86 protein-coding genes, 3 pseudogenes and 1 riboswitch are annotated in these 105,445 nt (G+C 71.6%); of the genes and pseudogenes, 54 read left to right on the forward strand and 35 right to left on the reverse strand.

Annotated features, from left to right (window positions below; genetic code table 11):
• Positions 1-148: 148 nt before the first annotated feature.
• The 7 genes from pelF to ACZ4Z5_RS29035 all read left to right on the forward strand — a co-directional run bounded on the left by pelF (position 149) and on the right by ACZ4Z5_RS29035 (position 7,358).
• A complete protein-coding gene (pelF, locus tag ACZ4Z5_RS29005; protein WP_468268063.1) occupies positions 149-1,690 on the forward strand; it encodes a GT4 family glycosyltransferase PelF in 1,542 nt (513 codons plus the stop codon).
• Positions 1,687-3,084 (forward strand): hypothetical protein, encoded by a 1,398-nt coding sequence (locus ACZ4Z5_RS29010; RefSeq protein ID WP_468268066.1) that lies wholly within the window; start codon positions 1,687-1,689, stop codon positions 3,082-3,084. The genes pelF and ACZ4Z5_RS29010 overlap by 4 nt, the downstream gene beginning before the upstream one ends.
• Positions 3,085-3,184: 100 nt before the next feature.
• Complete coding sequence (locus tag ACZ4Z5_RS29015; RefSeq protein WP_468268069.1) at positions 3,185-4,186, forward strand: SDR family NAD(P)-dependent oxidoreductase; 1,002 nt, start codon at positions 3,185-3,187, stop codon at positions 4,184-4,186.
• Positions 4,187-4,239: 53 nt separating this feature from the next.
• Complete coding sequence (locus tag ACZ4Z5_RS29020; RefSeq protein ID WP_468268072.1) at positions 4,240-4,953, forward strand: sugar phosphate nucleotidyltransferase; 714 nt, start codon at positions 4,240-4,242, stop codon at positions 4,951-4,953.
• Between the two features lie 7 nt (positions 4,954-4,960).
• Positions 4,961-5,890: an NAD-dependent epimerase/dehydratase family protein gene (locus ACZ4Z5_RS29025; protein WP_468268075.1), complete on the forward strand. Its 930-nt coding sequence runs from the start codon at positions 4,961-4,963 to the stop codon at positions 5,888-5,890.
• Complete coding sequence (locus tag ACZ4Z5_RS29030; protein ID WP_468268078.1) at positions 5,887-6,549, forward strand: spherulation-specific family 4 protein; 663 nt, start codon at positions 5,887-5,889, stop codon at positions 6,547-6,549. Before ACZ4Z5_RS29025 ends, ACZ4Z5_RS29030 begins: the two co-directional genes overlap by 4 nt.
• On the forward strand, positions 6,546-7,358 hold the full coding sequence (locus tag ACZ4Z5_RS29035; protein WP_468268081.1) for an endo alpha-1,4 polygalactosaminidase: 813 nt from the start codon (positions 6,546-6,548) through the stop codon (positions 7,356-7,358). The genes ACZ4Z5_RS29030 and ACZ4Z5_RS29035 overlap by 4 nt, the downstream gene beginning before the upstream one ends.
• Positions 7,359-7,448: 90 nt before the next feature.
• On the opposite strand, the gene ACZ4Z5_RS29040 is transcribed toward ACZ4Z5_RS29035, so the two are convergent.
• Complete coding sequence (locus ACZ4Z5_RS29040) at positions 7,449-8,114, reverse strand: LmeA family phospholipid-binding protein (RefSeq protein ID WP_468268084.1); 666 nt, start codon at positions 8,112-8,114, stop codon at positions 7,449-7,451.
• On the reverse strand, positions 8,111-10,429 hold the full coding sequence (locus ACZ4Z5_RS29045; protein ID WP_468268087.1) for an MMPL family transporter: 2,319 nt from the start codon (positions 10,427-10,429) through the stop codon (positions 8,111-8,113). Before ACZ4Z5_RS29045 ends, ACZ4Z5_RS29040 begins: the two co-directional genes overlap by 4 nt.
• Before the next feature lie 134 nt (positions 10,430-10,563).
• Between ACZ4Z5_RS29045 and ACZ4Z5_RS29050 the strand changes: the two genes are divergently transcribed.
• The 3 genes from ACZ4Z5_RS29050 (at position 10,564) to glpK (ending at position 13,830) form a co-directional block, all read left to right on the forward strand.
• Complete coding sequence (locus ACZ4Z5_RS29050; protein ID WP_468268090.1) at positions 10,564-11,199, forward strand: TetR/AcrR family transcriptional regulator; 636 nt, start codon at positions 10,564-10,566, stop codon at positions 11,197-11,199.
• Between the two features lie 216 nt (positions 11,200-11,415).
• Complete coding sequence (locus ACZ4Z5_RS29055; protein ID WP_468268093.1) at positions 11,416-12,261, forward strand: MIP/aquaporin family protein; 846 nt, start codon at positions 11,416-11,418, stop codon at positions 12,259-12,261.
• 51 nt (positions 12,262-12,312) lie between these two features.
• On the forward strand, positions 12,313-13,830 hold the full coding sequence (gene glpK / locus ACZ4Z5_RS29060; protein WP_468268095.1) for a glycerol kinase GlpK: 1,518 nt from the start codon (positions 12,313-12,315) through the stop codon (positions 13,828-13,830).
• Between the two features lie 68 nt (positions 13,831-13,898).
• Here the strand turns inward: glpK and ACZ4Z5_RS29065 are convergent, their stop codons facing one another.
• Positions 13,899-14,891, reverse strand: a complete 993-nt coding sequence (locus ACZ4Z5_RS29065; RefSeq protein ID WP_468268098.1) for a TauD/TfdA family dioxygenase — start codon at positions 14,889-14,891, stop codon at positions 13,899-13,901.
• A gap of 186 nt (positions 14,892-15,077) precedes the next feature.
• Between ACZ4Z5_RS29065 and ACZ4Z5_RS29070 the strand changes: the two genes are divergently transcribed.
• From ACZ4Z5_RS29070 to ACZ4Z5_RS29080, 3 genes are all read left to right on the forward strand, one after another.
• Positions 15,078-15,887: a thioesterase family protein gene (locus tag ACZ4Z5_RS29070; protein ID WP_468268101.1), complete on the forward strand. Its 810-nt coding sequence runs from the start codon at positions 15,078-15,080 to the stop codon at positions 15,885-15,887.
• Between the two features lie 102 nt (positions 15,888-15,989).
• Positions 15,990-16,715 (forward strand): SAM-dependent methyltransferase, encoded by a 726-nt coding sequence (locus ACZ4Z5_RS29075; RefSeq protein WP_468268104.1) that lies wholly within the window; start codon positions 15,990-15,992, stop codon positions 16,713-16,715.
• Between the two features lie 289 nt (positions 16,716-17,004).
• Positions 17,005-19,374 (forward strand): SpoIIE family protein phosphatase, encoded by a 2,370-nt coding sequence (locus ACZ4Z5_RS29080; protein WP_468268107.1) that lies wholly within the window; start codon positions 17,005-17,007, stop codon positions 19,372-19,374.
• A gap of 79 nt (positions 19,375-19,453) precedes the next feature.
• Here the strand turns inward: ACZ4Z5_RS29080 and ACZ4Z5_RS29085 are convergent, their stop codons facing one another.
• Together ACZ4Z5_RS29085 and ACZ4Z5_RS29090 are read right to left on the reverse strand one after the other, a co-directional pair.
• Positions 19,454-20,335 (reverse strand): YegS/Rv2252/BmrU family lipid kinase, encoded by an 882-nt coding sequence (locus ACZ4Z5_RS29085; RefSeq protein ID WP_468268110.1) that lies wholly within the window; start codon positions 20,333-20,335, stop codon positions 19,454-19,456.
• A 158-nt stretch (positions 20,336-20,493) separates the two neighbouring features.
• The gene (locus ACZ4Z5_RS29090; RefSeq protein WP_468268113.1) at positions 20,494-22,089 is read right to left on the reverse strand and encodes an FAD-binding oxidoreductase; all 1,596 of its coding nucleotides are present in this window, start codon (positions 22,087-22,089) and stop codon (positions 20,494-20,496) included.
• Between the two features lie 71 nt (positions 22,090-22,160).
• Here ACZ4Z5_RS29090 and ACZ4Z5_RS29095 point away from each other — a divergent pair, with 71 nt between their 5' ends.
• Complete coding sequence (locus ACZ4Z5_RS29095) at positions 22,161-22,760, forward strand: TetR/AcrR family transcriptional regulator (RefSeq protein ID WP_468268116.1); 600 nt, start codon at positions 22,161-22,163, stop codon at positions 22,758-22,760.
• The gene (locus ACZ4Z5_RS29100) at positions 22,757-24,340 is read left to right on the forward strand and encodes a glycerol-3-phosphate dehydrogenase/oxidase (RefSeq protein WP_468268119.1); all 1,584 of its coding nucleotides are present in this window, start codon (positions 22,757-22,759) and stop codon (positions 24,338-24,340) included. Before ACZ4Z5_RS29095 ends, ACZ4Z5_RS29100 begins: the two co-directional genes overlap by 4 nt.
• Before the next feature lie 154 nt (positions 24,341-24,494).
• Here ACZ4Z5_RS29100 and ACZ4Z5_RS29105 read toward each other — a convergent pair whose 3' ends face one another.
• Positions 24,495-24,872, reverse strand: a complete 378-nt coding sequence (locus tag ACZ4Z5_RS29105; RefSeq protein ID WP_468268122.1) for a hypothetical protein — start codon at positions 24,870-24,872, stop codon at positions 24,495-24,497.
• 575 nt (positions 24,873-25,447) lie between these two features.
• Between ACZ4Z5_RS29105 and ACZ4Z5_RS29110 the strand changes: the two genes are divergently transcribed.
• Positions 25,448-26,356, forward strand: coding sequence for a S8 family peptidase (locus ACZ4Z5_RS29110; RefSeq protein WP_468268125.1), 909 nt, complete (start codon positions 25,448-25,450; stop codon positions 26,354-26,356).
• 62 nt (positions 26,357-26,418) lie between these two features.
• On the opposite strand, the gene ACZ4Z5_RS29115 is transcribed toward ACZ4Z5_RS29110, so the two are convergent.
• Positions 26,419-27,840, reverse strand: a complete 1,422-nt coding sequence (locus ACZ4Z5_RS29115; protein WP_468268128.1) for a hypothetical protein — start codon at positions 27,838-27,840, stop codon at positions 26,419-26,421.
• Positions 27,841-28,422: 582 nt separating this feature from the next.
• Here ACZ4Z5_RS29115 and ACZ4Z5_RS29120 point away from each other — a divergent pair.
• Positions 28,423-29,211 carry a class I SAM-dependent methyltransferase gene (locus ACZ4Z5_RS29120; RefSeq protein WP_468268131.1) on the forward strand — a complete coding sequence of 263 codons (789 nt, stop codon included), beginning with the start codon at positions 28,423-28,425 and terminating at the stop codon, positions 29,209-29,211.
• Between the two features lie 168 nt (positions 29,212-29,379).
• Positions 29,380-30,648: a serine hydrolase domain-containing protein gene (locus ACZ4Z5_RS29125; protein WP_468268305.1), complete on the forward strand. Its 1,269-nt coding sequence runs from the start codon at positions 29,380-29,382 to the stop codon at positions 30,646-30,648.
• A gap of 417 nt (positions 30,649-31,065) precedes the next feature.
• Here the strand turns inward: ACZ4Z5_RS29125 and ACZ4Z5_RS29130 are convergent, their stop codons facing one another.
• Positions 31,066-32,118, reverse strand: a complete 1,053-nt coding sequence (locus ACZ4Z5_RS29130; protein ID WP_468268134.1) for a (2Fe-2S)-binding protein — start codon at positions 32,116-32,118, stop codon at positions 31,066-31,068.
• A 259-nt stretch (positions 32,119-32,377) separates the two neighbouring features.
• Here ACZ4Z5_RS29130 and ACZ4Z5_RS29135 point away from each other — a divergent pair, with 259 nt between their 5' ends.
• The 8 genes from ACZ4Z5_RS29135 to ACZ4Z5_RS29170 all read left to right on the forward strand — a co-directional run bounded on the left by ACZ4Z5_RS29135 (position 32,378) and on the right by ACZ4Z5_RS29170 (position 42,856).
• Positions 32,378-33,571 (forward strand): ATP-grasp domain-containing protein, encoded by a 1,194-nt coding sequence (locus ACZ4Z5_RS29135; protein ID WP_468268137.1) that lies wholly within the window; start codon positions 32,378-32,380, stop codon positions 33,569-33,571.
• A gap of 62 nt (positions 33,572-33,633) precedes the next feature.
• Positions 33,634-35,535: an IucA/IucC family protein gene (locus ACZ4Z5_RS29140; protein ID WP_468268308.1), complete on the forward strand. Its 1,902-nt coding sequence runs from the start codon at positions 33,634-33,636 to the stop codon at positions 35,533-35,535.
• A 156-nt stretch (positions 35,536-35,691) separates the two neighbouring features.
• Positions 35,692-37,530: an IucA/IucC family protein gene (locus ACZ4Z5_RS29145; RefSeq protein WP_468268140.1), complete on the forward strand. Its 1,839-nt coding sequence runs from the start codon at positions 35,692-35,694 to the stop codon at positions 37,528-37,530.
• Positions 37,527-38,771 carry a type III PLP-dependent enzyme gene (locus tag ACZ4Z5_RS29150; RefSeq protein ID WP_468268143.1) on the forward strand — a complete coding sequence of 415 codons (1,245 nt, stop codon included), beginning with the start codon at positions 37,527-37,529 and terminating at the stop codon, positions 38,769-38,771. The genes ACZ4Z5_RS29145 and ACZ4Z5_RS29150 overlap by 4 nt, the downstream gene beginning before the upstream one ends.
• 224 nt (positions 38,772-38,995) lie before the next feature.
• A complete protein-coding gene (locus ACZ4Z5_RS29155) occupies positions 38,996-40,165 on the forward strand; it encodes a serine hydrolase domain-containing protein (protein WP_468268146.1) in 1,170 nt (389 codons plus the stop codon).
• A 256-nt stretch (positions 40,166-40,421) separates the two neighbouring features.
• Positions 40,422-40,700: a ribosomal protein L7/L12 gene (locus tag ACZ4Z5_RS29160; protein ID WP_468268148.1), complete on the forward strand. Its 279-nt coding sequence runs from the start codon at positions 40,422-40,424 to the stop codon at positions 40,698-40,700.
• Between the two features lie 327 nt (positions 40,701-41,027).
• A complete protein-coding gene (locus ACZ4Z5_RS29165) occupies positions 41,028-42,038 on the forward strand; it encodes an NADP-dependent oxidoreductase (RefSeq protein WP_468268151.1) in 1,011 nt (336 codons plus the stop codon).
• Positions 42,035-42,856, forward strand: coding sequence for an SDR family NAD(P)-dependent oxidoreductase (locus ACZ4Z5_RS29170; RefSeq protein WP_468268153.1), 822 nt, complete (start codon positions 42,035-42,037; stop codon positions 42,854-42,856). Before ACZ4Z5_RS29165 ends, ACZ4Z5_RS29170 begins: the two co-directional genes overlap by 4 nt.
• Positions 42,857-43,164: 308 nt before the next feature.
• Here ACZ4Z5_RS29170 and ACZ4Z5_RS29175 read toward each other — a convergent pair whose 3' ends face one another.
• Entirely contained in the window at positions 43,165-44,067 is a 903-nt protein-coding gene (locus tag ACZ4Z5_RS29175; protein ID WP_468268156.1) for an NAD(+)/NADH kinase, read from the reverse strand.
• A complete protein-coding gene (locus ACZ4Z5_RS29180; protein ID WP_468268159.1) occupies positions 44,064-45,086 on the reverse strand; it encodes an SPFH domain-containing protein in 1,023 nt (340 codons plus the stop codon). The genes ACZ4Z5_RS29175 and ACZ4Z5_RS29180 overlap by 4 nt, the downstream gene beginning before the upstream one ends.
• A gap of 165 nt (positions 45,087-45,251) precedes the next feature.
• Between ACZ4Z5_RS29180 and ACZ4Z5_RS29185 the strand changes: the two genes are divergently transcribed.
• Complete coding sequence (locus ACZ4Z5_RS29185) at positions 45,252-45,695, forward strand: hypothetical protein (protein ID WP_468268162.1); 444 nt, start codon at positions 45,252-45,254, stop codon at positions 45,693-45,695.
• On the opposite strand, the gene ACZ4Z5_RS29190 is transcribed toward ACZ4Z5_RS29185, so the two are convergent.
• Entirely contained in the window at positions 45,696-46,910 is a 1,215-nt protein-coding gene (locus ACZ4Z5_RS29190; protein ID WP_468268165.1) for an IS110 family RNA-guided transposase, read from the reverse strand.
• Between the two features lie 271 nt (positions 46,911-47,181).
• Between ACZ4Z5_RS29190 and ACZ4Z5_RS29195 the strand changes: the two genes are divergently transcribed.
• From ACZ4Z5_RS29195 to ACZ4Z5_RS29205, 3 genes are all read left to right on the forward strand, one after another.
• Positions 47,182-47,790 (forward strand): DUF6939 family protein, encoded by a 609-nt coding sequence (locus ACZ4Z5_RS29195; RefSeq protein ID WP_468268167.1) that lies wholly within the window; start codon positions 47,182-47,184, stop codon positions 47,788-47,790.
• A 245-nt stretch (positions 47,791-48,035) separates the two neighbouring features.
• Positions 48,036-48,764, forward strand: a complete 729-nt coding sequence (locus ACZ4Z5_RS29200) for a hypothetical protein (protein ID WP_468268170.1) — start codon at positions 48,036-48,038, stop codon at positions 48,762-48,764.
• 102 nt (positions 48,765-48,866) lie between these two features.
• Positions 48,867-49,547, forward strand: coding sequence for an HAD family acid phosphatase (locus tag ACZ4Z5_RS29205; RefSeq protein ID WP_468268173.1), 681 nt, complete (start codon positions 48,867-48,869; stop codon positions 49,545-49,547).
• A gap of 139 nt (positions 49,548-49,686) precedes the next feature.
• On the opposite strand, the gene ACZ4Z5_RS29210 is transcribed toward ACZ4Z5_RS29205, so the two are convergent.
• From ACZ4Z5_RS29210 to ACZ4Z5_RS29230, 5 genes are all read right to left on the reverse strand, one after another.
• Entirely contained in the window at positions 49,687-50,262 is a 576-nt protein-coding gene (locus tag ACZ4Z5_RS29210) for an ATP-binding protein (protein ID WP_468268176.1), read from the reverse strand.
• A gap of 774 nt (positions 50,263-51,036) precedes the next feature.
• Positions 51,037-51,846 carry a neocarzinostatin apoprotein domain-containing protein gene (locus tag ACZ4Z5_RS29215; protein WP_468268179.1) on the reverse strand — a complete coding sequence of 270 codons (810 nt, stop codon included), beginning with the start codon at positions 51,844-51,846 and terminating at the stop codon, positions 51,037-51,039.
• 306 nt (positions 51,847-52,152) lie between these two features.
• A complete protein-coding gene (locus ACZ4Z5_RS29220; protein WP_468268182.1) occupies positions 52,153-52,854 on the reverse strand; it encodes a hypothetical protein in 702 nt (233 codons plus the stop codon).
• 241 nt (positions 52,855-53,095) lie between these two features.
• A complete protein-coding gene (locus ACZ4Z5_RS29225) occupies positions 53,096-53,617 on the reverse strand; it encodes a hypothetical protein (RefSeq protein ID WP_468268185.1) in 522 nt (173 codons plus the stop codon).
• A 115-nt stretch (positions 53,618-53,732) separates the two neighbouring features.
• Entirely contained in the window at positions 53,733-54,869 is a 1,137-nt protein-coding gene (locus ACZ4Z5_RS29230) for a NucA/NucB deoxyribonuclease domain-containing protein (RefSeq protein WP_468268188.1), read from the reverse strand.
• A 234-nt stretch (positions 54,870-55,103) separates the two neighbouring features.
• Here ACZ4Z5_RS29230 and ACZ4Z5_RS29235 point away from each other — a divergent pair, with 234 nt between their 5' ends.
• The gene (locus ACZ4Z5_RS29235; protein WP_468268191.1) at positions 55,104-55,574 is read left to right on the forward strand and encodes a hypothetical protein; all 471 of its coding nucleotides are present in this window, start codon (positions 55,104-55,106) and stop codon (positions 55,572-55,574) included.
• 70 nt (positions 55,575-55,644) lie between these two features.
• Here the strand turns inward: ACZ4Z5_RS29235 and ACZ4Z5_RS29240 are convergent, their stop codons facing one another.
• From ACZ4Z5_RS29240 to ACZ4Z5_RS29260, 5 genes are all read right to left on the reverse strand, one after another.
• The gene (locus tag ACZ4Z5_RS29240) at positions 55,645-56,463 is read right to left on the reverse strand and encodes an SDR family oxidoreductase (RefSeq protein ID WP_468268194.1); all 819 of its coding nucleotides are present in this window, start codon (positions 56,461-56,463) and stop codon (positions 55,645-55,647) included.
• A gap of 173 nt (positions 56,464-56,636) precedes the next feature.
• The gene (locus tag ACZ4Z5_RS29245) at positions 56,637-57,581 is read right to left on the reverse strand and encodes an FkbM family methyltransferase (RefSeq protein ID WP_468268196.1); all 945 of its coding nucleotides are present in this window, start codon (positions 57,579-57,581) and stop codon (positions 56,637-56,639) included.
• A gap of 535 nt (positions 57,582-58,116) precedes the next feature.
• Entirely contained in the window at positions 58,117-58,947 is an 831-nt protein-coding gene (locus ACZ4Z5_RS29250) for an amino acid permease (RefSeq protein ID WP_468268199.1), read from the reverse strand.
• On the reverse strand, positions 58,944-59,180 hold the full coding sequence (locus ACZ4Z5_RS29255) for a hypothetical protein (RefSeq protein WP_468268202.1): 237 nt from the start codon (positions 59,178-59,180) through the stop codon (positions 58,944-58,946). Before ACZ4Z5_RS29255 ends, ACZ4Z5_RS29250 begins: the two co-directional genes overlap by 4 nt.
• Before the next feature lie 444 nt (positions 59,181-59,624).
• A complete protein-coding gene (locus ACZ4Z5_RS29260; RefSeq protein ID WP_468268205.1) occupies positions 59,625-59,990 on the reverse strand; it encodes a MerR family transcriptional regulator in 366 nt (121 codons plus the stop codon).
• A 90-nt stretch (positions 59,991-60,080) separates the two neighbouring features.
• On the opposite strand from ACZ4Z5_RS29260, the gene ACZ4Z5_RS29265 reads away from it, so the two are divergent.
• From ACZ4Z5_RS29265 to ACZ4Z5_RS29285, 5 genes are all read left to right on the forward strand, one after another.
• Complete coding sequence (locus ACZ4Z5_RS29265) at positions 60,081-60,944, forward strand: enoyl-CoA hydratase/isomerase family protein (RefSeq protein ID WP_468268208.1); 864 nt, start codon at positions 60,081-60,083, stop codon at positions 60,942-60,944.
• Between the two features lie 486 nt (positions 60,945-61,430).
• The gene (locus ACZ4Z5_RS29270) at positions 61,431-62,039 is read left to right on the forward strand and encodes a TetR/AcrR family transcriptional regulator (RefSeq protein ID WP_468268212.1); all 609 of its coding nucleotides are present in this window, start codon (positions 61,431-61,433) and stop codon (positions 62,037-62,039) included.
• Positions 62,040-62,259: 220 nt separating this feature from the next.
• Positions 62,260-62,751 (forward strand): peptidylprolyl isomerase, encoded by a 492-nt coding sequence (locus ACZ4Z5_RS29275; RefSeq protein WP_468268215.1) that lies wholly within the window; start codon positions 62,260-62,262, stop codon positions 62,749-62,751.
• A gap of 281 nt (positions 62,752-63,032) precedes the next feature.
• On the forward strand, positions 63,033-64,217 hold the full coding sequence (locus ACZ4Z5_RS29280; RefSeq protein ID WP_468268218.1) for a YVTN family beta-propeller repeat protein: 1,185 nt from the start codon (positions 63,033-63,035) through the stop codon (positions 64,215-64,217).
• Positions 64,218-64,606: 389 nt separating this feature from the next.
• Positions 64,607-67,387 carry an alpha/beta hydrolase family protein gene (locus ACZ4Z5_RS29285; protein ID WP_468268221.1) on the forward strand — a complete coding sequence of 927 codons (2,781 nt, stop codon included), beginning with the start codon at positions 64,607-64,609 and terminating at the stop codon, positions 67,385-67,387.
• Between the two features lie 264 nt (positions 67,388-67,651).
• Here ACZ4Z5_RS29285 and ACZ4Z5_RS29290 read toward each other — a convergent pair whose 3' ends face one another.
• The gene (locus ACZ4Z5_RS29290; protein ID WP_468268224.1) at positions 67,652-68,680 is read right to left on the reverse strand and encodes a saccharopine dehydrogenase family protein; all 1,029 of its coding nucleotides are present in this window, start codon (positions 68,678-68,680) and stop codon (positions 67,652-67,654) included.
• 131 nt (positions 68,681-68,811) lie between these two features.
• Here ACZ4Z5_RS29290 and ACZ4Z5_RS29295 point away from each other — a divergent pair, with 131 nt between their 5' ends.
• A complete protein-coding gene (locus ACZ4Z5_RS29295; RefSeq protein ID WP_468268227.1) occupies positions 68,812-69,789 on the forward strand; it encodes a helix-turn-helix domain-containing protein in 978 nt (325 codons plus the stop codon).
• 188 nt (positions 69,790-69,977) lie between these two features.
• Positions 69,978-70,256 (forward strand): annotated as a pseudogene (locus tag ACZ4Z5_RS29300) (RidA family protein); the annotation flags it as partial.
• 93 nt (positions 70,257-70,349) lie between these two features.
• Here ACZ4Z5_RS29300 and ACZ4Z5_RS29305 read toward each other — a convergent pair.
• Both ACZ4Z5_RS29305 and ACZ4Z5_RS29310 read right to left on the reverse strand, forming a co-directional pair.
• Complete coding sequence (locus ACZ4Z5_RS29305) at positions 70,350-71,198, reverse strand: NAD(P)H-binding protein (protein WP_468268231.1); 849 nt, start codon at positions 71,196-71,198, stop codon at positions 70,350-70,352.
• Entirely contained in the window at positions 71,195-71,623 is a 429-nt protein-coding gene (locus ACZ4Z5_RS29310; protein WP_468268234.1) for a nuclear transport factor 2 family protein, read from the reverse strand. Before ACZ4Z5_RS29310 ends, ACZ4Z5_RS29305 begins: the two co-directional genes overlap by 4 nt.
• 89 nt (positions 71,624-71,712) lie before the next feature.
• On the opposite strand from ACZ4Z5_RS29310, the gene ACZ4Z5_RS29315 reads away from it, so the two are divergent.
• Both ACZ4Z5_RS29315 and ACZ4Z5_RS29320 read left to right on the forward strand, forming a co-directional pair.
• Positions 71,713-72,321 carry a TetR/AcrR family transcriptional regulator gene (locus ACZ4Z5_RS29315; protein ID WP_468268237.1) on the forward strand — a complete coding sequence of 203 codons (609 nt, stop codon included), beginning with the start codon at positions 71,713-71,715 and terminating at the stop codon, positions 72,319-72,321.
• Positions 72,322-72,749: 428 nt separating this feature from the next.
• The gene (locus ACZ4Z5_RS29320; protein WP_468268240.1) at positions 72,750-73,073 is read left to right on the forward strand and encodes a three-helix bundle dimerization domain-containing protein; all 324 of its coding nucleotides are present in this window, start codon (positions 72,750-72,752) and stop codon (positions 73,071-73,073) included.
• Between the two features lie 281 nt (positions 73,074-73,354).
• On the opposite strand, the gene ACZ4Z5_RS29325 is transcribed toward ACZ4Z5_RS29320, so the two are convergent.
• The 4 genes from ACZ4Z5_RS29325 to ACZ4Z5_RS29340 all read right to left on the reverse strand — a co-directional run bounded on the left by ACZ4Z5_RS29325 (position 73,355) and on the right by ACZ4Z5_RS29340 (position 77,912).
• Positions 73,355-73,753 (reverse strand): ACT domain-containing protein, encoded by a 399-nt coding sequence (locus ACZ4Z5_RS29325; protein WP_468268243.1) that lies wholly within the window; start codon positions 73,751-73,753, stop codon positions 73,355-73,357.
• A 267-nt stretch (positions 73,754-74,020) separates the two neighbouring features.
• Positions 74,021-74,081, reverse strand: a riboswitch (guanidine-III (ykkC-III) riboswitch).
• 496 nt (positions 74,082-74,577) lie between these two features.
• The gene (locus ACZ4Z5_RS29330; protein WP_468268246.1) at positions 74,578-75,447 is read right to left on the reverse strand and encodes an alpha/beta fold hydrolase; all 870 of its coding nucleotides are present in this window, start codon (positions 75,445-75,447) and stop codon (positions 74,578-74,580) included.
• 335 nt (positions 75,448-75,782) lie between these two features.
• Positions 75,783-76,691, reverse strand: a complete 909-nt coding sequence (locus ACZ4Z5_RS29335; protein WP_468268249.1) for an aminoglycoside phosphotransferase family protein — start codon at positions 76,689-76,691, stop codon at positions 75,783-75,785.
• A gap of 168 nt (positions 76,692-76,859) precedes the next feature.
• Positions 76,860-77,912 carry an aldo/keto reductase gene (locus tag ACZ4Z5_RS29340; protein WP_468268252.1) on the reverse strand — a complete coding sequence of 351 codons (1,053 nt, stop codon included), beginning with the start codon at positions 77,910-77,912 and terminating at the stop codon, positions 76,860-76,862.
• Between the two features lie 126 nt (positions 77,913-78,038).
• Here ACZ4Z5_RS29340 and ACZ4Z5_RS29345 point away from each other — a divergent pair, with 126 nt between their 5' ends.
• A complete protein-coding gene (locus ACZ4Z5_RS29345; protein ID WP_468268255.1) occupies positions 78,039-78,452 on the forward strand; it encodes a MerR family transcriptional regulator in 414 nt (137 codons plus the stop codon).
• A 54-nt stretch (positions 78,453-78,506) separates the two neighbouring features.
• On the opposite strand, the pseudogene ACZ4Z5_RS29350 reads toward ACZ4Z5_RS29345, so the two are convergent.
• Positions 78,507-79,130 (reverse strand): annotated as a pseudogene (locus ACZ4Z5_RS29350) (TetR/AcrR family transcriptional regulator C-terminal domain-containing protein); the annotation flags it as partial.
• Between ACZ4Z5_RS29350 and ACZ4Z5_RS29355 the strand changes: the two are divergent.
• Positions 79,131-80,129, forward strand: coding sequence for an NAD-dependent epimerase/dehydratase family protein (locus ACZ4Z5_RS29355; protein ID WP_468268258.1), 999 nt, complete (start codon positions 79,131-79,133; stop codon positions 80,127-80,129). It begins immediately after the preceding pseudogene.
• A gap of 286 nt (positions 80,130-80,415) precedes the next feature.
• Positions 80,416-80,717, forward strand: a pseudogene (locus tag ACZ4Z5_RS29360) (DUF3291 domain-containing protein); the annotation flags it as partial.
• Here the strand turns inward: ACZ4Z5_RS29360 and ACZ4Z5_RS29365 are convergent.
• A complete protein-coding gene (locus ACZ4Z5_RS29365) occupies positions 80,712-81,671 on the reverse strand; it encodes a GlxA family transcriptional regulator (protein ID WP_468268261.1) in 960 nt (319 codons plus the stop codon). The pseudogene ACZ4Z5_RS29360 and the gene ACZ4Z5_RS29365 sit on opposite strands and share 6 nt — an antisense overlap.
• A 135-nt stretch (positions 81,672-81,806) precedes the next feature.
• On the opposite strand from ACZ4Z5_RS29365, the gene ACZ4Z5_RS29370 reads away from it, so the two are divergent.
• Positions 81,807-82,766 carry a proline dehydrogenase family protein gene (locus ACZ4Z5_RS29370; protein ID WP_468268264.1) on the forward strand — a complete coding sequence of 320 codons (960 nt, stop codon included), beginning with the start codon at positions 81,807-81,809 and terminating at the stop codon, positions 82,764-82,766.
• 379 nt (positions 82,767-83,145) lie between these two features.
• Here ACZ4Z5_RS29370 and ACZ4Z5_RS29375 read toward each other — a convergent pair whose 3' ends face one another.
• Both ACZ4Z5_RS29375 and ACZ4Z5_RS29380 read right to left on the reverse strand, forming a co-directional pair.
• Positions 83,146-84,864: an acyl-CoA dehydrogenase family protein gene (locus tag ACZ4Z5_RS29375; RefSeq protein ID WP_468268267.1), complete on the reverse strand. Its 1,719-nt coding sequence runs from the start codon at positions 84,862-84,864 to the stop codon at positions 83,146-83,148.
• A gap of 69 nt (positions 84,865-84,933) precedes the next feature.
• Positions 84,934-85,500, reverse strand: coding sequence for a PadR family transcriptional regulator (locus ACZ4Z5_RS29380; RefSeq protein WP_468268269.1), 567 nt, complete (start codon positions 85,498-85,500; stop codon positions 84,934-84,936).
• 265 nt (positions 85,501-85,765) lie between these two features.
• On the opposite strand from ACZ4Z5_RS29380, the gene ACZ4Z5_RS29385 reads away from it, so the two are divergent.
• Together ACZ4Z5_RS29385 and ACZ4Z5_RS29390 are read left to right on the forward strand one after the other, a co-directional pair.
• A complete protein-coding gene (locus ACZ4Z5_RS29385; protein WP_468268272.1) occupies positions 85,766-86,233 on the forward strand; it encodes a VOC family protein in 468 nt (155 codons plus the stop codon).
• Between the two features lie 276 nt (positions 86,234-86,509).
• Positions 86,510-87,955 carry a glyceraldehyde-3-phosphate dehydrogenase gene (locus ACZ4Z5_RS29390; RefSeq protein WP_468268275.1) on the forward strand — a complete coding sequence of 482 codons (1,446 nt, stop codon included), beginning with the start codon at positions 86,510-86,512 and terminating at the stop codon, positions 87,953-87,955.
• A 158-nt stretch (positions 87,956-88,113) separates the two neighbouring features.
• Here the strand turns inward: ACZ4Z5_RS29390 and kdpF are convergent, their stop codons facing one another.
• Positions 88,114-88,203: a K(+)-transporting ATPase subunit F gene (gene kdpF, locus ACZ4Z5_RS29395; protein WP_468268278.1), complete on the reverse strand. Its 90-nt coding sequence runs from the start codon at positions 88,201-88,203 to the stop codon at positions 88,114-88,116.
• 564 nt (positions 88,204-88,767) lie between these two features.
• Here kdpF and ACZ4Z5_RS29400 point away from each other — a divergent pair.
• The 3 genes from ACZ4Z5_RS29400 (at position 88,768) to ACZ4Z5_RS29410 (ending at position 93,802) form a co-directional block, all read left to right on the forward strand.
• Positions 88,768-89,541 (forward strand): YqjF family protein, encoded by a 774-nt coding sequence (locus ACZ4Z5_RS29400; RefSeq protein WP_468268281.1) that lies wholly within the window; start codon positions 88,768-88,770, stop codon positions 89,539-89,541.
• Positions 89,542-89,956: 415 nt separating this feature from the next.
• Positions 89,957-90,721, forward strand: a complete 765-nt coding sequence (locus tag ACZ4Z5_RS29405) for a thioesterase II family protein (RefSeq protein WP_468268284.1) — start codon at positions 89,957-89,959, stop codon at positions 90,719-90,721.
• A gap of 201 nt (positions 90,722-90,922) precedes the next feature.
• Positions 90,923-93,802: a helix-turn-helix transcriptional regulator gene (locus ACZ4Z5_RS29410; protein ID WP_468268287.1), complete on the forward strand. Its 2,880-nt coding sequence runs from the start codon at positions 90,923-90,925 to the stop codon at positions 93,800-93,802.
• Positions 93,803-94,311: 509 nt separating this feature from the next.
• Here the strand turns inward: ACZ4Z5_RS29410 and ACZ4Z5_RS29415 are convergent.
• Both ACZ4Z5_RS29415 and ACZ4Z5_RS29420 read right to left on the reverse strand, forming a co-directional pair.
• A complete protein-coding gene (locus ACZ4Z5_RS29415) occupies positions 94,312-94,944 on the reverse strand; it encodes a response regulator (RefSeq protein WP_468268290.1) in 633 nt (210 codons plus the stop codon).
• Positions 94,937-96,229, reverse strand: a complete 1,293-nt coding sequence (locus tag ACZ4Z5_RS29420) for a sensor histidine kinase (protein WP_468268293.1) — start codon at positions 96,227-96,229, stop codon at positions 94,937-94,939. The genes ACZ4Z5_RS29415 and ACZ4Z5_RS29420 overlap by 8 nt, the downstream gene beginning before the upstream one ends.
• Positions 96,230-96,397: 168 nt before the next feature.
• Between ACZ4Z5_RS29420 and ACZ4Z5_RS29425 the strand changes: the two genes are divergently transcribed.
• The 5 genes from ACZ4Z5_RS29425 to ACZ4Z5_RS29445 all read left to right on the forward strand — a co-directional run.
• Positions 96,398-97,000 carry a hypothetical protein gene (locus ACZ4Z5_RS29425; protein WP_468268296.1) on the forward strand — a complete coding sequence of 201 codons (603 nt, stop codon included), beginning with the start codon at positions 96,398-96,400 and terminating at the stop codon, positions 96,998-97,000.
• A 63-nt stretch (positions 97,001-97,063) separates the two neighbouring features.
• Entirely contained in the window at positions 97,064-97,564 is a 501-nt protein-coding gene (locus tag ACZ4Z5_RS29430) for a PH domain-containing protein (protein ID WP_468268311.1), read from the forward strand.
• Positions 97,561-99,105 (forward strand): PH domain-containing protein, encoded by a 1,545-nt coding sequence (locus ACZ4Z5_RS29435; protein WP_468268299.1) that lies wholly within the window; start codon positions 97,561-97,563, stop codon positions 99,103-99,105. The genes ACZ4Z5_RS29430 and ACZ4Z5_RS29435 overlap by 4 nt, the downstream gene beginning before the upstream one ends.
• 370 nt (positions 99,106-99,475) lie before the next feature.
• Positions 99,476-101,320 carry an asparagine synthase (glutamine-hydrolyzing) gene (asnB, locus tag ACZ4Z5_RS29440; RefSeq protein WP_468268302.1) on the forward strand — a complete coding sequence of 615 codons (1,845 nt, stop codon included), beginning with the start codon at positions 99,476-99,478 and terminating at the stop codon, positions 101,318-101,320.
• Positions 101,321-101,763: 443 nt separating this feature from the next.
• Positions 101,764-105,445, forward strand: a 3,682-nt coding sequence (locus ACZ4Z5_RS29445) for a type I polyketide synthase (RefSeq protein ID WP_468268314.1), incomplete at its 3' end; no start/stop codon positions are given.

The raw sequence follows: 105,445 nt of genomic DNA on the forward strand, positions 1-105,445 counted from the left end.
CGGTCTAAAAGGGAATCAAGACCCCCTTCCCTTGCGCACCTCAGCGCCCCCCCCCCCCCCCCCCCCCCCCCAACCCCCCCCCCCCCCCCCCCCCCCCCCCCCCGGGACCGGCGGCCCCCCTGCACCCTTCTCGCCGTGGAGCACCCCGATGCACGTTCAGCACCACGCGCCGCGCCGCAGCGCGGCGCGTGTCACCCTCCTTACCGAAGGCACCTATCCGCACAGTCACGGCGGCGTCAGCGTCTGGTGCGACCAACTGGTGAGCGGCATGCCCGACATCGACTTCGATGTCATCGCGGTGACCGGCACCGGCCGAGAGAGCCTCGCCTGGAAGCTGCCCCCGCACGTCGCCGAACCCGTGTCCGTCCCCATGTGGGGCCCGGCCCCGCACGGTGCCGCGCCCCGAGGCCGCCGGGAACGCCGGCTGATGGCCGCGTACGAGCGGTTCCTCACCGCGCTCGTCGACCCGTCCGCCGAGGACGGCTTCGGCCCCGCGCTCTACGAGATGGCCCGCGCCGCGTCCGACGGGCACCTCAGCCCCGCCCTGCGCGGCGACCGGGCGCTCCGCGTGCTGACCGGCGTATGGAACCGCAGGGGCCTGGCCACAAGGGAGTCCCGGCCCACCCTGTACGACGCGGTCACCGCCACCGGGCTGCTGGAACACGCCCTGCGCCCGCTCGTCGCCCCGCTGCCCGAGCATGGCGTCGCCCACGCGGTCAGCGGCGGCGTCGCCGTACTGCCGGGCCTCGCCGCGGCCGAACGGCACGGAGTCCCGCTCCTGCTCACCGAGCACGGCGTCTATCTGCGCGAACGCTACCTGGGCTACCGGACCGCCCCCTATCGCTGGCCCGTCAGGGCCGTCGTGCTCGGCTTCTTCCGGCTGCTCGCCGAGGAGACCTACCGGCGCGCCGCGCTGATCACCCCCGGCAACCGCTACAACCGGCTGTGGGAGGAACAGGGCGGCGCCGACCCGCGGTTGATCCGCACCGTCTACAACGGCGTCGACCCGGCGGCGTTCCCTCCCGCCGGACCCGAACCGCAGGGACCGACCCTGAGCTGGGCCGGCCGCGTCGACCCGATCAAGGACCTCGAAACGCTGATCCGTGCCTTCGCGCAGGTCCGCGAGACACTGCCGGACGCCACCCTGCGGCTGTTCGGCGGCACCCCGCGAGGCGGCGAGGCCTACCGGGAACGCTGCGAGGCGCTCGCCGCGTCGCTCGGCCACCGCGACGCGGTGACCTTCGAGGGCCGGGTCGGCGACATCAGGGACGCCTACGCGGCAGGCAACGTGGTGATGCTGTCCAGCATCAGCGAAGGCTTCCCCTTCACCCTCATCGAAGCGATGTCGTGCGGACGCGCCACCGTCTCGACGGACGTCGGCGGCGTCCGCGAGGCGGTCGGCGACACCGGGCTCGTCGTCCCGCCCCGCGACCCCGGCGCGATGGCCGCCGCCGCGCTCGGCCTGCTGGCCGACCCCGTTCGCCGGGCCGCCATGGGCGAGGCGGCACGGCTGCGGGTCATCGAGCAGTTCACCCTCCGGCAGACCGTCGACACCTTCCGGGCCATCTACCTCGAACTGTCCGCACACGGCCGCCCGGTGACACTGCCCGGGCAGACCGCACCGGCACCGGCCGGAGCCGCCGCGGACGCCGGGCGGTTCGTCGGGGCACTCGGGACGGTGGCCGGGTGAGCGGGCCCGTCTTCCTCGAACCGCACGGCCGGTCCGGAGACGCCCTCACCCTCCGGCTCGCCGACGACCGCACCCTGTCGCTGCGGCTTCCCGGCACCGGCCCCGGCCGGCCACGGGCCGTCGACGCCGACGATCCCGTGAACAGGCTGGCCGCGGAACTCGCCGACCGGATAGGGCCCGCCGTGCACCCCTACGAAGTGGCGGCGCTCCTCGAGTCCGAGGGACTCACCGGCGAACAGATCCGGGAACGCTACGGCCACCCCGATCTGTTCTCCCTCGCCGCCGACCTCTACCAGCGGGTGCCGCGCAGCTTCCCCGAGCCTCCCACGCCGCCCGACCCCTGGGCCCCGGACCATGTGCGGTGCGCCCTGCGCGGCGCGCTGTTCGGGCTGCCGGGCCTCGCATATCTGCTGACCGGTCACCTGTGGCACAGCGGCCGCGGAGTGATCGCACCGGTCGCCGCCGGCCTGGTCTCCTGGGCGTGGAGCCAGGCGCTCGCCCACCGCGCTTACCTACGGCTCGCCGTCGGACGCCGGGAGGCCGCCCGCACCCTGCTCACCGGGGCACCGGCCGGAGCACTCGCGGCCTCCGCCGTGGGGGCGGCCCTCGCAGGACCGGACACCGCCGCACTGTTCGCCGTCGGGCAGTCCGCCTACCTCGCGGCCGCCGGCGTCCTGCTCGTACTGGGCCGGGAGCGCCTCCTGCTGGCGGCGCTCACCCCGCTCGTCGCGGGGGCGGTGGCCCTGCCCTGGTGGGACCCCGGCCCGCTGCTGCGCGCCGGACTGCCCCTGCTCGGCATGCTGCTCGCCGTGGCCGCCGCCGGACACGCGCTGCACGGGCCGATGCGGGCAGAACCGGCGGCGGGCGCCGAGCGGCCACCGCTGCTCGCCTCGGCGCCGTACGGCCTCTTCGGGCTGGCGGCGGGCATCCTGGTGACGGCCACCGGGCGGAGCCATCCGCTCGCCGTCGTCGCACTGACCCTCAGCATGGGGCCGGCCGAGTGGCTGCTCTACCGCTACCGCGGACTGTCCGTCGCCGCTCTGAGGGCGACCGCCACCGCGTACGCGTTCCGGCTGCGCTCCGCCCGGGTTCTGGCCCTCTGCCTGGGCGGCTATCTGCTGCCCCTGGTACCGGCGGCCCTGCTCACGGGGGCGGACCCTGCATCACTGCTCGCCCTGGGCGCGACGCTGTGGACCGCTCTGCTGCTCCAGGCCTTCGGCATCGCCTGGCTGCCCGCACTCGTGTCTCTCGCCGCGGCCGCCGCCGTCGTCGCCACGACGCAGGTGCCACCGCCACCGGGCCCGCCCGTTCCGCTGGTCAGCTGCGGTGCCGCGGCCCTCGTCCTCGTCCTCTGCGCACTGCGACTGCTCGGGCGGCCGATCGCCCACGCCTGACCGCCGCCCGACCACCACCGGCCCGAGACCTCGCCGATTCGCCCGGCCGATCCGCCGCCGATTCGGTCCACACCGTCAACCACCCGCAAAGGGAGCCCCATTGACCTCCGCACCGCTCGCCGCCGTCACCGGAGCCGAGGGCTTCATCGGCTCGCACCTGACCGAGGCCCTGGTGGCCTCCGGACACCGGGTCCGGGCGATGGCCCAGTACAACTCCTTCTCGTCCTACGGCTGGCTGGAGACGCTTCCCCGCGACGTCCTCGACCACGTCGAGATCGTCCTCGGCGACGTCCGTGACCCCGGCTCCGTCCGCGCCCTCGCCGAGGGCGCGGACGCGGTCTACCACCTGGCCGCGCTCATCGCGATCCCCTACTCGTACCAGGCGCCCCACAGCTACGTGGACACCAATGTCACCGGCACGCTGAACGTGCTGGAGGCCGTGCGGACCCTGGGCACGCCACGGCTCGTGCACACCTCCACCAGCGAGACGTACGGCACCGCGCAGACCGTGCCGATCACCGAGGACCACCCCATCAACACCCAGTCCCCGTACGCGGCGTCCAAGGCCGGCGGCGACCGCCTCGCCGACAGCTACCACGCCAGCTTCGGCACGCCCGTCGTCACCCTGCGCCCCTTCAACACCTACGGCCCGCGCCAGTCCATGCGCGCCGTCATCCCCACCGTCATCGGCCAGGTCGCCGCCGGCAGCCGCACCATCACCCTCGGCGATCTGCGCCCCACCCGGGACTTCACCTTCGTCGCCGACACCGCCCAGGCCTTCCTCGCCGTCGGCACCGCCCCCGCCGACCAGGTCGTCGGACGCACCTTCAACGCGGGCACCGGCGGCGAGATCTCCGTCGGTGACCTGGTCCGGCTCATCGGCAAGATCATGGACGCCGAACTCGACGTGCGCGAGGACGAACAGCGCATCCGGCCCGCCGGCTCCGAGGTGATGCGCCTCGTCGCCGACGCCGGCCGGCTGCGCGAGGCCACCGGCTGGTCACCGGAACACGACCTGGAGCGCGGACTGGCCCGGACCGTGGAGTTCTTCCGCGACCCGGCCAACCTCGCCCGCTACAAGACCGACATCTACAACATCTGACGCTCGCGCAGCCGCTCATCCATCCCCACAGCCGCACCCACAGGGAGGCTCCCATGCACGCAGTGATTCTCGCCGGAGGCAAAGGCGTCCGGCTGCGCCCCTACACCACCGCGCTGCCCAAGCCGCTCGTGCCCATCGGCGACCGGCACGCCATCCTGGAGATCGTCCTCCGGCAGCTCGCGGCCGCCGGCTTCACCAGCTGCACCCTGGCGATCGGCCACCTGGGACAGATCATCCGGGCCTACGTGGGCAACGGAGCACGATGGGGACTCGACATCGACTACGCGACGGAGGAGAGCCCCCTCGGCACCATGGGCCCGCTGCTCACCATGAGAGACCGATTGCCCGAGACGTTCCTCGTGATGAACGGCGACATCCTCACCGACCTGGACTACGCCGACGTCCTCACCCGCCACCGCGACTCCGGGGCGCCCCTGACCATCGCCACCTACGTCCGCAAGGTGCGCATCGACTTCGGCGTACTGATCACGGACGCCAGCCGGGTCGTCGGCTTCTCCGAGAAGCCGAGCATGGACTACCGGGTCTCCATGGGCGTGTACGGGCTGTCCCGCTCCACCCTCGACCGCTACACCCCGGGCCTGCCCCTCGGCTTCGACGAACTCGTCCTGGACCTGCTGAAGACCCAGGAGCCGCCGCTCGCCTACGAGTTCGACGGCTACTGGCTCGACATCGGCCGGCCCGACGACTACGACCGGGCCAACGCCGAGTTCACCACACACCAGTCACTGCTGCTCAAGGGAGCCTGACCACCCCATGCGCATCCTCGTCCTGGGCTTCACCGGGTACCTGGGCCGCCACGTCGTCGAGCAGTCGCGCGCCCTCACGGGCGTACGGCTGCTGGGCGCCGGCCGGAACCCGGCCGCGGAGCGGGCTGCCGGACTCACCGGCGGCCTCGTCGTCGACCTCGCCACCGCCGCGCCGGACCGGCTGGCCGAAGACCTCGCCGCACTCGCCCCCGACGCCGTCGTCAACTGCGCCGGGGCCGTCGGCGGTGACGCCCTGGAACTCGCCGGCGCCAATGCCCGGGGACCCGCCGTGCTGTGCACGGCCCTGCGGGAGGCGGCGCCGCGGGCCCGCCTGGTGCACCTCGGCTCCGCCGCCGAGTACGGCCCGGGGGAGCACGGCGAACGCGTCACCGAGGACGCCCCGGCCCGTCCGGTCTCCCTGTACGGCGCCACCAAGCTCGCCGGCACCCTCGCCGTCACCACCTCCGGACTCGACGCCGTCGTCCTCCGGGTCGGCAACCCGGTCGGCCCCGGCGCACCCGCGGCGGGACTGCCCGGCCGGATCGCCCGCCGGCTGCGGGAGACCGCCGGTGACCCCGACGTCGTGGTCCGCGTCGGAGACCTGTCCGCCCACCGCGACTTCGTCGATGTGCGCGACGTCGCCCGCGCCGCGCTGCTCGCCGCCACCGCGGACGGGCCGCTGCCGCCCGTCCTCAACATCAGCGGCGGACGGGGCGTTCCGGTCCGGGACCTCGTGGACGGACTGGTGCGGGTGGCGGGATTCCGCGGAACGATCGAGGAGACCGGGCGCGCCCCCGCCCGGTCCGGCGACGTCGCCTGGCAGTGCTCGGCGATCGGCGCGGCCCGTGAAGCCCTCGGCTGGACGCCCCGCCACGGCCTCGACGACTCCCTCGGCGCCCTGTGGGCCGCCACGCCCGGCATGCCGGACCGCCCGTGACCCTGCTCGTGCCGCTCTACGTCCACCCCGCCGAGGACCCGTACGCCTGGCGGCTGCTCACCCGGGAGGCCTCCCGGGTGTACGGCGTCGTGCTCAACGCCGCCGACGGCCCCGGCGGTGCCCCCGACCCCGCGTTCGCCTCCGCCGCCCGTGCACTGCGGGCGGCGGGCACCCGGGTGCTCGGGTACGTCGACCTGGCGTACGGCAGCCGGGCGGGTTCCGCCGTGCTGGACGACATCGACCGGCACCGCGCCTGGTACGACGTGGACGGCTGCTTCCTCGACCGGGCACCGGCGGACCGCGCCGGGCAGGGCCGCTGCCGCCGGCTGGTCCGCGCGGCCCGGCGGCGGGGTGCGGCGACCACGGTTCTGAACCCGGGCGTGCACCCCGCTCCCGGCTATGCACGCATCGCGGACCTGCTCGTCACCTTCGAGGGCCCCTGGACGGTCTACGCGTCGTCCTTCGAACGGCCGCGCTGGACGGCCGGGCACCCGCCGGAGCGGTTCTGCCACCTGGTCTACGCCGTACCGCCGGAACTCGGCCGGGTCGCCGCGCGGACCGCGCTGGAGCGCGGGGCCGCCGTGTCCTGCCCCGTGGCGGGCGTCCTGCCCAACCCGTGGAACGCGCCGCCGCCCGTACTCCTCGGAAGGACGCCATGACGCGCATCACGCGTCCCCTGCAGGCCGTCGGCCTCGCCCTGCTGCTGTTCGTCACCGGCTGCACCACATCGCCACCCGGACCCACCCGGCCGTCCCCGACGCAGCCGGGGGCACGCTGGCAGCCCCGGCCGGGCACCCCGTGGCAGTGGCAGCTCGACGGCCGTGTCGACCCGCGCGTGGACGTGCCCGTGTACGACATCGACGGCTTCGAGAACACCGCCGCCGACGTCGCCCGGCTGCACGAGGACGGGCGCAAGGTCATCTGCTACATCAACGCGGGCGCCTGGGAGGACTTCCGGCCCGACCGGGACGCCTACCCGGCCTCCGTACGCGGGAAGACCAACGGCTGGGCCGGGGAGCGCTGGCTCGACATCCGGCGGCTCGACGTCCTGCGCCCCCTCATCGAACAGCGCGTCGACATGTGCCGTGAGAAGGGCTTCGACGCGGTGGAACCGGACCTCCTCGACGGCTATCTCGCCGACACGGGTTTCCCGCTGAGGGCACGTCACCAGCTCGCGTTCAACCGCATGATCGCCCGGATCGTGCGTGAGCGCGGCATGTCGGTGGGCCTCAAGAACGACCTGCCGCAGATAGCGGAACTGGTCGGGGACTTCGATTTCGCGGTCAACGAGGAGTGCGCGCAGTACCGCGAGTGCGGCAGCCTCACGCCGTTCATCACGTCGGGGAAGGCGGTCTTCCACGTCGAATACGCCCTGGCCAACGAGGACTTCTGTGCCCAGACCAGGCGGCTGGGTCTGTCGTCGATGCGCAAGAAACTGGAACTCGACACCTGGCGCCGTCCGTGCTGAGCGGCGGCGACGGCCCTCCTGCGCCGCGCGCCCGGCGCCACGGGGCAGGAGGGATCCGTCCAGGGGGCCACCGTCTACGTCGGCCACCGCTTACGTCAGTTCGACATGGTCGGCCCGTGCGTGAAGGGTCACGCCTTCGTCGGTCACCGAGACGCCGGAGGGGCTGAGCCCCATCGGAAGGGAGGGAAGCTTGCGGTCCTTCCCCTCGAACGCCGCGGCGATCCTGGGGTTCGCCGGATCCACCGGACGGCCGGCGAACGAGGCGGTGACGGGTCGTACGGTGACCTCGTCCCCGACGAGCCGCACGTCGGCGGTGATGGTCAGCGGCAGGCCGAAGACCGTGCGGTCGATCCGCAGACGGCCGTGGTCGGCGGACAGCGAAGTCTCGGGACCGAGCCCGGTGCCGAGGGAGGACAGGGGCGCGGTGAACCGTGCCCGGGCGCTCCCCGCCGTGTAGCCGCCGGAGTGCTCCGAGACGTCGCGCAGGTCGACTGAGGCCTTCACCGGCTTCCCGTCCCCGCCGACGGCATCGGCCCGGATCCGGACGCGGGGGAGTGCGCCCTCGGCGGCGTTCAGCAGGAACGGGAAGCCGTCGATGGTCACTTCCGGTGTGCCCACCACCGTGTGACGGCCGGCGACCCGCTCGGCGATGCGGTGCTCGGCACGGGCGGCCGCGATCCGGTCCGCGGCCGGCAGCGACGCGGCGAGGACGCACAGGGACAGCGCCGACCAGAGGCGTTTTCCGCGGAGGGTCATGACTTCCTCAGGGTGACGGGGGAGAGGGACGCCGGGTCGCTGCCGGATCCGTGCCCGGCCGGTTCCTCGCGGGACCCACCGGCTTCGTCGTGGCCGTCGCCCTCGATGTCGACGTGGGGGAGCAGCCGGTCGAGCCATGCGGGCAGCCACCAGTTGGCGCGCCCGAGGAGGATCATGCTGGACGGGACGAGGACACCCCGGACCACGGTGGCGTCCAGGGCGACGGCGGTGGCCAGGCCGATGCCGAACATCTTCACCACCGGATCGTCGGACAGGAGGTAGCCGAGGAAGACGCTGACCATGATCAGCGCAGCCGAGGTGATGATCCGTCCGGTGCCCGCCAGACCGGTGATCACCGCACTGCGGTTGTCGCCGCTGCGGAGGTAGGCCTCCCGGACGGCCGTCAGCAGGAACACCTCGTAGTCCATGGACAGGCCGAACAGCACGGCGAACATCAGCAGGGGTACATAGCCGGGGATGGGGACGGCTCCTTCCAGCCCGAGCAGGTCCGCACCCCACCCCCACTGGAACGCGGCGGTGAGCACGCCGTAGGCGGCGGCGACGGAGACCAGGTTCATCAGTGCGGCCTTGGCCGCGACGACGGGTGACCGGAAGGCCAGCAGCAGGAGGGCGCCGGCGACCGCGAGGACGAAGCCGACCACTCCGGGCATGCGCTGGGCGAGGCGTTCGTTGAGGTCCGCCTGCGCGGCGGCGGCGCCGCCCACATGGGTGGTCTGGCCGGTGCCCGCGGTGGCGGCCGGGAGGGTGTCGTCGCGCAGCCGGTGCACCAGCGCGGTGGTGTCGGGGTCCGCGGGCGCGGTGGTGGGGGTGACCTGCCAGCGGACGTGCCTCTTGTCGGCGGTGAGCTGCGCGGGTCCGACCGAGGCGACGCCGGGGGCGTCCCTCAGGGCCTCGGTGACGGCCGTGACCCGGCTGTCCGCGGGGCCGGACGCCGGTCCGGGCAGGGTGGAGGTCACCTGGAGCGGTCCGTTGACCCCGGGCCCGAAGGCCTCCTCCAGCCGGTCGTACGCCGTCCGGCTCGACGTGCCCGCCGCCTTGTCGCCCGCGTCCAGTTGACCGAACGTCAGCCGGGCGGCGGGAACGGCCAGTACGGCGACGAGGGCGAGGCCCGCCAGCAGACAACGCCAGGGACGTTCGGCGACGTACCGCGCGATCCTGCCCCACCCCCGGGGATGCGCCCCGGGTACGGCGTCGGGGCCGTCCGGGTCCGTCATGGCGACGGCGGGACCGTCCGGGTCCGTCGGAGGCGTGCCGTGGTCCGCGGGGACGGCCGCGTCGGGGGCGTGCCCGGGCGAGAGCCGCCGTCCGAGCAGCACCAGGACCGCGGGGAGCAGGGTGAGGGCCGCGGCGACGGCCACCGTCACGGCGATGCCGGGTGCGAGGGCCAGTGAGTCCAGCAGAGGCAGACCGCCGAGGGTGAGACCGGCGAGCGCGGTGACGACCGCACAGCCCGCGAAGGCCACCGCCTTGCCCGAACCGGCCATGGTGCGCACGGCCGCGTCCTCGGCGGAGAGGCCCGCCGCGCGCAGTTCCCGGAAGCGGGTGAGGCAGAAGAGCGTGTAGTCGATACCCACGCCGAGGCCGATCATCGCCGCGATCGTGGTGCCCGAGGAGGGCATGTCGACGACATGGCCCAGCAGGCCGATCACGGCCAGGGAGACGGCCAGCCCGACCGCCCCGAGGGCCAGCGGCACCCCGGCGGCCACCAGGCTGCGGAAGCCGAGGGCGAGGATCACGAAGGCGGCGGTGAGGCCGATGATCTCACTGTGGCCGGTCGAGCCCTTGTCGGCCGCCGCGGCGAGGTCGCCGCCCGCGGTGACCTCGATGCCGGCCGATGCGGCCGGTCCGGCCGCGTCCACGATGCTCCGGGTGATCTCCGGGGTGATGTCGCGTCCCGTCACGTCGAGTTCGACCGAGAGGTACGCCGTGTGTCCGTCGGAACTCATGGCGGCCCGGCCGGCCGCGTCGTACGGCGTGGTCACGGCGATCACGTGGCCGACGTCGGCGACGGCCCGCGCCGACGTCCGTACGGCCTCCTCCATCGCCGGGGTGGTGAGCCGCGCCTCGCCGGGACCCGTGTGCAGTACCACGGGCTGTCGGCCCGAGGGGGCGGCCCGGAACTCTTCACCGACGTCGCGGGCCGCCTGACTGTCGCTGCCCGGGATGGACACCGCCTCGGAGGTGATCCGTCCGAACACCCCGACTCCGGCGGCGAGGAGCCCGAGCAGGAGGAGCCACGCGGCCACCACGCGCTTGGGTCTGCGGGCACACCAGCGCCCCACGGTCATGAACATCGGAGGTACGCCCCCTGATCGGGCACCGGGGGCGCGCACCGGGGGCGGCCCGCGGCGCAAACTTATTGCACTCGCCGTGCATATTCACATTTGCATTTGGAGTGCAAGAATGTCAATGACAGGAAGGACGCCTCATGAAGGAGAAGGCGAGCGGCGGGGCCGCGGCGCCGGACGGCCGTATCGAGCGGGGACGACAGACCCGGGAGAGGATCGCCGACGCGATGCTCTCCCTGCTCGACGAGGGCGAGTCGCAGTTCCCCGCGGACCGGGTCGCCGAACGGGCCGGTGTCTCACGGCGTTCGGTGTTCCACCATTTCGACGACATGGCCCAGTTGGTCGACACCGCGATCGCCCGCCGGATGACCCAGCTGACCGAGCAGATCCGTCCCCTGCCGACGGACGGTCCCAGGGAGGCGCGGGTGGCGGCTCTCGTGGAGCAGCGCGCGCGGATCCTGGAATGGCTCACCCCGGCCCGGCTGGCCATGATGCGCCGCGAGGAGCCGTCCGAGCGCGTCCAGGAGGTCACCGGGGAACTGTTCGCCTTCGCGCGCGAGCGGCTCACCGAGGTCTTCGCCGCGGAACTCGACCCGCTGCCCGACCAGCGCAGGGCCGACCTGCTCAACGGCTTGGACGTGGTGACCACTTGGGCTGCCTGGTACCACTGGCGCAGCAGCGGACTCGATCCCGACGCGGCGCGTCACGCGATGGAGACGACCGTCCACGCGCTGCTCTCCTCCACCGACCGGCCCTCGGGGAGAGCAGCCGGGTAGGAACCGCGTCCGAACAGGACCCCCGGCTGTCGGAGCACCCGATCCCTCACGTCCCGCTGCCCGCCCGGCCCCAGGGGGTGTCCGGGCCGGCGCCGCGGCGCCGCACGCTGCGGGAACCTCACCCGCGTGGCGCGCCTTCCCGACCTACATATGATGTTACGTGGGCATTTGCGGTGACTGGACTGCCGGTTCGGTATCGGCGGGAAGCAGGATGCTATGGCCGGTCGGATGTACAGATCAGCACTCGTTGGGGAGATGTCGGCCGAGTTCGTCGGCACGATGGTCCTCATTCTCTTCGGCTGCGGCGTGGTGGCCCAGGTGGTCGCCGGCGGAGCCCTCACCGTGCCGCCGGGCGGACTCGGCGACCACGACAGCATCGCGTGGGCGTGGGGCCTCGGCGTCATGCTGGGCGTGTACGTGGCGGGACGGCTCAGCGGTGCGCATATCAATCCCGCGGTGACGCTCGCCCTCGCCGTCTTCAAGGGCTTCCCCTGGAAGAAGGTCGCGCCCTACATGCTGGCCCAGGTCCTCGGGGCGTTCGTGGGCGCGCTCATCGTGCGGTGGAACTACACGGAGGCGCTCGCGAAGGCCGACCCGGGGCACACGGTCAAGACCCAGGGCGTCTTCTCGACCCTGCCCGCCAACGGCAACACGAACCTGCCGGTGTACGAGTGGGCAGCCTTCCGCGACCAGGTCATCGGCACAGCGCTGCTGCTGATGCTGATCCTCGCGGTCACGGACCTGCTGGGCACTCCCCCCGGCGCCAACATGGCCCCGTTCATCGTGGGCCTCATCGTGGTCGCCATCGGCATGGCGTGGGGCACCCTCGCCGGGTACGCGATCAACCCCGCGCGCGACTTCGGACCGCGACTTGCGAGCTTCCTCACCGGGTACGGCGGTGCATGGAGGGACCAGTACGGCCAGTTGTACTACTGGGTGCCGATCTTCGGGCCGTTCCTCGGCGGTCTCGTGGGTGCCGGTTTCTACAAGGTCTTCATCGGCCGCTTCCTGCCCACCGCGGAGCCCGAGCCCCCGGGACGCATCCCGGTGCCCGAGGACTGACCGCCCCGGACGGACCCGGCCCTGCCCGATTCACTCGAGAGGCGGCATCCCATGGCGGACTTCGTCGGCGCGGTGGACCAGGGAACCACCAGCACCCGGTTCATGATCTTCGACCACGACGGCAACGAGGCGGGGAAGCACCAGTTGGAGCACGCCCAGATCCTGCCGCGCTCGGGCTGGGTCGAGCACGACCCGGTGGAGATCTGGGAGCGCACCAACACGGTGATGCAGACCGCCATCCGGGAGCGCGGTCTGGACGCCTCCGACCTGGCCGCCGTGGGCATCACCAACCAGCGGGAGACGACGGTCGTCTGGGACCCCAGGAACGGCCGTCCGTACTACAACGCCATCGTCTGGCAGGACACCCGCACCGACTCCATCGCGGCGGGCCTGGAGCGGGACGGCCGCGGCGACGTCATCCGCCGCAAGGCGGGCCTCCCGCCGGCCACCTACTTCTCCGGCGGCAAGATCCAGTGGCTGCTGGAGAACGTCGACGGCCTGCGCGAGGCCGCCGAACAGGGACACGCCCTCTTCGGCAACACCGACTGCTGGGTGCTGTGGAACCTGACCGGCGGGCCGGACGGCGGCGTCCACGCCACCGACGTGACCAACGCCAGCCGCACCATGCTGATGAACCTGGAGACCCTCGACTGGGACGACGAACTGCTGGGCTTCTTCGGTGTCCCGCGGGCGATGCTGCCGCGCATCAGCCCCTCTTCCCACCCCGAGGCCTACGGCCAGGCGCGCACCTCCCGGCCGCTGCGGGCCCCCATCCCCATCACGGGAGTGCTGGGGGACCAGCAGGCGGCCACCGTGGGCCAGGTGTGCTTCGCGCCCGGTGAGGCCAAGAACACCTACGGCACCGGCAACTTCCTGGTGCTGAACACCGGTACGGAGATCGTGCACTCCCGGCACGGCCTGCTCACCACGGTGGCCTACCAGCTCGGCGACAACCCGGCGGTCTACGCGCTGGAAGGCTCCATGGCCGTCACGGGTTCGGCCGTGCAGTGGCTGCGCGACCAGCTCAAGATCATCCGTGATGCGGCGGAGAGCGAGCAGCTCGCCGGGACCGTGGAGGACGCGGGCGGCATCTACTTCGTGCCGGCCTTCTCCGGGCTCTTCGCGCCCTATTGGCGTTCCGACGCGCGCGGCGCGATCGTCGGCCTCTCCCGCTTCCACAACGGCGGCCACATCGCCCGGGCCACGCTGGAGGCCATCTGCTACCAGAGCCGCGACGTGGTCGAGGCCATGGAGCAGGACTCCGGAGTCCATCTGGACGTGCTCAAGGTCGACGGCGGCGTGACCGCCAACGATCTGTGCATGCAGATCCAGGCCGATGTCCTCGGTGTCCCGGTCAGCCGTCCGGTCGTCGCCGAGACCACCGCGCTCGGTGCCGCCTATGCCGCCGGGCTCGCCACCGGGTTCTGGCAGAGCGAGGACGAACTGCGTTCCCACTGGCAGGAGTCCAAGCGGTGGGAACCGCAACTGAGCGACGAGCAGCGCGCGGAGGGCTACGCCGGATGGAAGAAGGCGGTGGAGCGCACCTTCGACTGGGCGAAGGTCGAGTAGCGGCCGCAGCGCGACCGACGGCCGCGCAGGACGTGGTCCTGCGCGGCCGTCGCGCCGGGCCCGGTGTCTCAGCGGCCGCCCGCGACCGCTCCGCCGGCCGGGCCGACGGCGTAGCAGCGTCGCAGCCAGCGGGCGCGGCCCGCCTCCGCCGGCACGAAGGGCACCCTGCGGTGCATCACGCGCCGGTTGTCGAAGATGTGGAACCCGCCCTCCTCCACCAGGACCGGCGTCCCCGGAAGGCCGGAGACGCAGTCCTCGAAGCGGGTCAGCGCCTCGCGTGCCGCCGGGGTGCCGCCGGTCAGCAGGCCGGGGCCGTAGCGCAGTGCCGTGTTGCCGTCCGGCAGCGTCCAGAGCACGGGGACGCCGGTCCGGCCCAGCGGCCTGCCGCCGTCCGCGGCGGTGTACGACTCCGGTGCGGTGACGGCGAATTCGGGGCGGTGCAGCGCCTCAGCCGTCCGGGCGGGGAGGGACTCGATGACGGTGTCGACGGGCAGCAGGCCGGTGGGGACCCGCTCCTCGTTGCGCATCCCGAGGAAGGAGAGGTAATGGGGGATCGATTCGCCGGCGTCGGCGTCCGGCCGGTGGTCCAGTACGGAGTCGTCGGTGTGCCAGTCGAGCGGCTGTGCGTATCCCCAGGAGGTGAGCGCGCGGGCCGCGGCGGCTCGTGGCGCCACGTTCCTGATGAGGCGGCCTTCGTTCTCCCACCGGTAGGCGACGGGTGCGAGCCCGAGCAGTCGCAGCATCCCGAAGTGGACCAGGTTCGGGATGCTGAGCAGCGTCTCGTCGCAGAAGCCGTCCGCCGGCGTGGGCACCGGCTCCCCGGGTACGGGCAGGTTCGTCAACGTGAGCCAGGCGGAGGGCGCGTGGCGCCACTGCGTCAGCGCGTCGAGGACCGGGGCGGGGAGATGATTGCGCAGGTGTTTGGCGCCGTACGCGAGATAGTGCTCGGTGCCGGTGTCGGGCAGGGCGTCGCCGAGTTCGGTGACCGCTTCTAACGCGGCGCTCACGGCGGCCTTCGACGCGTCCGTGATGTGCAGGGTGGGTGCAGGGCTGTGGGTCATGATCATGACCCTAGGGAAGCGTCGCTCAGGTGTTCGCATCACGTGGAACATCTGAGGTTCTTCTGAGGTTGTGGCCTTGTGGGGCCGGGTGGGATGCGCGGAGGGGGACGGCGGGATGCGCGGAGGTTGCTACCGTCCAGTAACCTTCCAGTAGCCTTCTCTCCCTCAGTGGACGGAGGCCGGGCTGTGAGTGTTCCGACGAGTGATGCCGAGGCGTTCTACGCGCGCGTGGCGGACGGGCGGTTCGTGCCGTCCGAATACACCCGTGGTCCGTGGGACCGCGACAGCCAGCACGCGGGGCCGCCCGCGGCCCTGCTGGGACGCGCCGTGCTGATGCGCCCGGGAGCGCGCGAGGACATGCGAACGGCCCGGATCACCTTCGAGATCATGCGCCCGGTCCCCATTCGGCCGCTGACCGTCCGTACCCGCGTCATCCGGGAGGGGCGCAGCGTCGAACTGGTCGAGGCCTGCCTCGTGCCGGACGGCGGCGAGGAGGTCATGCGGGCCACCGCGCTGCGCATCCGCACGGCGCACGAGGGCTCGATACCGCGGGTCGCCGACGGGCCGTCGGTCCCGTCGCCCGCGGAGTCGCGGTCCGAGCCGTTCTACCCCGTCCCGTGGGACGTCGGCTACCACACCGCGATGGAGTTCCGCTTCGCCTCCGGCTCCTTCCTGGACCAGGGCCCGGCGGCCTGCTGGCTGCGGATGCGCGTACCCCTCGTGGCCGACGAGAAGACCGGACCGCTGGACCGCGTCCTGGTGGCGGCGGACTCGGGCAACGGCATCAGCAACGTCCTGGACTTCTCGGCCCATCTGTTCGTCAACCCCGACCTCACCGTCCACCTGCACCGGCCCCCAGCCGGGGAATGGGTCTGCATCGACGCCCGCACCAGCATCGACTCCGCCGGCGTGGGCATGGCCGAGTCCGCGATCCACGACGAGCAGGGCCCCATCGGCCGCGGTGTGCAGAGCCTCTTCGTGGCTCCCCGCCCCTGACCTCGTACGCCGGCCGGGCCCCGGCCGTTTGCCGTCCCGGCAAGAACGGTTGCCGGGCGGTCCGGCCCTCGCCGAACATCTCCGGGAACGGAGGTCGATGACATGACGACAGAAGACCGGCGAGTTCCGGCCACCGCCCCCGAGGGCGGGAGGCGGTGCCACGGCGCCGCCGCGACGACCGGGGACGCGAAGGGCGCCCCGGCCGAGGAGTTCTGGGACGCCCGCTACGGAGCGAGCGACCGCATCTGGAGTGGCAGGCCCAATGCCGCTCTGGTCCGGGAGACGGCCGGGCTGAAACCGGGCCGCGCCCTGGACCTGGGGTGCGGAGAGGGGGCCGACGCGGTCTGGCTCGCGGGGCAGGGCTGGCGGGTCACCGCGGTCGACGTCTCCGGTGTCGCGCTCGGCCGCGCCGCGGACCACGCACGCCGGGCGGGAGTCGCCGACCGCATCGAATGGCGGCGCCACGACCTGGCCGAGTCCTTCCCCTCGGGGGTCTTCGACCTGGTGTCCGCCCAGTTCCTCCACTCCGAGATCGACCTGCCCCGCGAGCGGATCCTGCGCCGGGCCGCCGAGGCGGTCGCCCCGGGAGGGGTGCTGCTCGTCGTCGGGCATGCCGGAGGCCCCTCCTGGGACCCCGACCGGCACAAGGACATGCACTTCCCCACACCCGAGGAGGTCTTCGAGGCCCTCGGCCTCCCGGACGACGAGTGGGAGGTCCTGGTGAGCGACGAGCACGAGCAGAGCCTGACCGGACCCGACGGGATGCCGGGCACCCGCACCGACAACACCCTCAAGGTCGGACGGCTCCCGCAGCCGGCGCCACGCTGACCACCGGCCGTCGGATGGTCCTGCCCGTTGCCTTGGTGCTGTGCCGGAGAGCGACCTGTCGGATGGTCCTGCCCGTTGCTTCGGTGTCATGCCGGAGAGCGGGCCGTCGGATGGTCCTGCCCGTTGCCCTGGTGCCGCGCCCGACAGCGGGCCGGTACCGGGCAGTTGCCGTCCCGGATCAGACAGGTTCGCCCAGCTGCCGCCCAAAACGGGAAATCTGCCCCCGGAACCCGGCCGGCGCTGCTGGGATAGCCCGAGGACCACGGACGCACGGCGCCAAGGGGCACGCATGCACGATGTCGGGGTACCGGCGGAACGGACGTCTCCCGTCTGCAGGACGGACGGCCGTATCTGCGACGTGCCGGGCCACGGCGCCAGGCCCGGTACGGCGGAGGACCGGTTCCGGGGGCTGCTGGAGTCGGCGCCGGACGCCATGGTGATCGTCGACGACACGGGGACGATCAAACTGGTCAACGCCCAGACGGAGACGTTGTTCGGCCACCGGCGGGAGGAACTCTACGGCCGCCCCATCGAAATGCTGATCCCGGAACGCTTCCGCGCACAGCACCCCGCCCACCGGCGCGCGTACACCGACGACGTGCGCGTCCGTCCGATGGGCGCCAGCCTCGACCTCTACGGACTGTGCAAGGACGGGCGGGAGTTCCCGGTCGAGATCAGCCTCAGCCCCCTGGAGACCGCCGACGGTCTGCTCGTATCGGCCGCGGTCCGCGACGTCAGCGACCGCAGGGCTGCCGAGGAGCGGTTCCGGGGGCTGCTGGAGTCGGCGCCGGACGCCATGGTGATCGTCGACGACACGGGGACGATCAAACTGGTCAACGCGCAGACCGAGACCATGTTCGGGTACCGGCGCGAAGAGCTCCTGGAGCATCCCATCGAGGTCCTCGTGCCCGAGCGGTTCCGGGCCCACCACCCCCTGCACCGCAGCGGATACTCCGCCAACCGGCAGGTACGCCCCATGGGAGCCGGGCTGCAGCTCTACGGTCTGCGCAAGGACGGGCGGGAGTTCCCGGTCGAGATCAGCCTCAGCCCCCTGGAGACCGCCGACGGCATCCTCATATCGGCCGCGGTCCGCGACGTCAGCGACCGCAGGGCCGCGGAGGAACGCATCAACGAACTCGCCGCGCTCGTCGAGTCGTCACAGGACGCGATCCTCGCCAAGACCCTGGAAGGACGCATCACCTACTGGAACGCGGCCGCCCAGCGGCTCTACGGCTACACCGCGGAGGAGGCCATCGGCCGGCACGTGTCGGTCCTGGCCCCGCAGGAGCGCAAGGAGGAGGTCACCGCACTGCTGGAACGCCTGCGCCGGGGCGAGAAGGTCGAGCACTTCGAGACGCTGCGGGTCACCAGCAGCGGCGAACTGCTGGACGTGGACGTCACGCTCTGGCCCACCCGGGCCTCCGACGACACCGTCGTCGGTGCGTGCGCCATCGTCCGTGACGTCAGCGACCGCAAGCGGGCCGAGGCCGAACTCACGCGGCTGTACGAGCAGCAGCGCCACGTCGCCCTCACCCTCCAGCGCAGCCTCATGGGAACCCCGCCCACCCTTCCCGGCCTGCACACCGCCAGCCGCTACCTCCCCGCCACCCAGGGGGCGGGTGTGGGCGGCGACTGGTTCGACCTCATCCCGCTGGGCGCGGGCCGCGTCGGCATCCTGATCGGCGACGTCATGGGCCGCGGGCTGGAGGCCGCCGCGGTCATGGGCCAACTGCGTTCCGCGGCCAACGCGCTGGCCAAGACCGGCATGCCGCCACGACAGCTGATGCAGGCCCTGGACGCCGTCGTCGCCGACCTCCCCGACCAGCTCGTCACCTGCTGCTACCTGGTCATCGATCCGGACGAGGGCGAGGTGACCATCTGCTCGGCCGGACACCTGCCGGTCCTGATCTCCAGCCCCGAGCACACCGTCGGCATGCTTCAGGCGCCGGTGAGCGTGCCCCTCGGGGTCGGCGACATCCCCCACCAGCAGGCCCGCTTCCCGGTGCGGCCCGGCTCCACGCTCGTCCTGTGCACCGACGGACTGGTCGAGACCCCGGGCAGTGACATCGAGGCACAGCTCGCTCTGCTCGCCGGGCAGCTGGAGAAGGCCTTCACGACCGCACCCGACCTGGAGGCCGTCGCCGAACAGGTGCTGGCCGGCCTGTTACCCGACGCCCAGGCACACAACGACGACGTCACCCTGCTTCTCGCCAGGCTTCCCGCCGCCCCGCTCGCCACCGCGTCCACCGAACTCCCCGCCACCCCGGCCGCGGTCGGCGACGGCCGGGCGTTCCTCGCCGCGGTCCTGACCGAGTGGCAGTGCGACGAGATCGCCGAGGACACCCGGCTCCTCGCCTCCGAGATCGTCACCAACGCCGTGCGTCACGCCGACGGACCGGTACGCCTGCGCGTCCGCCGCAGCGTCCACGAGGTCACCGTCGAGATCAGTGACGGCAGCCCCCGTCTGCCGCACCCCCGCATCGCGTCCAACGACGACGAGTCCGGCCGGGGACTCATCCTCGTCGACGCGCTCTCCGAGAGCTGGGGCACTCGCCTCACGGACCAGGGCAAGACCATCTGGTTCACCCTGCGTCTGAGCGGGGACGCCGACGAGCCGGACCGGGACGGGCCGGGTCCGGCTCCCCACGCCTTCCCGTGAACCGCGGCCACCGGGGCACCCGGCGGGGACGCGGCGGCCCGGCCGCGGGTTGCAGCGGGTAGGGGGCGAGGAGCGGACGTCAGCAGAGCACGTTGAGCGCGCCCGGCTGCACCCTGGCGGTCATCGGCAGGACCGCGTCGACCTCTCCGTCCGCGCCGTAGGGGATCTCGCGGTCCGCCTCGATCCGGACCTCCTTGCCGTGCAGCACCTCCACCTCGGGGCGGTCGATGTGCGCACCCGTCTTCAGTTCGTTCATCACCGTGAAGAACAGGCGGCGCGGGGCGTCACGGATCACGACGATGTCAAGGACGCCGTCGTCGACCCGGGCACCGGGGGCGATCCGGCGGCCGAAGCCGTAGAAGGCGGAGTTGGCGGCGACCACGGTGTAGCCGCGGCGTTCGTGCAGGACGCCGTCCACCGTGATGCGGTAGTCGACGGCACGCCAGGTGGCCACCGCGCGCAGTCCGCCCGCGTAGTACGAGGCGGCACCGCGCAGCAGCCTGGTGGTGTTGGCGTGCCGGTTGGCGAGGGCGTCGACGCCCGCGTAGACGCTGCCGAGGACCGCGGTCCGGTGGTGGTGGGCCGACTCGATCTCGATGGTGTCGACCGCTCTGGGGCTGCCGTGGAGCAGCACCTCGGCGAGCCCCTCGGGGGCGGTGGGCAGCTCCAGCGCACGGGCGAAGTCGTTGCCGCGGCCGGCCGGGACGAGCCCGAGCACCGCGTCCGTTCCGCTGAGCGCGCCGCCGATGCCGCCCGCTATCCCGTCGCCGCCGACGGCCAGCACGACGTGCCCGCGCTCGCCGGCCTGCCGGGCCAGCTGCCGGGCGTGCTCCAGGCTGCGGCTGTACTCCGTGGTGAGCTCCGCGCCGGCCTCACGGAGCAGCCGGGCCACCGGGAGGAGTGCCGCGGTGCCGGTGGACCCCCCTGCGGTGGGGTTGACGACGGCGGTGAACTGTCGCATGGGATGCGCCTCCGAGGGCAGGGGGTGGCGGTCTGTGGACGGACGACGGATGAATGACGGGGTGCCGGGCCCGGGAACGGTACCGGCACCCCGGTGGGGGGAAGGGTGGCACGCCGGCCGAGGGGAGGCCGGCGTGCCGTTCGGGGGGCGTGGGCCCGTCAGCGGGTGGGGAGCAGGATGCCGGGGTTGAGGATCCCGGCCGGGTCGAGCCGGTGCTTGACGGCCCGGAGGGCCTCGACACCGAGCGGCCCGACTTCCTGCACGTACCAGTCGCGGTGGTCGGTCCCCACGCCGTGGTGGTGGCTGATGGTGCCGCCGGCCGCGATGATCGCGTCGTTGGCGGCCCGCTTGGCCGGTGCCCAGTGCTCGACCGGGTCGTCCCCCTGTGCCGAGACGACGGTGAAATACAGACTCGCACCGTTCTCGTAGACATGGGAGATGTGGCACATGACCAGCGGCGGGGTGCCCGCCTCGGTCAGGGCGGTGGTGAGCGCCTGGCGGACCGAACCGTAGAGCTCCGGGATGCCGGACCAGAACGTCGCGGTCTCCAGCGTCTCCGCGAACGCGCCGGCGTCGAGCAGCGCATCGCGCAGGTAGGGGGCGGAGTAGCGGCCGTGCGCCCAGCGCTCGCCGGGCTCCGCGCCGACCGGCTCGCCGCCGCAGGCGCGCAGCACGGCCCCGACCTGCTCCCGGCGGCTCTCGGTGTCCTCGGCCGTCCCTTCGTACCCGGCGATCGCCATGCAGCCGCCCGGCTGCGGGGCGTCGGAACCGCCGATGGCGTCGGGCTGGGCGAGGCCGATGAACGTCTCGGTCTCGTCGGAGAGCCGGAGCACGGTGGGGCGCGGCCCGTCCTGGGCGACCCGGCGCAGCGCGGCGGCACCCGCCTCGAAGGACGGGAACCTCCACCCCTCGTAGATCTTCTTCTCGGGGAGCGGACGGATCCGCACGGTCACCGAGGTGATGACGCCGAAGGCGCCCTCGGAACCGAGGATCAGCTGCCGCATATCGGGGCCGGCCGCCGAACGCGGTGCACGGCCGATGTCGAGGGTGCCCTCGGGGGTGGCGACGGTCAGGCCGAGGACCATCTCGTCGAACCGGCCGTACCCGGCGGAGGCCTGGCCGCTGGAACGGGCCGCGGCGAACCCGCCGATGGACGCCCACTCGAACGACTGCGGGAAGTGGCCGAGCGTGTAGCCGCGCTCGGCGAGGAGCGCCTCGCACTGCGGGGCGCGCAGTCCCGGCTGCAGGACCGCGGTGCGGGAGACCTCGTCGACGGCCACCAGGGCGTCGAGGCGGCGCAGGTCCAGGGCGATGAACGCGCCGTGGCGCTCCGGGGCGAGTCCGCCGACGACGGAGGTGCCGCCGCCGAACGGGACGACCGCCACGCCGTGCCCGGCGCAGACGCGCAGCACGGCGAGGATCTCGTCGTGGCTCGCGGGCAGCACCACCGCGGCGGGGATGTCGTCGACCTCGCCGGCGCGGATGCGCAGAAGGTCGGGCGTGGACTTGCCGCGGGTGTGCCGGATCCGGCTCTCCGCGTCGGTGCGCACGTACGCCATGTCGCCGAGGCGGTCGGCGAGGGCCTCGACGACCTCGGGGGCGAGGGCGGAGTCGGGGACGGCGATGTCCCCGAGCACGGCCGTCTCGGTGCTGCGGGGTTTGACACCGAGCAGATCGCGCAGCAGGCCGATCACCGTGTCGGGCAGCGGGGCAGCTTCGGCCGGGTCTCCCCAGCCGCTCCACAACATGTCCACTTGGGTTGCTTCCTCACCGTTGTTTCGCGGGCGCCGTGTCCTGCCGGCTTCACTGCATTACACTGTGACAGATGACGCCCATTCGTCACAACCACTCGGACAGCGATCCGGTCCTCGACGCAGCCCGCGACTGCGTCCTGGCCGTCGGCGTCCGCCGGACCACCCTGACCGACGTGGCCCGCCGCGCCGGTGTCTCCCGTATGACGCTCTACCGGCGCTGGCCGGACGTACGGACCCTCGTCGGCGACCTGATGACCCGCGAATGGGTCGCCGTCGCCGTCGCCGCGCTGCCCGACAGCGATGCCGACACCCCCGCGCGGACACGGCTCGTCGACGGCCTCGTGGCCGGGGTACGGGCGTTCCGTGCACACCCGCTGTTCCACAAGATCATCGACGTCGATCCGGAACTGCTGCTGCCGTACATGCTCGACCGCAGGGGCGCCAGCCAGGAGGCCCTGCTGGAACTGCTCGTCGCCGCCCTGGAACACGGCCACACGGACGGTTCGATCCGCAGGGCGCACCCCGTGCTGCAGGCCCGGTCCCTGCTGCTCGTCGTCCAGTCGTTCACGCTCTCGCTGCGCACGATGACCGACGAGGACACCCCCGACCTCACCGCCGCCGCCTTTCTGGAGGAGCTGCGGACCATCCTGGAGAGGACCCTTCACCCATGAGCCTCCCGAGCGGCCCGGCCCCCGCCGGCGCCTCCCTGAACGCCGCGCGCCGCACGCGGGAACTGGCAGAGCTCGCCGACGGGGCGTCCGTCGACGTCCTGGTCGTCGGGCTCGGTGCGACCGGTGCCGGCGCCGCGCTGGACGCGGCGTCCCGCGGCCTCTCCGTCGCCGCCGTCGACGCCCACGACCTGGCCTTCGGCACCTCCCGCTGGAGCTCCAAGCTGATCCACGGCGGTCTGCGTTACCTGGCCTCAGGTCACCTCGACGTCGCCCACGAAAGCGCCGTCGAACGCGGCATCCTCATGGAGCGCACCGCCCCCCACCTGGTGCACGCACAGCCGTTCGTGATGCCCCTCACCCCGCTCGTCTCCCGCGGCCAGGCGGCGCTCACCTGGGCCGGACTCAGGGCCGGCGACCTCCTCCGGGCGTCCGCCCGCACATCACGCAGGACGCTCCCGGGCCCGCGCACCCTCTCCGCGGTCGAGACCCGCCACCTCGCCCCCGCCCTGCGTACGTCCGGCCTGCGCGGCGGACTGCTGTCCTGGGACGGCCAGCTCAGCGACGACGCCCGCCTGGTCACCGCCATCGCCCGGACCGCGGCCGCCCAGGGCGCGCGCATCCTCACCCGGACCCGCGCCCTCACGGTCAGCGGCTCCGGCGCCCACGTCCGCGACGAACTCACCGGTGAGGAAATGGAGATCCGCGCCCGCGCAGTGATCAACGCCGCAGGGGTCTGGGCCGGCGGCCTCGTCGAGGACGTCCGGCTGCGGCCCTCGCGCGGCACCCACCTGGTGCTGCGTTCGGACGACATCGGCCGTCTCTCCGCCGGACTGCACATCCCGATCCCGGGTGAGACCAACCGCTTCGTCCTCGTCCTGCCCCAGGGCGACGGCCGCGTCTACGTCGGGCTGACCGACGAGCCGGTCGACGGCGACATCCCGGACGTTCCCGAAGTGCCGGAGACCGACATCGGCTTCCTGCTCGACGTCCTCGGCTCCGCCCTCGACGTCCCCGTCCACCGCTCGCACGTCGTCGGTGCCTTCGCCGGGCTGCGGCCGCTCCTCGACACCAGCGACCCGGCGGCCGGCGACGGGCAGGGCAGGACCGCCGACATCTCCCGCAGGCACGCCGTGGTGACCTCCGCGGACGGTGTCGTCACCGTCGTGGGCGGCAAGCTCACCACCTACCGGCGCATGGCCGAGGACGCGGTGGACGCCGCCGTGGCCGCGCAGAAGCTGGCGGCAGGCCCGTCCCGCACCATCTCGCTCCCGCTGGTCGGCGCCGCCCGGCCGGCGACCCTGTCGGGGCTCCAAGCCCCCCGGCGCCTCGTCCAGCGCTACGGCACCGAGGCGCCCGCCGTCCACGCCCTCGGTACCGCCGATCCCTCTCTCGCCGAGCCCGTGCTCCCCGGCCACCCCGTCACGGGCGCCGAACTCCTCTGGGCGGCCCGCCACGAAGGAGCACTCGACGCGGACGACATCCTCGACCGCCGTACCCGTATCGGTGTCGTCCCCGACGACCGCGCGAAGGCCCAGGACGCGGCGCAGGAAGCACTGCTCCGCAGCACCACGTCCGACTGACCCCCGGCGGGAGCGGCCACTCGGCTCCTCTCGGCCGCTCCCGCCGCCTTGTCGTCCCGTCGCGCAGGGGCGGGACGGCCGCCGAACGCCGGGAACCGGTCCGCCCGACCGCGAACCTGCAGTCCCCATGCGTCCCGGGAGCCCGACTCCCGCTTCACGGCCGCGTGACCACCGCGTCGACCCCGGACTCCCGCAGTCCCCGCGCGAGAAGCTCCATCTCGGGAAGCGTCCCCGAGCACCCGCCGCTCAGCACGTCCCGCAGCGCCGCCGCGGCCTGGTCGAGTTCGAGCCCCCACTCGGCCCGCAGCACCCGCATGACCGTCACTCTCCGCACGGCCCGCCCCCGCACCTCCAGCCGCGCAGGCCCGTGCTCGGCGAGCAGCCGCTCCCTCAGGAAGGACGGCAGCTCTCCACCGCACCTCGCCAACCCGTGGCCGCAGGCCGGACACGAGTACTCCACGTCCCACCGCAGGCGACCGCCCACGAGGGCCTGCACACCGTGGTACTCCGCCTCCGCGCCGCATCCCTGCACGCGTCGGCACAGGCGAGCGATTCGAAGACCAAGTGCCCCACCCTTCCTGTTCGCCCCCGGCCGGGCGTTCGCCGTGTGACGGTAACGCCCAGGGGGCGGTCACCGGAGGCCGGGGGGAGACCTGCTGCCGGGAGAGGGCGTGCGTGCGCCGTTCACGGTCGATCCCGGTGACGACGACCGTGACCCCTTCGCCGACCCGGACGGCATCCTCCGGAACCTCCACCGGTGTCCGTGCGAGCCCCGCAACCGACTTGCGACGGCGGTCGTCTGTGTGGTTGGCGGCAGGGGGCCGCCGCGTTCACGTGGGGGACCCGATGAAGCACATGCGCGTCAGTGCCATGGTGGTAGCAGCGACGATGGCCGTGGCCGGTCTGTCCGGGTGCGGGCCGACGGGGGAACCGGCCGCCGCGGAGGGCAGCCGGCCCCCGGCCGGGGCGGGCGGTGCGTCGGCGGCTCCGGCCACCGGCGGTGCCACGCCGGCCACCGGCACCAGCACGCCCCCCGGTGGTCCGGCACCGACGACGGCCCCTTCCGAGCGGCCCCGCCCGGCCGGAAGCACCGCGGGAGGGGCGGTCGTGCGCCGCGCAGTCCCCTGGAACCTGGACCGGCTGGACCAGCGCAACCGCCCGCTGGACGGCACGTTCACCGCCCGTGCCGACGGCAGTGGGGTGCACGTCTATGTGATCGACACCGGCCTGGACATCAGACATGCGGAGTTCGGCGGCCGCGCCTCCCTGGGCGCCGACTTCGTGGGAAGCCCCGACAACGGTGACTGCTTCGACGGCGGCGGCCTCGGGCACGGAACGTTCGTGGCGGGCATCATCGCCGGCAAGAAGTACGGTGTCGCACCGAAGGCGAAGGTGGTGCGTGTCCAGGCGATCGAATGCGAGGAAGGCAGCAAGGGGAGGCCCGCGGACGTCGGCCCGACGCCCGCGGCCGGGGCCGACGCCTCCATCGTCAAGGCCGTCGAATGGGTGACCCGCCACGCCCGCCGTCCCGCCGTGGTGAACATGTCCCTCAACCTCGCGACGCGTTCCACCGCACTCGAAGCCGCCGTCCAGCGCATGGTCGACTCCGGGGTCACGACCGTCGTGTCGGCGGGCAACTACGGTGACGACGCCTGCAAGCACTCCCCGGCCGGCGTACGTGACGCGATCGTGGTCGCGGCCTCCACCACGCGGGACCGCCACTGGGACGAGAGCGAGGGATCGGGCTCCGGCCATGGCCGCTGCGTGGACCTCTACGCCCCCGGCGAGAACATCACCTCGGCGTTCGCGGAGGGCGGCACCGGCCTGAACGAGGGCACCGCCACCTCCTGGGCCGCGCCACACGCCTCCGGTGCGGTCGCCCTCTACCTGTCGGCCCACCCCAGGGCGACTCCGGCACAGGTCCGGAACTGGATCACCGGGCAGGCGAGCCCCGGCCGGGTGTCCGGCGTGCCCGCCCAGACGCCCAACAGGCTGCTGTACACCGGGGGCCTGTGACGGCCGTACCTCCACCCGCGGCGCGACCCGGCACCGGGCCGCCGCAGGAGGTCACCAGGAGGTCACGGGGTCGTGGTGGGCGAGAGCAGCGCGCGGTAGCCCACCCGCGGTCCGAGGTCCTGGAGCGGGACCACCCGCCAGTGGCGGGCGTACGGCGGGGGCCGGCTCCCTCCGGAGAGCAGCACCACGACCGGCTGCCGTAGGCCCGCTGCGGCGAGCGCCTCGGACGTCGTACTGGTGTCGTGGCCGGAGGGCTGCCGGGACGCGCAGCCGGTACGGAAGGCGACCCGGACGGCCTCCTCGCCGGTGACCACGCAGGGCGCACGGACGCCCTGGGCGCGCAGTTCGGCGGCCACACGGGTGAGCACGCGTGAGTCGGCACGCGCGCGGCCGGTCACGCCGTCGAGCAGCCGGTACTGGACCACGAGGTGCGCGGCGACCGCCACGCCGACGAGGCACACCACGGCGGGCCGTCGGCGCAGTCCGCCGCGGCAGGCCCGTACGAGGCACAGGGCCACGGGCAGGGCAAGCAACGCGTACGCCGGCAGCAGGAACCGCGGAGCCGCGTAGTCGACGGTGAACAGATAGGGCACGGCCAGGGACACGCCGACCACGGTCGGGACGACGGCCGCGGTGCGGTGGCGGGTCCGGGCGGCGGCCCGTACACCGGCCGCGACCAGCAGCGGCAGCACGAGGAACCAGAGGGCGGCGACGGGATGCCGCCACGGCACGTCACACGGGCGGCACAGCGTACGGCCGCTCAGCGCCCGCACGTGGTCGTCGACGGCGACGTGCAGACCGAGATGGCCCTGGATCTCACTGGCCCGCCGCAGCCGGGGGAGGAGCCCGTCGTAACGGACGTACGCCTCGACGACCCACTCGGCACAGCCGGCCAGCGTGCCCGCCGCGAGGACCACGAGCAGCAGCAGCCGGCGCTGCGTGCGCATCACCAGCGCCGCCCCGGCGAGCGGCACGACCAGCCACACGGCGTCGGTCGGACGCATCAGCGCTGCGAACGCCACCCCGCAGCCCAGACCGGCCAACGCCCCGACGCCGGCGGGGTCCCTGACGAACCGCAGGAAACAGCCCACCGCGATCAGCGCACCGTAGGCGACCCAGAGGTTCGGCATCGCCTGCGGTCCGTAGTACACCGTGATCCACAAGCTGGAGAACAGTGCGCCCCCGACAGCGAGCACCGGCGCGGGCAGCAGCCGCCGCCACACCCACAGGGCGAGGAACAGTCCGCAGCCGGACAGCAGGGCCAGACAGACGCGGAGCATCTCCGTGGAGGTGGTCAGAGCCGCCACGGGGGCGACGAGGAAGGTGACGCCCCGGGCACGCGGTGCGCTGAAGAACGCGGCCGGTGCCTGGGAGTCGACCTGGCTCACGTACACGGTCTCGTCCCAGCCGAGTCCCACACCGGGCACCGCCAGGACCAGTTGGACGACGGTGAAGACGCCGGCGACGACAGCCGGCCACAGCATGGACGGTGCGGCTGTGGAACCGGGACTTGTGCGTGTGCGCGATGCACCGCCGTGCCGCGGGTCCCGTCGCCCGTGCGGTGGCACGTCGTCGCGCGAGCCGCTGATCACACGGGGTGCGTCGCGCATGGCGTGGCCTCGCTCCGGGTTCACGGGTGACGGCGCTGTGGTCCGGCCCGTCCACCCCAACGCTGCGCCGCGCGGGGCGGGACCACCAGACGGGCGAGGCACTCGGCCCAACCGCCCCACCGAACGGGTGAGCCGGGGACCGTACTCATGCGTCCGGACTTGCAGGCGAGGACGACCCGGAACGCCGGGCCGACCGGCGGTACGGAGAGGAGGGCGGCGGTACGGAAGGAGGGCGGCGGTACGGAAAGGAGGACTGGCCGTACAGAGAGGAGGACCGGGACGGTAGGCAAGGCGGAATCGGTCCAGGAAGCAGTCGGGGGCCGCGCGGCAGAGGCGGCGACGCCCGTCTCGTCCGGACGGGCGACCCACGTGGGGGCCTGCCCCCGAAGACGCCTGCACCGTGCGCCGCGTGACTAGTATCCGCGCAATGGGCAGCCGCGGACCACGGAGACCGTCATGGACAGGACACCCGCTTCACGCCTCACGTCGAATCGATCCCGCATCGCGCACAAGGTGCGCTACGCCCTGCGACACCCGGAACGCATCCTGCCGTACCTGCGCCGCGCGGGCCGGGACGGGTGGCTGCGGCTGCGGCACCGCGGGGACCACATCGCGTACTACCGTGCCGTGATGGCGTCCGACACCGCGCGGAGCCCGGAGGCGGCGGTCGGCGGACGCCCCTCCTACGACCGCTGGCTCGCCATCGGCGAGATGCAGTACGACTACCTGGTGCGGCACGGGCTGAAGCCGCAGGACCGGATGCTGGAGATCGGATGCGGCAATCTCCGCGCCGGCCGGCGTTTCATCGAGCTCCTGGAGCCGGGGCACTACTACGGGATCGACATCTCGCCCGACATCCTCATCCAGGCCCAGAGGACCGTGGTCCGCTACGGGCTCCAGGCCAAGCTGCCGCACCTGACACCCGTCGACGACCTGACACTGGACTTCCTGCCCGACTCCTGGTTCACGGTGGTCCACGCGCACAGTGTGTTCTCGCACTCGCCCCTGGAGGTCATCGACGAGTGCCTCGCGCACGTCGGCCGGGTGCTGGCTCCCGGGGGCTTCTTCGACTTCACCTACGACCGCACCGAGACGCGCGAGCACCAGGTGCTGCGCGAGGACTTCTACTACCGCACGGAGACGCTGATCCGGCTGGCCGAGAAGCACGGCCTGGTCGCCCACTTCATGGACGACTGGGAGCAGCTGCCGCACGGCCAGTCCAAGCTCCGGGTCACCCACGCGTGACATTGGGCAAGGCCCGCCCGAGGTAGGCCGAACGGGGCAGTGCCGGGCCCGGTCTCGCCGCCCGGCGCGTACTCGCGACGTACGTTGGGCATGGCACGCGCCCCCGGCGCCTTTCCGGTGCCCGTGCGCCGCCCCCACTGGCCACGGTCGAGAGAGGCACCCGGAATGATGCGCATGTCAGAGCGCCGCCGGCGCATGGGGAGAGCCCACGGCAGGATCGTGGCGGCGGCAGTCGCCACCGCCGGGCTGCTGGCCGGCACGGCGTGCACCAGTAGTACCCCGACGTCCGCCCCGCCGGCCGCGGCTGCCCCCACGTCGCCGGTACCGACCCCGAGCGCCCGGGTCCGCGAGCTGAGCCCCGCCGTGGCGGAACAGCTCGACGAGGCCGTCACCCAGACGATGAAACAGGCGGGCGTCCCCGGTGTCATCGTGGGAGTGTGGATCCCGGGAAAGGGCAGCTACGTCCGGGCGTTCGGCACCGCCGACACCAAGACCGGCACCGCCATGTCGGACGGTCTGCGCATGCGGATCGGCAGCGTGACCAAGACCTTCACGGTGACCGCCCTGCTGCGCCTGGTGGACGCGGGGAAGGCGAGGCTCGACGACCCGATCGCCAAGTACATCAAGGGCGTTCCCAACGGATACCGCATCACGCTGCGTCAACTGGCCGAGATGCGCAGCGGGTTGTTCTCCTACACCGAGGACCCGGCCTTCGACAAGGCCTTCCTGACCGATCCCAACCGGGTGTTCACGCCCCAGCAGCTCCTCGACTACGCCTTCAAGAACCACGCGCCCCAGTTCCCACCGGGGCAGAAGTTCCAGTACTCCAACACCAACACCATCCTGCTCGGCCTGGTGGTGGAGAGGCTGAGCGGCCAGAGCCTCGGCGACTACATGAAGAAGGAGGTGCTGACCCCGGCCCGGCTGAACCACACCCTCTTCCCCAAGGGCGCGGAGTTCCCCGAGCCGCACGCACACGGCTACACGACGCAGACGCTCAACGGCAAGGAAGCGGACGCGACGAACTGGAACCCCTCGTGGGCCTGGGCCGCCGGAGCGGTGATCTCGGACCTGCCCGACCTCCGCGAGTGGGCGCGCATCCTCGCGACGGGCACGCTGCTCAAGCCCTCCACCCAGGCGCAGCGACTGAGGACGCTCCCCACCGGCTACCCAGGGACCGGATACGGTCTCGGCCTCTTCTACAACCACGGCTGGATCGGGCACAACGGATCACTGCCCGGCTACCAGTCCGTCGTCGTGTACCTCCCCACGGCCAAGGCGAGCCTGGTGGTTCTCACCAACACGGACGACAACTACGAGGGCAACGAGAACAGCACCCTCTTCGCGAAGGCCGTCACGGCCATCGTGACCCCCGACAATGTCTACGACCTGCCGCCCACACCCCCGGCCTCGGGCCGTCCGACCCCGTCGAGCTGACCTCAACCGGTCAGGACGCCGCACCTGATGGTCCGTACGGACCAGGCTCGGGAGCCGATGGACCGCCACCGGACCGACCGGGGCCGACTGTCGCCGTCAGTTCGGCCGCAGCCGGACCGCGCCATGACCGATCGTGGGGAGAGGACCTGCCGACCCCCGGCAACAGCTGGGCACACGACGCATACCGGACCCGGCGGCAGCGGTCGACCGGGCGTCTCCGGGACGCGCGGCCGTGTCGCCCTCGTCCGCGGCCGGGGAGCCTCGGGGAAAACCTCGCGATCAGTGCGCGGAGCCGTGGAACCCTGGAGTCGGTAACCGGGACGACGGCCTCCGGCGGCGGAGTGTGACGTCCCGGCCCGCACCCCGGAGGCACCCACGACTCGTGAACTCATCGGGGGGATCACGCTCATGGCGAGGTCAGTCGGGTTCCTCCAGCCTCCGGAGGCGCTCCGCGTCGCGGGTCCGGGGACACGTCGAGCATGCCTCTGCACCGTCGAGCGTGTAGTAGAGGCAGCATCCGAGCCGTGTCCGCGTCGGATACCGCTGCCCGTTTCGGCCCGTCAGGCGACGGAAGTCGGCAGCGCCCGGGAACGGCGCAACCGCCTTCGGAAGCAGCTCTGTTGCGGCCCGCACGGCCTGGTCCTCCTGGTCGAGCACGCGGCCGAGATACCAGATGCCGGAGACCAGGTCATCGGCGACCATGCCCCACAAGGCCCGTGGTCCGCGGCGCAGCCGGGGGCCGATCGCCGTGAGCAGGGGGCCCACGTGATCGGCGACTGCGGTACGCAGTTCGGCACGCAGGGCCTCCTCGTCGACGAGCGGCCGCACGCCGGGCGTCCGGCCCGCCTCCGGATCGTCGGCGAGGCAGGCGAAGCCGGAGCCGGGAACGATCTGCAGCGCGCCCGTCCCGAGGTCGATCCGGATGTCCCGTGCATGGATACGGGGCACCCGCCGTTCCAGATACCAGGCGCCGCTCATCAGCAGGCAGACGGACCACACATAGTCGTGCAGCGCGCGCGAGGCGGCGACGTCCCGCCGGGGAGCGTGCCCGTGCCGGTCCCGGATGCGGGCCGATTCTGCGTCGATGAAGGCGTCCAGAGCCTCCTCGTCCTCCATGAGCCTGACACCGTCGATCCGCGCATCGTGGGGCCCCGCACCGTCGGGCCCCGCACCGTCGGGCCCCGCGCCGTCGAGCCGGGCGCCGTCGAGCCGTGCATGATCGGGCTGTACGCCGTTGCGAAGGGCGCCGTCGAACCGCGTCGTGCCGAGTCCCGTCCCGTCGAGTCGCCCCTGGTGAAGCCCCTGTCTGCAGGGCAGCGCGAACCTGCCGGCGGATTCCGGCTCCGGGTGCTGCACGACCCGCACATCGAGCGCTTCGCACACGGCGGCCAGGCGCTGGTAGGTGCGGCTCAGGACGGAGGCCACGCCGACGGCGGGTTCCACCGTCGCGGTCTCAAGGGCCATGGTCATCGGCAGTCCTTCCTGTGCGGGGAGCACAGGTCGAGGCAAGGCAAGATAGGTAAGGCTTACCTTAAGCACTTGATGCCGAGGGTTGATCAACGGGGTCATGTCGCGGGAAAGAGACGGAAGTTGAACACCTGGAAGTGCCTGCCTAGGCTGCCGCCACAACCCGCCGCTCCGATACGGGCCGGCCTGCCGGCGCCGAGCCGTCCACCCGTTCGGCCGAACCCGCCCACCACTGTTCCTCGACTCGGAAGGGGCCGCCGCCATGCGGCTGTACCTGCTAGCCCTCAACCCCACCGATTCGGTCACCGAAGGCTTCCTCCCCGCCGCCGCCAGGCTCGGCCTCGACGTCACCGTCCTCACCGACCAGCCCGAGGCCCACCGCCACTCCTGTCCGGACATCGATGTCCTGGAGTGCGACGTGCGCGACTTCCGCGCGGTCATCACCCGTGTGGCGACCCACCACGAGCCGGACGCCGTCTTCACCAACAGCGACCACCTGCAGACCCAAGCCGCCCTGGCCGCCGGGTACTTCGGCCTTCCCGGCAAGGACTGGAAGGCCACACTGCGTGCAAAGGACAAGGCGCACATGCGCCGGCACCTCGCGGTGTCCGGCACGGGCGGTGTGTGGTCGACGGAGCTCGCGGCCGGACAGGACCCCGCAGAGGTCACCGCACTCGACGACGTGCCGTACCCGTGCGTGCTCAAGCCCCGCGAGGGGGTGGCCAGCGAGGACGTCGTGCTGGTCGACGGGCCCGAGGAACTCCTGCTGCGCTGCAAGGAGATCCAGGCGCGTCGCCCCGAGGACGCGCTGGTGCTCGAGGAGTACCTCGCCGGTGAGCTGTACACCCTGGAGACGCTCGGAGACGGCCGCATCCGCCATGTCCTGGGGGGATTCCACACCGAACTGTCCCCGCCGCCGCACTTCATCGAACAGCGCATGACCTTCGTCCCGGCCCATCCCGAACCGGTCACCGCCCGGATCCTCGCCCAACTCGACGCCCTCGGCGTCGGCTTCGGCATCTGCCACACCGAATTCGTGGTGCATGAGGGGCAGGCCCGTATCATCGAGGTCAACTACCGTGCCATCGGCGACCAGTGCGACCTGCTGCTCGCCGAACTGCTCGGCATCCCGCTGTTCGAGCACGTCCTCCGGACACACCTGGGCGAGCCGCTTCCGGCCGATCTCGGCGTCCGCACCGACGGCGCGGCCCTCGTCGCCTACCCGTGCGCCGACGGCACCGGCACTCTCACGGACGCCCCCCCGGCCACCGATGTCCACCTGGACGGTGTGAAATTGACGTACCGTCCGCTCCGCCGGATCGGCGAGCGGCATGAACTGAACCACACCAACCGCGACTACCTCGGTGTCGTTCGCGCCACCGGCACCGACCGGACGGCCGTCGAACGGTCCGTAGCCGACTTCCTCGCCACCCACCGCTGGGAGATCACCCCGTGACGCCGCCGGGCACCGTCGGCGTCCGTCCCGCCCCGCGGCAACGCACCCGTCCTGGCACCCCCGTGACGGACGGCCGGCAACCGGCCCAGGACACCGCAGAGGCCGAGCTGCTGCTGAGGGTGCTCAGCGCACTGCTGCGCGAGGACGTCCTCGGGCTGCGTACCCGCAGCACCGCAGTCGAACGGCCGGACGGCGCCTGGCTGCGGCTTCCGGTGCGGGAGCGCGACCAGGCCGGGGCCACGGACACCGGGCCTGCTGACACCGGGCCCGCTGACACCGGGCCCGCGACCGGCACCGGAACCGCAGCCGTGACCACAACCCGAACCGGCTGTACGGAAGGCGATGACGCCCTTCTGCTGCCCATCGCGGAGGACGGGTTCCAGGCAGTGCACGCCGCCCGACTACCGCTGCTCGTCCGGGAGTCGGACGGCAGCGAGCTCACCACCTGTGAGGAGGTCGTCGACACCCTGCGCGTGCTCGCCGACCCGGTGGACCGGCCAGGCTTCGACGCCTTCGCCGACGAATGCCGCCGGACGCTCGCGACCATGCGTCTCCACACCTGCACCCGCGAGGAGGTCTTCGGCCGCATCACGGCCCACCACGGGGCCGACCCCGCCGACTGGACCGGCCTCGACGCGGGCCTCGCCCACGACACCCTCGCCGCCCGTGCCGACCACCCCGTCTACCCCGCGGCGCGAGGACGCTCGGGCCTCGACGAACGACAACTGAGCTACTTCGCCCCGGAGTTCCACCCACGGTTCCTGCTGAACTGGATCGCCGTACCCCGTCACGAGGTCACCGTGCCGGGCGGTCCCGAGCGGCTGCCCGGGGCCTGGCCCAGCCCTGCGGACCTGGGGCTTCCGCAACTCCTGCACAGCCACCTGGCCCTCCCCGTGCACCCGCTCACCCTCGGCGCCCCGCTGCGCGAGGCCCTGCGGGCCACGGAACTGGAGGGCCGAGCAGTCCTCGCGGAGAAGCCGTTCCTCGATGTCGTGCCCACGCTGTCGATGCGTACGGTCACCCTCGTCACCGACCCGGCCCTGCACCTCAAACTGCCGCTCGCCACCGCCACCCTCGGCATGCGCAACCGGCGGACCATCAAGCCCGGAACGCTCGTCGACGGCGCCGCCGGGCAGCGCCTGCTCGAAGCGGTGACCGCCCGTGAGCCCCGCTTCCGGGGAACGGTGCTGCACGCCGACGAGACGACCTACGCCCATGCCGGGCACGAACTCCTCGCCGTGCTCTGCCGCCGGTACCCGACCGGCCTCGGCTCATCGGTCGTCGTTCCCATGGCCGCGCTGCTGAGCGAGGAGCCCGGGGGCCGGCTGGTGATCGACCGGCTCGCCGACCGCTTCTACGGGGGCGATCCGGTGGCACTGCTCGACGCCTGTCTCACCCTGCTGTTCGACTGGCAGACCACGCTCTTCGGCTACGGCATCGCGCTGGAGTCCCACCAGCAGAACGTCTCGCTCGTGCTGGACCGGCAGCCGGACGGTGGTACGCGACTGCGGCTGCTGCTCAAGGACAACGACGGTCCGCGCATCAACACCGATCGCATGCGCGACAGGCTGGGCGCGGACGCCCCCGACCCGTCCGAGTTCGACGACGCACGGATCCTCGGCCGGGACGACAAGCCGGTCACCGACCTCTTCACCACGATCACCGTCCACCTGTGCGCCGGTTCCTACGCCTTCGCGCTGGCCAGGCACGGCCGCGCCCCGCTCGCCGTCCTGTTGGAACTCGTCCGGGACCGGCTCGCCGAAGCCGTGGAACGGCTCGGCACGGAACCCGGACAGCCGGGCGCGGTGCTGCGCGCGGCGGTACTGGACGCCGCCGAACTGCCGGTCAAGGCGATGGTCACCGCCGGAACCCTGCTCAGCAAGGAGCGTTCCGGGGCCGCGGACATCAACAAGCACTACACCACGGGCCCCAACTACCTACGGCGGACGGGGACTCGCGCATGAGCCAGGCCGCCCGTGCGGAGCGCGGCCGCCCGGGCGCCGGCGAGCCACCCGGGCCGCGTACGTGCCGGCCGCCGCCCCGGCCGCCCTCGCGCCCGTGCCCGCCACGACGCCCCCGTCACCCGAACCACCGCTCTCTCCGCACCGCTGGAGCCGCTGATGCAGCTGACCGATTCCCGCCCGGCCGCCGTCGCCCGAAGGTGCCAGGACGGCACCGTCCCCTCCGCCGCACCCACCGCGCTGCCGACGGCCGACGTCGCCGTGGCCCACACTCTGCTCAACTGCCTGCTGCGCGAGGTGTCCTCCGGCGAGCACCAGGCCGAGATCACCGACGGTCATCTGCTGCTGCCGCTGCCCCGCCGCGGTGTCCTCCTGCGCGTGGCGGTGCGCCGTACGTCCCTGTTCGGCGCCCACCGTTTCACCGGTCCGGTGCTGGAGCAGCGGGACGACGGCTGGGCGGAGACCGACTGGCGACGCCTCGCCGCGTACACCCAGGACGAGCTGCGCCTCCGGACGGGCGTCCGCAACGAGGAGTTCCTCGACCAGGTGGCGTCCAGCCACCGGGCCGTCGCCACCGCGCTGACCGCACGCGCCACGGCCGATGCCGCCGGGACCGCGGGCACGGTCCGCGTGCCGCGGCCGGCGAGCGGTGCCGAGGCCGCCGCGCGGAACGCGCTCGCCACTTACCTCGCCTCCGAGCAGTCCCTCCTGTTCGGCCACCGGTTCCACCCCACGCCCAAGGCCCGTACCGGCGATACGGCATCCTGGCCCTCGTACGCCCCCGAGACCGGCGCCTCCTTCGCCCTGCGGCACCTCGCCGTCCGCGAGCACCTGGTCGTCGAGGAGAGCGCGCACGCCGGCGCGACCGATGTGCTCGACGGGCTGCGACGCGACGTCCCGGCCGGCTACCGGCTGCTGCCGGCACACCCCTGGCAGTACGCGATGCTCCGTGAGCACCCCGCACTGCGGAAGGCCGTCGACCGCGGGGACGTCCTCGACCTGGGCAGGGGCGGGAGGCCCTTCGCCGCGACCGCCTCCGTGCGCACCCTCTACGACGGCGAGACGTTCCTCAAGTTCAGCTTGAACGTCCGCATCACCAACTGTCTCCGCAAGAACGCCAGTTACGAACTGGCCGGTGCCGTCGCCCTCACCAGGGCGCTGGAGCCGGTGCTGGCCGGCCTGTCCCGCCGGTTCCCCGGGAGCGCCGTGCTCCGCGAGCCCGCCTACCGCAGCCTCGCGCTGTCCGGGCCGGGCGGCGCCCCGGACCGAGCGCTCCTCGAAGGCTTCGGAGTGATCGTCCGTGAGGGACTGAACCAGCGGCTGCTGCCCGCCACCACCCCGCTGCTGGCCGCCGCCGTCGCCGACGAGTACCCGACGGGGCCCGGGCACCTCGCCCGGCTGCTCCGCGGTGCGGGCCCGCGGACCGCCGCCGCCTGGTGGGCCTCGTACCTGAAACTCCTCGTACCGCCCGTCCTGGCCGCCTATTTCGAGCACGGCCTGGTCCTGGAACCGCATCTGCAGAACGTCCTGGTCTGCGTCGACGACGACGGCATGCCCGCCCAGGTCCTCTTCCGGGACCTGGAAGGCACCAAACTCGTGCCCGAACACCATGCCGGCACCCTCGCCGCGCTGCCACCGGAGGTCGCCGGTCCCCTCACCTACGACGCCGGACGCGGCTGGGACCGGGTCGTCTACTGTCTGCTGGTCAATCACGTCGCCGAGATGCTGGCCGTCCTCGCCGACCTCCACCCGGATTCCGAGCGGGCCCTGTGGGGCCAGGTCCGGGACGTCCTCCGGTCCTGCGCCGACCGGCACGGCCACCCGCCGAGGCTCGCCGCCCTCCTCGCGGGGGCGCCCCTGCCGGCCAAGGCCAACCTGCTCACGCGCTGGGCCCGCAAGGCCGACCGCCACGCCGGATACATCCGCCTCGCCTCACCCATCGCCGAGGACGTGCTCGCCGGAGCGGGCGGGGACCACACCATCTGGAGCAGCCGATGACCGCCCCCACGACCGCCGTGCGCGACCGCGTGCTGACCCTGCCGCCGGACAGCCTGCCGGCCTACCTCTACGACCTGTCGGCGCTCGGCGACCACGCCGCTTCGGTACGGGCCGCGCTGCCCGAGCGGGTCGAGCTGTACTACGCGGCCAAGGCCAACCCGGAGCCGGAGATCCTCGCCGCCCTCGGCCCCCATGTCGACGGCTACGAGGTCTCCTCGGGCGGCGAACTGGCCCACGTCAGGAAGGCGGTGCCCGCCCACCCGCTCGCCTTCGGCGGCCCGGGCAAGACCCCCGCGGAGATCGCGACCGCCCTGGAACTGGGCGTCGACCGCTTCCACGTGGAAAGCGTGCACGAGCTCCGCATGCTCGGCGAGCTGGCCCGGCGGATGGCGCCGCACAGGCGCGTGGCGGTCCTGCCCCGCTTCAACCTGCCGCTTGCCGCAGGCGCATCGGAAGGCAGCTCGCTGACCATGGGGGGTCGCCCCACGCCGTTCGGCCTCGACCCGGCGGACGCCGGCACCGTCGTGCGCCTCCTCACCGACGGCACCTACCCCCGACTGGAGCTGCGCGGCGTCCACGCCCACCTCGCCAGCGGCCTCGGCGCTCCGGAACAGCTCGCCGTGGCGGGGTCCGTCGTCGACTGGGCCACCCGGCTGGCCGGAAGCCACGGCATCCGGCTCGGCGAAGTGAACGTCGGCGGCGGCATGACCGTCGACTACGCCGCCCCCGGGCAGCGGTTCGACTGGGCGGCCTACGGCAGGGGTCTGACCGAGCTGTGCGACGCCCATCCGGGCCTGACGATCAGGATCGAGCCGGGCAGGGCCCTGACCGCGTACTGCGGCTGGTACGCCACCGAGGTGCTGGACGTGAAGCACAGCCACGGGGAGGAGTTCGCCGTGGTGCGCGGCGGCACCCACCATCTGCGCACTCCGGCGACCAAAGGCCACGACCAGCCCTGCTCCGTCCTGCCGGTGGACACCTGGCCCCACTCCTGGCCGCGGCCCGCCGCGCTGCGGGACCGCGTCACTGTCGCCGGCCAGCTGTGCACTCCCAAGGACGTCCTGGCCCGGAACGTCCCCGCGCCGCGGCTGCGGGCCGGTGACCGGGTGGTGTTCCAGCTCGCGGGCGCCTACGCGTGGAACATCTCGCACCACGACTTCCTCATGCACCCCCGGCCGGGCTTCCATTTCGTCGGCGGCGGCGATGGCGGCGGCGCCGGAGACGGTGGTGCGACGGGCTGAGCATCTCGGCAGCCGGCACCCGGGCCGACGCCGCCTTCCGCGCGTAGGACCCCTGGGTCACGGACACCCGAACGGGCCGCCCGGAGCGCGTCGGCCGGTACCGGCGGATAGCGTCCGGAACGAAGCCCGCAGGTGCGACACGGGGAATCGCAGCCTTCGACCCGTATGGAGGCTCAGCCGTGCGTCGACCCGAATCCGTGCGCCGAACCGGAAGAACCACCCTCATGTGCCTGCTGCCGGCCATGGCGCTTCTGGGTGCTTCGCTGACGGGCTGCGTCAAGCCGGTGGCCACGAAGGCTGCCGGAGGCGCGGCGCGGCCCTGCGCGTCCGACCAGATCTCCAAGGGCGGCACCTGTGTTCCCGCCGACAGCGAGGCCTTCATCAAGAAGCAGGTAGCCGACGCCCTGAAGAAGTACAAGCTCACCGCAGCCATGGCCGGCGTCTGGATCGACGGGCAGAGGGTGACGAGCGTCGCCTCCGGGGAGTCGATGACGGGCGTCCCCGCGACGACCGACATGCGCCTGCGGATCGGCGCGGTCGCCATCCCCTATCTGACGACCGAACTGCTCAAGCTCGTCGACGAGGGCGAGGTCCGGCTCGACGACACGATCTCCCGGTGGTTCCCCGACCTGCCGCACGCCGACGACATCACCCTGAAGATGCTGGCCTCCAGCACTTCCGGCTACGCGGACTACGTCCGGAACCCCGAGTTCATCGCCGCGCTCTACAAGAATCCCTTCCGGCACTGGAAGCCCGAGGAACTGCTGCGCCTCTCCGTCGACGAACCGCTCCAGAAGCCGCCCGGATCGGGCTTCGCCTACTCGCACGCCAACTGGGTGATCCTGGGCGACATCATCTCCAAGGTCAGGAAGAAGCCGCTCGCGGAAGTGATGCGCGAGGAGATCCTGAAGCCCCTCGGGCTGACCGGCACCGACAATCCGTCCACGGCGGAGATCCCCGCCCCGGTCCTGCACTCCTTCGACAACGAGCGGGGGGTTTTCGAGGACGCCACCTACTGGGACCCGTCATGGACGCTGGCCCCGGGAGCGGTCATGACGGGCACGCTGGAGGACATGGGGAAGTCGGTGGCGTCGTGGGGCGAGGGCAAGCTCCTCACGCCCCAGTCGCACAAGGTGCAGGTCACCCCGGTGGCCAAGGTGACCCCGAGGACGTCCTACGCCCTGGGGCTGGCCGTGCACAACACCTGGCTCCTGCAGAACCCGTCGTTCGCCGGCTACCAGGGAACGGTCGCCTATCTGCCGTCCAAGGGGATCGCGATCGCGACGGCCGCGACACAGGGCATGGGCAGCGACACCGCCAAGAACTCCAGCACCGCGCTCCTGGTGGCCATCGCCAACCATCTCGCCCCGGAGAAGCCTCTGATCCTCGAATGAACGGCCCGCGAGCAGAGGGACAGCGGGCCCGCGCACCACGTATGAGCGGCGGAACCTCCCCGGCCGTGTCATGACCCTGTACGGTTCGTCGCCCGCCCGCCCGCCCGCCCGCCCGCCCGCCCGCCCGGCTACGGAGGCGGATCCGCCGAGGACTTCGTCGACGTGCGGTAGCCGCGGCCCGGTCCGGGGGTCCGGTCGCACCGGGTGGCCCGGCTCGGAGAGGGGCTCCAGGAAAGATGATCTAGGATCGTCCGCCATGGAGACAGCAGCAGTCGGCTTCGTCGCCCTTGTCCTTCTGCTCGCCCTGGGCGGCGCCGAGAGCCGGATCGGCCGGGTCGAGCGCAGGATGGCCCGGGTCGAGCGCAAGATCGATCTGATACTCGATCACCTGGGCATCAGCGACGCCGAACCGGAGCTCAGGCAGGTCGCGGCCCTCCTGAGGGACGGGAAGAAGATCGAGGCGATCAAGGCGTACCGGAAGATCACGGGCGCCGGCCTCAAGGAGGCCAAGGAGGCGGTCGAGCGGATGGTGTGAGGGCTCCCGCAGTGCGGCCCGGTCTGATGCCGCCTCTGCCCGGGTGGCGCCGACTTCCTCCACCTCGCCACCGCATGGGCCGCCCGGCACCTGCCCGGTCACGCTGCTCCCGTCACCGTCGCCCTCCTCCGTGCTCTGCCTGATCGACAGCCGTCAGCCGGGGCGGTGACGTGTGTCGGCCCGACGGTGCGATCCCGCGCGGCGCGGGGCCTGCCGCTTGGACGTGGCCAGGGGCAAGCCCCTGGGGTGACGTGGTGCACCTCACATTCTCCGTCGTACCTACTGGTCGGTATGGTCGCTTGTGAGCAGTGACCGACAGGAGGCGTCATGTCTGTGACCACCAACCGCCAGATCCGTCTGGCAGCCAGGCCCGTGGGCGAGGTGAAGCCCGAGGACTGGGAGCATCACACCGCGCCCGTCGAGGAGCCCGGCCCGGGCATGTTCGCCGGCCGGACGCGCGTCATCTCGCTGGACCCCGCCATGCGTGGCTGGCTCGACGACCGTCCCTCCTACCTGCCGCCCGTGGGCATCGGTGAGGTGATGCGCGCGGGATCGGTCATCGAGGTCACCGCCTCCGCCCATCCCGACTACCAGCCCGGTGACCATGTCGTCGGCACCTTCGGGGTCCAGGAGTACGTCGTCTCCGACGGCAAGGGCGCCCTGAAGATCGACACCTCGCTCGCCCCGCCCTCGACGTACCTCGGCGCCCTCGGAATGCCGGGCATGACGGCGTACTTCGGCCTGCTGGACGTCGGCGCGCTGAAGGACGGCGAGACCGTCGTGGTCTCCGGCGCGGCAGGCGCCGTCGGCACCATCGTCGGCCAGATCGCCAAGGCGAAGGGCTGCCGCGTCGTGGGCATCGCCGGCGGCCCCGAGAAGTGCGCGCTGCTCACCGACGAGCTGGGGTTCGACGCGGCGATCGACTACCGCGCCGGCGACGTCCGGCGGGCACTGCGCGAGCTGACCCCGGACGGCATCGACGTCTACTTCGACAACGTCGGTGGGGACGTCCTGGAGGCCGCGCTCAGCCGCCTGGCCATGCACGCGCGGGTGGTGATCTGCGGCGCGATCAGCCAGTACAACAGTGCGACGCCGGTCCAGGGCCCCTCCAACTACCTGTCCCTGCTGGTGCGGCGGGCACGCATGGAGGGCTTCGTGGTCTTCGACTACGCCAAGCGCTACGCGCAGGCTGCGCAGGAGATCGCCGGCTGGATCGCAGCCGGCCGGATCAAGGTGAAGGAACACGTCGTCAAGGGCACCGTGGACGACTTCCCCGAGACCCTGCAGATGCTCTTCCGCGGCGACAACGTCGGCAAGCTCGTGCTGGAGCTGTCGTGACCGCCGCGGCGGGCGCGGCGACGGGGTCGCGGCAGCAGCAGGCCGCGGTCGCCGCCGTCGACGGAGCCCCGCTGCGCGGCAAGGTCGCGATCGTCACGGGCGGCGCGAGCGGACTCGGCCGGAGCACGGCGCTGGCGCTGGCCCGGGCGGGCGCCGAGGTGGTCGTCGCCGACCTCGACGCCCGGGGCGGCAGCGAAGTCGCGGGCCTCGTCGGCGGCCACTTCCTGACTTGTGACGTGTCCGACCTCGACGCCAACCGGGCACTGGTGGAGTTCGCCGTGGAGCGCTGCGGCGGGGTCGACATCGCGTTCCTGAACGCGGGAGTGGCGACCGGATGCGGCGTAGGCGACGATTTCGATCTCGCGCGGTACCGGCGTGCGATGGGCGCCAACCTCGACGGAGTCGTCTTCGGGACCCACGCCGTGCTGCCCGCACTGCGGGCCCGTGGCGGTGGCTCGATCGTGGCCACCGCGTCCCTCGCGGGACTCGCGCCGGTGCCGGTCGACCCTCTGTACGGGGCCAACAAGCACGCCGTGGTGGGCCTGGCCCGCTCCCTGGGCCCGGCACTCGAACCGGAGGGCATCCGCTTCAACGCGATCTGCCCCGGGTACGCCGAGTCGCGGATCATCGACCCCCTGCGCGGCGTGCTGGCCGAGCGGGGCGTACCGGTCATCCCGGCGGAGGTGGTCGCCGACACGGTGGTACGGATCGTCACCGGCGACGAGGCCGGCGCTTGCTGGTTCGTCCAAGCGGGCCGCGAGCCGGAGCCGTTCCGTTTCCGCAACGTCCCCGCGCCCCGGGAGCCGGAGGCCGCCTGAGCGCGCGGTCCCGGAACTACGCCCCGGCATCGGTGTGTCCGGCGGCCGGCAGTCGGTACGTACGGTCTCGGGGCTGCGTCGGTGTGCGCAGCCCCGAGGCCCCGGCCTCCGGCGCGCATCGGTTGCGGCCCCGCAATCACGGGGCGGGCCGGCGGACGCGGATCCAGCCGGGAGATGCGGGCCGGCCGACCGGACGCGGGACGATCGACCGAAACGCGGCACGGGTGACGGGTCACGGACCCGTGCCGCACCGAACCCGCGCCGCACTCACACCACCCTCGCAGGGCTCACGCCACCCCGTGCCGCGCTCACACCAGCAGACGCAGCGCGATGTCCGCCGCCCCCAGCCGTACCGACTGACCCCAGGTCAGTTCGATGGCATCCGACTCGATGCCGTCGCCGAAGGCGACCAGCCGGTCGGACTCGACGGTCAGCCGGAGGCGTTCCGAAGGCTCCAGCAGGCCCTCCACCAGCGATGTGCCGGTGGCGGGGGAGGCCCAGGCCTCCCGTACGAACCACGCCAGCCGGCCGTCGCACGGGCCGGGCATGGGCAGTCGGCCGCCGCGCTGCTGCCGCACGGACAGCAGCCACCCCGTGGCGCCGGTGCCGGTGCCGACGAGCACTCCCGACGACGCCTGGTGTTCTGCCGGAGCGGCGCCGTCCTCCGCCATGCGCAGCAGGTAGCGGGCCGTCTGATGGCCGGACCGGCCGACGTAGATCTCGTTGAGTGCGAGGAGCCGTTGTGCGTCGTCGGCGACCGCTTCGACCATGGTGAGCTCATCGGCCCCGGCCCGGTCCGACACCGCGGTCCGCAGCAGCGCGGCGGCGTCCTTCGGCCGGTGCCGGACCAGTACGCCCGGGTTGCGGCCGGGGTCGGTGTCGATGCCCACGACGGGCTGACCCGAGAGGTACTTGGCGGCGTTGGCGACGAGCCCGTCCTGCCCCACGACGACCACCACGTCCTCGGGGGCGAAGAGGAAGCGGTCGAGATCGGAGCGTTCCACTGTCGTCCGGCGCCACTGCAGGGGTATCGCCGCGGCCACCTCGGCCAGGGCGTGCCGCGTCCGGCGATGCCGCTCGAGCACCTCGTCGATGCTCCGGCCACGACTGCGGAGCACGAAATCGGCCTGGCCGTGCGTGCCGTGACGGGCCAGCAGTTCCTGGTACTCGGTGGCGCGGTGGACCACGACCGCGCGCGGCGCCAGACTCATGAGCGCTGGTCCCCCGGCGTCCCGGCGGAGCCCTGGAGCCTGGTGAGGAGGCCTGTGAGGACATCGGGGGAGAGGGTGAGGCTGTCGATGCGGGGCAGGTTGTCGGCGACCCGGTTGACGGCCAGTGCGTGCAACGTCGTGGCGTCCACCTCGCCGTGCGCCCGCAGCCAGGCGGCCTGGGCCTCCGCCCGTGCCGTTCCGGTCTCCCGCTCCGCCTGTGCCTTCGCCCGGGCCAGCCTGACGATGCGGTCCGCCTCGGCGCCGGCCCGCACGGCGTCGGCCGCGGCGTTCTCCTCCGCCTCGCGCCGGGCGTTGGTGCCGCGCTGCTCCACCAACCGCTCCTCCCGCCGGGCCAGTTCGATCTTGCTCGCCAGTTCGTTCTCGGCGATGGCCCGCTCGTGTTCCACGGCCACGGCGCGCCGTTCGTAGGTCGCACGATCCGCCTCCTGCTGGATCTGCTCCCTCGCGGGCGTCCGCAACGCCCTCTCCACCTCGGGCTCGGGACGTACGGCGACCACGCGTACGGCCACGACCTCGATACCGGTGTCGGGCAACCGGGGTTCGGCCTCGAGCCCGTCCGCGATCTGCTCCCGCACCGCGGCCACTCCGCTCACCAGCGAGGCGGAAAGCGGCGTTCGGGCCAGTACGTCGAGTGCGTGCTGCTGGGCGATCTCGGTGAGCAGCGTGGACAGTTGCTCGAGTGGCGCGGAGCGCCAGGCGCCGGTGTCCGGATCGACGGAGAAGTCCACGCGGGCGGCCGCGACATCCGGTGCGCTGATCCGGTACGTCACGCTTGCCTGCACGGTGACGTCCTGGAAGTCGGAGGTGCGGGCGTGGAAGGTCATCGCCAGCTCGCGGTCGTCGACCGGCACTTCGGACAGTGCGGCGGTCAGCGCCCGGAACCAGAAGCTGATGCCCGCTCCCTCGTGAGCGATGCGCCCGCGCCGGTGGTGACGGATGTGGCTGGTCGGCGCGGAGCGCAGATGGCGCCATCCGAGGCGCCTGCTGATGTCGGCCATGAAGGAACCCCCTTTGTGTCAGTTAGACGATATGAGGTCACCCTTGATTTCGTCAAGCTGACGAAAATGACTGGACGTAGGGCGCCGTGCGGCGGCGGAGCCGGGACTGATGCTCCTATTGATCGTCAAGCTCTCTCGGCAGGGTGAGCGCCGTATGGTTGCCGGATGCGGTATCTGGCGGAGTCGTTCCTTCTCGGGGCCCTGCGGCGGGGTCGTTCGGTCGAGCAGTTCCTTGGGCCGTGCGGTTCGGCAGGGCGCCCGGGGGTCCGCTATGTAGAGGTTCGTGCGGCGAAGACGTCCTTCGAGGTCTATCTCCACACGGTTGAGGATGTCGGCGGTGAGGGCTTCTTCGACCTGGGCGAGTTCCCGCCGTTCGATCCCGATGACGAGGCCGGCGAGTTCGGGCGACTCCTGGGCATGGCTGAGGACCCGCTGGCTGCACTGATCGTTGCCGAGCAGGGCACTGGAGCGGGGCGGGGCCGGTGGGTCAACGAGGGGATCGTCCAGGACGAGTACGGCGACTTCGTGCGCGCGGGTCGGCCGTCGGATGCTTCTCCCGGCGGCTGGCTGTGGCCCGAGGTGCCGGACGTGACAGGGCCTCGCGCGTGATCAGGCGGCGTTGAGCCAGTCCCGGTAGGTGTGGGCAAGGGTGTCGTCCCGGCGGATGCCGCGCTCGAGGGTGGAGATAGTGGCGGGCCACACCCCGAAGTGGCGGGCTGCGGCGGTGAGGGTGATGTTCTTGGACTGCCGCAGTGGTCGCAGGTCGGCGATGCCCGGGACGGTGACCGTGGTGGTCAGGCAGCGGAACATCTCCCGGGCGATGGCTCGTTTCAGCAGCCGGATGATCTCCTTCTTGGTTCGGCCGACGGCGGTCTGCCGGGCGACGTATTCGCGGGTGCGGGCGTCGCTGGACATGCGGACCAGGGCGATGCGGTAGAGAGCGGCGTTCGCTGCCCGGTCCCCGCCCCGTGAGAGACGGTGCCGGTTGGTTCTGCCGCTGGAGGCGGGAACGGGTGCGGCTCCGCAGAGTGCGGCGAAGGACGCCTCGGTCCGTATGCGTTCCGGGTTGCCTCCGGCGGTGATCAGCAGCTGGGCGGCGGTGTCGGGGCCGACTCCGTGGGCGGCCCGCAGACCGGGGTTCAAGGCGGTGGCCTCGCTGTCGAGGGCTTTGGTCAGGGCCGTGTGCTCGGCGGTCAGCTCTTTGACGCGTCGGGCAAGGCTTCTGAGGGCGGTGAGGACCGCGACGTGGACCGCGTCCCCGGCCGGCCGCAGCCGGGCCAGGGCGTCGGTGCGGTCTGTTGCCTTGAGCCGTCCGTACTTGGCGCGGATGCTCTCGGGGGCGGTGAACAGGATGTGGGTGATCTGGTTCAGTGCGGCGGTGCGGGCCTTGACCGCGGAGCGGGCGGCGTTGTGCAGGGCGCGTATCCCGGCGACGGTGTCGTCCTTGGGCGAGCCGGAGGCGCGTCCTGAGAAGGCTGCGCGGGCGGCGGCGTAGGCGTCGATGGGGTCCGACTTGCCGATGCGGCGGCGTTCGGCCCGGTCGGGCCGGTTCACCTCGACGACGCGGTGTCCGTGGGAGCGGGCGGCACGGGTGAATCCGGCGCCGTAGGAGGCGGTGCCCTCCACGCCGATGGCGATCAGGTGGCCGTGGGCGTCCAGGAACGCCAGGGCCGCGGCGTATCCGGGGGCGGTGGTGGCGAACTCGGCGTCGGCGAGGTGGCCGCCGTTGTCGGCGATGACCGCGACGTGGATGGTGTCGGCGTGGGAGTCGACCCCGCCGAACACGCCCTGGCCCGGGGTTTGCCCTAGGACCTCTGATGTCATGCTGATAGTGCCTTCCCAACCGGAGGTGGGCGCCGGCCGGGTGGCGCAGACAGGACATTGAGGGGGCTTCTGACCAAGCTCCTATCAGGTCATGTTCCGCCCGGCCGGCGCCATGAGAACAGGTTCCGGCAGCCGGACAGAACAGCTTGAAGACAGCCCAGCAGGGCGTCAGTCAGTGGCAGAGCCACGACCACCGGAACCTGAGTATCAGCATCAATGTCAGTGGCGTCGGGGATGCTTGCGGCCTGCCGACGAACAAGGGAGCCCACCGATGCCGATCCATGTCGCAGGGCGCCGCCGCGCGAGAGCGACGCTGACCGCCGCGTATCCCGGCGCCGAGATCATCGATGTGACCTCGAAGGGGCCGGACCCCTGGGTGCGGCTGAGCCCGTTCCATCCGCACGGCGGTATCCCCGTGCCCTCTTCCGGCGGCGTGACGAGCCAGTCCGTCGAAGGGATCTGGCAGGCCCTCAAGGTCTTCCGGGATGCCGACGTCGATCCCGCGAAACTCGCTGTCACCACGATGAGGGGTCTGAAGCGGACCGTGCGCCGCCACGGTCCCGTTCTGGGACACCGCGACGGTCTGCACGGCGACCGTCTTCTGTCCTACGAGACGGCCAGGCGCCGGATCTATCTCCCGTCCTACCGCTGGGTCCTCGAGAACCGCGCCGCCGACCTGGTCGACCGGCTCCGCGACATCGGGAACGTCGTCCTGCTCGACTACACCACCAACGGCGATGTCGCCGACCCGAGTAGCCCCCTCTCACACGCGGCGCTCATCAAGCTGCACATCGAAGGCCGTTGGCCCCGGGAGGACGAGGTGGCTCCCGCCTCTGCGGATGCCGGGAACGCGGCCGGTGTCCCTGGTCCACGGGGGTGACGCGCGCGCCCTGGCCGGCCCACGAACCGGCGGAGCCCGTAGTGGAGGCACCTCCCCCATCGCTGTCGATCTTGGCTCTGTATATTGCGGTGCGTCACACCGCGAAGCGTCCGGGCGACCGTTCGGTTGCCGGGCGACTCGGGGTCACGTGATGGAAGTGGCAGCGGAGCACGGGGGAATGGGTTGTGGGCGCCGACGCGCGTAACCAGGGCGAAGGTGGGCTGGAAGGGTGCATCGGATGCCTGATGCTGCCCGTGTCGGTGGCGATAAGGGTGTTCCGTCCGTCGCGTCATGACCGTGTGGTCGACCCCGGCATCGCAGCGGCGCAGATCGGGCGCACGGTCACCGGAATCGTCGCCACCCTGTGGATGGTCTTCGCGTACCCCCTGGCGAAGTCGGCCTCCGACTTCGCGGCGGACAAGTTCACCGAGATCTTCATCAGCCTCGGGGTCCTGCTCGTGGCGGGGCCAGTGGCGCTCACCGTGTTCGTGCTCGCCGCCCGCCCGCCTGTCCGTGCGGTCTATCGACGTCGGCTCACCGCCCCTCTGGTCGGCTTCGTCTCCCTCTTCACCTGCGCCGCCCTGATGTGGTGGCTTCTCGACCACGGAGTGGCCCAAGAGCTGGTGAGCGGCCGCCATGGCGGGCTCCTCATGATGGTCTCCATCCCTGTGATGCTTGTGTTCGTGCCGTTCTCGATGGGATTCGCCCTCGCAGGAGCCGTGTTCGCGGTGCACTACGTCTTCCGTACCGCCGACGTGCACGAAGTGCTGCCGCCGCTCATAGCACCCGTCCTGGTGTGGACGATGTTCGGCTTCCAGCTCTTCGACGCCCCGGCCGTGGCAGCCCCGGCCGTGGTCCGCTTCCTCTTCCTCGTCGGGCCGCCGCTGTCCGTCTCCGCGCTGTCGTTCTGGGAGCTCCGCCGGCTCCGGAACCACTACGGCATCACGGTCCGCAGTGCACTGAACCGAGCCTGAGGAAAACGAAATGGCTACCGAACAGTAGAAGGAATGTACTACTCCGGTCATCATCGGCAATGAGCATGACAACCCTTCGCGCAGACGCAGGAGGAGCCCCCCATGCACATCCGAGGACGGACCACCCGAGCGGCGGTCACCACCACCTTCCTGGCGGCCGTGTCCGCCACCACGGTCACCCTGGCGCCGGCCGCCGCCGCCGCGCCGGCGGCCCAGCCGGCCCGAGCCGTCGTACCCGCCGGAGTCGGTGCCCAGGAGCAGGGCATCGGCCCGGCGTACTTCCGGGGCGTCGACTACAAGACCTGGCAGCGCGATGTCGCGGCGGTCGTCGACACGGCCCGCCCCTACATCGAGCAGCGCACCTCGTCCGCCTCCGGGCAGCGGCTCGCGATGGTCCTGGACATCGACAACACCTCCCTGGAAACGGACTTCCACTTCTTCTGGGAGTGCCCGACGCCCGCCGTCAAGCCGGTGCTCGACCTGGTGCGCTACGCCCACTCGCGCGGTGTCGCGGTGTTCTTCGTCACCGCACGGCCGGGCATCCTCTACGCGCCCACCGTGTCCAACCTCGATCGGGTCGGCTACCCCGTCGCGGGGCTGTACGTCCGTGATCTGCCCGATCTGTTCGACGAGGTGAGCAAGTACAAGACGGCGAAGCGCGCCGAGATCGAGGCCAAGGGCTACACGATCATCGCCAACATCGGCAACAGGCAGACCGACCTGGTCGGTGGCCACGCCGAGAAGACCTTCAAGCTCCCCGACTACGACGGCAAACTGTCGTAGCCGAGCCGGTCGTCGGCCGAGGCTCCGGTTCGCGACGCCAGGTGGGCCGGAGCACCCGCCGCGCGCCCCGGCGGCCCGCGGCGGATGCCGTCGCCGGACCGGACCCGGCGGGCGAATCCGCGTGTCAGGCCGCCGGTCCCTACGCGGGAGCGGGTCGGCGGGTGAAGTGCATGGCCGGGCACGCCATGGCCAGACAGCTCGCGAGTTCCGAGTCGCCCCGCAGATCGGAGGCGGGGAAGACGGCCCGGATCTCCTTGCCGGGCTCGGACATTCCGCGGATCTGAAGGACGCCGCCGGCCTCACGGGCGAGGTGATCGACGATCAGCAGGCCCCGGCCGCTCTCGAGGCAGGTATCGGCCGCGAGCAGCGGACGCGGCAGGAACGGGTGGTCGTCGCGCACGGCCAGTACCAGGGTGGTCGGCGTCTTGGCCACGGTGACGGTCGTCGTCGGGGAGTGTTCGGCGGCATGCCGTGCGGCGTTCCCCACCAGTTCGGAGATCACGAGTGATGCCGTGTGGAGCCCCTCGTCGTGCAGGCCCCAGTCCCGCAGGACATGGCAGGTGCGTTTTCGGACGCCGGGAACTTCTTCGGGCAGCGCGGGCACAGTGAAGGTGTACGTACCCCAGACCGTGCAGGCGCGGGGCTGCGGTATGGGGCGGCGGGGCCCCGTACCGCAGCGCCCTGCCGTGAACGATGGCGAGACGTCGGTTCGCATGGCGATTCCAGGTCGTGAAGCTCTGCACGGGAATTCCGGCCTTCCGCGTCCGGGGCGGGGAAGTGCCGCCCCGAGCCGCCAGGCCCGGTTCGTCCGTAGTGGCGTGATCCGTGTCGCCGCAGGGGTGGAGCGGTGTCCGGGTCTGTCGAAGCGACCGGATCGAAGCGGTCGACGTACGACAGTGCCGCACTCTAGGCGAGGTGTGGCGATCGGCACAAGAGGGGCTGAATAGGCATTGAGGCAGTAGTCGTCATAAGTGGTGATTGTCACGCTATGTGTAATAGATGTGGCAAAAGTGGACTATGCATATCTATGCGCATAAGGCATCATGTATGCATAGTTCGTCCCAAAAGGAGAACCGAATGTGCCACCACGGAGCGCCACCCATGGCTCCCCGCCCGAACCCCGCCCTGGCCCGTGACTGCGACAGCTGCCTGGGATGGGGGACCGTCCGCACCCGCCAGGGGCGGTACGACCTGTGTCCGGCCTGCCAGCATCCGCAGTCGTCCGCGGCCGCCAGGTGACCTGCGCGAAGCGCTTCTCCGCCGTGACGTCGCAACTGTCCCTCCCGGCCGCGCCGCTCCGGACCGCGCGCGGCACACCTGAGCAGCGTCCCGAGGGCCTGCCCGCGGCCCACGGAGACAGGGTCGGTGACCCCGGGGAAGGCCGGCGAGTGACAGCGGCACCCCCGCTGCGCCGGGAGCGGCGGCCACGGGACAGGGGAACCGCCCACCGCCGCCTCCGCACCCCGACCGACGTCGACCATGACGTCGACTACGACCCCGGCCCGGCCGACGCGGCCGCGAAACGCAGCGGAGTGCGCACCGTCTCGGGTCCCCTGACCCGTGAGCCGAAGGCGACCAGCTCGCAGCCGGCCGCCGTCCGGCAGTCGACCGCGCGCCCGTCGATGCTGGTGAACGCGAGCGACACGGCGATGTCCCGGTCCATCCGCCCGGCGTCCGTCGTCGCGGGCGGGCGGCTGCCCGGGCGGCAGCCCATCGTGTCGGCCGAGCCGGCCAGGCACTGGAGTACGGTGACGTGGTACTGCGGCTCGTAGCCGCGCCCCGACGCATGGACCGTCTGCCCGTCCACGAGGTCCTTGCCGGGCGTCGCGCGCAGGGTGGGCGCCGGTTCGAGCGGCCCGTACGCCCGGAAGCGCAGCGGCACGGTGGTGAGCAGCGCTCCGGCGTTGTCGGTCAGGACCAGTGAGCACGGGTCGGTGCGGGCGACACTCCGGCAGTCGACGTCGCCCGACGGCGTGTGCAGCCGCGCGTAGAGCTTCTTGGGCGAAGTGTCGTACGTGCCGTCCGGGTACACCCGGAACCTGCGCCCGGTGGCGTCGTCGCAGGTCGCCTCCGACGCGGAGGGGCCGCACAGCTTGACCCACACATAGGCCTTCGGCGGGCCGCCGGTGATGCGGAAGTCCACGATGTCGCCGTCCAGTAGTCCTGTCGTGCGACCGACGTGCAGTGTGGGTCCCGTCGCCGACGGGTCGGCCGCCGCTCCCGGTGGCGCCCCGACCAGCGAACCGATCAGCATGCCCCCCAGCACGACCAGGCTCGTCATCGTCGCGCGCAGCTTCACTGGAGTCCTCTCCCGTTTCCGTCCGAACGGTCCGCGCATCGTCGGCTTCCCCCCTCCGTCGTCCAGCAGTAGACGACGCCGGCCGGTCATCGGACCGGCGACCGCGGAGCATCCTCACGCGTCGCGGCCCGCGGCGCCACAGCGCGAATCCGGTCACCCCGTCCGACGGCGGGACCTTGCGCGGCGCCCGTGGGCCGTGCCGCGAGACGTACGCCGGCGGACACGGGCGGACGCGGACGACGATGGGGCGGACACGGGGACGGTGGTCTCGACAGCGCTGCCGCACGTCCCGTCCCGCGGCCGGAACTACCCGCCGGGCAGCCGGTCGCGCATCAGCGCCAGTGCCTTCTCGGCCTCGGCGCGCAGTTGCGTCCGTGCTTCCGACGGCCCGTTGGTCTGTGCGCCCAGGACCGTGGTGCCCTTGCGGCCGGTCAGCACGACGCGCACCCGGTCCACGGGTCTCCCGTCGGCGGCCGTGATCTGCCTGGCCTCCGTGACCAGGAGTTCGTCGAAGCCGGCCGGACGCGTGGCGGTGCTCTCCCTGACGTCGACGATGCGAGTCTTCCCCCGGTGCTGCGCCGGACACCGACGGGCCATGGCCTTCGCGTCCGCCACATAGCGCGCTGCCGCAGCCGTATCGACGTACGCCCGGGCCTCGGACAGGGCGTCGGTGACCGGCTCGTTCCGGCTGACCCGCCGTCCCACTGCCGCCAGGGTGCCGGGCCTGAGGGGCGCACCGAAGATCTCGCAGTCCTTCCCGCGCAACGCGAACTCCAGCATCGGGTCGTAGACGTACGGGTCGTACGGGGTGAAGCCCGGCCCCCACTCCTCGGCCGTCAGGGGGAGGCCGGCGACGAGCCGGTGGAGGGCGGCGGCCTTGTCGGCGGGCGTCGCTTCGGTGGCTGCTCCGCTGGGGGAAGGTGCCTGCCCGCCGCGGTCCCCGTCGCCCAGCAGCAGCACCAGGGCCACCGACGCGGCCACCACGGCCGCGCCGACGACGGCCGGCACCAGGAAGCGCCGGCCCTTCCGGGCCGGCCCGGGCCGCGGCCCGGGTTCCGGTCCCGGTTCCGGCTCTGGTCCCGGACCCGGTGGTACGGGTGGCGGCGGGGGAGACAGCGGGCCGCGTGGCGGACCGGTGGGAGGCTGGGAGGTCACGCTATGTCCGTACCACCCGGCACCGGAGGGCCCGCGCGCCGAACGGGTGCACCACGATGGCGGACGGGCCGGCCGGCGCCGTCCCACGGGCCGGTCAGGAGCGCCAGAGCGCGCCGGTCCGGCTGGTGCCCTTGTGGAGGGAGGGCTCGTCGTACGGGGCGGACCAGACCTGGATCAGGTACTCCTCGACCGGGTCCGTGTCGGTGCGGGGGTCGCCGTCGTCGCGGTTCCTGCCGTGGACGCGGACCCGGTAGTCGCCCGGGCCGGGCAGACGCAGCACGTCCGTACCGTCGTCCGCGTCTTCTTCCGCGCCGGTGGCCGAGGTGGCGAAGTCCATGGTCCCCGACTCCCAGGACACGGACACCTCGGCGGTGTCCTGCCAGCCGTCCGTGTCCAGGGGCGGGGGCCCGTCCCAGAGTTCCGCGGTGACGGAGACCGTGCCGATCTCCTGACCGCACAGGATCCTCACGGCGCCCCCTCCGGGTGCCGCTTCCACCAGGCCGTTGATCTCCCAGCCCGGTTCGAACTCCGCCACGAGTGACTCGTCGACCAGGTCGACCGTGGACGCGTCGACGAACACTCGCGGGTCGGCGGCGCGCTGGATCAGCTGGGGCATCGGTGGCCGTCCTTCCTGCCTGTGGGGGAGCGCGGGCGGATCCCCTGCCGGAGTCTGCCCCCGCTCCCCGCTGGTGCACCCGGCGCGGTTCGTGTCGCGCCGGTGTCGGGGTGGCTCAGTCGCGTCCGCAGCCGACCGGACCCTTGGCCGCCGGCGGGGCGACCGCACCGGACGGTTTGATCACGTCCACGGAGAACGCGTCGCCGTCCAGCACGCGCATCCCGTTCAGGAACGCCTTGCGCAGGCTTCCTTCACGGGAGTTGTCCCGCGCGTTCAGGAAGTGGCAGCTGTAGTCCGGGTTCTTGCCCGCTCCTTCGTGGGTCTGCGCGAACGGGTACTCGTCGCAGGACAGCCCCGACCCCGGTGGCGGGCGCGGGACGTCACGGCCGCAGGCGGTGTTCCGGTTGTCGTCGATGATGCTCTCGTCCATGGTGCGGTGCAGCGGGTACCGGGTGCCGGGGACACCCCATGGCTGCTTCAGGTTCCGCTGTGCCCAGTCCACGTGCCAGGCGACGGAATCGACGCGAGGGTTGGTGGTGGACAGCTGCCACACCGGCGCGACGTCAGGGTAGACGCAGCCGCCGTACCTGACGGGGGTGACCCGGGGCGTGTTGTCGCAGCGCGGGCGGAAGACGCTTCCCACGGCGGCTTCGCCTTCGTCGTGCCGCGGCGCGCTGAACCGGCCGTACGGCACGATGCTGTCCTGGCGCAGCTCCGTGCCGGGACTCTTCACCGTCATGGTGAACGTCTGCGTGGTGTTGGGGACCAGGATCCTGGTGCCGCCGGACGTGGCGTCGCACCAGCGGCAGGCGAGTTGCACCGTTGCGCGGACTGCAAATGCCTCGGGGATGGTGGGGTTGGTCAGGCGTAGTTCGACCTTTTGCTTCCACTCGTAGCGGTTGCGGGGGTCGAGTTCCGCGGTGGCCTTGGCGTAGAGGATCGCGGTGCCTCGGACCTGCCCGTTGAGGGTGAACTGGACGGTGATGCGCCGGTGGGAGCAGGATTCGGTGCGGTTGTGCCTGCTGGTTCCGACCGCGCAGTCGAGCGCGGCAGCGCCGGTGTCGCTGCTGACGGTGGGGCTCGTGGTGGACACGGTGTCGGCGGGGGTGATGAGGCGGATCTCCCCGGGGGCACCGTTCGGGCTGGGGCCGGCAGTCGCGGCTCCGGCGGGAGCGACGACTGCCAGCGGTAACACCAGGGCGGTTCCGACGGCGGCGACCGCCGTACGGAGCCTGCCGAATGTGCTCCTCATGCTGAACGTCCTTCCGAACTCACGGAATTGACCCGGCCATGCTGAGACGCGGGCTGCTGAGGGGTCAACGGAATCCCGGGGGAACTGGCTGCCCTGCGCACGATGCTTCCCGGATGCACACATGTTGGGCACTAGCCGAGGGTGGGCGTCCGGATTTCGAGCCCTGCGGAACACCGAGGCGTGTGCGGAGGCGAATCCCCTGCGGGGCAAGGCCGTTTGGCGCATCATGGCGGTGTGATCGCTTTCCGATGTGGGCAGTGCCGAACCGAGCTCTCCGCGCCGGTGATCGAGGTACCGCTGCCGCCCGCGAGCGAGACGGTGGCCCCGTACGAGGTGGGCCCGGACGAGGAGTGCCCGCCGAGGTTGGCGCCGGGGACGTTCGCCTATGACCCGGAGCCGTCGCGCTTCTCGCGGGTGTCGGCCGGTGAGGGCGCCGAAGCGGTCTGGCTCCCGGGCGGGCCCAGGATGAGCGTGGTGCTGAGTCCCGGGGATGTCCGGGGGGTCGAGCCGATCCTGGACAAGGGCCGTCGCGAAGGCTGTTGCGGACCGGACGGTATGGCCGGGGCCAACCTCGCCTGCGCGGGGTGCGGTGCGGAGGTCGCCATCGAGACGGCGGACTGCTGGACCTGGCAGGACGTCGTCCTGGATCCCCGTCGCGTCGAAGCCGGCCCCACGCGACGCGGGACGAGCAGCACTTCCCGGTGACCCGCCGCTGTGCGTCGGGCCGCCCCTGCGGGCCCGAGCCGTGCCCGCGGTCTCGGGCCCGCAGCAGCCGTCAGGCCCGCCCGCGCCCGGCGGCGGGAACCTTCAGTTCCGGACCGGAGCCCAGGAAATCCTCGAAGGTCCGCCCGTGCGGGTGCGGGGCGGGAGCCAGGTGCAGGCCTCGCCGGTATGCCGCTCCCACCCGGCCCGGCACGGGGAGGGGCAGCAGCGCCCGCCGCTTGCCCGTGTGACGCAGATAGAGCCTGGCCATGTCCGCCATGGTCAGGGTCTGCGGCCCGGGCAGGTCGGGGACACGGCCGGCCGGTCCTGCCGGGACCAGGGCCGCCATCCGCGCGGCCACTTCGGAGGCGTCGACGGTCTGGAAGCGGGTGCCGGCGAGCACGGGCATCACGGGCAGCTTCGCCGCCTGGTGCAACGCGTAGTGGACGATGTCGTGGAACTGGGCGGCGCGCAGCACGCTCCAGGGCAGCCCCGAGCCCTCGATCAGCTTCTCCGTCTCGTACTTGCCCCGGTAGTACGGCAACGGGTGCCGGTCCACGCCGATGATCGAGGCGTACACCAGGTGGGGCCGCGTTGCCTCCGCCCGGCCGAGCAGCATCCGGGTCCCCTCGAGATCGCCGGTGGCGCTCCGGCCGTCGGTGGCGCAGTGGACGATCGTGTCCACGCCGCTCAGCGCCTCGCCGAGACCCTCGCCCGTGACGAGATCGCCTCGCACCCACTCGGGCTCGGCCGCGCCGGCCGCCGCCACGGACCCGGTGTGCTGTTCCTTCCTGGAGAGGATGCGCACCCGGCAGCTCCGCTGGAGGAGGATCCGGACGATGTGGCCTCCCAGGTTCCCGGTACCACCGGTCACGAGGACTGTCTGATTCATGCTGCTGTCCTGATCTGGCAGAGGGCTGCCTTCGTACAGCCCGATACCGGCTTGGACCGGACAGCGCCGCCGGATGTGACAGGGGCGAGTGCGACCGGGGGCGGACGGGAAGCGGGCCGGATACCGCAGCAGCGCCGCTTCTCCGCGGACCGGCGGGCACCGGCCGCCGGGACTCAGCGTCGCCGCGACAGCAGCGAGCTCAGGAAGCCGCCGGCCCCGCCCGTCCCATAGGGCCGGTTCCAGCCGAGGGGGAACGGAGCCCGGTCGGGCACCTTGAGGTTCGTGGAGTCCTCGCAGGCCAGGACGGCGCGCATGCTCGAGCGCACCTGGCGCAGGAACTGATGGGTGACGGGCTTGGGAGCCAGCAGCCAGTCACGGCACGGATTGGTCACCCAGTCGGCGAAGTTCTCGTTGTTCCAACGGAGCCAGGGCATGTCCGAGTGCAGCAGGTAGAAACCGTAGTCCAGCTCGTGCAGGGACTTCATGACCTGCTGGAGCCCCTCGGTCCTGGCCACGCGCGGCAGGAACTCCACCACGATCCACGGCCGGAAGCGCGCGATGGTCTCCATGGCCCCTTCGAGGACCGCGGCTTCGTACGTCTCCACGTCGATCTTGATGAGGTGGGGGCGGGTCGAGTGTTCCTCGGTGAAGGCGTCGAGACTGGTGACGGGCACTTCGATGGTCGCGATGTGCTTGCGGAACCGTGGGTTGAGGGAGTTCGACGTCTCGTGCTTCGAGATGTAGAGCTCAGTCGTCCCCGTCTCCCGGGAGACCGCGTACGGGTGGAGCGAGAACCCCAGCCGGTTCCTTTCGAGGATCTCCTTGCACACCGCTGCGGTCGTGGGAGTGGGTTCGAAGGCGTGCACGTGCAGGTCCTTCTTCCCACGGCCGAAGACGGCGTCGATGGCCGCGGAGTACAGACCGATGTGCGCACCCACGTCGTACACGTCGGAGCCGGCGGGGGCCTGGCGGGCCAGCGTCAGCAGGGTCGCCATGGTCACGGGTTCGTACCCGGCCAGCCCGTGCTCGTTCAGAATGCGCTGCACCCCGGTCTGCGCCGGGTTGCGCACGTCCAGGGCGCGAGGATACGGACCGGACTCTGCGATCACGTCTGGCATGTGCGGGAGGGTGACGGCGAGGGGCACGAAGACTCCGGGGTGCGTTGCGTGCGGACAGGCTTTCGGGACTCGAGGGATCGGCCGGAAACGGGGTTGAGCGCGCGCGAGCGGTATGCATGAGGATCTTGCCCCAGGCAGATTTCCACATTAACTGCTGCCCGTCCTGGTGCCATCCCTTTGCCGGAGAACCGTTCCTCATTCACCCAATGGGTGCGGGCGACGGAGGTCCGCGTTCCGGAGCCCCGCCGCCCCGGCCGACCGCTCGGGACGGTTCCGTCCGGCCCCTCCCGCGCCCGCGCTGATCGGTTCGCCTCCAGCCCCTTGGCCAGGGGTGATGTCACGCCGGCCGCCATGCGGCTGCTGTACCAGGGGGTGCGGTGACGGGACGGGTGCGATTGCTACGGGAACGTCTCCGTGCCCGGTTCGCGAAGGGCGTCCGGAGTGGCATCCGGATGAGGACCCATCCGGCGGTACTGCACATTCCGGAAGGATCGGACCGGCGTGACGCCCCTCGCCCGGCCATTCGATACACCCCTTATATGTCATTCATCCCGTGCGCCGACATGCCAAGAGTCCGGTGCGCGACTCGGTACGGGGAGTGACGCCTGCTGGCGAGAATCGCGCGCCCCGAGACGAGACCTGTCCGGAGAGCGCGCTCGCCCGGCCGTTTCCCGGTCAGTGCTTGAACGCGCTCACGTTTCCCGGCTCGGTCTCCAGCGCCTCTTCGGTTGAACACGAGCATGCCGAGGAAGAAGAGCCCGCCCACGAGCAGCAGACCGACCACGATCACCAAGCGGACGAGCGCCTCCGCAGGAGCCGCCGGCACGAACAGCGAGACGAGCGACCAGACCAGCGCGGCGATCGCGACCGGCAGCTCGTAGCGCCCGAGGTCGAACGCGCCCTTCCGGCGGTCCAGCCGTCGGCGCACCGCCAGGTAGAGGACGACGGTCGCGCAGTAGATGAGCGCCGGGAGGATCGTCGATGCCGTGATCGGCTCCGGCAGTGCGTCACCCGGCAGCGCGACCCTCAGGACGACGCCCACGCCGAAGACCAGGACCGGCGCCGGGACCGGCGTCTGCGTGCGTGGGTCGACCCGCAGCATCAGCCGGTGGGCGGGGAAGCGCGAGTCGCGCGACATGGCGAAGACGATCCGCGAGCATGCGGTCATCACCACCATCCCGGCTCCGAAGAACGCGAAGGTGATCGCGACCAGTAGCGTTCCCTCCATCACCGGACCGAGCTGATCACGCATGATCGCTGCGACGGGCGAGCCGCTGGCGGTCACTCTCGGGATGTCGTCGATCGCGACGGTGAGCGAGACCAGGAAGAGCATGCCCAGCACCCCGGTGGCAACGACGGATGTCACGATCGCACGGGGGACGCTGCGATAGGGATCCTTGGCCTCCTCGGCCAGGTTCGCCGCTGCAGCACGTCGTCGTACGTGGCGAAGACGCCGACCGCCACCGAGATGAACGCGAACGAGATCGCGAACACCTGGAAGGGGCCGAGCGTACGTTTCAGTTCCTGCCGGTAGCCGCCGAGCTCGACGGAACTCTCGTCGGTCTGCTCGCCCGCCGCAGCTTCCGCCACCTCGGTCACCTCGCCTTCCATCGGGCCCGTGCGGCCACCACCACCCATGTGGGCACGGCTGCCGGACCGGCGCACCCGAGACATCCCTCTGCGAAGCCCTCGGTCCGGCGACGCGCCCCCATCCGCAGTGCGGACGCAGGCGGTGGCGCTCACGCAGCACCCCCGTGTGAGTGGGCCCGCGGCATCCGGCCCGATTCCGCCGTACGGCCGCATCTTCCGTCAGCCCCGACAGCGAGCTCGCGGCCGGCTCCAAGGGCTGCCACCTGGCCGGCTGACGGCTCACCCGAGCCGGCGTGAACGCGGAAGACACCGCCGTTGCAGGGTACCGACGGCTTCGGCAACCAGGCGTGACGGCCGTTGATGATCATGCTCTGGCAAAGGACCGTCGGTGAGAGTCCAGCGCGTGCGGATGCGGCTCGTGTTCCCGGTCGCGACCCCGTGCCCGCGCACTCGTCAGGGACAAGGGCGGCCCGTCCGGAAGGTGGTGGTGGCCGCGGCGATGACGGCGTCCAGACGGTCCCGGGTGTCCACCAGGGTGCCGATCCGGGTGTCGATGCGGTCCCGCTCGGCCGACAGCCGTTCGAGCAGCTCCGGTGTCACCTCGCCGGTCACGACGCACGGCAACAGCTCCACGATCGACCGGCTCGGCAGTCCTGCCGCGTACAACTGCCGGATCAGCAGGACGCGGTCGACCGCGTTGTCCGCGTAGTGCCGCTGCCCGCTGGGGCTGCGTTCGGATGCGAGCAGGTGCTGCTCCTCGTAGTACCGCAGCGCTCGCACGCTCACCCCCGTTCTGGCGGCGAGTTCCCCGATGCGCATCACATTCCCCTTGCCTCTGACGTCAACGTCAGGTCTTAGCGTGACCGATGTACGGGCCTGGGGCCAGAGAATCCACGAGAGAAGGACGAGATGCCGTACGACGGTTACACGGGACTGCGGGTGGCGCTCGATGCGGGCGTTGCTCGTGTCACGCTCGACAACCCGCCGGTCAACATGCTCGACGCGACGCTCATCAATGAACTGCACCACTTCGTCGGAGCCGTTCGCGAGGACGAGCGGGTGCGCGTGATCGTGGTGCAGAGCGCCGACCCGGACTTCTTCGTCGCACACGTCGACCTGGGCTTCATGCTCGAGCCGGAGACTTTCGCGGAGCTGGCCAACCCAGGTGCCGGGACCGGCGGCGACGAGTCTCTGATCAACCCGATGCAGAAGCTGATGCTGCGTCTGCGCGCGCTGCCACAGGTGACGATCGCCAAGCTCACCGGGCGTCTTCGCGGCGGAGGCAACGAGTTGGCGATGGCACTCGACATGCGCTTCGCGGCCAGGGGGCGGACCTGGCTCGCCCAGCCCGAGACCCGGATGGGCATCATCCCCGGCGGCGGCGGCACCCAACTGCTGCCCCCTCTGATGGGCCGCGCCAGGGCTCTGGAGGTGATCCTCGGCGGCAACCTCTTCGACGCCGAGGAAGCCGAGCGCTACGGCTGGATCAACCGCGCACTGCCGGCAGGGGAACTCGACGGCTTCGTCGACACCCTCGCCCGGCGCATCGCGGTGCTGCGCCCGGAACAGATCACCGCGGCGAAGGCGGCGGTCGGGGCCGCGGCCACCAGCGGGAGCCTGCTGGAGGGGCTCGGCGAGGAGACCAAGGCCCTGGGCGGGGTCTACCCGGCACCGGATGCCGTGGTCGAGCGCATGCGAGCCGCCGTGGCTGCCGGCGCCCAGACCCGCGAGGGCGAACTCGACCTGGAGGCCTCACTGGACCGTATCGTCTGAGCCTCACGCGGCTCACCGGGTGCGCCCTGGTCACGGACACCTGCGGGTCCGGATTCCGCCCACCCGACCCGGCCGGCCGCCCCTAATGGGAGGCGGCCGGGTCGGTCGCCGCCCCGTGTGCCGGGCGGGAGGCGCTGCACCGCGGGGACGCGACCGTGCCGGTTCGCGTGTGAGGCGCGCTCATCCGGTCGTGGACGCCCGCACGGCTCGCGGCGCCGGCCTCCCCAGAGTGAGATCCGTGCGTGATGAAATCGGGAATGCCTGCCAGATGTGCTGTGCGCCCCTGACCAAGGCGAAGTGGGGTCGTCCGGCCCTGTACTGCTCCCGGAGTTGCCAGGGGCGGGCCTATCGGCAGCGCAAGCAGGCCCCTGACGCGACGGCGCCGTCCGTGACGCAGTCGACGGACGCCCGGGCCCGCAGAAGGCTCGTGATCGCCGAGGCGGTATGGCGCATCGCGGCGGAACACACGGGCTGCACGCCGCGAGCATGCGCAGGATCGCGGACGAGGCCGGAGTGTCCCTGCGTACGGTCCAGTACCACTTCGACGGCAAGCACGCCCTCCTGATCGATGCCCTGCGCCTGCTGCACCAGGAGAACGAGCGACTGGCCAGAGCACGCATATCGGTCGACCCTGCGGATCCGCGCGGGCTCCTGCGGGCGCTCCTGGACGAGTTCCTGCCGCTGGACGGCCAACGGGCGCTGACGCTCCGTGTGTTCGCGGCGTACTACGCCCGCAGCCTGACCGACCCGGCGCTCGCAGCGGTCTTCCTGGCGGCCGACCATCCGCTCGGGCGACTGGTCGCGGACATCATCGCCGGGGCGAGCACGGCCGGTGCCACCGCGGTGGGCCTGCACGCGGGCCACGAGGCGGACCTGCTGGTGTCCGGGGCCATGGGGCTGGGCCTGGACGTCCTGCACGAGCGTCGCTCACTGGCCGACGTACGAGCGGTACTTGACTACCATCTGGCCCGGATCTTCGCCGGCGAGTCCTCCCGCCCCGAGCCCGCCGCCTCACCCGGAGCCGGTCCGCCCGCGGTGCTTCCGGCGGTTCCCGCGGACTTCGCCGGCCTGCCGCAGGGCCGTGACTGCCTGTAGGGACGGTGGCTGACCCGGGGAACGGCGCGCGGCGCCGGCCGGAGCACACCGGTCCGGCACCGCCACGGTCCGGCCCTTTCGTGGCCTCGCGTCGCCGACGCGGGAGGCGCGCCCGCGGCGCCACACCGGCCCGCATCCCGCCGGCGGCCGTTCCGGCGCCGACTGCGACGTGAACCGCCCGAGGTCACGAGGGCCGGTCGCGCTGTGTCATGATCGGCCCATGGGTACCAACGTCTTCTTCGACATCGAGATCGATAATCAGCCCGCCGGTCGGATCGTCTTCAAGCTGTACGACGAGACCGTGCCCAAGACCGCCCGCAACTTCCGGGAGCTGGCCACCGGCCAGAACGGCTTCGGCTACGAGGGCTCCGTCTTCCACCGTGTCATTCCGCAGTTCATGCTCCAGGGCGGCGACTTCACCAGGGGTGACGGCACCGGCGGCAAGAGCATCTACGGAGCTGCGTTCGAGGACGAGAACTTCCAGCGGAAGCACGACAGGCCGTACCTGCTGTCCATGGCGAACCGCGGCAAGGACACCAACGGTTCGCAGTTCTTCGTCACCACCGTCGTCACCCCCTGGCTGGACGGCAAGCACGTCGTCTTCGGTGAGGTCGTCGAAGGCACCGAAGTGGTGGACGCCGTCGAGAAGCTGGGTTCGAACACCGGCCGGACCAGCAAGACCGTCAGGATCGCCGCGGCCGGCGAGATCTGAGACGTCCGTCTCCGACCGCTCCACCCACCCGATCGGCTTCCCGTGGGACTCGGCCCGGGCGCCCGCCGTCGCAGGTGACCGGGTGGGTGCCCGTGAGGAGTGCGCCCGTCGGAGGAAGTACCCCCGTGTGCTTTCAACGGACGGCGGCACCGGGCCCGGCACTGGTCCCCGAGGACCGGAGCGCTGTGGCGCGCCTCGCGCACCGCGAGCGCCGAGGGCCCTAGCGTCACGTCGGACGACCCCGTGACGGGGCGTCGGACGACGTGGCGCAGGGAGCCCTCATGCCGAACACCATGTTCCGCGGAGCGCTGGGGTGTACATCCGCCCCACGGGCACGCGGCGAGGGGAAACGGCGGCGGGGCCGGCCATGGGGCCCACTGGCCTCGCTGCTCGTGGTCCTGGCCGCCCCGGCCGCCCTGACCGGCACCGCAGGGGCGGTGGACGGAACGGAGGCCGACCACCGTTCCGGCAGCCTCGCCTACGTGACCAACCTCCATGCGGACACCGTGTCGGTGATCGACACCCGCACCGGCACGGTCGTGGACACCGTTCCCGTGGGCGTCGGACCCAACAGTGTGGCGATCACCCCTGACGGCTCCCGCGTCTACGTCACACAGTCCGCAGCCGACACGGTGTCGGTGATCGACACCCGCACCGGCACCGTCGTGGACACCGTTCCCGTGGGCGACGAACCCAACAGGGTGACGGTGTCCCCGGACGGCTCCCGCGTCTACGTCTCCAACACCCGTGCGGCGAGCGTCTCGGTGATCCGAACGTCGACGAACACCGTCGAGGGCACCATCGAGGTCGGCACCTTCCCGCTGGGCCTGGCGGTACTGCCGCACGGTTCCAGGCTCTACCTCGCCACCGCCGGCGAGAACAGCGTGGCGGTGATCCGGACCGCCGGCCACGAGGTCGTCGACACGGTCCCGGTGGGCAGCGGACCCACCGGCCTGGCCGTCACTCCCGACGGATCCCGCGTCTACGTCACCAACCTCGACTCCGACGACGTCTCGGTGATCGACACCATGAGCAACAGCGTCACGGACTCCACCGACGTCGGTGACGGGCCCGCCGGGGTGGTGATCCTTCCCGACGGCTCCCGCGTCTATGTCGCCGACGTCGGGTCGGGCGACGTGTCGGTGATCGACACCACCACCAACAACGTCACGGCCACCGTCCCCGTCGGCACCGGGCCCACCAGCGTCGCTGCCGTACCGGACGGATCCCGCGTCTACACCACGGTCTTCGACGAGGACAGCGTTTCCGTCATCGACACGGCCACCGACACCGTCGTGGACACCGTCCCCGTCGGTGACGGACCCACCGGCATCGCGATCACCCCGAAGAGAAGACACCACACCACGCTGCCCTCACCGTGGTGCGTCACCACCGACGGGAGGGGAGGCGACGCCGACTGCCGGCCCGCGCCCCGGGAGCAGCGGCATCACCGACGGATTCACTGACGGCCGGGTTCCGGCCCGGTCCAGTCGGCCACGCTGCCGCACGCCTCGTGGCCCTCCGGGCCGGCTGGCACCCAGCGCGACGGCGCGTGGGCACCACTCACCAGGCGGCCGCCGGCGGCGAGCGCCGCGGCTGTCCGCTTCTCGGCCTGATCCCACCACGCCCGGACGTCGACGCGGTCATGCGCTCACCACAGCGTCCAGGTCCGGCAACTCCCCTCGGTCATCCGGTCGTTAGCCGGACACCTACCTCAACTCCAAGCAGGTACAGGACGTTTGCCATGCGTATCGAGCCATGAGGCAACCCACCCATCTCGGTTGTCGTCCTCCGGGGCGAGGGGGCCCCACTCGTCCGGGGTGTCCCGACATGACCGATGATGAGGAAAACCACTGTGATACGTGTCACACGCGTGGTGGCCGCCGCGATGGCGGTACTCACGCTGACAGTGGGGTCGCCGGAGCCGGCTTCCGCGCAGCCGTCCCCCGGTTCCCCGTCCGCATCGCCGCCGGGAGGGGGCGACGGGGGCCTCCCGGAGGGGTGGCGGCTCTCCGGCGCGGGCGCCTCGAGGGAGCTCGTCTGGACCTCGCCGAAGCCCGTGCCCATGGGCGACGCCCGCGTCGAGTTCTACGCCGGGGACCGGCTGCTCGGCCGGCCCGCGGCGGCACCCGACGGGCGTTCGTTCCGGCTGACGTACAGGGAGCGGCGCCTCGGGCGGACCGAGGACCTGCGGGTGATGGCCGGCGGTCGCCGGCTCGACACGGCCGACGCGTCCCCCGTGCCGGCCCCGCACGGCCGGCCCTTCGCCGCGCCCCAGCCGGAAACCCCCCTGCCCGCCAACCGGATCGACCCTGGCGTGCCGGGCCGCTACCGCACCGTCACCGGCGAATACGCCCTGAAATCCGTGCGGTTGCCGGGCTTCCCCCAGCCGGTGGAGATGCGCGCCACCGTGGTCGGGCCGACCGACGCTCCCGGGAAGCGCCCCGTCGCGCTGTTCCTGCACGGCCGCCACTACACCTGCTACGGCACGGACGGCCGACAGGGCGGTGCGTGGCCGTGCGAGCCCGGCACCAAGCCCGTGCCGAGCCACCAGGGCTATCTGCGCACCCAGAAGCTCCTGGCCTCCCAGGGCTACGTCACCCTGTCCATCGCGGCCAACGGCATCAACGGACAGGACCACCTCGCCGAGGACGGCGGAGCGCAGGCCCGCTCGTCCCTGGTCCGGCTGCACCTCGCCCGGTGGGCGGACTGGGCCGCACACCGCTCCGGCGCGCCGAAGCCCGTCCGCGCGGTCTCTCCGGCCGATCTGTCCCGCGTACTGCTCGTCGGCCACTCCAGGGGCGGCGAGGGAGTCAACCGGGCCGCGCTCGACAGCCTCTACAAGCCCCCCGCCGACGAGGACGGTCACCGGGGCCGGGTGCGCTGGAAGATCCGAGGCAACGTCCTGATCGGTCCCACCATCTTCGGGCAGAACCCGGTCCCCGACGTTCCCTCCGTGACCATCCTCCCCGGCTGCGACGGCGACGTCTCCGATCTCCAGGGCCAGACCTACGTCGACGGCACACGAGGCGTCAGCCGCGGCACCGCGCTGCACAGTGCCGTGTACATGGTCGGCGCGAACCACAACTTCTTCAACAGCGAATGGACCCCGGGACAGGCCAAGGCGCCGGCCGACGACGACTTCGGGCCCGGAGAGACGCCCGACCCGGTGTGCTCGCCGGGCAAGAAGTCCCGTCTGACCGCCACTCGGCAGCAGGCCGCGGGCGCCACGTACATCGCCGCCGCGGCCCGGCTGTTCCTCGACGGCGACGACCGGGTGCGTCCGCTGCTCGACGGCTCCGGCCGGCGCGCCCCCTCGGCCGACCCGGCACGCGTGCTCACCCACGCCGTCGGCGCCCGGCGCACGCAAGCCTTCCTGCCGGGCACGTCCGTCACGGTCACCGGCGGCAAACTGTGTGCCCAGGTCGACTCCCGCGAGCCCTGCCTGCCGCCCGACGCGGTCGGACGGTCCCCGCACTTCGCCATCTGGGAGGCGTCGCCGGAGCCGGACCGCAAGTCCGTGGCGCTGAAGTGGTCCGGCGCGGGATCCGTGACCGCGGTGCGCCCCGCACGACCGGTGTCCCTGACGGGCGCGGAGGCCCTGGCACTGCGTGTGTTCGTGCCGCCCAACAGCACCGGCACCCAGCTCGACGTCGCGATCGTCGACGCCTCGGGACGACGCGCCCAGCTGGGCCGCGCCCGTGTCGACGGACTGCCGGGAAGCGACCGCACCGCCTCCCACTGGGCGCGCGAGGTCCGTGTGCCGCTGTCCGCCGCCGTACGGGCGAAACTGGACCTGAAGCGGGTCAAGGCACTGGAACTGACGCCGCGCAGCAAGTCCGGACGAGCCTGGCTGATCGACGCCTGGGGCTGGCGCCCCGGCACGCCGGCGGTGACATCCGGCGAGCTGTCGCGCGTCGACATCGGCAGGCTCAAGGTCAAGGAGGGCAACTCCGGAGTCCGCACCTACCGCGTTCCGGTACGGGTCACCGGAAAGGGCAGCGGCCTGGTCCGGGTGTTCGTCGCCAAGCCGGACACGGACGAGATGACGAGCCGGACCGTGGCGGTGCGCCCGGGCGGCAATGACATCAACGTGTCGTTCCCCGTGCGCGGCAACACCCGATACGGCTACGACGCCACGCACACCGTGTTCGTCAAGGCGATCCGCGGTGCGGTCGTCGGCTCCTACAGCGGCGGCGTGGTCGCGCAGAACGACGACCCCATGCCCAGGATCACGGTCAAGCCCGTCGCCGACCGGGTCACCGAAGGCCGGGCGCTGACCTGGAAGGTGTCGTTGTCGGAGGCCGCCGACGCGGAGATCATGGGAGAGTTCCAGTTCCTGCCCGTCCGCGGCGGGACGGAGCTGTCCACGACGGACGTCGACCGGGCCTGGCTGGAGGGCGCACTCGGCGCGTCGCCGAGCCCGTCCCGGCCGCTCTCCCGGCTGAACGAACGTCCCTCCGTCGCCGTCTCGGTCGATCCGGGCACGCTCGGCACCGAGGTGACCGTGCCCACGGTCAAGGACCGGGTGCACGAGCCCGAGGAATCGCTGCGCGCACAGTGGTTCACCTACGACCAGTCCTGGGAGCTTCAGCCGGGGCCGGTGGTCACCGGCACCGTACGGGACCCGTCGTAACGCGGTACACGCGAATCACCGTGCCGATGTGACACACCGGTCCCGACGGGCGACCGGTGTGTCACCCAGGCGCCTCGGCTCTTTTCTTGGGACCTGTCCGCCCGATCATGCAGCCGCCTCATGACCGGGGCGATTCGCGACTGGCCTCGCGGGATCGACGGGTGCGGGCCAATTCAGGTCGACGTCTGGACATCGCCACCGCCATCGATGGGGTCGCGGACGCCTCGTTCAAGGCGGCTGAGGCGCGGTCGGGGTGGTTGCGTGCTACGAGAGCAGTTCGAAGGTGACGTGCGGGGACAGGGCGCGCAGGAAGTCGAGGGCGTCGAAGACCTCGCCCGCGGCCGCGACACCGACAGTGCGGATGCGGTCGGTGAGGACGCGTTCGAGGGCTTCGACGACGAGGGGGGCCGTGACGGCGTAGATGTCCTGCCCGTGGGCCACCGCGCGGCGCTCGGCGCCGCCGAGCCGTACCACCGCGTCGACGAGGAAGGTCTGGCCGGACCGTCCGCTCTCGTCGGTGGCGGCCGGCGCCGGCGTGCCGGGGGCCGCGATGTCCTGGACGGCATTGGCCGTCATGTAGGTCGTGACCTCCGGGATGGAAAGATGGCTGGGCACGGTCACCACGTCGGCCATCGTGAACTCCCCGATCACGGGCTGGGGGCCCATCGGCTGCGGGAAGCGCCATTCAAGGGTGGGCGGGGCGTCGGTGCGGTACTCCCACTGTCCGCCGGTGTAGCGCAGGCGTCGCTCACCGCGCCGCTCCCGGGAGACCGCGCCCGAGAGGCGCGTCCCCGCGGTGGGGTGCCAGCTGCTCAGGCCGTAGGCGATGTGTGCTTCGTCGGCCTCGTTCCAGTCGCTCATGGCCGCGGTGGCCAGCAGGTCACCGAGGCCGCCGAAGAAGGCCATCGCGGGGACGACGACCGCGCCGGCGTCCCGTGCCCGGTCGGCGAAGTGCACGAAGGTGTCCATGTTGGCCTCCAGTTCGGCCGCCACGTCCAGGTACGGGATCTCGGCCCGCAGGGCCGCTTCGATCACGGGGGCGGTCGTCGAGGCGAAGGGCCCGGCGCAGTTGATGACGGCGGCCGTACCGGCCAGCGCGCGATCGAGCGAGTCCGGGGCGTCCACAGTCGCCGGGCGGGCGTCCAGACCGGTCTCGTCCGCCAGCTCCTTCAGCTTGCCGGTGTCGCGGCCGGACAGCACGGGGACGAACCCCCGCTCCATCAGCTCCGTCACCACGAACCGACCGGTGTGCCCGTACGCGCCGAACACCGCCACCGTCTGACCCGATCCCATGAACCCGCTCCTCCGCACCGAGTGTTCCGCGGCGGATCCGTGTGATCCGCCGCGCTCCGTCATGACGATCCTGGCGCGGAGGAACCCTCCACACGAGTGTCTGGAACGACACGACCCGTACACTTCCGGACGTGACCACTGTTGCCCTGGCCATCACCGACGGCATGCTGCATTTCGAACTGTCCCTGGCGATCGAGGTCTTCGGCGCCGACCTGACCCACATAGTCGACCCCTGGTACGACTTCGCGCTCTGCGGCCCGAGCGCCGTCCGGGTCGGTCGCTTCCGGCTGGACCCCGACCACGGTCTCGACCACCTCCAGCGAGCCGACACCGTGATCGTCCCCGGATGGGCCGACGTCGACCGGGACCCGCCGGCCGAGCTGGTCGAGGCCGTGCGAGCGGCCCACGAGGCGGGGGCCCGCGTGGCCTCTCTGTGCACGGGCGTCTTCGTGCTCGCCGCCGCCGGCCTCCTGGACGGCCGGCGCGCGACCACGCACTGGGCGCACACCGAGGAGCTGACCAGACGCCACCCCCAGGTCACGGTGGATCCCGACGTCCTCTACGTGGACAACGGCAGCGTGCTCACCTCCGCGGGCAAGGCCGCTGCCATGGACCTCTGCCTGCACCTGGTGCGCCTCGACCACGGCTCGGCCATCGCCAACACGATCGCCCGGCGCCTGGTCGTCCCTCCGCACCGTGACGGAGGCCAGGCCCAGTTCGTGACCACTCCGGTGCCCGCCCCCGGCAACCATCCGCTGGCCGGCCTGTTCCCCTGGGTGCTGCAGCGCCTCGACCAGGCACTCACGGTGGAGGACCTGGCCCGTCAGGCCGGGATGAGCTCGCGCCACCTCGGGCGCCACTTCAAGTCGGTCACCGGCACCACCCCACTGCAGTGGCTGCTCACCCAACGCATCCGACATGCGCAGGAACTGCTCGAGACCACCGACGACACCGTCGACACCATCGCGACGGCCACCGGCATGGGCACCGCCACCACCCTGCGCCGCCACTTCGCCCGGACGGTCGGCATCCCACCGGACACCTACCGCCGCACCTTCCGTACCCAATCCCGCCCCGGCCCGCGCGCCGTCGGGCGACACCACTACTGATGTCTCGTCAGTTCGGTGGATGTGGACGGAACCCCCGGGGATCCGGTGGTCGCCATCCGCACCTCGCCCAGAGGCGAAGCCCTGTCCTTCGACCCGTGGTCGGGCGTACGACCACCCCGTCGTCGGGGGTCGAAGCCGGCTCCGCCTCTGCCCGTCAGAACCGAAGCGGTGGGGGGCGGACTCGAAGGGTCGGCGAAGGCGATCTCGCCGTGCAGGTGGAACAGCGCTGGCTCAACATCGGCACTGCCCTGGCCGAGGCCGGAGACAGCTTCGACGACGTGGCGAAACTGACCGTCCACGTCGTCGACTGGACTCCAGACAAGATGCCCCTGCTCATGGAGGGGATCGGCCGGGCGGCCGCGAAGCTCGGAGTCACCGCGTCCCCGCCGGCCACACTGCTGGGCGCCGCAGCGCTGGACGTCCCCGAGCACCTGGTCGAGATCGAAGCCATCGCCGTCCTCGACTGAACGGGGTTCCGTACCCGGTTCCGCCACGGAGGCGGTGCGGGCCGCGCGGTGGCGGGCCCGCACCGGTCAGCGGCCCGCAGCCGGCCGCGCGGCTCATCTGCCTCGCGCCAGCTCCCGTTCGGCGAACGCGCGGAAGCCGTGCGGCGGGCGGCCGGTGATGCGCTGGACGGTGTCGGTGGTGCGGTCCTCGGCTCCCTCGGCGATGGCGCGGTCCATGCCGGCCAGCAGGGCGGCGAACTCCAGTGATATGGCGGGGGCCAGACGGTCACGTATCTGCTCGTACGTCAGGTGGCGGTGGACCACGGGGCGTCCGGTGACCTCCGTGACGATGGCGGCTACGTCGTCGTGGCTGAGCGCCTCCGGGCCCGTCAGGACCAGGTCGGTATTGGGCGCGGCGTCGTCGGTCAGGGCATGGGCGGCGACGGCGGCGATGTCGTCGGCGTCGACGAAACCAACCCGTCCGGCGCCGGCCGCGGTCAGAATGACTCCGTCCTCGCGGATGCTGACGGCGTGGGCGTGCGTGCCGGTGAAGTTCTGCATGAACCACGAGGGCCGCAGTACCGCCCACTCGTCGAACAGGCCGGGCAGGGCCTGGTGCACCGCTCCCACCGCCGGGCCGCCCTCGGGGATGGCCGAGGAGCCGAGGAGCACCGCGCGGTGTACGCCGGTGGCGCGGGCACGGTGGAGGAACGGCAGCATGACCGCGGCCGGGTCCGGGTCGCCCAGTGGCGGAATGAGGTAGACGCGGTCGGCGCCGGCGAGCGCCTCGTCGAAGGTGGCGGGGTCGTACCAGTCGAAGCGGACCGGTTCGGCGCCCGGCAGCGGGGTCGCGCGGCGGCCGGCGGCCCTGACGCGGTGCCCGGCGGCGATCAGCCGCGCGGCGGTACGGCTGCCGGTGGTGCCGGTGGCGCCGATGACCAGGGTGGTGGCGGTGGTGGTCATCGGGTGCTGCTCCCGGTGAAGTCCATGCCGGGTTCCTGGACGGCGAGGGGGTTCCAGTAGTCGCGATAGGAGGTGAAGCGTCCGTCCTGGGCGGTCACGACGGCGATGTAGGTCATGTCGAAGGGGGCGCCGGTCTTCACGAGACGGCCCACGCCGCGCATCTCGACCACGATGGTCTCCGGGGTGGTGGTCCGGTGGATCCGCAGGTCGGGGAAGTCGTGCAGGTCGATGTGGCCGGGATAGTCGCGCATATAGGAGGCGATGGCCTCCCTGCCCTCCAGGCGCCGGGGCCGGCCCGGGGGAGCGAACGGGAACTCCATGCTGCCGTCGTCGGCCCATAGCCCGACCCAGGCGGGAATGTTCTTGTCCAGCAGCAGTCGCAGGCTGTGGCGGTACAGATCTTCCGGTGGGGTGTCCGTGCGCATGAGTTACTCCCTCGCGTACCATGCGGACCAGCGGTCCGTTTCGATTAAAGATACGGACCGCCGGTCCGGATCGCAACTGGAGGAACCGTATGTCCGAGCGCAGGCCACGCAAGGACGCGGCCCGTAACCGGGCTGCCGTCTTCGCGGCCGCCGATGACCTCTTCACCCACTGCCAGAGTCCCGAAGAGGTCACCATGGCCGACATCGCAGCGGCGGCAGGCGTCGGAAAGGGAACGCTCTTCCGTGCCTTCGGCGATCGCACGGGGCTGATCCGCGCGTTGTACGAGGCGCGGCTCGAACCGATCAGGAAGGCCGTCGACGAGGGCCCGCCGCCGCTGGGGCCCGAGACCCCGCCGCTCAAGCGCGTACCGGCTTTGCTGGACGCCGTGCTGTGCTTCAAGCTCGACAACCGCCACCTCGCGCTGGCCCTGGAGCAGACCGGCGCGGCCAGCCCGTATCGGACGGAGCACTACGAGCGGTGGCATGCCCTTCTCCGTGATCTGCTGGCGCGGATTCCCGGGCAGGCCGAGAGCGACTTCACCGCCCACGTCCTGCTCGCGGCCACCCGAGCCGACCTCGTCGCCTACCTGGCCGGTGAAAAGAGCGTGCCCCGCGAGGACCTGCGGGAGCGACTCGCCGGCTTCACCGCCGGAGTCCTCGCTGCCCGCACCCGACAGGAGTCGGCGGCAGGCGACTGACCGGCGGTCGGGGGTGGCGAGGACGTGGTCGAGTCCGTCGGCCGGGGCGTGCGCGGGTCGACGTCGGCGACGTCGGCGTCGTGCGCGGCCTCTGGCGAACATCCGGTACGGGCAGGGCGCCATCACCGCCGCCGCGGCGCGTGCCTTGACGGGGCGACCGGATCGACGGAGCGGGCAGGTGCAGGAAGCTGATGGCAGGGATGCGGGCGGTGGCCTCCTGGCGTCGGCGACCGTGGGCAACGGCGTTTACCGGCCGGCACCGAGGGAAACCGCCCGACGGGCCGCAGGCGACGGTGCCCCTGTTTCCCGCGGCCACCCTCTTTCTTCTCAGCAGGAGAAGCCGGTCATGCGGGGGCGTGATGAACACGGAGAGCGAGAGCCTGACACCTGACGGCCCTGTCCGTCCTCCGGGCGAGCCTTCGACGGCCATGCGCCCCGAAGCCGGAACACCACCGCAGGGCGGGGAGACGGAGGTCAGCGCCGGACAGTCCGACCGGGAGGCGCTGCGGCACGTGAAGGAACGCCTCAAGGCCTCCTTCCCCGCGGCGGATCCCGCCACCATCGACACGCACGTGAGAACGGCGTACGAGACACTGCGCCACGCACGGGTCCGGACGTACGTGCCGATCCTGGTCGAACGCAGGGCCAGGAACGCCCTCGCCGCGCGCAGGACCCCGCACTGGGATGCGCGGGGGACGAAGTACCCGTCGCACCCGGGTGGCGGATCCGGTGTCGGCGAAGGCACATCGTGACGGCGGGTTCGGCAGCTGGCCGGAACCGCTCACCGGGACCATGATTCCCACGGGAACCACTCGGCGGCTGCCCGACGCCGGCCAAGGATGCGGCGATGAATCCGACACGCGAGGGTGGCGCGGCATTTCGCCGAGCTGTTCCCGCGCAGCGAGTTGCACCTGCTGACGCAGGCAGGCCACGGCGTCCAGGTCGACGAGCCGGAACGAGTGGCCGACCTCATCGCTACCGAGAAGCCGGCTCTCGGACCCGCCCAGTCCGGTAATGCCAGTTCCCCGGACCCTCACTGACTGTGAGTCAGATCCTCCAGGACGGCTAGCGCACGGGCGGCGCTGTCGTGGGGGACGAACAGGTGGTCGTGGTGGAAGCCGGCGATGACGTTGCAGCTGATAGTGGCCCGCGTCAGCGCCTCGGCGATGGCTGCGGTGAGGCCGACGGCGTCCAGGGCGGAGTGCACCCGCAAGGTGATCCAGGCGGCGACGTAGTCGTAGGCGAGACCGGTCCGGTCGGCATCCTGCCTCGGCAGGACAAGGGTGAGTCCTTCCTCCTCGGCGACGGTGGCGACGGGTCGGACGTCCGCGGGGACGCGACCGTCGGGGGCGACGGTGAAGACGTACTCTCCCGGGTTCAGCACGGGACGCATGCCGACGAGCAGCTTGTGCAGGTCCTTTTCCGCGGGCATGGGGGATCTCCTTCAGTGGTGGTGGGCGGTCTGCCGGACGCAGGCCGTTGTCAGGGAGGCGGATGCCGGGGCCGGGATCATTTCAGCGGTGCGCGGCGCCATGACGCCCGGCTGAGGGCGACCATCGTGCGGCTGGTGGACGGCCGGGGCGGGCGACAGGGCGCTGCGGGAGTGCGGCGCAGTGCCGGCCCCGGCCAGTGCGAAGACGGCCGGGGTGAGCGGGTAGCCGCTGATCCTTCGACGAGATCGATGACGTGCATGAGTAGCTGCGAGCCGTCTTTGCCTGGCCGGGTACGGCGTCGCTCTCGTCCGGGGCGGGCGCCGAGACGGCGTCGCCGCAGCCGATGATAGCCGCCGGATGCCGGATGCCGGATGCCGGATCGATTCGCGGTCCTCCCCGGCCTCGTCCTCGAAGCGGTCCGGGCCGGCTCGAGGCCCCGCCTGATGCCCTTGGCCGACGGCGGTGAGCCGGGCCGCTCCCTCGTCCCCGTCTTCGACGCGCTCGCCACCTGGTCCGATGCCCACCTCTCGCAGGTCACCTCGGCCCGCCGGGCCTACGACAGGGCGCGGGCGGAGGGCCGAGGAGCGGCCACGTTCCCAGGGGAGTCGTACGGCACCCGGGCAGGTCCGGCAGCGGCAGCGTCCTTGGCCGCTGTCCGGACCGTCCCGTGCAGCGGCCGAGTGGACCGCGACGGTCCGTGTCGACGAGGGTACGCTGTGTCGAGTCCGGAAACCCGGTTCCAAGCTGTCGCCCCTGACGCGACAGCCACGGACATGTCTTTCACGGCGCCGTCACCGCCGCCGCACCGCTCATGCGGCGCCGGTCACGATCGGTCGGACGGGGCCGGGAGCGTGGCGAGTTCATCCAGGACCCGGGCTGCCGGCGCCGGGTCGACGAGCCACTTCAGGTGGCTGCCCTCAAGAGTGCGGACGTCGTACGGGTTGTCCGGAGTCAGCTCGTCGCCCTCGCGGATCAGTCGGTCCTGCATGGCGAGCGGGATGCTGGTGTCGTCGGTCAGGCGGACGTAGGTCTTCGGGATGCGGCCCCAGGTTGCGGCCTGCGCCCGGTCGGCGGAGGTGCCGACGTCCAGGTTCTCGTCGGGCTGGAGAGTGTTCAGGAAGGTCAGGAACTCCTCGTCGGTGCCGTCGGCGAGGAAGGCCGCCTTGAACGCCGCGAGGGCGTCGGGGTCCGCGGTGCGGAAGTTGACGCGGAGCAGGCCGAGTTCGGCAGGGTTCCCGGCCATCGCCAAAGCCAGGGAGGCGGCGTCGACCGTGGCCATCTCCGGCTCGGCGTAGTAGTCGGCGACGTCGAGTTCGACCGGGCACCAGGCCGAGACGTACACGATGCGGTCGATCAGGTCCGGCCGGGCATTGGCGGCGGCCGTGGCCGTGACGCCGCCCCGGCTGTGGGCGACGAGGATCACGGGGCCGTTCCGCTTGGCCCGTTCCAGGATCCCTGTCAGGTGCGCGGCGTTGTCGGCGAGCGTGACACCCTTGATCGCGCCGGGCGCGGAGGCGAGCCCTTCGGGATCCTGCGGCGCCTGGTAGGCGCGGGTGTAGGTCGCCCCGAAGCCGTGGCCGGGCAGGTCGACGGCGACCGAACGGTGGCCGAGAAGGCCGAGTTCGGCCTGGAGGGGTGCGAAGGAGAAGGAGTTCGCGAAGGCTCCGTGAACCAGTACGAACGTGGGTTGCATCTGTCTGCTCACTTTCCTGACCCCGCGGCATCGGCGGCACACGCGTCGCCGGCCCCCGGCGCCGCGAGCCACCTCGCTGCGGAGGAACGGGCCGTCGTCCTGCGGCGCACCGTCCCCGCCGCAGGGACGTCCTCGTGCATGGCACACGCGCCGCGCGGACAAGCCCCGCAACTCGTGTGAAATGTATGGACAGTTGTCTGATGTCCGGTGGTTCACCCTACCCAGCGCGAGATCATCAGTACTACCGGTTCTGCTGTGACGTCCCCGGCAGCCGCGGTCCGGTGCTGCGCGCTGGAGGTGCTGCCCGGGTCCTCCTGCCGGCTCGGGGAGGCCGCTCAGCGCGCGGTGGCGTCGGCGAGGATCGCCTGAAGCCGTGCTCGGCACTCGGCGACGAAGGAGGGGAAGGTGTGCCAGTAGTACGAGATGCCGCTGACGCCCACCGCGATCGCCCAGGCGCGGGCGCGTGTCCAGGTCGGATCGTCGAGGTCCATGGTGTCCCAGTAGGCGTGTCGTGCCTGTGGCGGCAGGTCCCAGAGCGTGGAGTGCTCGGCGTCGGGAAAGCCGACCGAGAGTCCTCCGAAGTCGATGACCGCGTGGAACCTGCCGTCCCGTACCAGGAGGTTGGTCGGCTTGAGGTCGCCGTGGAGCCACACATGCGGTCCCGAGGGCTCGGGCAGTGCGAGCGCGGCTCGCCACAACTGCTCCAGAGCGTCGACGTCGAGCTCGGAACCCACCGTGGCCCGGCAGTCGTCGAGACACCTGCCGACCCACTGGTCACATGGCCCCAAGGCGCCTCCGCGGTACCAGCTGAGGCCATCCGCGCGGGTCGCTCCCATCAGGCCGATGCCGTGGAGTTCCCTGACGACCGCCGCCAGGTCGGCTCCGAAGGCTGCCCAGTCCCGGACCGTCTCCGGGCCGGCCTCGTCACCGTCGATCCAGCGGTAGACCGACCAGACGAGCGGGAAGGCGTCGGTGGGCGTCCCTGCGTGGACGGGCTCGGGAATCCGACACGGAAGAAGGGGCGCCAGGCGAGGAAGCCATTCCTGTTCCTTCCGCACGGCCCGTCCGTTGTCGGCGGTACGCGGAAGTCGCACGAGCAGGTCGTCGCCCAGCCGGTACATGGTGTTGTCGGTGCCCGCACCCGCGGGCGACAACGACAGGTCGGCCCACTCCGGGCACTGTGCCCCCAGCAGCGACCGGACCAGCGTCTCGTCGACGGGGATCTCGTTCTCGTGAAGCGTCACATCGGAAGTCTCGCCACTGGACGGCCGGGCGGCCACCGACTTTTCCCGGCCCTGGTCCAGCCCGACGCCGCGGAAGGTCTGTCGGCGGGGGACCTGTCGGCGGGGACCACCGCGCCGTGCCGCGCGTGGTGCCTTCGTGCCGGCGGCAGCACGGGTGAGCGTACGGCTTCAGGCCGCCGGCCGGTCGTCGAGTGGATGGCGGCGCCGACGGGCCGAGTGCGTGAGGGACGGCGCGCGCCAGGCTCCGTCCGGCTGGTAGAGGTTGGTCCCGGGCGCCACGATCTCGTCGATCCTGTCCAGGACGGCGTCGTCGAGGACGAGGGACGACCCCTTGAGCGTGTCGTGGAGCTGCTCGTACGTACGCGGCCCGATGATCACCGAGGTGACGGCCGGATGCGCCAGCGGGAAGGCCAGCGCCAGTTCCGGCAGGGTGCAGCCGAGTCCGTCCGCGACCGCCACGAGCTCCTCGACGGCCTCCAGTTTTGCCGCGTTGCCGGGCAGACCCGGGTCGAAGCGCGCCGGGTCGAGCGCGGCGCGACCGGTGCCGAGATCGACCGGCTGCCCCTTGCGGTAGCGCCCGGTGAGGAAGCCCGATGCGAGCGGACTCCAGGTCAGTGCACCCATCCCGAGCCGCTGCACGACAGGCAGCACATGTGCCTCGACGCCCCGGGCGAGCAGCGAGTACGGCGGCTGCTCGGTGTGGAATCGCCGGAGCCCTCGGCGTTCGGCGACATGGTGTGCTTCGACGATCTCCTCGGCGGGAAAGGTCGAGCACCCGAATGCCCGGATCTTGCCTTCCCGCACCAGATCACCCAGCACCGAGAGGGTCTCCTCGATGTCGGTGGTGTGGTCCGGACGGTGCACCTGGTACAGATCGATCCAGTCCGTGCCCAGCCGTCGCAGGCTCTCCTCCACCTCCCGGACGATCCAGCGCCGTGAGTTGCCACCCCGGTTGCGGCCCTCGCCCATCGGGAAGTGGACTTTGGTCGCGAGTACGACGTCGTCCCGGCGGCGCTGCAGGGCCTTGCCGACGATGGTCTCCGACTCGCCCGCGGAGTACATGTCGGCGGTGTCGACGAAGTTGATGCCGTGGTCGAGCGCGGCATGGATGATCCGTACGCAGTCGTCGTGATCCGGATTGCCGACCGTGCCGAACATCATGGCCCCGAGACAGTAGGTACTGACTTCCATGCCCGTGCCGCCGAGGACGCGATAGCGCATGATGAAACCCCTTGATGGTAAACGGATTCGGCGATGTGCAGGCCTGCTCCGACCAGCCCGGCGACGGGAACGCTAGGACCTAGACTCGGCTCTAGATCAAGTGCTGACCAGGGCGGGGGGAACGCTGTGACCGAGCGCGCGGCCGGGCTGAGCATCGGGCAGGTGGCCGAACGGACGGGCCTGAGTGTCCATGCGCTGCGCTTCTACGAGCGCGAGGGCATCCTGCTGAACGGCCCGGTCCGGGATGCCGGCGGACGTCGTGTCTACAGCGAGGACGACGTCGACTGGCTCCGTCTCTGCGTGATCCTGCGCGCCTCCGGCATGCCGCTGCCGGCGATCCGCCGCTACACCGAGCTGGCACGCGCGGGCGCCGGCAACGAGCCCGAACGCCTCGCCCTGCTGCGCGAACACGAGGCGCGCGTGGGCGAGCAGATCGCCGAACTCACCCGTTGTCTGGACCTGATCCGGTACAAGGTCGCGGTCTACGACGACCTGGTGGCCGCCGACAGCCCCGACCACGGCTGCAACCCCCGAGCATGAGCAGGTGAGACGGAGGCGGGTCGCATCCTGGGCCGCACCGTCGACCGGGTCCGAGGGTGACCGCGCGGCGTCAGCCAGCGCGGTCTCATGCGCGACGTGCCCGGCCACGAATCCCGTGAGCTGGGCGAACACCTCCGGCTTCGCCGCTCCGTCCAGCCCGGTGGGCCGCAAGGCGGAGAGCGCGCGTTCCATGAAAGCCAGCACGTTCGAGCCGGGGGAGCGGCGGGTGGACAGGGCGGTGGACAGCCAGGGATGCCGCAGCATGAGGGCCCGCTGGAGGTGGGCGATGTCCGCGAGGTCGGCGCGCCAGTCGCCGGACAGGGGCCCCGTCGCCGGCAGTTCGCCGCTGACGTGGTCGATCACCAGCGCCGGCAGCGTCTCCTTGTCGGGGGCGCAGCTGTAGAGCGACATGACACCGGCTCCGACCTGTGCGGCGCCCCGTCGCATCGTCACCGCTTCGAGCCCTTCGGCGTCCGCGAGGGCGACGGCCGCCGAGGTGATCGCCTCGCGACCGAGGCGCCCGTGACCGACTGACGCGCAGGGGAGGCCGACCCTGCGCCCTGGTCCGCAGCGTCGCTCCGATCGCGCGGGGAGTCGCTCAAGCGGCGGCCGACGGACCCGGTCCGCTGCGGGCGAACGCCGCTGGGGATCCGGCGCCGACTGTGTTTGGGTGTCGATATGGAGATCTTGGTTCTGGGCGGAACAGCTTGGGTGGGCCGTGAGTTGTCGCGCCAGGCGCTCGCGCGCGGCCATCGGGTGACCTGCCTCGCCCGCGGCGAGAGCGGAGCCATGGCGGACGGAGCGGCCCTGGTGGCGGCCGACCGGACGGATCCCTCGGCCTACGGGCCACTGCTCGACCGCGCATGGGACGCGGTCGTCGAGGTGTCATGGCAGCCGGGTTTCGTCCGTGGGGCACTGGACGCCCTGGGGAGCCGCGCCCGGCACTGGATCTACGTCTCGTCCGTCAGCGCCTATGCGTCCCATGGTGCATCGGACACGGACGAGTCCACGGCCCTCCTCGCTCCGACCGACCGGAGCGAGGCGGACCGTGAGGTGTACGGCGAGGCGAAGGTCGCCTGCGAGCAGGCGTCGGCGGCCGTGATGGGCGATCGCCTGCTCATCGCACGCGCCGGTCTCATCGGCGGCCCCGGAGACCACAGCGGACGCTCCGGCTACTGGGTGGCCCGTGCCGCACGCGATCGGCGAGGGCCGATGCTGGTTCCCGACGAGCCGGCCATGCCGACACAGGTGGTCGACGTGCGGGACCTCACCGCCTGGCTGCTCGACGCCGCGGAGACGGGAACCACCGGCACCTACGACGCCGTCGGCCCGGTCGTGCCGTTCGGCGAGTGGATCGAGCTGTCCCGCTCGGTCGGCGGACACACCGGTCCGGTCGTCACCGCCGGCTCGGAATGGCTGCGTGCGAACGGCGTGGCCGGGTACATGGGGGCCGAGTCGCTGCCGATGTGGCTGATCGAGCCGGGCTGGGAAGGATGGTCCGCCCGGACCGGCTCCGCCGCCCGCGCCGCGGGGCTCCGCCATCGGCCCCGGGCGGAACTGCTGGCCGACACGCTCGTCTGGGAACGCGAGCAGGGCCTGGACCGGGCACGGCGAGCCGGTCTCAGTGGCCCGCGGGAACGGGAGTTGCTCGCCGCCCTGGCCGACGGCCTCGGCTGATCGGACCGGCTCTCCTCCAGGGGGCCCACGACGCCGGACCCGGCCTGCGCGAGCTCCTGACGGGTCTGAGGATCCCCGTACGTACCTGCTGCCCGCGACGGACGCCGCGCTGCCGGCGCGGACACCGCCTACTAGAGCTTGGAAGACGGCGGGCGCCGCCGGGTCGTACGCCTCGACCCCGCCCTCCTCTGCGGGCGCGCGCCAGCAGGGCCCACTGCAGGCAGTACGCACACTGCAGGGTGCGATTCTTGTGCAGCGCGACCGATCGGGCCTGCTCATCCTTAGTGATGAGTGCCTGGTGGTGAATATGTCAGTGTGGCGGGATCTTCATGCGCTGATGGCGTTCACGTATCAGGGGCTGCATCGTGATGTTATGGCGCGTCGCTATGAGTTCTTCGAGCGGGTGGACGAGGCGATGTCGGTGTTGTGGTGGATCCAGGCCGGTCACCGTCCCAGCTTGAAGGAAGCGGAGCAGCGTCTGGTCCATCTGCGTGAGCACGGTCCCACCCCTACGCTTTCACGCTCCGCATCACCTTCCCGGCGGGCAGGGCCCAAGCCGGGGCCAGCTCTGCCGAAGGAGTGTCATGACTCCTGGTGTGGAAGGCGGAAGGTGCGTCGGTATACCTGGGGCGTGATTCCCAGGCGTCGGGCGAAGTGATGGCGCAGGTTGTCGACGGTGCCGAAGCCGGTCCGTCGGGCGATGGTGGTGATCGCATCGTCGGTGCTCTCCAGGTGGTGCTGGGCGAGGAGGACGCGCTGCGCCGTCAGCCATTGGACGGGGGTGGTTCCGGTTTCCTCCTGGAAGCGCCGGGCGAAGGTGCGGGGGGACAGGTGGGCGTGGTGGGCCATGGCCTCGACGGTCAGGTTCTGGTCGAGGTGGGCTTCGATCCAGGCAAGGACAGGGCTGAGGGAGCCGGTTCCCTCCCGGGGCTGGGGGCGTTCGCGGTATTGGCGCTGGCCGCCTTCCCGGTGCGGAGGAGCGACCATGCGGCGCGCGATGGCGTTGGCGACGGCACTGCCGTGTTCCTTGCGGACCAGGTGCAGGCACGCGTCGACGCCGGCGGCGGTGCCGGCGCCAGTGATGACCGGGTCCTCGTCGACGTACAGCACGTCCGATTCGACCCGGGCCCTCGGGTGGCGGCGGGCCAGTTCCTCGGTGTAGCGCCAGTGGGTGGTGCAGCGCCGTCCGTCCAGCAGGCCCACCTGGCCCAGGAGGAAGGCGCCGGTGCAGATGCTCAGGACGCGGGCGCCGCGTTCAGCGGCGGCACACAGCGCGTCGACCAAGCGGTCCGGCTGCCGCACCGCTATGTCATAGGCCGGGACGCAGATGAGATCCGCGGAGGAGAGTCGGTCCAGGCCATGAGGGGCCTGTACGTCAAAGCCGTGGCGCGTGGGCACGCTGCCGCCCGTTGCCGAGACGAGGGCGAATTCGTAGACGGGCAGTGCTTCGTCGCTGCGGTCGATACCGAAGACCTCACAGAAGATACCCAGCTCGAAGGCATGGCTGCCTTCGAGAGCCAGGACGGCGACATCGCTCAGCATCAGAGCCGGTCTCCCTCACATTCGACACGATGGCAGCAATTTCAGCCTACATGTCATCCCTGCCACTTTCGTCTGGCGCCTGGCCTTGGAAGGCTCGAACCGTTCCGTGAACCACGCAGACAGCTAGGGCATACGATGACCACGAACCTCCCCGTCACCAGCACGGACGCACTTTCGTCGCAGTCTGGACAGGTATTGCGCACCCTCGCGCTCGATGAGGACCTGAAGTGGCGCATCCCGCAAGACCCGATACTGGGCCCCCTGGTCCATAAGGTCGCCAGGCGGTTCGTGGCAGGCGAAAGCCTGACCGATGCGCTAGACCGCGCGAACAGCATCCTTGCGGACGGTCACCGTGTGAGCGTCGAGTACCTAGGGGAAAGCTGCCGCGACCGGCAGCGGGCTGCGACGGAGACCGACGTGTTCCTCGACGCCGCCCGACTGCTGCCACCCGGCTGCTCGATTTCTCTCGACCTGTCCCACATCGGCCTCGCCGTCGACGCAGACCTTGCCCTGGCCAATGCGTCCCGCATTGCGCAGGCCACAGCCGAGACGGGTCTAGAGATGATCATCTCAGCTGAAGGCTCCGACCGCACCGACGCCGTGCTGGCCCTGCACCGCACCTTGTGCGAGCGGTACGACCACGTCGGCATCACGGTCCAGGCGCGACTTCACCGCACGGCCGACGACCTGCGAGAACTCCTCGCGCTCCCTGGCCGTATCCGCCTGGTCAAGGGCGCCTTTCTCGAGCCCGAGACCATCGCCCTACCGCGCGAAGGGTCCGCTCTAACCACCACCTACCTCAACTACGCAGAGCAACTGGCCAACTCAGGCCACCTGTGCTCCTTCGCCACCCATGACTGGGACCTGATCCAGCGCATTGACTCCGACCTCGGAGGGAAGGGCTATGAGACCGCTCTCTGGGAATTCGAAACCCTCCTCGGCCTTGGCCCCGACCGCCTCAACGCCATGGCCGAGAAAGGCCACCCCACCCGCGAATACGTCGTCTTCGGCACCGAATGGTGGCTCTACGTCTGCAACAGGCTCGCCGAAGACCCCAAGCGCCTGTTCCAGGCCCTCATCGACGCCGCTTCCTGAGGGCGGTGTCCGGCAGCGGGGTCCCACTTTGTGATCTGCGTGGTAGTGCGAGGGTAAGCGTGGTGATCAACGAGGCACCGAGGCGCCGACTGAAGGGCGTCGAAGGAGACGTTGAGCCGATCCGTGCGGCGCGACCGCAACTGCGGCCACCGTGCCCTACTAGCCGAGACGGGGGTGGCCGTGGTGGCGGTCCCCGGCGCCCACGGCATGTCGCCGCGCGGCTGGAGGGACTCCAGGGTGCCCGTCACCCCGGGGCGGTTGCGGAGTCCGACGTGCCGGAGGAGCGCGACGGACCCCGTCCGCGGTGGTGAACGCCGCGCCCGCGTCCACGAGGGGGAACGTGGCCGCCGAGGTGTCGGCGGCCACGTGGGTGCGCTGCTTACGGCGCCATCTCGTACGCCCCGGACAGCGCCTCGACACGCTGCCAGACGCGCGCCGAACGGGCCTCGTCCACGACGGGACGGCGCACCGCGCCCAGCGCCCAGCTCTGCTGCTCGGCAGTGGCGGAGTCCTTGCCGTACAGCTCGACCGCGTACGCGGAGAAGTCCCGGACGAGGACGGCGAACAGTTCGTCGAGCACGTCCTCGTCGAGGCCGGTGAGGCGGGCCTGCTCCAGGATCAGCTGGCCGTGCACGACCAGGGCGAAGAGCTGGCCGACGGCCAGGAGCAGGTCGAGGTCGCGGCTCTGCTTCTCGTCGGGGGCGGCGGTGGTGACGAACTCACAGAGCGCGTCGGCCTGTTCGCGGAACCGGGTGACGTTGGGCACATGGGCGTAGCCGTCGTAGGCGGGGCGCCAGTCGTGGAAGCGCACCGAGCCCAGGCCGCGGGCCGGTCCCTGCCGGAAGAGGAACGCGTCGTCGGCGGCGTCCAGTCGCGTCGGCACGGGCTCGTACTCGGCCGGGGCCAGCAGGTGGTTGTGCATGAACTTGAGGATGAGCGCGAGGTTCACGTGGACCGTGCCCTCGAGCTTGGGCAGCCCCCGGATCTCGGAGGCGGCCTGGGCGAAGTAGGTGTCCTTCTCGAAGCCCTTGGCCGCGATGACGTCCCACATGAGGTCGATGACCTTCTCGCCCTCGGTGGTCACCTTCATCTTCGTCATCGGGTTGAACAGCAGGTAGCGCCGGTCGTCGGAGCCGGCGGAGCGGAAGTAGTCGACGGCGCGGTCGCTGAACAGCTTCATGCCGACGAGGCGGACGTACGCGTCGGCCAGCTCACGCCGCACGTGCGGGAACGCGGTCACGGGGCGGCCGTAGAGGATGCGGTTCTGCGCATGGGTGACGGCCTCGTACATCGCGTGCTCGCAGATACCGATGGAGGCGGTGCACAGGTTGAACTTGCCGACGTTGACGGTGTTCAGCGCGGCGTCGAAGGCGGCGCGGCCGGTGTGCAGGACGTCGTCGGGAGCGACCGGGTAGTTCTCGAGGCGGAACTCGCTGACGTACTTGGAGGAGTCGACGACGTTCTTCACCAGGTGGTAGTCCGGGTGGCGGCTGTCCGCGGCGAAGAAGACGTAGCCGTCGGGGCCCTCGATGTCGGTGCGGCGGCCGAACACCGAGACGAGACCGGCTGCGTTGCCGTTGCCGATGTAGTACTTCGAACCGGTGGCCCGGAAACCGCCGTTGCCGTCGGGCTCGAGCAGCATGTCGGTGGAGTAGATGTCGGCGCCGTGCGTCTTCTCGGACAGGCCGAAGGCGAACACCTCGCCCTGGGTGAGGAGTTCGGCCGCACGGCTGCGGGCTGCCGCGTTGTCGCTCTGCCAGACGGGGCCGAGACCGAGGATGGTCACCTGCCAGGCGTACCAGTAGTCGAGCCCGTAGAAGCCGAAGATCTCGTTGAGGGCGGCGATCCGGGCCGTGTCCCACCGTTGGTCCTCGCCGGTCGCGGCGGACGCCGGGGTGAGGAACGTAGCGAAGAGACCTTCCTTGGCGGAGAAGTCGAGGAAGTCCGACAGCCAGGCGCGGGAGCGGTAGTCCTCGATCAGCTTGCGCTTGCCGCGCGCCTCGAACCAGTCGACGGTCGCGCGCAGCAGCCTCCGGGTCTCGGCGTCGAAGTGTGCCGGGTCGTAGGTGCGGGGGTTGAACAGCAGCGGGTCGGCCATGGGTGTTCGCCTTCCGGAGTGTCGGGGGTTGACGGATACGGGGGGACAGGCGGATACGGCGGAAGCGGTTCAGTCGGAACGGTGTGAGGCGGCGAGCCGGTGGAGAGTGGCGAGTACGTCGTCGAGCCAGGCGATCGTCATCCGCTCGTACGCGATACCACCGCGCAGCACCACGTGCTGCAGTTCCTGGCCGGCGTCGAGGGGCGCGGGCGCGTCGGGCCCGGTGAAGTCGCGCGCCTCACCGGCCAGATAGTGCGTGAGCCGGTCGCCGTGCGCCCGGCGGTGGCGCTCGACCTCGCTGATCAGGGCGGCGGGGTCGTCGAAGGCTGCGCCGCGGACCTTCACCGCGAGCTCGTGCCGGACGCTCTCGGGTTCGACCGGCTCGTGCAGCCACCGGGAGAGCTCGGCGCGGCCGGGCCCGGCGACCGAGTACTCCTTCTTGTCCGGCCTGCTCTGCTGCGGCACGTCGCGGACATCGAGCAGGCCCTCGCTCTCCATGCGCTTGAGCACGCGGTAGATCTGCTGGTGGGTGGCGGTCCAGAAGTACCCGATGGACCGCTCGAACCGGCGGGCCAGCTCATAGCCGGAGCCCGGCTTCTCCAGCAGAGAGACGAGGATCGCGTGTTCGAGCGCCATGACGCCGATCTTGCTATGCAACTCGTTGCATAGACAAGAGGCGGCACTCGGATGAGACGGGGCTCACCCGGGCCGCCCGAATCGTTCCGGCGACACCGCGCCGCCGCCCGGCTGCGGGGTGCGTCGACGCGTGCCACGCTGGTACGGCCTGCGTGGCCGCGATGTCTGCCCGGCCCGCACGGCACCTCCCCCGCATCGGCGGTCCGTGGTCGTCGCAGGACGCCGGCCGGCCGTGACCGTCACCGACCGGAAAGGCGGGAATCGGATGAGCGTCAAGCCCGTTCCCGAGGGTTATCCGCGCGTCACCCCCTACCTCTGCGTCGACGGGGCCGCGGAAGCGATCGACTTCTACTGCTCGGTCCTGGGTGCCGTCGAACGCATGAGGATGGGTGCGCCGGACGGCACGATCGGCCACGCCGAGGTGGAGATCGGGAACTCCGTCGTCATGCTCTCGGACGAGTACCCGGAGATGGGAATGCGCGGTCCGAAGTCGGTGGGCGGCACATCGGTGACGCTCTACGTGTACGTCGAGGACGTCGACGCGGTCTTCGCCGCGGCGCTCGCCAAGGGCGCCGTGGAGGTGGACGCGGTCAAGGACCAGTTCTACGGCGACCGCTCCGGTCAGTTCGAGGACCCCTTCGGCCATCGCTGGGCCGTCGCCACCCATGTGGAGGACATTTCGCCCGAGGAGATGGAGAAGCGCGCCAGGCAGGCCATGCAGGGCGGCGGCTGAACCGCTGCGGCCGGCCCCGGCGGCCCTTCGAGCGGCAGCATCGCAGGCGGCGCAAGGCCGGCCTTCGGCGGCGGGGGTCCGCCGTGGGTCGGCGTAGGAGACGAGAAACGCCCAGGACATGACGAGTCAGGCCATCTCCACCCCCATGAAACAGGGCATTCCGCGCTCCGATGTTCCATGGAGTCGATCACGGTTCGCTGCTCAGGGGTGCCGCGTGAATGATCGAAGTGGCATGGGGTTAGCATATGAGCGCCGCCTAGCTCGAAAGATAAACCTGTGACTGTCAACGAGGACTCGTTCACAAACTGGATGAACCGCGAGGAGATCGCGGAGTCGATGATCCCGATCATCGGGAAGCTGCACCGGGAAAGGGACGTCACGGTCCTGCTCCACAGCCGCTCCCTGGTGAACAAGTCGGTGGTCAGCATCCTGAAGACCCACCGATTCGCCCGGCAGATCGACGGTGAGGAACTCTCGGTCACCGAGACCATGCCGTTCCTGCAGGCTCTCACCGCCCTCGACCTGGGCCCCTCCCAGATCGACATAGGCATGCTCGCCGCGACGTTCAAGGCCGACGACCGCGGTCTGTCGGTGGAGGAGTTCACCGCCGAGGCCGTCGCCGGTGCCACGGGTGCCAACAAGATCGAGCGCGCCGAGCCGCGCGACGTCGTCCTCTACGGATTCGGCCGCATCGGCCGCCTCGTCGCCCGCCTGCTGATCGAGAAGGCCGGCTCCGGCAACGGCCTGCGACTGCGTGCCGTCGTCGTCCGTCAGGGCGGCGACCAGGACATCGTCAAGCGCGCCTCGCTGCTGCGCCGCGACTCCATCCACGGCCAGTTCCAGGGAACGATCACCGTTGACGAGGCGAACAGCACCATTGTCGCCAACGGCAACGAGATCAAGGTGATCTACGCGAGCGACCCCTCCGAGGTCGACTACACGGCGTACGGCATCAAGAACGCCATCCTCATCGACAACACCGGCAAGTGGCGTGACCGCGCGGGTCTGTCGAAGCACCTCCGCCCCGGCATCGACAAGGTCGTCCTGACCGCGCCGGGCAAGGGCGACGTCCCCAACATCGTGCACGGCGTCAACCACGACACGATCAAGCCGGACGAGCAGATCCTGTCCTGCGCGTCCTGCACCACCAACGCGATCGTCCCGCCGCTCAAGGCGATGGCGGACGAGTACGGCGTCCTGCGCGGCCACGTGGAGACCGTCCACTCGTTCACCAACGACCAGAACCTGCTGGACAACTACCACAAGGCCGACCGTCGCGGCCGTTCCGCGCCGCTCAACATGGTCATCACCGAGACGGGTGCCGCCTCCGCGGTCGCCAAGGCGCTGCCCGAGCTCAAGGCCCCGATCACCGGCAGCTCCATCCGCGTCCCGGTGCCCGACGTCTCGATCGCGATCCTCAGCCTGCGACTCGGCCGCGAGGCCACCCGTGAGGAGGTCCTCGACTACCTCCGCAAGGTGTCGCTGACCTCGCCGCTGAAGCGCCAGATCGACTTCATCAGCGCCCCCGACGCGGTCTCCAACGACTTCATCGGCTCGCGTCACGCCTCGATCGTCGACGCCGGCGCCACCAAGGTCGACGGTGACAGCGCGATCCTCTACCTGTGGTACGACAACGAGTTCGGCTACTCGTGCCAGGTCATCCGGGTCGTCCAGCACGTCTCCGGCGTGGAGTACCCGACCTTCCCGGCCCCGGTGGTCTGAACCTGACGCACCGTCAGTTCGACGTATGAGCAGGTGGGGCGGCATCCCTGTGCCGCCCCACCAGTCGTATTTCCTGGCGCCGGCCTTCAGGAGGCCGGCGCCCGCCGGAAGCGGAGCCTGCAGATCACCGCGTCGGTTCCCGGCGCAGAAGGGGAGGCTCAGAACTTTTCCGGGAACTTCACGGCGAGGAAGAGGTAGCCGATCAGACCGATCGCGACGACAAGACCTACGACCTTTTCTGCACTCACGGGCCGATCAGCTCCTCTCCGGTTCACCGGTCGGGATTTTCCCCCGGCAGAACCCGCCACAGCCGTGCCCCGGCTTTCCTTGACGCGCTCCATGCGCGAGGATCCCGAACCTTGACGACTTTCTCACGGCCGTGGGTGCGTGGCGTAAGAGAACCGCCAATCCCTCGCTTTTGAAGCGACACGAGTGCGGGTCCGGAACCAGCTTTCTCTCCTGCCGCCGGAGACCGGGACGTCAGTGGCTCGACACCGGCCGGACGTTCCCATCCGTCCGGCTGCCGCGTCTCCGGCGGCCGCTGGTGCCGGGGCCTCGGCACCAGCGGGCAGCTCCGTGCCGTTGCCCGGTGTGCACCGGGCTCCGTGCCGTTATCCCGTGTGCACCGGCCGGACCTCGCGAGCGCTGCCCTGCTCGTTCCTCGCGGGCCGGCCATCCGAAGGCTCCGCTTACCCACGCCCGGTGCGTCCGGGCCGTCGTCGGCGTGTCCGGTCAGGGCCGGGGTCAAGGCGGAGGAGCAAGGGAGACAGGGCCGTGTTCCGCCCCGCGGGCCGCTCCGGGATACTGGAGCGATGCCGCAGTCGCCGCTCGCCGTGGAACCGGAACCCATAACGGCCGATCCGCCTCATGTCGCAGGCGACCCCCTGCTCACCCAGTCGTGGCTCGACTTGGCCTTCCTCCACTGGGCGGTCGACCCCGCGGACGTGGCCCCGTTGCTGCCGGCCGGCACCCGGCCGGACACGCTGGACGGGGTCACGTACGTCGGTCTCGTCGCGTTCCGGATGCACCGCGTCGGATGGTTCAGTCTTCCCGGGATCCCGTACCTCGGCTCCTTCCCGGAGACCAACGTCCGTCTGTACTCCGTGGACGACCACGGCCGGCGTGGCGTGGTCTTCCGTTCCCTCGACGCATCGCGGCTGATCCCTGTCGCGGTCGGACGGGCCGTGTTCCGGCTGCCGTACGCCTGGTCGCGGATGAAGCTCCGTCAGGAGGGCGCGACGGTCACGTACACCAGCACCCGGCGCTGGCCCGGACCGCGCGGCGCGCACAGCAGCCTTGCGATCCGGATCGGGGCGCAGGTCGGCGAACCCACCGAGACCGAGCACTTCCTCACCGCGCGCTGGGGCATGCACAGCGCGTTCTTCGGGCGGCCGCTCTATCTCCCGAACGCCCACCCCCGCTGGCCCCTGCACCGCGCCGAGCTGCTGCGCTGCGACGAGAACCTGGTGACCGCGGCGGGCCTGCCCGCGCCGGTCGGGGCTCCCTCCAGCGTGCTCTACTCGCCGGGAGTCCCGGTCCGGTTCGGACGCCCGCCGCGCACTCCGGCCGGCATCCCCACTCCCTGACCCACGCCGTTACGGCGGAACCCGGAGCCTGGCCGGAACTCGCGGTCTGGGGCCGCTGTCATGGGGGTGACCGAAAGTCGTTGGACCCGCTGCCGCCCTCGTACCGGTCCGTCCGGGCGTCGGGCCCCAGCGGCAAGGGTGAGAGGGGCCGTATTCCGTCGAAGTCGGACGGGACTCATGACACGGGTTGCTTTCCGGTGGCCACCGGCCCTTGGTTTTCCTGCCGAGAACGGTCGGCCGGGTGTACATGACAGAAGATTTCCAGCCGCCATAGGGGTCCAATGTAGGGGTACTGGGGCCATTGGCGCTCTGCTAGACATGGGGACAACGGAACGCGTGTACGGAAGCGGCGAAAGAGTTCGACCAATCGAACCTGCGTGCTGCGTCCGGACCGGAACACGGAGTTTTCATTCCCTTGATCGACAAGCAGAATGCCGACAGCTGGATCCGCCGCTATCATGCCGCGGACGAAAGCCCGATCCGACTGGTCTGCCTGCCGCACGCCGGTGGATCCGCCTCCTTCTACTTCCCCATGTCCCAGGCGCTGACCCCGGCGGTGGACGTCCTCTGCGTGCAGTACCCCGGACGCCAGGATCGCCGGCACGAGCCCGGGATTACCGACATCGGCGTCTACGCCGACACCCTGACCAGCGCAATCGAGCCGTGGCTGGATCGGCCGCTGGCACTGTTCGGCCACAGTATGGGCGCCGTCCTCGCCTTCGAGGTGACACGCCGACTGGAACGCGACCACGGCGTCAAGCCCGTCCGGATATTCGCCTCGGGCCGACGCTCACCGTCGAGTTTCCGCCAGGAAACCGTCCATCTTCGCGACGACGACGGCATTGTGGCCGAAATGCGGGAACTCAGCGGAACCGACGCCGCGATTCTCGGCAACGAGGAGATCCTCCGCATGGTGCTCCCCGCGATTCGGAGCGACTACACCGCGATCGAGAACTACCGGGCCGCACCCCAGGACACGGTGAACACCCCGATCACCGTGCTGACCGGTGACTCCGACCCCCGGACCAGCCGGGAGGAAGCCGAAGCCTGGGAAGGACACACCCACGGCGGATTTGACATCCACCGTTTCCCTGGCGGCCATTTCTTCCTCGCCCGGCAACAGGCGCAGATCTTGAAGATCGTTTCTGAGGAGCTCGCAGCGGCTGCCCGGAAGGGCTGAGCTGCGCGCCGGGGCGGCCGCACGACCAACGGCCGGCCCGACAGCGAGCAGACGAGACGGGTCCCGAGGCCGGGCCGGACCGCCCTCCGTCCACCGGAGCGAGCCGACCCCGCCCGGACACCCGCCCAGTGGGGCGCGAGGAGGCGCGGCGCAGTGCAGTGCACGTCAGGTCCAGACAGTGTGGGGGAAGGAAACACAGTGGTGGGAAGGCTGGTCGAGCGCGAGAAGCAGTGGGAGACGCTGAACGACCTGCTCGGCAGCGCCCGCCGCGGCCGCGGACGCGTCGCCGTCATCAGCGGGCCCATCGCCGGCGGCAAGACGACGCTGCTGGCTCGCTTCACCGAAGAGGCCATCTCCCAAGGCGCGTTAATCCTGGAGGCCGCCGGATCCCGCGCCGAGCGCTACTTGCCCTTCGGCATCCTGCGCCGCATCCTCGACAGCGCCGCGCCGCTCGACCCCGCGGTGCACGCCGAGGCCACCGCACTGCTCGACGGCCTGGGAGGCCAGGCGATGGACACCGGCGACGCCAGGGGCGCGGTCGAGGCCGGCATGCGGGTCCTGCCCCACGTATGCGCCTCGCTCCTGCGGATCGCCCGGGACCGCACCGTCGTCATCGCCGTCGACGACGTCCACCACGGCGACGAACTCTCCCGCGCCTTCCTGCTGTGCCTGGCACGGCGGGTCCGCCAGGCAGGCGTCCTGATCGTCCTCACCGAGGCCGTCCGGCTGCGACCGGCCCAACTCGCCTTCCACGCCGAACTGCAGCGCCAGCCCAACTGCACAAGCATCAGACTGCCGCTGCTCAGCGCGGACGGCACCGGACGCGTCCTGTCCGACCACTTCTCCACCGGCGCCGCCCAGCGGCTGTCCGCCGAATGCCAGGAGGCCACCGGCGGGAACCCGCTGCTTGTCAAGGCCCTGCTGGAGGACGGCCTGGCGGTCCTGGGCGACAGCGAGCCGTTCCAGCCGCTCGCCCCCGCCGAGACCTTCGAACGCGCCGTGCTGGACTGCCTCCACCGCGGCGACCCCGAGATGCTGGCCGTCGCCCGCGGGATCGCCGTCCTCGGCGACGACTGCCCGCCCGGCCTCCTCAGCCGAGTCATCGACGTCCACGCCAAGGCCGTCGAACTGGCCGTCCAGGACCTCAACCGGTGCGGGATCCTGCGCGACGGCGCCTTCCGCGAGGCCGCGACCCGGGCCGCGGTGCTGGCCGCGGCCCCGCCCGGGGCGCTGACCACGCTCCACCAGCGCGCCGCCGGACTGCTGCACCAGGAAGGTGCGGCCTCCCTCGACGTCGCCCGCCACCTCCTCGCCGCGCGTAAGCAGGTGGAGGACTGGGCGATCCCCGTCCTGCAGGAGGCCGCCGAGTATGCCCTCGTCGAGGACGACCCCCAACTCGCCCTGAGATGCGGGGAACTGGCCGTCGAGTCATGCGCCGAGGGCCCCCGCCGCACCGCTCTGAAGTCCCGTCTGGTGAGCATCGTCTGGCGCAGTAGCCCGGTCGCCGCCGAAAGCCATCTGCGCCAGCTCTCCCGGGAGTTCACCGCCGGGGTGCTCACCGACCGCGATCTCCTCCACGCCGTGACCTGCCTGGCGTGGATGGGGGAGGCCCGGCAGGCGGGCGAAGCCGTACGCCGCCTGCAGGCCGCGGCCGAGAAGGCACGGGACGCCGGACAGCCCTTCGCCTACGACCCCGGAACCCTCGCCGCCGCGCAGAGCTGGCTCTCCCTGGTCAGCCCCCCGGTCCGGGAGATGTTCACCAACGCCGGGCCCTCGTACACCGCCCAGCCGGGCGTCCCGCGTGCGACGGCCGCCACGCCGGCGGGCGGCCCGGGCGCCGCCCCCTACGACATGCCCGACGATGCCCACGTCCCCGCCGTCCAGGCCATGCGGACCGCGCTGCGCGGCGGCCAGGGCGAAGCGGCCGTCGCCGAGGCCACCCGGGTGCTCCAGCGGTACCACCTCAGCGACCGCACCCTCACCCCCCTTGTCCTCGCCCTGCTGGCCCTCGTCTACGCAGGCCGCCTCGATCTCGCGCTCACCTGGACCGACCGGCTGCTCGGCGAATGTTCCGCCCGCAACGCGCCCACCTGGCAGGCGGCCCTCGGCGTGCTCAGGGCCGTGGCCTCCCTCCGGCAGGGTGACCTGCCGGGCGCGGCCGCCCAGGCCCGCCGGGCCATGTCCCTGATATCCGTGCAGTGCTGGGGGGTGGGCATCGCGCTGCCGCTGTCCGTCCTCATCGAGGCCGAGACCCAGATGGGCAACCTCGAGGAGGCGATGAACCTGCTCGAACAGCCGGTGCCCGAGATGATGCTGGAGACGCAGATCGGACTCCACTACCTCCGGGCCCGGGGGCGCTGCCACCTCGCCACCGGCCGCTACCACGCCGCCCTGCGCGACTTCCTCGACTGCGGGGAGCTCATGCAGGCCTGGGGCATGGACGCCGCGGAGCCGGCGCCGTGGCGGCTGGACGCCGCCGAGGCCTGGCTGGCCATCGGCAACGTGCCGCGAGCCCGCGAGTACGTCGAGCAGCAGAAACAGCATGAGGCGGGCCCGGCCGGCAGCCGGCCGCGCGGAGCCCTGCTCCTCGCGCTCGCCCGCACCAGCGGTGACCTCACGTACCGACTGAAGCGCCTCACCGAGGCCGTGGAGGCCCTGGAGCAGGGCGAGGACCGGCTCCAACTGTCCAAGGCACTCGGCGAACTGGGCAGTGGTTACCGTGCTGCCGGGGATTTCAACCGGGCCCGTATGCTCGTACGCAAGGCCTGGCACGTGGCCAAGTCCTGCGGGGCGCAGCCGCTGTGCCAGGAGTTCTCGCCGGGGCAGGGGGACGTCGAGCCCGCCGTGGCCGGGCGTGAGGCGGAACCGCTCCGCGAGGCCGAGGTGCTGTCCGAGGCCGAGGCACGGGTGGCCCTCCTCGCCGCCCGCGGTCACACCAACCGGGAGATCGCCACCAAGCTGTACGTAACCGTCTCGACGGTCGAGCAGCACCTGACCAGGATCTACCGCAAGCTGCAGGTCAAGCGGCGCCGGGACCTGCCCGCCCGGCTGTGGGACCTGAGCCTGCCGGGCATCGCCTGAGGCGTGGGCCGGCGTCGGCGCCGACCCCCCGGACGTCCTGGGGCCCGGGTGCCAGGGGCTGAGGTCGACCAGCGCAGGGGGCCGGGGGCGGAGGCCATGGCCCGACACCAGGGATCGGACGCCAGGGCCCACGGACGTCAGGGTTCCGGACGGCCAGGGGGACGTGGACGCTGGGGCGTGGACGGCCCGTGGGCCGCGGATGTCGGGGTTTCGGATGTCCGGGCCAGCGTGCCGGGGGCTGGGCGGTCCATTGCCCGGGCGGTCCATGGCGCGGACGGTCCAGGGCCCGAGGGTGTCGGGGTTCTGGACGGCCCGTGGTCGTGGATGCTGGGGCGTAGACGCCCATGGCCCGCGGAAGTCGGGGTCGGATGTCCGGGCCAGGATGCCGGGGCCTGGGCGATCCAGGGCCCGGACGGCCTGTTGCCCGCGGACGCCGGGCTTCAGGCGACCCGGGCCGGACGCCGGCAACCCAGACGTCCCGAGCCCCTTCACGGGGCGCCCGGCGCCCGTCAGGGCAGCAGCCCCCGCTCCAGAGCCGTGATCACCGCCGCCGTGCGGTCCGACACCGACAGCTTCTTGAACGACCGCAGCAGATGGGTCTTCACCGTCGCCTCGCTGATGAACAGCCGGCGTCCGATGTCCGCGTTGGTCAGCCCCTGCCTGACCAGTTGCAGCACCTCGCACTCCCGCTCGGACAGCACCGGAGCCTCCGGCACCCGGGCCCGGAACAGCTTCGGCGCCAGCGACGGCGTCAGCACCGTCTCACCGCGCGCCGCGGCCTTCACGGCATGCACGAGCTCCTCGCGGGAACTGCCCTTGAGCAAGTAGCCCGCCGCGCCGGCCTCCACCGCGCGCAGGATGTCGGCGTCGTCCTCGTACGTGGTCACGATGACCACCTTGGTCCGCGGCGAATCCCGCAGGATGTGCCCGGTCGCGGCGACCCCGTCCATCGCGCCCATCCGCAGGTCGAGCAGGACGATGTCCGGCCTCAGCCGGGCGGCCTGCAACACCGCTTCCTCACCGGACCCGGCCTGCCCCACGACCCGGATGCCCTCGTCCAGCTCCAGCATGGCGCACAGGCCCTCCCGGACCACCGGGTGGTCGTCGGCGAGCAGCACCCCGATCGGCTCGCGCTCACCCATCGGCCGACTCCTGAGCCACCGGGCCCAGCGGCACCAACACCTCGACGACCGTGCCCGCGCCCGGGCTGCTGTTGACCTGTGTCATTCCGCCGATCTCCTCCACCCGCGCGCGCATCCCGCGCAGCCCGAAACCGTTCCGCTCGCCGTCCGGCTCGCGGTCCCGCACGTCGTCCCGCCCATGGCCCTGACCGTCATCCGCCCGGAAGCCCGCACCGTCGTCACGGACCACGAGCCGTACCGCGTCCGGCGTGTACGCCACCAGCACCTCCACCCTACGGGCGCCCCGAGCGTGCTTGCGCACGTTGGCGAACGCCTCCTGCGCCGACCGCAACAGCACCACGCTGACCGCCATCGGCAGCGGCTGCTCCTCGCCCCGGGCCGTGCACCGCACCGTCAGCCCCGTCTCCTCCATCAGCAGGTCGGCCTGCCGGCGCACGGCCAGCACCAGCGAGCTCTCCCGGAGCGCCGGCGGGGTGAGCGCCGAGACGAAACCGCGGGCCTCGTCCAGGCTGTCCTTGGCGACCCGCCCGGCCAGCCCGAGCCGTGTGCGGGCCCGGTCCGGGTTGTCCACCACCTCCGACTCGGCGGCCTGCACCAGGCTGATGATGCTGGTCAGGCTCTGCGCCAGGGTGTCGTGGATCTCCCGGGCCAGCCGCTCCCGCTCGGCCGAGACACCGGCCTGACGGGACAGCCGGGCCTCACGCTCCTGGCTGCGCCGCAACTCCTCGATCAGTTCGGCCCGGTCGGTGCTCTGCTGCACCACCCGCTTGATCCACTGGCCGAGCAGGACCGACAGGGCGATCCCCAGCAGCGAGGTCGGCAGCACCGAGAGGATGTGGGGATCGAACGCCCCGCCCCGCAGCCACACCACCGTCACCGGCCACAGATTGGCCAGGACGACCAGCACGATCGCGGGAGGCGTCGACAGGCTCATCATGAGCATGGGAACCACCGCGAACAGCGCGAAGGAGCCCGCGAGATCGAGCGTGCTGGAGAAGGCGAACAGCAGGAAGAGCCCGACGCAGAAGACGTTGTTCCGCCGGCCCGTCGTCCGGTCGATCATCGGCCTCCGGCCGAGCCCCGCGTACCAGGGCACGATCAGTGTCAGCGCACCGATGGCGAAGGCGCGGTGGACCTGACTCTCGTCGGAGGTGAACAGCAGCACGACGGTGACGACGTAGGAGATGGCGAAGTAGCCGTCCCACAGACCGAACCAGCGGCTCCCCGAGTCGGGGCGGTGGATCGCGGCCGTCCGCGCGATCTCCCCCTGAGTGTTTATGGACACGCCACCAGTCCTACCACGTGGTTCTCCGGTGTCCATCGATCGGTTGACAGCCGATCCCACCCATCGGTCGTCCCCCGGGCCGGGCCGCCCCGCCTACGTTGGACACAGCGGAAGGAGAACCGCGGCAAAGGACTCTGACGAACTTTCGGAAGGGACGGGTTCGGCCACGTGGGGCAGTTCACAACGGCACTCATCACCAGCGGATCGATCCTTGCCGTCATCCTCGTGACCGATGCCGGCAACCGGCGCATCACCGCCGTGAGGATCGCCGGCCCCACACTGGTGGCCGTCCTCGTCATCGGCGCCTGCGTACACTCCTTTCCGACAGCCGGCAACGACATGTCGCTGCACCTCGCCGGCATCGGTGTAGGTGTGATCTGCGGTCTCGTCGCGGGCTCGCTGCTCTCCGCCCACCGGGACGGTGCGGGGGACATCCGCAGCACCGCCGGACTCGGCTACGCGACGGTGTGGGTCTTCCTCTGCGCCGTTCAGATCCTCTTCGCCTACGGCTGCGAGCACTGGTTCGGCACGCGCATCACCCGGTTCACCACCGACTACCAACTCAGCGGCAGCGAGACACTCGTGGCCTCTCTCGCCCTGACGTCGCTGTCGACGGTTGCGGCCCGCTCGGCCGTCCTGCTGTCCCGGCTGCGCGCCGTACGGGCCGCGACGGCTCCGGCCGGCCATCGGAGCCGGCAGTGGACGGCCGCCGACGGACACCGCACTGAGGACTCCGAGCACCGGACCGACGGTGAGCGGAGAGTGAACTGACCGTAATGCAGTACGAGTTGACCGGCGATGGTTCGACAATGTTCAGGAATTAGGGTGAAGGCAGTGCTACACAACCATGAATTGAGGCTCCGTCCGCCTCGCAACCGCGTGGAGAGCCGTGCGATCGGCTGGTGGACGCTCCAGGCGTCCGTGTTCGCCCTGCCGCTTCCGCTCGTGTTCGGCGTGCTCTACCTCTGCATCCCGCCCGCGCGAACGGTGTTCGGCTGGCTCTTCCTCGCCGCGCTCGTCCCCGGACTCCTCTACATGGCCGTGATGCCCGTCTGGCGCTACCGGGTGCACCGCTGGGAGATGACGGAGGACGCCGTCTACGCCGCCTCGGGGTGGCTCTGGCAGCAGTGGCGAGTGGTCCCGCTGTCCCGCATCCAGACCGTGGACATGCTGCGCGGCCCGCTCCAGCAGATGTTCGGGCTCTCCGGGATCACCGTCACCAGCGCCTCCTCCGCCGGCGCCGTGAAGATCAAGGGGCTGGACCACCGCGCCGCCACCGAACTCGTGGAGCACCTGACCAGGTCCACCCAGGCCGTACCGGGAGACGCCACATGACACCGGACACCGCGGTACGCAGCCCGGCCGACTCCCCGGACGAGTCGTGGGGACGGCTCGACCGCCGTCTGATACTGGTCAACCTGAGCGTATTGGCGGCGCCACTGGCCACGTTCGCCGCCACCTCCGTGCTCACCGGCGGCGAGCTCAACCTCCAGGCCCTGATCACGCTTGCCTCGTTCCTCATCACCTGTCTCGTCATCGCCGGCATCAGCCTCATGCGGCTCGCCACCACCCGCTACCGCGTCACCGACGACCGGGTGGAGATCCACAAAGGACTCCTGTTCCGCAGCCAGCGTTCGGTGCCCGTCGACCGCATCCGCAGTGTGGACCTGACCGCGAACCCCCTCCACCGGATCTTCGGCCTCACCTCCCTGAAGGTCGGCACCGGCGACCAGGGCGACGGGGGCCTGTCCCTGGACGGCCTCGGCGTCCGCGACGCCGCCGCACTCCACCGGCAGCTGACCGAACTCCGGCAGGCCCGCCAGGGCCTGCGACCCGTCGGCTCCGACACCGACACCACCGTCGCCGAACTCGACTGGGCGTGGCTGCGGTACGCGCCGCTGACCGTCTGGGGCGTCGGCGGTGTGTTCATCGCCGTCGGCAGCGCCTACCGCACGCTGCACGAGATGAAGATCGACCCCCTGGAACTCGGCATCGTCAAGGACGTCCAGGCCCGCTTCGGATCCGTACCGCTCTGGTACGGCATCCTGGTGACCGTCGCCGTCATCGTCCTGATCGGTGTCCTCGGATCGACCGCCACCTTCATCGAGGGCTGGGGCGGCTACCGCCTCGACCGTGACGAACCGGGCATGCTCCGCGTCCGCCGTGGCCTGCTCGTCACCCGCTCCGTCAGCATCGAGGAACAGCGGCTGCGCGGCGTCCAGCTGGCCGAACCCCTGCTGCTGCGCTGGGCCGGAGGAGCCCGCCTGAAGGCCGTCGCGAGCGGCCTCGGCGACGAGGACGAGAACAGCAGCCGCAGCCGTCTCACCCCGCCGGTGCCGCTCCCCCTGGCCCGCAGGATCGCCGCCGACGTCCTCGGTGAGACCGTCTCCCCGACGACCGCGGCGGTGCTCGCGACGCACCCCCGGGCCGCCCTGCGGCGCAGGATCAACCGCGCCCTCATGTGCGCGGCCCTGGTGGCCGCGCTTCTCATCGGCTTCGGCCTGTGGCTCACGCCGGTGCTGGTGCACACCGGCTGGATCACCGCCGCGGCCCTGCTGCTCACCGGCGTGGCCTTCGCCTACGACGCCTACCGCAGTCTCGGCCACGCCGTCCACGGCCGCTACCTGGTCACCCGGTCGGGCACCTTCAACCGCCGTACCGTCGCACTCCAGAGGGACGGGATCATCGGCTGGTCCATCACCCGCTCGTACTTCCAGCGCCGGGCCGGCCTGCTCACTCTGGGAGCCGCCACGGCCGCGGGCAACGGCGTCTACAAGGTCCGCGACGTCTCGGTCCCGGAGGGCCTCGCCTGCGCCGAGGAGGCGGTACCCGGGCTGCTCGCCCCGTTCATCGAAAAACGGCCGCCACGCCACTGACCCCCGTCGACCAACTGGCGTACCCCCGGGAGGCGGAGGGGCGGTCCTTGACGACCGCTCCTCCGCCTCTGTCCACGCCCCCGCCATCACGCCTCATCCCTCCGCATCCCTTTCCGTCCGGCCACCGCGCCTCGTCCCCTCCGCCTCCCCCCTGCCTCCCTCCGCTGAGGGCCCCGCCCCACCCTTCGCCTTGAGGGGCTGGTAGGGGATGTGACCGGACGTGAGCGGAACTAGCGTCTGGGCGGACAGGCGCGCCCGTCGGGCGTCAAGGCCCCTGGACGTGTCCGAACACCGTGGCCCCCGTCACGCGGGGCGGGGGAGCCGCACGCATCGAGCCGTCAGGAAGCGCCGCGAGACTGAGGAGCATCGCATGTGCGGCATAGCCGGCTGGATCGCCTACGAACGGGATCTGACCCAGGAGACCAGCACCCTCGACCGCATGGTCCGGACCCTGACGGGGCGGGGGCCCGACGCCGGAGGGACGTGGGTCGAAGGCCCCGCCGCCCTCGGTCACCGCAGGCTCGCCGTGATCGACCTGGCGGGCGGCGTCCAGCCGATGCAGGCCGCCACACCCGACGGCCGCGTCGCGCTGACCTACAGCGGCGAGGTGTACAACTTCACCGAACTGCGCGAGGAGTTGCGGGGACGCGGCCACCACTTCCGGACCTCCAGCGACACCGAAGTCGTACTCAACGCCTACCTGGAGTGGGGCGAGGCGATGGCGCCCCGGCTCAACGGCATGTACGCCTTCGCAGTCTGGGACGCCCGTGTCCGGAAGCTGGTCATGATCCGTGACCGGATGGGCATCAAGCCGCTCTTCTACCACCCCACCGCCGACGGCGTGCTCTTCGCCTCCGAACCCAAGGCGATCTTCGCCAACCCCCTGGCCAGGCCGATGGTCAGCGCCCGCGGCCTGCGGGAGTTCATCGCCTTCAACCGCCCGCCCGGCGAGACCATCTGGGACGGCGTGCTGGAGGTGGTGCCGGGCACCGTCGTCACCGTCGACCAGGGCGGCCTCCGCAGCCACACCTACTGGCGGCTGGAAAGCCGCGAGCACACCGAAGACCTCGACACCACGGTCGAACGGGTCCGGGAGATCCTCGACGACACCGTCGGCCGCCAGCTCGTCGCCGACGTACCCACCTGCGTCCTGCTGTCCGGCGGCCTCGACTCCAGTGCCATCACCGGGCTCGCCGCCGAACGCCGCGCAACCGAGGGCAGGCCGCTGCACACCTTCGCCGTCGATTTCACCGGGGAGTCCACCAACTTCGTACCGACCCACGTGCACGGCAGCCGCGACGCCGACTTCGCCGGCGAGATGGCCCGCCACGCAGGCTCCGAGCACACCGACATCGTGCTCAGCCCGACCTCCCTCGCCGACCCCGAGGTACGCCGCCAGGTCGTCATCGCCCGGGACAGCCCGGCCGGGCTCGGCGACATGGACGTATCCCTCTACCTGCTCTTCAAGGCCATCCGCGAACGGTCCACCGTCGCACTGTCCGGCGAGGCCGCCGACGAGGTCTTCGGCGGTTACGGATGGCTGCACAACCCCGTGGTACAGGAAGGGGACACCTTCCCCTGGATCACCGCGGGCATGATCGGGGCCACCCCCAACACCCAGCCCGCCGAAATGTACAACCTGGACACGCTGATCGCGCTCAACCCGCTGGAGGCCCTCGCCGACAACTATGCGGCCGCCGTCGCCGAGATCGGCCGCATCGACTCCGAGAGCCCGCACGAGCAGCGCATGCGCGAACTGTCCTACCTGCACCTGACCCGCTTCCTGCGGATGATGCTGGACCGCAAGGACCGCATGAGCATGGCCGTGGGCCTCGAGGTCCGCGTGCCGTTCTGCGACCACCGTCTCGTGGAGTACGTCTACAACACGCCCTGGTCGATGAAGACCTACGACGGCCGGGAGAAGAGCCTGCTGCGCGGCGCCACGAAGAGCCTTCTGCCGCAGTCCGTGATCGAGCGGGTCAAGAGCCCCTACCCGGTCATCCAGGACTGGCGCTACGCCGAGGCGCTCCAGCAGCACGCCAAGGACCTGCTCGGCGAGGACGGCCCCGTCTTCCAGATCGTCAGCCGGGACTGGCTCGCCGGAACGGTGGGCGCGGCCCCCGAGAGCCTGACCCCGGCCGCCCGAAACGGCCTGGAGCGGGCCCTGGACACCGCGATCTGGCTGGACGTCTACCGGCCCGAGATCCGTATGTAGGACCGACAGCCGGACGCTGCTGCGGGCCGGCTGGGGTCACCCCGCCGGCCCGCACCTCGTTCTTCTCCCGACAGCGGACAACAACCCACGGAATTCTTGCAATTGCCCATACTCCGAGGGCATGATGATTCGGTCGCACTCGCATATTCGCGCACTTTCCATGGAGTCACCCCACAGGGGTCCATAGGGGATTGTTAGGGGTTTCTGCGGCGCCGCTCCCGTGCCAGGGTCATATCCGGTCTTAGGTTTCTCTGCACGGAGTGATGGAGCGCGCGATGTTGAACGAGTCCCAGGATTTCGCAGCCGAAATCGACGGCGCCCCCGAGGCCGGCGGAACCCAGGACGTCAGCAGCGGCGACGGCCCGGAAGAGTGGCGCGAGCGCCTGGCCGACCTGACCGAAAGCGAACAGCACACCGCACTGCGCGACTGGGTCTCCTCACTGGTGACCGCCGCCCTGCGCGACACCGCACCCGCCGTCCTCGACCCCCACCGCTCCTTCCTCGACCTCGGCTTCGACTCCCTCGCCGCCGTCGACCTGCACGCCCGGCTCGTCGCCGGCACCGGGCTGCGTCTGCCCGTCACCCTGGCCTTCGACCACCCCACCCCCGCCCACCTCGCTCGCCGGATCCACGCCCTGCTCCTGGGCCGGACCGCTCCCGACGAGGCACCCGTCACCCCCGCCGTCAGCAGCGACGAACCGATCGCCATCGTCGGCATCGGCTGCCGATTCCCCGGCGATGTGCATTCCCCCGAAGCGCTCTGGGACCTCGTCGCCGCCGGCACCGACGCCATTTCCGCATTCCCCACCGGACGCGGCTGGAACCTCGACTCGCTCTACGACCCGGACCCCGACCGGGCCGGCACCACCTATGCCCGCGAAGGCGGATTCCTCCACGACGCCGATCAATTCGACGCCGCATTCTTCGGAATATCCCCGCGCGAAGCGCTCGCCATGGACCCCCAGCAGCGCCTTCTCCTGGAAACCTCCTGGGAGGCGTTCGACCGGGCCGGCGTCGACCCCACCGGACTCAGGGGCGGCCGGGTCGGCGTATTCGTCGGCGCCGAAACCCAGGAATACGGCCCCCGGCTGGAGGATGCCACCGACGGGTTCGAGGGATACCTCGTCACGGGCAACGCCGCGAGCGTCGCCTCCGGCCGGATCGCCTACACCTTCGGCTTCGAAGGGCCCACGGTCACCGTCGACACGGCCTGCTCCTCCTCGCTCGCCGCCCTGCACCTCGCCGTCCAGGCCCTGCGCAGCGGTGAGTGCTCCCTCGCGCTCGCCGGCGGCGCCGCCGTCATGGCGAGCCCCGGCTCGTTCATCTCCTTCAGCCGCCAGCGCGGCCTGGCCCCCGACGGCCGCTGCAAGCCCTTCGCGGCCGCCGCCGACGGAACGGCGTGGGGCGAAGGCGTCGGCATGCTGTTGGTGGAACGCCTCTCCGATGCCCGCGCCAACGGCCACCACATCCTGGCCGTCGTCCGTGGCACCGCCATCAACCAGGACGGCGCCAGCAACGGCCTGACCGCGCCCAGCGGCCCCGCACAGCAACGTGTCATCCGCCAGGCACTGGCCAACTCCGGCCTGACGTCGGCCGACGTCGACGCCGTCGAGGCCCACGGCACCGGCACGACCCTGGGCGACCCGATAGAGGCGCAGGCGCTGCTGGCGACGTACGGGCAGCACCGTCCGGCGGACCGGCCGCTGTGGCTGGGCTCCCTCAAGTCGAACATCGGTCACACCCAGGCCGCGGCCGGAGTCGCAGGCGTCATCAAGATGGTCATGGCCATGCGCCACGGGATGCTGCCCAGGACCCTGCACATCGACGAGCCGACCCCGCACGTCGACTGGGAGGCCGGAGCTGTCTCGCTCCTGACCGATGCCGTGGACTGGCCCACGTCGCACACCCCGCGCCGGGCGGGCATCTCCTCCTTCGGCATGAGCGGCACCAATGCCCACGCCATCATCGAGGAGCCGCCGGCCGAGGACCGCGAGGAGGCGGCTGCCGGCCAGCCGTCCGATCAGGAGCCGGGGCAGGCGGGCGGCCGGGACACGGGGCTCGCGGCCGGACACAAGCCGGGGCGCGCGGCTGGTGAAGAAGCAGGGCACGCAGCCGGTCAGGAATCAGCGCACGTGGGCGGTCGGGAATCGGCGCACGCGGCCGGTCCGCTGCCGTGGGCAGTTTCCGCCAGGACGCCCGAAGCCCTGCGGGCCACAGCACGGCGTCTCAGCGCCTGGGTCGACACCCACCCTGACGCCACCTCCCTCGACATCGGCCACTCCCTCACAGCCACCCGCGGCCAATTCGAACAGCGGGCCGTCGTCCTCGGCGACGACCTCACCGCCCTCCAGCGCGGCCTGAACGCCCTCGCCGACGGAACCGACGCACCCGCCGTCGTCCATGCCGAACCCACGGCAGGACGCCTCGCCGTCCTGTTCACCGGGCAGGGGAGCCAGCGGTTGGGCATGGGCCGCGAACTGTACGAGACCCACCCCGTGTTCGCCGACGCCCTCGACGACGCCTGCTGGTACCTGGACGAGCAGCTCGAACACCCGCTGCTCGACGTCCTGTTCGCCGAGGAGGACAGCCCCGCGGCCGCCCTTCTGCACCAGACCGCCTACACCCAGCCCGCGCTGTTCGCCGTCGAGGTGGCGCTGTACCGACTGGTCGAATCGTGGGGACTGCGGCCGGCATTCGTCGCCGGTCACTCCGTGGGCGAGATCGCAGCCGCGCACGTGGCGGGAGTCTTCTCCCTCGAGGACGCGTGCACGCTCGTCGCTGCGCGCGGTCGTCTGATGCAGGCGCTGCCGGCCGGTGGTGTGATGATCGCGGTGCAGGCTACGGAGGACGAGGTCCTGCCGCTGCTGACCGAAGACGTCAGCATCGCGGCGGTCAACGGTCCGCAATCGGTCGTGGTCGCCGGTGACGAGGACGCGGCGGGCGTGATCGCCGAGTTTTTCGAGGCGCAGGGCCGGAAGACCAAGCGACTGACCGTCAGCCACGCATTCCACTCGCCGCACATGGACGGCATGCTGGACGAGTTCCGCCGGGTGACGCAGGTCTTCGACTACGGCACGCCCACCCTCCCCGTGGTCTCCCTCCTCACCGGGACCACGGCCACCGCCGCCGAGCTGACCACCCCTGAACACTGGGTCCGGCACGTGCGCGAGGCCGTGCGGTTCCTCGACGGCGTGCGCACCCTCCAGGCGCGCGGCGCCGACTCCTTCCTGGAGCTCGGCCCCGACCCCGTCCTCACGGCCGCGGCACAGGACTGCCTGGTCACCGAACCGCAGGACACCACGGGCTGCGCCTTCGCCGCCGCGCTGCGTACCGGCCGCCCTGAGACGGCCACCCTGCTCGACGCCGTCGCCCGCATGTTCGTGCGGGGTGCAGAGGTGGACTGGTCCGCCTTCTTCGCCGGTACGGGTGCCGCGCGGGTGGAGCTGCCGACGTATGCCTTCCAGCGGCAGCGGTACTGGATGAACGCACGCACGCCCACCGCCGAGTCGGCCACGGCGCCCGCGCACCGGACCGATCCGGCCGACGACCAGTTCTGGGAGGCCGTCGAACACCAGGACGTGGCCGCACTCGCAGCCACGCTCGAACTCGACGCGGACGGCGAGCAGCCGCTGAGCGAGGTCGTCCCCGCGCTGTCGGCGTGGCGCCGCCGAGTCCGGACCCAGTCCGAGGTGGGCGGCTGGCGCTACCGGGTGTCGTGGAAGCCGCTGACGGACGGCGCGACCGGATCCGGCCCCGGCTTCGGGTCCGATGTGCGGTTGTCGGGGTCGTGGCTGGTGGTGTCGCCTGCGGAGGGCGTGGATGACACGGCCGTGGTGGGTGCGTTGGCGGGGCGTGGTGCTGAGGTCCGTCGGTTGGCTGTCTCGGCCGGTACGGATCGTGCCGGTCTGGCGGGGTTGCTGTCCGGCGCGGGGTCCGTTGCCGGTGTGGTGTCGTTGCTTGCGCTGGATGAGGCTGCGGGTGTGGTTGCGTCGGCTGGTCTGGTGCAGGCGTTGGGTGATGCCGGGGTGGGGGCGCCGCTGTGGTGTGTGACGCGTGGTGCTGTGAGTGTGGGGCGTTCGGATCGGCTGGTGTCGGCGGTGCAGGCTCAGGTGTGGGGTCTGGGTC

Source organism: Streptomyces sp. NPDC030222 (assembly GCF_055573115.1).

Bases quoted from the DNA above. Each gene is read 5' to 3' on its own strand.
- pelF (WP_468268063.1), top strand. From the start codon at position 149: ATGCACGTTCAGCACCACGCGCCGCGCCGCAGCGCGGCGCGTGTCACC.
- ACZ4Z5_RS29020 (WP_468268072.1), top strand. From the start codon at position 4,240: ATGCACGCAGTGATTCTCGCCGGAGGCAAAGGCGTCCGGCTGCGCCCC.
- ACZ4Z5_RS29025 (WP_468268075.1), top strand. From the start codon at position 4,961: ATGCGCATCCTCGTCCTGGGCTTCACCGGGTACCTGGGCCGCCACGTC.
- ACZ4Z5_RS29035 (WP_468268081.1), top strand. From the start codon at position 6,546: ATGACGCGCATCACGCGTCCCCTGCAGGCCGTCGGCCTCGCCCTGCTG.
- ACZ4Z5_RS29040 (WP_468268084.1), bottom strand. From the start codon at position 8,114: ATGACCCTCCGCGGAAAACGCCTCTGGTCGGCGCTGTCCCTGTGCGTC.
- ACZ4Z5_RS29045 (WP_468268087.1), bottom strand. From the start codon at position 10,429: ATGTTCATGACCGTGGGGCGCTGGTGTGCCCGCAGACCCAAGCGCGTG.
- ACZ4Z5_RS29050 (WP_468268090.1), top strand. From the start codon at position 10,564: ATGAAGGAGAAGGCGAGCGGCGGGGCCGCGGCGCCGGACGGCCGTATC.
- ACZ4Z5_RS29055 (WP_468268093.1), top strand. From the start codon at position 11,416: ATGGCCGGTCGGATGTACAGATCAGCACTCGTTGGGGAGATGTCGGCC.
- glpK (WP_468268095.1), top strand. From the start codon at position 12,313: ATGGCGGACTTCGTCGGCGCGGTGGACCAGGGAACCACCAGCACCCGG.
- ACZ4Z5_RS29065 (WP_468268098.1), bottom strand. From the start codon at position 14,891: ATGACCCACAGCCCTGCACCCACCCTGCACATCACGGACGCGTCGAAG.
- ACZ4Z5_RS29075 (WP_468268104.1), top strand. From the start codon at position 15,990: ATGACGACAGAAGACCGGCGAGTTCCGGCCACCGCCCCCGAGGGCGGG.
- ACZ4Z5_RS29080 (WP_468268107.1), top strand. From the start codon at position 17,005: ATGCACGATGTCGGGGTACCGGCGGAACGGACGTCTCCCGTCTGCAGG.
- ACZ4Z5_RS29085 (WP_468268110.1), bottom strand. From the start codon at position 20,335: ATGCGACAGTTCACCGCCGTCGTCAACCCCACCGCAGGGGGGTCCACC.
- ACZ4Z5_RS29095 (WP_468268116.1), top strand. From the start codon at position 22,161: ATGACGCCCATTCGTCACAACCACTCGGACAGCGATCCGGTCCTCGAC.
- ACZ4Z5_RS29100 (WP_468268119.1), top strand. From the start codon at position 22,757: ATGAGCCTCCCGAGCGGCCCGGCCCCCGCCGGCGCCTCCCTGAACGCC.
- ACZ4Z5_RS29115 (WP_468268128.1), bottom strand. From the start codon at position 27,840: ATGCTGTGGCCGGCTGTCGTCGCCGGCGTCTTCACCGTCGTCCAACTG.
- ACZ4Z5_RS29120 (WP_468268131.1), top strand. From the start codon at position 28,423: ATGGACAGGACACCCGCTTCACGCCTCACGTCGAATCGATCCCGCATC.
- ACZ4Z5_RS29125 (WP_468268305.1), top strand. From the start codon at position 29,380: ATGCGCATGTCAGAGCGCCGCCGGCGCATGGGGAGAGCCCACGGCAGG.
- ACZ4Z5_RS29130 (WP_468268134.1), bottom strand. From the start codon at position 32,118: ATGACCATGGCCCTTGAGACCGCGACGGTGGAACCCGCCGTCGGCGTG.
- ACZ4Z5_RS29135 (WP_468268137.1), top strand. From the start codon at position 32,378: ATGCGGCTGTACCTGCTAGCCCTCAACCCCACCGATTCGGTCACCGAA.
- ACZ4Z5_RS29145 (WP_468268140.1), top strand. From the start codon at position 35,692: ATGCAGCTGACCGATTCCCGCCCGGCCGCCGTCGCCCGAAGGTGCCAG.
- ACZ4Z5_RS29150 (WP_468268143.1), top strand. From the start codon at position 37,527: ATGACCGCCCCCACGACCGCCGTGCGCGACCGCGTGCTGACCCTGCCG.
- ACZ4Z5_RS29155 (WP_468268146.1), top strand. From the start codon at position 38,996: ATGTGCCTGCTGCCGGCCATGGCGCTTCTGGGTGCTTCGCTGACGGGC.
- ACZ4Z5_RS29160 (WP_468268148.1), top strand. From the start codon at position 40,422: ATGGAGACAGCAGCAGTCGGCTTCGTCGCCCTTGTCCTTCTGCTCGCC.
- ACZ4Z5_RS29165 (WP_468268151.1), top strand. From the start codon at position 41,028: ATGTCTGTGACCACCAACCGCCAGATCCGTCTGGCAGCCAGGCCCGTG.
- ACZ4Z5_RS29175 (WP_468268156.1), bottom strand. From the start codon at position 44,067: ATGAGTCTGGCGCCGCGCGCGGTCGTGGTCCACCGCGCCACCGAGTAC.
- ACZ4Z5_RS29180 (WP_468268159.1), bottom strand. From the start codon at position 45,086: ATGGCCGACATCAGCAGGCGCCTCGGATGGCGCCATCTGCGCTCCGCG.
- ACZ4Z5_RS29185 (WP_468268162.1), top strand. From the start codon at position 45,252: ATGCGGTATCTGGCGGAGTCGTTCCTTCTCGGGGCCCTGCGGCGGGGT.
- ACZ4Z5_RS29190 (WP_468268165.1), bottom strand. From the start codon at position 46,910: ATGACATCAGAGGTCCTAGGGCAAACCCCGGGCCAGGGCGTGTTCGGC.
- ACZ4Z5_RS29195 (WP_468268167.1), top strand. From the start codon at position 47,182: ATGCCGATCCATGTCGCAGGGCGCCGCCGCGCGAGAGCGACGCTGACC.
- ACZ4Z5_RS29200 (WP_468268170.1), top strand. From the start codon at position 48,036: ATGCTGCCCGTGTCGGTGGCGATAAGGGTGTTCCGTCCGTCGCGTCAT.
- ACZ4Z5_RS29205 (WP_468268173.1), top strand. From the start codon at position 48,867: ATGCACATCCGAGGACGGACCACCCGAGCGGCGGTCACCACCACCTTC.
- ACZ4Z5_RS29210 (WP_468268176.1), bottom strand. From the start codon at position 50,262: ATGCGAACCGACGTCTCGCCATCGTTCACGGCAGGGCGCTGCGGTACG.
- ACZ4Z5_RS29225 (WP_468268185.1), bottom strand. From the start codon at position 53,617: ATGCCCCAGCTGATCCAGCGCGCCGCCGACCCGCGAGTGTTCGTCGAC.
- ACZ4Z5_RS29230 (WP_468268188.1), bottom strand. From the start codon at position 54,869: ATGAGGAGCACATTCGGCAGGCTCCGTACGGCGGTCGCCGCCGTCGGA.
- ACZ4Z5_RS29240 (WP_468268194.1), bottom strand. From the start codon at position 56,463: ATGAATCAGACAGTCCTCGTGACCGGTGGTACCGGGAACCTGGGAGGC.
- ACZ4Z5_RS29245 (WP_468268196.1), bottom strand. From the start codon at position 57,581: ATGCCAGACGTGATCGCAGAGTCCGGTCCGTATCCTCGCGCCCTGGAC.
- ACZ4Z5_RS29260 (WP_468268205.1), bottom strand. From the start codon at position 59,990: ATGCGCATCGGGGAACTCGCCGCCAGAACGGGGGTGAGCGTGCGAGCG.
- ACZ4Z5_RS29265 (WP_468268208.1), top strand. From the start codon at position 60,081: ATGCCGTACGACGGTTACACGGGACTGCGGGTGGCGCTCGATGCGGGC.
- ACZ4Z5_RS29270 (WP_468268212.1), top strand. From the start codon at position 61,431: ATGCGCAGGATCGCGGACGAGGCCGGAGTGTCCCTGCGTACGGTCCAG.
- ACZ4Z5_RS29275 (WP_468268215.1), top strand. From the start codon at position 62,260: ATGGGTACCAACGTCTTCTTCGACATCGAGATCGATAATCAGCCCGCC.
- ACZ4Z5_RS29280 (WP_468268218.1), top strand. From the start codon at position 63,033: ATGCCGAACACCATGTTCCGCGGAGCGCTGGGGTGTACATCCGCCCCA.
- ACZ4Z5_RS29290 (WP_468268224.1), bottom strand. From the start codon at position 68,680: ATGGGATCGGGTCAGACGGTGGCGGTGTTCGGCGCGTACGGGCACACC.
- ACZ4Z5_RS29305 (WP_468268231.1), bottom strand. From the start codon at position 71,198: ATGACCACCACCGCCACCACCCTGGTCATCGGCGCCACCGGCACCACC.
- ACZ4Z5_RS29310 (WP_468268234.1), bottom strand. From the start codon at position 71,623: ATGCGCACGGACACCCCACCGGAAGATCTGTACCGCCACAGCCTGCGA.
- ACZ4Z5_RS29315 (WP_468268237.1), top strand. From the start codon at position 71,713: ATGTCCGAGCGCAGGCCACGCAAGGACGCGGCCCGTAACCGGGCTGCC.
- ACZ4Z5_RS29320 (WP_468268240.1), top strand. From the start codon at position 72,750: ATGCGCCCCGAAGCCGGAACACCACCGCAGGGCGGGGAGACGGAGGTC.
- ACZ4Z5_RS29325 (WP_468268243.1), bottom strand. From the start codon at position 73,753: ATGCCCGCGGAAAAGGACCTGCACAAGCTGCTCGTCGGCATGCGTCCC.
- ACZ4Z5_RS29330 (WP_468268246.1), bottom strand. From the start codon at position 75,447: ATGCAACCCACGTTCGTACTGGTTCACGGAGCCTTCGCGAACTCCTTC.
- ACZ4Z5_RS29340 (WP_468268252.1), bottom strand. From the start codon at position 77,912: ATGCGCTATCGCGTCCTCGGCGGCACGGGCATGGAAGTCAGTACCTAC.
- ACZ4Z5_RS29355 (WP_468268258.1), top strand. From the start codon at position 79,131: ATGGAGATCTTGGTTCTGGGCGGAACAGCTTGGGTGGGCCGTGAGTTG.
- ACZ4Z5_RS29365 (WP_468268261.1), bottom strand. From the start codon at position 81,671: ATGCTGAGCGATGTCGCCGTCCTGGCTCTCGAAGGCAGCCATGCCTTC.
- ACZ4Z5_RS29370 (WP_468268264.1), top strand. From the start codon at position 81,807: ATGACCACGAACCTCCCCGTCACCAGCACGGACGCACTTTCGTCGCAG.
- ACZ4Z5_RS29375 (WP_468268267.1), bottom strand. From the start codon at position 84,864: ATGGCCGACCCGCTGCTGTTCAACCCCCGCACCTACGACCCGGCACAC.
- ACZ4Z5_RS29380 (WP_468268269.1), bottom strand. From the start codon at position 85,500: ATGGCGCTCGAACACGCGATCCTCGTCTCTCTGCTGGAGAAGCCGGGC.
- ACZ4Z5_RS29385 (WP_468268272.1), top strand. From the start codon at position 85,766: ATGAGCGTCAAGCCCGTTCCCGAGGGTTATCCGCGCGTCACCCCCTAC.
- ACZ4Z5_RS29400 (WP_468268281.1), top strand. From the start codon at position 88,768: ATGCCGCAGTCGCCGCTCGCCGTGGAACCGGAACCCATAACGGCCGAT.
- ACZ4Z5_RS29415 (WP_468268290.1), bottom strand. From the start codon at position 94,944: ATGGGTGAGCGCGAGCCGATCGGGGTGCTGCTCGCCGACGACCACCCG.
- ACZ4Z5_RS29435 (WP_468268299.1), top strand. From the start codon at position 97,561: ATGACACCGGACACCGCGGTACGCAGCCCGGCCGACTCCCCGGACGAG.
- asnB (WP_468268302.1), top strand. From the start codon at position 99,476: ATGTGCGGCATAGCCGGCTGGATCGCCTACGAACGGGATCTGACCCAG.